Origin of the sequence: Scleromatobacter humisilvae, from assembly GCF_023231945.1 — a bacterium.
GTDB classification, from domain to species: Bacteria; Pseudomonadota; Gammaproteobacteria; order Burkholderiales; family Burkholderiaceae_C; genus Scleromatobacter; species Scleromatobacter humisilvae.
In genome coordinates this window covers 504,483-619,825 of the sequence record NZ_JAJLJH010000002.1, presented here as the reverse complement: position 1 = coordinate 619,825, position 115,343 = coordinate 504,483, and the positions used below count along the sequence as shown (strand labels likewise).

General features: G+C 67.9%; 91 protein-coding genes (2 of these 91 cut by a window edge). 43 read left to right on the top strand and 48 right to left on the bottom strand.

Annotated features, from left to right (window positions below):
• The 3 genes in view from malF to LPC04_RS12090 are tightly spaced (each overlapping or abutting the next) and all read right to left on the bottom strand, a layout consistent with a single transcriptional unit that may run on beyond the window.
• Positions 1-567, bottom strand: partial view of a maltose ABC transporter permease MalF gene (gene malF / locus LPC04_RS12100; protein WP_275682476.1) — the 5' portion only. It extends 981 nt beyond the left edge of the window; only the first 567 of its 1,548 coding nucleotides appear in the window; the start codon lies at positions 565-567; its stop codon lies off the left edge, out of view.
• Complete coding sequence (malE, locus tag LPC04_RS12095) at positions 564-1,760, bottom strand: maltose/maltodextrin ABC transporter substrate-binding protein MalE (RefSeq protein ID WP_275682475.1); 1,197 nt, start codon at positions 1,758-1,760, stop codon at positions 564-566. Before malE ends, malF begins: the two co-directional genes overlap by 4 nt.
• Positions 1,757-2,881, bottom strand: coding sequence for an ABC transporter ATP-binding protein (locus LPC04_RS12090; protein ID WP_275682474.1), 1,125 nt, complete (start codon positions 2,879-2,881; stop codon positions 1,757-1,759). The genes malE and LPC04_RS12090 overlap by 4 nt, the downstream gene beginning before the upstream one ends.
• Before the next feature lie 315 nt (positions 2,882-3,196).
• Here LPC04_RS12090 and LPC04_RS12085 point away from each other — a divergent pair, with 315 nt between their 5' ends.
• The 4 genes from LPC04_RS12085 to malQ all read left to right on the top strand — a co-directional run bounded on the left by LPC04_RS12085 (position 3,197) and on the right by malQ (position 11,618).
• Complete coding sequence (locus LPC04_RS12085; RefSeq protein WP_275682473.1) at positions 3,197-5,677, top strand: glycogen/starch/alpha-glucan phosphorylase; 2,481 nt, start codon at positions 3,197-3,199, stop codon at positions 5,675-5,677.
• Between the two features lie 111 nt (positions 5,678-5,788).
• Positions 5,789-7,975 (top strand): 1,4-alpha-glucan branching protein GlgB, encoded by a 2,187-nt coding sequence (gene glgB, locus LPC04_RS12080; protein WP_275682472.1) that lies wholly within the window; start codon positions 5,789-5,791, stop codon positions 7,973-7,975.
• A 4-nt stretch (positions 7,976-7,979) separates the two neighbouring features.
• Complete coding sequence (gene glgX, locus LPC04_RS12075) at positions 7,980-10,097, top strand: glycogen debranching protein GlgX (protein WP_275682471.1); 2,118 nt, start codon at positions 7,980-7,982, stop codon at positions 10,095-10,097.
• Positions 10,098-10,100: 3 nt separating this feature from the next.
• Positions 10,101-11,618 carry a 4-alpha-glucanotransferase gene (malQ, locus tag LPC04_RS12070; RefSeq protein WP_275682470.1) on the top strand — a complete coding sequence of 506 codons (1,518 nt, stop codon included), beginning with the start codon at positions 10,101-10,103 and terminating at the stop codon, positions 11,616-11,618.
• Between the two features lie 20 nt (positions 11,619-11,638).
• Here the strand turns inward: malQ and LPC04_RS12065 are convergent, their stop codons facing one another.
• From LPC04_RS12065 to LPC04_RS12045, 5 genes are all read right to left on the bottom strand, one after another.
• On the bottom strand, positions 11,639-13,138 hold the full coding sequence (locus LPC04_RS12065) for an efflux transporter outer membrane subunit (RefSeq protein ID WP_275682469.1): 1,500 nt from the start codon (positions 13,136-13,138) through the stop codon (positions 11,639-11,641).
• 2 nt (positions 13,139-13,140) lie between these two features.
• Positions 13,141-16,428 (bottom strand): efflux RND transporter permease subunit, encoded by a 3,288-nt coding sequence (locus tag LPC04_RS12060; RefSeq protein ID WP_275682468.1) that lies wholly within the window; start codon positions 16,426-16,428, stop codon positions 13,141-13,143.
• Positions 16,425-19,619: an efflux RND transporter permease subunit gene (locus tag LPC04_RS12055; RefSeq protein WP_275682467.1), complete on the bottom strand. Its 3,195-nt coding sequence runs from the start codon at positions 19,617-19,619 to the stop codon at positions 16,425-16,427. The genes LPC04_RS12060 and LPC04_RS12055 overlap by 4 nt, the downstream gene beginning before the upstream one ends.
• Before the next feature lie 43 nt (positions 19,620-19,662).
• Positions 19,663-21,138 carry an MdtA/MuxA family multidrug efflux RND transporter periplasmic adaptor subunit gene (locus LPC04_RS12050; protein WP_275682466.1) on the bottom strand — a complete coding sequence of 492 codons (1,476 nt, stop codon included), beginning with the start codon at positions 21,136-21,138 and terminating at the stop codon, positions 19,663-19,665.
• Positions 21,139-21,377: 239 nt separating this feature from the next.
• Entirely contained in the window at positions 21,378-22,970 is a 1,593-nt protein-coding gene (locus tag LPC04_RS12045; protein ID WP_275682465.1) for an alpha-amylase family glycosyl hydrolase, read from the bottom strand.
• A 192-nt stretch (positions 22,971-23,162) separates the two neighbouring features.
• Here LPC04_RS12045 and LPC04_RS12040 point away from each other — a divergent pair, with 192 nt between their 5' ends.
• The 3 genes from LPC04_RS12040 (at position 23,163) to glk (ending at position 28,992) form a co-directional block, all read left to right on the top strand.
• On the top strand, positions 23,163-25,916 hold the full coding sequence (locus LPC04_RS12040) for an alpha-1,6-glucosidase domain-containing protein (protein ID WP_275682464.1): 2,754 nt from the start codon (positions 23,163-23,165) through the stop codon (positions 25,914-25,916).
• Position 25,917: 1 nt separating this feature from the next.
• Positions 25,918-27,813, top strand: a complete 1,896-nt coding sequence (locus tag LPC04_RS12035) for a glycoside hydrolase family 13 protein (RefSeq protein WP_275682463.1) — start codon at positions 25,918-25,920, stop codon at positions 27,811-27,813.
• 198 nt (positions 27,814-28,011) lie between these two features.
• A complete protein-coding gene (gene glk, locus LPC04_RS12030; protein WP_275682462.1) occupies positions 28,012-28,992 on the top strand; it encodes a glucokinase in 981 nt (326 codons plus the stop codon).
• A gap of 59 nt (positions 28,993-29,051) precedes the next feature.
• Here glk and fabI read toward each other — a convergent pair whose 3' ends face one another.
• Positions 29,052-29,849 carry an enoyl-ACP reductase FabI gene (gene fabI / locus LPC04_RS12025; RefSeq protein ID WP_275682461.1) on the bottom strand — a complete coding sequence of 266 codons (798 nt, stop codon included), beginning with the start codon at positions 29,847-29,849 and terminating at the stop codon, positions 29,052-29,054.
• 389 nt (positions 29,850-30,238) lie between these two features.
• On the opposite strand from fabI, the gene rimP reads away from it, so the two are divergent.
• From rimP to LPC04_RS11985, 8 genes are all read left to right on the top strand, one after another.
• The gene (rimP, locus tag LPC04_RS12020) at positions 30,239-30,850 is read left to right on the top strand and encodes a ribosome maturation factor RimP (protein WP_275682460.1); all 612 of its coding nucleotides are present in this window, start codon (positions 30,239-30,241) and stop codon (positions 30,848-30,850) included.
• Positions 30,847-32,325 carry a transcription termination factor NusA gene (gene nusA / locus LPC04_RS12015; protein ID WP_275682459.1) on the top strand — a complete coding sequence of 493 codons (1,479 nt, stop codon included), beginning with the start codon at positions 30,847-30,849 and terminating at the stop codon, positions 32,323-32,325. Before rimP ends, nusA begins: the two co-directional genes overlap by 4 nt.
• A 58-nt stretch (positions 32,326-32,383) precedes the next feature.
• Positions 32,384-35,323 carry a translation initiation factor IF-2 gene (gene infB, locus LPC04_RS12010; protein WP_275682458.1) on the top strand — a complete coding sequence of 980 codons (2,940 nt, stop codon included), beginning with the start codon at positions 32,384-32,386 and terminating at the stop codon, positions 35,321-35,323.
• 75 nt (positions 35,324-35,398) lie between these two features.
• Positions 35,399-35,800 (top strand): 30S ribosome-binding factor RbfA, encoded by a 402-nt coding sequence (rbfA, locus tag LPC04_RS12005; RefSeq protein WP_275682457.1) that lies wholly within the window; start codon positions 35,399-35,401, stop codon positions 35,798-35,800.
• Between the two features lie 7 nt (positions 35,801-35,807).
• The gene (gene truB, locus LPC04_RS12000; RefSeq protein ID WP_275682456.1) at positions 35,808-36,833 is read left to right on the top strand and encodes a tRNA pseudouridine(55) synthase TruB; all 1,026 of its coding nucleotides are present in this window, start codon (positions 35,808-35,810) and stop codon (positions 36,831-36,833) included.
• The gene (typA, locus tag LPC04_RS11995) at positions 36,830-38,665 is read left to right on the top strand and encodes a translational GTPase TypA (RefSeq protein ID WP_275682455.1); all 1,836 of its coding nucleotides are present in this window, start codon (positions 36,830-36,832) and stop codon (positions 38,663-38,665) included. The genes truB and typA overlap by 4 nt, the downstream gene beginning before the upstream one ends.
• 154 nt (positions 38,666-38,819) lie before the next feature.
• A complete protein-coding gene (locus tag LPC04_RS11990) occupies positions 38,820-39,761 on the top strand; it encodes a DMT family transporter (RefSeq protein ID WP_275682454.1) in 942 nt (313 codons plus the stop codon).
• 10 nt (positions 39,762-39,771) lie between these two features.
• Positions 39,772-40,872 carry an enoyl-CoA hydratase/isomerase family protein gene (locus LPC04_RS11985; protein ID WP_275682453.1) on the top strand — a complete coding sequence of 367 codons (1,101 nt, stop codon included), beginning with the start codon at positions 39,772-39,774 and terminating at the stop codon, positions 40,870-40,872.
• On the opposite strand, the gene LPC04_RS11980 is transcribed toward LPC04_RS11985, so the two are convergent.
• Both LPC04_RS11980 and LPC04_RS11975 read right to left on the bottom strand, forming a co-directional pair.
• Positions 40,758-41,669, bottom strand: a complete 912-nt coding sequence (locus tag LPC04_RS11980; RefSeq protein WP_275682452.1) for an MHFG family PEP-CTERM protein — start codon at positions 41,667-41,669, stop codon at positions 40,758-40,760. The genes LPC04_RS11985 and LPC04_RS11980 overlap by 115 nt on opposite strands.
• Before the next feature lie 75 nt (positions 41,670-41,744).
• Positions 41,745-42,641, bottom strand: a complete 897-nt coding sequence (locus tag LPC04_RS11975) for a LysR family transcriptional regulator (protein ID WP_275682451.1) — start codon at positions 42,639-42,641, stop codon at positions 41,745-41,747.
• 109 nt (positions 42,642-42,750) lie between these two features.
• Here LPC04_RS11975 and LPC04_RS11970 point away from each other — a divergent pair, with 109 nt between their 5' ends.
• The 3 genes from LPC04_RS11970 to dusA all read left to right on the top strand — a co-directional run bounded on the left by LPC04_RS11970 (position 42,751) and on the right by dusA (position 45,037).
• Positions 42,751-42,948, top strand: a complete 198-nt coding sequence (locus LPC04_RS11970) for a hypothetical protein (RefSeq protein WP_275682450.1) — start codon at positions 42,751-42,753, stop codon at positions 42,946-42,948.
• A 20-nt stretch (positions 42,949-42,968) separates the two neighbouring features.
• Positions 42,969-43,913: an NAD-dependent epimerase/dehydratase family protein gene (locus tag LPC04_RS11965; protein ID WP_275682449.1), complete on the top strand. Its 945-nt coding sequence runs from the start codon at positions 42,969-42,971 to the stop codon at positions 43,911-43,913.
• Between the two features lie 110 nt (positions 43,914-44,023).
• Positions 44,024-45,037, top strand: coding sequence for a tRNA dihydrouridine(20/20a) synthase DusA (gene dusA, locus LPC04_RS11960; RefSeq protein WP_275682448.1), 1,014 nt, complete (start codon positions 44,024-44,026; stop codon positions 45,035-45,037).
• Between the two features lie 215 nt (positions 45,038-45,252).
• Here the strand turns inward: dusA and LPC04_RS11955 are convergent, their stop codons facing one another.
• The 6 genes from LPC04_RS11955 to LPC04_RS11930 all read right to left on the bottom strand — a co-directional run bounded on the left by LPC04_RS11955 (position 45,253) and on the right by LPC04_RS11930 (position 50,097).
• On the bottom strand, positions 45,253-46,020 hold the full coding sequence (locus LPC04_RS11955) for a helix-turn-helix transcriptional regulator (protein ID WP_275682447.1): 768 nt from the start codon (positions 46,018-46,020) through the stop codon (positions 45,253-45,255).
• 200 nt (positions 46,021-46,220) lie between these two features.
• On the bottom strand, positions 46,221-47,342 hold the full coding sequence (locus LPC04_RS11950; protein ID WP_275682446.1) for a branched-chain amino acid ABC transporter substrate-binding protein: 1,122 nt from the start codon (positions 47,340-47,342) through the stop codon (positions 46,221-46,223).
• A gap of 233 nt (positions 47,343-47,575) precedes the next feature.
• Positions 47,576-48,358, bottom strand: coding sequence for a PhzF family phenazine biosynthesis protein (locus tag LPC04_RS11945; RefSeq protein ID WP_275682445.1), 783 nt, complete (start codon positions 48,356-48,358; stop codon positions 47,576-47,578).
• Positions 48,359-48,433: 75 nt separating this feature from the next.
• The gene (locus LPC04_RS11940; protein ID WP_275682444.1) at positions 48,434-49,168 is read right to left on the bottom strand and encodes an SDR family oxidoreductase; all 735 of its coding nucleotides are present in this window, start codon (positions 49,166-49,168) and stop codon (positions 48,434-48,436) included.
• A gap of 55 nt (positions 49,169-49,223) precedes the next feature.
• Positions 49,224-49,601 (bottom strand): RidA family protein, encoded by a 378-nt coding sequence (locus LPC04_RS11935; protein WP_275682443.1) that lies wholly within the window; start codon positions 49,599-49,601, stop codon positions 49,224-49,226.
• 7 nt (positions 49,602-49,608) lie between these two features.
• A complete protein-coding gene (locus LPC04_RS11930; RefSeq protein ID WP_275682442.1) occupies positions 49,609-50,097 on the bottom strand; it encodes a RidA family protein in 489 nt (162 codons plus the stop codon).
• A 153-nt stretch (positions 50,098-50,250) separates the two neighbouring features.
• Between LPC04_RS11930 and LPC04_RS11925 the strand changes: the two genes are divergently transcribed.
• Both LPC04_RS11925 and LPC04_RS11920 read left to right on the top strand, forming a co-directional pair.
• On the top strand, positions 50,251-51,042 hold the full coding sequence (locus LPC04_RS11925; RefSeq protein WP_275682441.1) for a 2-keto-4-pentenoate hydratase: 792 nt from the start codon (positions 50,251-50,253) through the stop codon (positions 51,040-51,042).
• Between the two features lie 107 nt (positions 51,043-51,149).
• Positions 51,150-51,887: a response regulator gene (locus LPC04_RS11920; protein ID WP_275682440.1), complete on the top strand. Its 738-nt coding sequence runs from the start codon at positions 51,150-51,152 to the stop codon at positions 51,885-51,887.
• A 375-nt stretch (positions 51,888-52,262) separates the two neighbouring features.
• Here LPC04_RS11920 and nadC read toward each other — a convergent pair whose 3' ends face one another.
• On the bottom strand, positions 52,263-53,120 hold the full coding sequence (gene nadC, locus LPC04_RS11915; protein ID WP_275682439.1) for a carboxylating nicotinate-nucleotide diphosphorylase: 858 nt from the start codon (positions 53,118-53,120) through the stop codon (positions 52,263-52,265).
• Between the two features lie 9 nt (positions 53,121-53,129).
• Positions 53,130-53,717 (bottom strand): carboxymuconolactone decarboxylase family protein, encoded by a 588-nt coding sequence (locus LPC04_RS11910; RefSeq protein ID WP_275682438.1) that lies wholly within the window; start codon positions 53,715-53,717, stop codon positions 53,130-53,132.
• A gap of 60 nt (positions 53,718-53,777) precedes the next feature.
• On the opposite strand from LPC04_RS11910, the gene LPC04_RS11905 reads away from it, so the two are divergent.
• Both LPC04_RS11905 and LPC04_RS11895 read left to right on the top strand, forming a co-directional pair.
• Positions 53,778-54,164, top strand: a complete 387-nt coding sequence (locus LPC04_RS11905) for a winged helix-turn-helix transcriptional regulator (protein ID WP_275682437.1) — start codon at positions 53,778-53,780, stop codon at positions 54,162-54,164.
• Positions 54,165-54,518: 354 nt separating this feature from the next.
• Positions 54,519-56,267: a DUF885 domain-containing protein gene (locus tag LPC04_RS11895; RefSeq protein WP_275682436.1), complete on the top strand. Its 1,749-nt coding sequence runs from the start codon at positions 54,519-54,521 to the stop codon at positions 56,265-56,267.
• 175 nt (positions 56,268-56,442) lie between these two features.
• Here the strand turns inward: LPC04_RS11895 and truD are convergent, their stop codons facing one another.
• From truD to LPC04_RS11865, 6 genes are all read right to left on the bottom strand, one after another.
• Entirely contained in the window at positions 56,443-57,456 is a 1,014-nt protein-coding gene (gene truD, locus LPC04_RS11890; RefSeq protein ID WP_275682435.1) for a tRNA pseudouridine(13) synthase TruD, read from the bottom strand.
• A 197-nt stretch (positions 57,457-57,653) separates the two neighbouring features.
• Positions 57,654-57,776 (bottom strand): hypothetical protein, encoded by a 123-nt coding sequence (locus LPC04_RS11885; protein WP_275682434.1) that lies wholly within the window; start codon positions 57,774-57,776, stop codon positions 57,654-57,656.
• Complete coding sequence (locus LPC04_RS11880; RefSeq protein ID WP_275682433.1) at positions 57,773-58,045, bottom strand: hypothetical protein; 273 nt, start codon at positions 58,043-58,045, stop codon at positions 57,773-57,775. The genes LPC04_RS11885 and LPC04_RS11880 overlap by 4 nt, the downstream gene beginning before the upstream one ends.
• 21 nt (positions 58,046-58,066) lie before the next feature.
• Entirely contained in the window at positions 58,067-59,479 is a 1,413-nt protein-coding gene (locus LPC04_RS11875; protein ID WP_275682432.1) for an aminotransferase-like domain-containing protein, read from the bottom strand.
• Positions 59,480-59,707: 228 nt separating this feature from the next.
• Complete coding sequence (locus LPC04_RS11870; RefSeq protein ID WP_275682431.1) at positions 59,708-60,214, bottom strand: hypothetical protein; 507 nt, start codon at positions 60,212-60,214, stop codon at positions 59,708-59,710.
• A gap of 330 nt (positions 60,215-60,544) precedes the next feature.
• Positions 60,545-61,357 carry an HDOD domain-containing protein gene (locus LPC04_RS11865; protein ID WP_275682430.1) on the bottom strand — a complete coding sequence of 271 codons (813 nt, stop codon included), beginning with the start codon at positions 61,355-61,357 and terminating at the stop codon, positions 60,545-60,547.
• 172 nt (positions 61,358-61,529) lie between these two features.
• On the opposite strand from LPC04_RS11865, the gene LPC04_RS11860 reads away from it, so the two are divergent.
• Positions 61,530-62,789 carry an arsenic transporter gene (locus LPC04_RS11860; protein WP_275682429.1) on the top strand — a complete coding sequence of 420 codons (1,260 nt, stop codon included), beginning with the start codon at positions 61,530-61,532 and terminating at the stop codon, positions 62,787-62,789.
• 24 nt (positions 62,790-62,813) lie between these two features.
• On the opposite strand, the gene LPC04_RS11855 is transcribed toward LPC04_RS11860, so the two are convergent.
• From LPC04_RS11855 to aptA, 14 genes are all read right to left on the bottom strand, one after another.
• Positions 62,814-63,305, bottom strand: a complete 492-nt coding sequence (locus tag LPC04_RS11855; protein WP_275682428.1) for a hypothetical protein — start codon at positions 63,303-63,305, stop codon at positions 62,814-62,816.
• On the bottom strand, positions 63,305-63,823 hold the full coding sequence (locus tag LPC04_RS11850) for a hypothetical protein (protein WP_275682427.1): 519 nt from the start codon (positions 63,821-63,823) through the stop codon (positions 63,305-63,307). The genes LPC04_RS11855 and LPC04_RS11850 overlap by 1 nt, the downstream gene beginning before the upstream one ends.
• 182 nt (positions 63,824-64,005) lie before the next feature.
• Entirely contained in the window at positions 64,006-64,935 is a 930-nt protein-coding gene (locus tag LPC04_RS11845; RefSeq protein WP_275682426.1) for a PEP-CTERM sorting domain-containing protein, read from the bottom strand.
• Positions 64,936-65,094: 159 nt separating this feature from the next.
• Entirely contained in the window at positions 65,095-66,591 is a 1,497-nt protein-coding gene (locus LPC04_RS11840) for an aldehyde dehydrogenase (protein WP_275682425.1), read from the bottom strand.
• Positions 66,592-66,687: 96 nt separating this feature from the next.
• The gene (locus tag LPC04_RS11835; protein ID WP_275682424.1) at positions 66,688-69,534 is read right to left on the bottom strand and encodes a TonB-dependent receptor plug domain-containing protein; all 2,847 of its coding nucleotides are present in this window, start codon (positions 69,532-69,534) and stop codon (positions 66,688-66,690) included.
• A gap of 88 nt (positions 69,535-69,622) precedes the next feature.
• Positions 69,623-70,483, bottom strand: a complete 861-nt coding sequence (locus LPC04_RS11830; RefSeq protein WP_275682423.1) for an ABC transporter permease subunit — start codon at positions 70,481-70,483, stop codon at positions 69,623-69,625.
• The gene (locus tag LPC04_RS11825) at positions 70,480-71,418 is read right to left on the bottom strand and encodes an ABC transporter permease (protein ID WP_275682422.1); all 939 of its coding nucleotides are present in this window, start codon (positions 71,416-71,418) and stop codon (positions 70,480-70,482) included. Before LPC04_RS11825 ends, LPC04_RS11830 begins: the two co-directional genes overlap by 4 nt.
• A gap of 10 nt (positions 71,419-71,428) precedes the next feature.
• Positions 71,429-72,529 carry an ABC transporter ATP-binding protein gene (locus LPC04_RS11820; RefSeq protein WP_275682421.1) on the bottom strand — a complete coding sequence of 367 codons (1,101 nt, stop codon included), beginning with the start codon at positions 72,527-72,529 and terminating at the stop codon, positions 71,429-71,431.
• Between the two features lie 116 nt (positions 72,530-72,645).
• Positions 72,646-73,770, bottom strand: a complete 1,125-nt coding sequence (locus LPC04_RS11815) for a polyamine ABC transporter substrate-binding protein (protein WP_275682420.1) — start codon at positions 73,768-73,770, stop codon at positions 72,646-72,648.
• Positions 73,771-73,813: 43 nt separating this feature from the next.
• Positions 73,814-75,193, bottom strand: coding sequence for an aspartate aminotransferase family protein (locus LPC04_RS11810; protein WP_275682419.1), 1,380 nt, complete (start codon positions 75,191-75,193; stop codon positions 73,814-73,816).
• 35 nt (positions 75,194-75,228) lie between these two features.
• A complete protein-coding gene (locus LPC04_RS11805; protein ID WP_275682418.1) occupies positions 75,229-76,599 on the bottom strand; it encodes a glutamine synthetase family protein in 1,371 nt (456 codons plus the stop codon).
• 93 nt (positions 76,600-76,692) lie between these two features.
• The gene (locus tag LPC04_RS11800) at positions 76,693-77,493 is read right to left on the bottom strand and encodes a gamma-glutamyl-gamma-aminobutyrate hydrolase family protein (RefSeq protein ID WP_275682417.1); all 801 of its coding nucleotides are present in this window, start codon (positions 77,491-77,493) and stop codon (positions 76,693-76,695) included.
• 20 nt (positions 77,494-77,513) lie between these two features.
• Positions 77,514-78,806 (bottom strand): NAD(P)/FAD-dependent oxidoreductase, encoded by a 1,293-nt coding sequence (locus LPC04_RS11795; protein ID WP_275682416.1) that lies wholly within the window; start codon positions 78,804-78,806, stop codon positions 77,514-77,516.
• Between the two features lie 103 nt (positions 78,807-78,909).
• Positions 78,910-80,217: an omega-aminotransferase AptA gene (aptA, locus tag LPC04_RS11790; RefSeq protein WP_275682415.1), complete on the bottom strand. Its 1,308-nt coding sequence runs from the start codon at positions 80,215-80,217 to the stop codon at positions 78,910-78,912.
• Between the two features lie 175 nt (positions 80,218-80,392).
• Between aptA and LPC04_RS11785 the strand changes: the two genes are divergently transcribed.
• A complete protein-coding gene (locus LPC04_RS11785; protein WP_275682414.1) occupies positions 80,393-80,878 on the top strand; it encodes an Lrp/AsnC family transcriptional regulator in 486 nt (161 codons plus the stop codon).
• A gap of 27 nt (positions 80,879-80,905) precedes the next feature.
• On the opposite strand, the gene LPC04_RS11780 is transcribed toward LPC04_RS11785, so the two are convergent.
• The gene (locus LPC04_RS11780) at positions 80,906-81,445 is read right to left on the bottom strand and encodes a hemerythrin domain-containing protein (protein WP_275682413.1); all 540 of its coding nucleotides are present in this window, start codon (positions 81,443-81,445) and stop codon (positions 80,906-80,908) included.
• Positions 81,446-81,566: 121 nt separating this feature from the next.
• Positions 81,567-82,493, bottom strand: coding sequence for an agmatinase (gene speB / locus LPC04_RS11775; protein ID WP_275682412.1), 927 nt, complete (start codon positions 82,491-82,493; stop codon positions 81,567-81,569).
• Positions 82,494-82,874: 381 nt separating this feature from the next.
• On the opposite strand from speB, the gene aceA reads away from it, so the two are divergent.
• Positions 82,875-84,173 (top strand): isocitrate lyase, encoded by a 1,299-nt coding sequence (gene aceA / locus LPC04_RS11770; RefSeq protein ID WP_275682411.1) that lies wholly within the window; start codon positions 82,875-82,877, stop codon positions 84,171-84,173.
• Positions 84,174-84,264: 91 nt separating this feature from the next.
• On the opposite strand, the gene LPC04_RS11765 is transcribed toward aceA, so the two are convergent.
• Genes LPC04_RS11765 through LPC04_RS11745 form a run of 5 tightly spaced genes read right to left on the bottom strand, consistent with a single transcriptional unit; the run spans position 84,265 to position 88,703 of the window.
• The gene (locus tag LPC04_RS11765; protein ID WP_275682410.1) at positions 84,265-85,386 is read right to left on the bottom strand and encodes a nucleotidyltransferase domain-containing protein; all 1,122 of its coding nucleotides are present in this window, start codon (positions 85,384-85,386) and stop codon (positions 84,265-84,267) included.
• Positions 85,383-86,300, bottom strand: a complete 918-nt coding sequence (locus tag LPC04_RS11760; protein WP_275682409.1) for an HprK-related kinase A — start codon at positions 86,298-86,300, stop codon at positions 85,383-85,385. The genes LPC04_RS11765 and LPC04_RS11760 overlap by 4 nt, the downstream gene beginning before the upstream one ends.
• Entirely contained in the window at positions 86,297-86,584 is a 288-nt protein-coding gene (locus tag LPC04_RS11755) for an HPr-rel-A system PqqD family peptide chaperone (protein WP_275682408.1), read from the bottom strand. The genes LPC04_RS11760 and LPC04_RS11755 overlap by 4 nt, the downstream gene beginning before the upstream one ends.
• A 19-nt stretch (positions 86,585-86,603) precedes the next feature.
• On the bottom strand, positions 86,604-87,257 hold the full coding sequence (locus tag LPC04_RS11750; RefSeq protein ID WP_275682407.1) for a hypothetical protein: 654 nt from the start codon (positions 87,255-87,257) through the stop codon (positions 86,604-86,606).
• A 48-nt stretch (positions 87,258-87,305) separates the two neighbouring features.
• Entirely contained in the window at positions 87,306-88,703 is a 1,398-nt protein-coding gene (locus tag LPC04_RS11745) for a TIGR03013 family XrtA/PEP-CTERM system glycosyltransferase (protein ID WP_275682406.1), read from the bottom strand.
• Between the two features lie 363 nt (positions 88,704-89,066).
• Between LPC04_RS11745 and prsK the strand changes: the two genes are divergently transcribed.
• The 3 genes from prsK to prsT are packed head-to-tail and all read left to right on the top strand — an operon-like array spanning position 89,067 to position 95,337.
• A complete protein-coding gene (prsK, locus tag LPC04_RS11740; protein WP_275682405.1) occupies positions 89,067-91,169 on the top strand; it encodes an XrtA/PEP-CTERM system histidine kinase PrsK in 2,103 nt (700 codons plus the stop codon).
• Positions 91,166-92,533, top strand: a complete 1,368-nt coding sequence (prsR, locus tag LPC04_RS11735; protein WP_275682404.1) for a PEP-CTERM-box response regulator transcription factor — start codon at positions 91,166-91,168, stop codon at positions 92,531-92,533. Before prsK ends, prsR begins: the two co-directional genes overlap by 4 nt.
• A gap of 44 nt (positions 92,534-92,577) precedes the next feature.
• Positions 92,578-95,337, top strand: coding sequence for an XrtA/PEP-CTERM system TPR-repeat protein PrsT (prsT, locus tag LPC04_RS11730; RefSeq protein WP_275682403.1), 2,760 nt, complete (start codon positions 92,578-92,580; stop codon positions 95,335-95,337).
• Here prsT and LPC04_RS11725 read toward each other — a convergent pair.
• Complete coding sequence (locus LPC04_RS11725; protein ID WP_275682402.1) at positions 95,315-95,833, bottom strand: low molecular weight protein-tyrosine-phosphatase; 519 nt, start codon at positions 95,831-95,833, stop codon at positions 95,315-95,317. The two genes, prsT and LPC04_RS11725, sit on opposite strands and share 23 nt — an antisense overlap.
• A gap of 60 nt (positions 95,834-95,893) precedes the next feature.
• Positions 95,894-96,577 (bottom strand): class I SAM-dependent methyltransferase, encoded by a 684-nt coding sequence (locus tag LPC04_RS11720; protein ID WP_275682401.1) that lies wholly within the window; start codon positions 96,575-96,577, stop codon positions 95,894-95,896.
• A 280-nt stretch (positions 96,578-96,857) separates the two neighbouring features.
• Here LPC04_RS11720 and pepA point away from each other — a divergent pair, with 280 nt between their 5' ends.
• From pepA to LPC04_RS11645, 15 genes are all read left to right on the top strand, one after another.
• Complete coding sequence (gene pepA / locus LPC04_RS11715) at positions 96,858-97,685, top strand: flocculation-associated PEP-CTERM protein PepA (RefSeq protein ID WP_275682400.1); 828 nt, start codon at positions 96,858-96,860, stop codon at positions 97,683-97,685.
• Between the two features lie 157 nt (positions 97,686-97,842).
• Positions 97,843-98,706, top strand: a complete 864-nt coding sequence (locus tag LPC04_RS11710) for a ThiF family adenylyltransferase (protein ID WP_275682399.1) — start codon at positions 97,843-97,845, stop codon at positions 98,704-98,706.
• Positions 98,707-99,030: 324 nt separating this feature from the next.
• Positions 99,031-99,600, top strand: a complete 570-nt coding sequence (locus LPC04_RS11705) for an XrtA/PEP-CTERM system exopolysaccharide export protein (protein ID WP_275682666.1) — start codon at positions 99,031-99,033, stop codon at positions 99,598-99,600.
• 91 nt (positions 99,601-99,691) lie between these two features.
• Positions 99,692-101,284 (top strand): XrtA system polysaccharide chain length determinant, encoded by a 1,593-nt coding sequence (locus tag LPC04_RS11700; RefSeq protein WP_275682398.1) that lies wholly within the window; start codon positions 99,692-99,694, stop codon positions 101,282-101,284.
• A gap of 1 nt (position 101,285) precedes the next feature.
• The gene (locus LPC04_RS11695) at positions 101,286-102,215 is read left to right on the top strand and encodes an XrtA-associated tyrosine autokinase (RefSeq protein ID WP_275682397.1); all 930 of its coding nucleotides are present in this window, start codon (positions 101,286-101,288) and stop codon (positions 102,213-102,215) included.
• Positions 102,216-102,226: 11 nt separating this feature from the next.
• Complete coding sequence (locus LPC04_RS11690) at positions 102,227-103,789, top strand: TIGR03016 family PEP-CTERM system-associated outer membrane protein (protein ID WP_275682396.1); 1,563 nt, start codon at positions 102,227-102,229, stop codon at positions 103,787-103,789.
• 3 nt (positions 103,790-103,792) lie between these two features.
• Complete coding sequence (locus LPC04_RS11685; RefSeq protein ID WP_275682395.1) at positions 103,793-104,914, top strand: XrtA/PEP-CTERM system-associated ATPase; 1,122 nt, start codon at positions 103,793-103,795, stop codon at positions 104,912-104,914.
• The gene (gene wecB / locus LPC04_RS11680) at positions 104,911-106,065 is read left to right on the top strand and encodes a non-hydrolyzing UDP-N-acetylglucosamine 2-epimerase (protein ID WP_275682394.1); all 1,155 of its coding nucleotides are present in this window, start codon (positions 104,911-104,913) and stop codon (positions 106,063-106,065) included. Before LPC04_RS11685 ends, wecB begins: the two co-directional genes overlap by 4 nt.
• A 16-nt stretch (positions 106,066-106,081) precedes the next feature.
• Positions 106,082-106,948 carry an XrtA system polysaccharide deacetylase gene (locus tag LPC04_RS11675; protein WP_275682393.1) on the top strand — a complete coding sequence of 289 codons (867 nt, stop codon included), beginning with the start codon at positions 106,082-106,084 and terminating at the stop codon, positions 106,946-106,948.
• Positions 106,948-107,994 (top strand): FemAB family XrtA/PEP-CTERM system-associated protein, encoded by a 1,047-nt coding sequence (locus LPC04_RS11670; protein WP_275682392.1) that lies wholly within the window; start codon positions 106,948-106,950, stop codon positions 107,992-107,994. Before LPC04_RS11675 ends, LPC04_RS11670 begins: the two co-directional genes overlap by 1 nt.
• Positions 107,991-109,595: an exosortase A gene (gene xrtA / locus LPC04_RS11665; protein WP_275682391.1), complete on the top strand. Its 1,605-nt coding sequence runs from the start codon at positions 107,991-107,993 to the stop codon at positions 109,593-109,595. The genes LPC04_RS11670 and xrtA overlap by 4 nt, the downstream gene beginning before the upstream one ends.
• The gene (locus LPC04_RS11660) at positions 109,592-111,205 is read left to right on the top strand and encodes a polysaccharide deacetylase family protein (protein WP_275682390.1); all 1,614 of its coding nucleotides are present in this window, start codon (positions 109,592-109,594) and stop codon (positions 111,203-111,205) included. Before xrtA ends, LPC04_RS11660 begins: the two co-directional genes overlap by 4 nt.
• On the top strand, positions 111,205-112,353 hold the full coding sequence (locus LPC04_RS11655) for a TIGR03088 family PEP-CTERM/XrtA system glycosyltransferase (RefSeq protein WP_275682389.1): 1,149 nt from the start codon (positions 111,205-111,207) through the stop codon (positions 112,351-112,353). The genes LPC04_RS11660 and LPC04_RS11655 overlap by 1 nt, the downstream gene beginning before the upstream one ends.
• Before the next feature lie 82 nt (positions 112,354-112,435).
• Complete coding sequence (locus LPC04_RS11650; RefSeq protein WP_275682388.1) at positions 112,436-114,379, top strand: XrtA/PEP-CTERM system amidotransferase; 1,944 nt, start codon at positions 112,436-112,438, stop codon at positions 114,377-114,379.
• A 2-nt stretch (positions 114,380-114,381) separates the two neighbouring features.
• Positions 114,382-115,343, top strand: partial view of a TIGR04063 family PEP-CTERM/XrtA system glycosyltransferase gene (locus tag LPC04_RS11645; protein ID WP_275682665.1) — the 5' portion only. The gene runs 250 nt beyond the window's last position; 962 of the gene's 1,212 nt are visible here — the first part of the coding sequence; the start codon lies at positions 114,382-114,384; the stop codon falls past the right edge of the window.

Here is a 115,343-nt window from a genome sequence, read left to right as displayed (position 1 = left end):
CAGCGCGTCGCGATGCGCCAGCACGTCGCGCGTGGACAGCGCCGGCGCGAGCGCCTGGTCGGCGGGCAGGGCGCTCATCGTCGCCGTCTCGGCCTTGTCGCCCTTCAGCTTCAGCGGCGCCGACACGAAGCGCTGCGCGCCTGTCGCGGCCTCGTAGGGCGCAAGAACGAGTCGCAGGCCGTCGCCGTCCGGATGCAGCGTGAACTCGAGCGAGTGCTCCTCGTCCGGCACGGTCTGTTCGAGCAGGTAGGCCCTGACGCGCGCCTGGCTCAGCAGGTGCGTCGACGAGTAGTTCGTGAAGCCGATCCACATCGTGTAGACCAGGGGGAACGCGACGAACAGCAGCATGCCGACGACGCCCGGGAACAGGTAGCGCCACGCCAGCGCGGCGCGCGACACGTAGACGTAGAGGCCGGCCGCGATCAGCGCCAGCGCGCCCAGCGCGAGCATGGGCTGGCCGGCGGCATGGATCGCGAACACGAGCCACAGCCCGCCGAGCGCGACGATCGCCGCCACGCCGGCGCCCACGGCGCGCTTCCAGTCGAAGGAGTTCATGGCGGCGTTCATTTGACGAGGATCCGCGCCTTGGCGCCGTCGAGGGCGTCCTGCGGCGACTGGCGCATGTTCGTGATGGCTTCGATCGCGGCGTCCATCGCCGTCCAGAACTTGCCGACCTCGGGGATGTTGGGCACCGGCTCGCCGCGGCGCGCGTTGTCCATCGTCGCGGCGATGTGCGGGTCGCTCTTCAACTCGGCGAAGTAGGCCTTGTTGGCGGGCGTGCCCAGCGGCACGTCGGCGTTGATGGTGCGCAGGCCGTCGAGCGTCAGCACGTAGTTCTCGAGGAAGTCGCGCGCGAGATCCTTGTTCCTGCTGGGCGCGGCGATCATGCAGCCGAGCACGCCGACGAAGGGCTTGGGCTCGTGGCCGTTGACCGACGGAATGGGCGCGACGCCGAAATCGATGTGGCTCTTCCTGACGTTGTCCCACGCCCACGGGCCCGAGATCATCATCGCGATCTCGCCGCGGTTGAACGCGCCCTCCATCTCGGAGTAGCCCGCGCCCTTGGGCAGCACGCCGGTGCGGATCAGGTTCTGCAGCATCGTCGCGGCCTGCACGGCGCCGGGGGCGTTGACGCCCACCGAGTCGGTGTCGAGGCTGCCGTCGGGCTTCTTCGCGAAGATGGTGCCGCCCGAGCCGGCCAGCAGCGGCCAGGTGAAGAAGCTCTTGTTGTAGTCCCAGAGGATGGCTTTCTTGCCGTGGGCCGACAGGTCCTTGTCGATTGCGACGACCTCGTCCCATGTCTTGGGCGCCTCCTTGAGCATGCCCTTGTTCCAGATCAGCCCGATCGCCTCGATCGACAGCGGATACCCCCAGGTGCGGCCCTGGTACTGGAAGGCCTGCCACGCCGACGCCTCGATCGCGTCCTGCAGTTCCTTGCGCGGCTTGACCGGCACGATCAGCCCCGACTTGGCCCATTCGCCCGCGCGGTCGTGCGGCCAGCAGAAGATGTCCGGCCCCTTGCCGGCGCCGGCAGCGGCCTGGAATTTCGACGGCGCGTCGTCGGGGTGCTGCACCGTGACGTCGACGCCGGTGTCGGCGCGGTACTTGTCGCCGACCTTCTGCAAGCCGTTGTAGCCCTTGTCCGGATTGATCCAGACCAGCAACTTGAGCGGCTCCGCGGCCCGGGCCACGGACGAGACGAGCAGGGCGCTCGCGACGGCGCACGCCGCGACGCGGCACAAGGCGGTGCGTCGGCTCATGCGGCCTCTTGCTGCGCTTCGGCGACGTGGCGCCGGAACGCCTGGCCGTCGGCGTCGAACAGGTAGGCGCGCGCGGCGGGAATGGCCAGCGCCAGCGCCGCGCCGTTCTTCAGGCGCGTGGCGCCATCGAGTTCGCACACCAGCGTCTCGGCGACGCCCGGGTAGTCGCAGTACGCATGCGTCGTGGAGCCCAGCGACTCGACGAAGGTGACGGACGTGGCGATGACGTTGCCCGCCTGGCCCGCGGCCGCGGCCTCGAAGTGTTCAGGACGAATGCCCAGCGTGACCTTGTCGCCGGCCTTCGCGCGCGCGGCATCGACGTCGCAGTGGATCTGCGCGCCCGTCTCCAACTGCACCAGCGCGTTGTGCGCGTCGGCGGAGACGACCGTCGCCGCGAGGAAGTTCATCTTGGGCGAGCCGATGAAGCCGGCGACGAAGAGGTTGTCCGGATGCTCGTACAACTCCAGCGGCGAGCCGACCTGCTCGATGCGGCCGGCGGCCAGCACGACGATGCGGTCGGCCAGCGTCATCGCCTCGACCTGGTCGTGCGTGACGTAGATCATCGTGGTCTTCAGGTCCTCGTGCAGCTTGGCGAACTCGTAGCGCATGCGCACGCGGAGCGCGGCATCGAGGTTGGACAGCGGCTCGTCGAACAGGAACACCTCGGGTTTGCGCACGATCGCGCGTCCGATCGCCACGCGCTGGCGCTGGCCGCCCGACAGGGCCTTGGGCTTGCGATCGAGCAGGTGGTCGATGTTGAGGATCTTGGCGGCCTGGTGCACCAGGCGGTGGATTTCGTCCTTGTCGACCTTGGCGATCTTCAACCCGAACGCCATGTTGTCGTACAGGTTCATGTGCGGGTACAGCGCGTACGACTGGAACACCATCGCGATGCCGCGCTCCGCGGGCGGGATGTCGTTGACGACCTTGCCGCCGATGGACAGCGTGCCGCCGGTGATGTCCTCCAGGCCGGCGATGGTGCGCAGCAGCGTGGACTTGCCGCTGCCCGAGGGCCCGACGAACACCATGAACTCGCCGTCGCGGATCTCGAGGTCGATGTCACGCAGGATCTGGATGTCCCCGAACGCCTTCTGCACCTTCACGAGCTGAACGTGTGCCACTTTTGCTTGTCTCCTCGGGCGGATCGTGCGTCACGTCCGCCGGCTTGTCTCTTGGGGTAGTCACGCCGCCGGCAAGGCCGGTCATCGGCTGGGAATGTAGAGAATATACAATCAACTTGTCGACAGAACAATGCGTAACTACTTCAAGTACATTCGTTTCTCTACCTCCTAAAACGTCAATTTATCCTCGGCTCAGGGATAACCCGCTGTAGGAGAACTACACAAACACGCCGCGAACCGCGATACTCGCCGCTGTTCAGTCGGACGGCCGGGTCACACCGGTGCTGTCCGGCTTCGCCAGAAGGATCTTCCGTAATGAGCAAGACAACCGTCGCCGCTCCGGCGCACGAGCCCGTGGCCGTGCGCGCAGGCGACCAAGCCGACCCCGCCTTGACCCAAGAATTCACCACCGCCTGGAAGCGCGAACTCTCGCAACGCAGCGACGCGCCGTCGCCCGACGCCTGCCTGCGCGCGGCCATCGTGGCCTGCCGCCCGGAGTTGGCCGACCGCTGGGCCGCGACGCAGGCCGCCGACGCGAAGCGCGCGCGCGGCGTGCGCCGCGTGCACTACCTGTCGATGGAATTCCTGATGGGCCGCGCGCTGCGCAACGCCGTCTCGGTGATGGGCCTGGACGACGCACTGAAGGCCGCGCTCGAGTCGCACGCCGGCGCGGCCTCGCTCGGCGAGGTGCTGGAACAGGAGCCCGACGCGGCGCTCGGCAACGGCGGCCTCGGCCGCCTGGCCGCCTGCTTCCTCGACTCCTTCGCGACGCTGGAGCTGCCGTCCTTCGGATACGGCCTGCGGTATGCGCACGGCATGTTCGCGCAGGCCATCCAGGAGGGCCGCCAGGTCGAGCTGCCCGACGAATGGCTCAGGCACGGCAACCCGTGGGAGTTCGTGCGCGCCGAGTTGCGATACCCGGTGGGGTTCGGCGGCGTCGTCGAGAGCTCGGGCGGCCACCGGTCGTGGAAGCCGGCCGAGGAGATCGTCGCCCAGGCCTGCGACTTCGTCGTGCCCGGCCACGCCACCGGACGCGTCTCCACGCTGCGGCAGTGGCACGCGCAGCCCTCGCGCCCGATCGACTTCGCGATGTTCTGCCGCGGCGAGCACATGGCCGCGGGCCAGCACTACGAGGCCGCCGACACGCTCAACTGGGTGCTGTATCCGGACGACTCCACCGCCGCCGGCCGCCAGCTGCGCCTGAAGCAGGAGTTCTTCCTGTGCAGCGCGTCGCTGCAGGACATGATCGCGCGCCACCTGCGCGAGCACGCCGAGATCGACACCTTCGGCCGCCACAACGTCGTCCACCTGAACGACACGCACCCGGCGCTCGCGCCCGCGGAGCTGATGCGCCTGCTGCTGGACGTCTACAGCATGGGCTGGGAAGAGGCCTGGGCCGTGACCACGCAGGCGGTCAGCTACACCAACCACACGCTGATGCCCGAGGCGCTCGAGACCTGGCCGGTGCGCATGTTCGAGGAGCTGCTGCCGCGCCACCTCGAGATCATCTACGAGATCAACCGCCGCTTCCTCGACGAGGTCGGCGCGCGTTTCCCGGGCGACACGGGCCTGATCGCGCGCATGTCGCTGATCGACGAGAACGGCGAGCGGCGCGTGCGCATGGCGTCGCTGGCCATCGTCGCGTCGCACAAGGTCAACGGCGTGTCGGCGCTGCACTCGAAGCTGATGGTGCAGACGATCTTCGCCGACTTCGCGGCGATGTGGCCGCAGCGCTTCCTCAACATCACCAACGGCGTCACCCCGCGGCGCTGGCTGATGCAGGCCAATCCGGAGCTGTGCGAACTGCTCGATCGCCACATCGGCACCGACTGGCGCGCCGACCTGCACGGCCTGAAGGCGCTGGGCGCCAAAGCCGCCGGCAAGAAGATCGGCCAGGAATTCCTCGCGACCAAGCGCGCCAACAAGGAGCGCCTGGCCGAGCGCGTGCGGCGCGACTTCGGCGTCACGATCTCGCCGGACAGCCTGTTCGACGTCCAGATCAAGCGCATCCACGAATACAAGCGCCAGCTGCTCAACGTGCTGCACGTCGTCGCGCGCTACCAGGCGATCGTCGCCAACCCCGGCGCCGACTGGGTGCCGCGCACGGTGATCTTCGCGGGCAAGGCGGCCTCGGCGTACCACGCGGCCAAGCTGACGATCCAGCTGATCCACGACGTCGCGCGCGTCGTCAACGCCGACCCGCGCGTGGGCAACAAGCTGAAGGTGGTGTTCCTGCCGAACTACGGCGTCAGCCTGGCGGAAGTCATCCTGCCCGCGGCCGACCTCAGCGAGCAGATCTCCACCGCGGGCACCGAGGCCTCGGGCACCGGCAACATGAAGTTCGCGATGAACGGCGCGTTGACGATAGGCACCTGGGACGGCGCCAACATCGAGATGGCCGAGGCGATGGGCGTCGAGAACATGTTCGTGTTCGGCCTGCGGACGGATGCCGTCGCGAAGATGAAGAGCTGGGGATACGATCCGCGTCTCTATGCGGAAGAAAACTTTGCCCTTCAACAAGTCCTCGACGCCATCGGCGGCGGGGTGTTCTCGTGGGGCGAGCCCGATCGCTACCGGTCGCTCGTGCAGCCGCTGCTGCACCGCGATCCGTACATGCTGCTCGCCGACTTCGCCGACTACGTGCACGCGCAGGAGCAGGTCGACGCGCTCTATCGCGACCCGGCGGCGTGGGCCGAGCGCGCGCTGCGCAACATCGCCGGCATGGGCGCGTTCAGCACCGACCGCACGATCGCCGAGTACATCGAACACGTGTGGGCGGATCCCAAGGCGCGTTGACCGTGAGGCCAAGGCTCATCCCCTGCGGGCGCCGCGCTGGGCCGCTCCCGAGCAAGCCCGCAGCCTCCCCTCGGGGGAGTGGACGACGTACCCGTCGGACGAGGGGTGGTCATGATTTCCGATGACGACCTGAGCGCGCTCGTCCGCGCGCGCCATCACGATCCCTTCTCCGTGCTGGGCATGCACGCCGACCCGCAGGGGCGGCTGTGGGTGCACGCGATGGAGCCGCACGCGGTCGAGGTCGACGTGCTCGACGCGGCCGGCGCCTTCGTCGCGAAGCTGGAGCGGCGCCCCGGCTCCGACCTGTTCGAAGGGCGGCTGCCCGATCGCGCCGAGCGCTTCGACTACCGCCTGCGCGTGCGCTGGGATTCGGGCGTGGAGGACGTCTACGCCGATCCCTACGCCTATGGGCCGCTGATCTCCGACGACGACCTGCACTTCCTCGCCGAGGGCACGCACGTGCGGCCCTACGAAGTGCTGGGCGCGCTGCCGACCACCCTCGGCGAGGGCGAGCACGCCGTCGCCGGCGTGCGCTTCGCCGTCTGGGCGCCGAACGCGCGCCGCGTCAGCGTGGTCGGCGACTTCAACAACTGGGACGGCCGGCGCCACCTGATGCGCGCGCGCGGCGGCTCGGGCGTGTGGGAGATGTTCGTCCCGCACCTGGTCGTCGGCGATCGCTACAAGTACGAGCTCGTCGGCCCCGACGACACCTTGCAGCCGCTCAAGGCCGATCCCTACGCGCGTGCCGCGCAGCTGCGGCCGGACAGCGCGAGCGTGGTGGCCGCGCTGCCGCCGCGCCGCGCGCTGCCGGCCTCGCGCGCGGGCATGAACGACCGCCACGCGCCGCTCTCGATCTACGAGGTGCACCTGGGATCGTGGCGGCGCCATCATCACGGCGGCTTCAAGACCTGGGACGAACTGGCCGCCGAGCTGCCCGACTACGTCGCCGACCTCGGCTTCACGCACCTGGAGCTGATGCCCATCACCGAGTTCCCGTTCGACGGCTCGTGGGGCTACCAGACGCTGGGCATGTTCGCGCCGACCGCGCGCTTCGGGCCGCCCGAGGGCTTCGCGCGCTTCGTCGACGCCTGCCATGCGAAGGGCGTCGGCGTGATCCTCGACTGGGTGCCGGCGCACTTCCCGGTCGACGCCCACGGCCTCGCGCGCTTCGACGGCACTGCGCTGTACGAGTACGAGGATCCGCGCGAAGGCTTCCACCGCGACTGGAACACCTACATCTACAACTTCGGCCGGCCCGAGGTGCGCAACTTCCTCGCCGGCAGCGCGTTGTACTGGATCGACCGCTACGGCATCGACGGCCTGCGCGTGGACGCGGTCGCGTCGATGATCTATCGCGACTACAGCCGCACGTCCGGCGAATGGCTGCCCAACCGCTACGGCGGCCGCGAGAACCTCGAGGCGATCTCGCTGCTCAAGCACATCAACGAGGTGCTGGGCGCGGAGGCGCCGGGCGCGGTGACGATGGCCGAGGAGTCGACGACGTTCCCCAACGTCACCGAGCCGACCTACGCCGGCGGCCTGGGCTTCCACTTCAAGTGGAACATGGGCTGGATGCACGACACGCTGCAGTACATGCGCCAGCCGCACGTGCAGCGGCGCTGGCATCACGAGAAGCTGACTTTCGGCCTGGTCTACGCATTCAGCGAGAACTTCCTGCTGCCGCTGTCGCACGACGAGGTGGTGCACGGCAAGGGCTCGCTGATCGGCAAGATGCCCGGCGACGACTGGCAGCGCTTCGCCAACCTGCGCGCGTACTACGGCTTCATGTGGGCGCACCCGGGCAAGAAGCTGCTGTTCATGGGCCAGGAGTTCGCGCAGGACTCGGAATGGAACCACGACGCCGAGCTGCCGTGGCACCTGTTGAACAACGCCCGCAACGCCGGCGTGCGCCAGCTGGTGCGCGACCTGAACCGCATCTACCGCGAGCTGCCGGCGATGCACCGCCAGGACTGCGACGGCTTCGGCTTCGACTGGCTCGAATCGACCGAGGCCACGCATTCGCTGCTGGCCTGGCTGCGCCGCGACGCCGACGGCCACATGATGATCGCCGTCAGCAACATGACGCCGGTGCCGCAGTTCGGCTGGCGCCTGGGCGTGCCCGAAGGCCCGACCGGCTGGCGCGAGGTGCTCAACACCGACTCGTCGCACTACGGCGGCGGCAACGTCGGCAACGCGTCGGCGGTGCTGCCGGTGACGCCGGTGGCGTCGCACGGGCGCGCGCAATCCATCATGCTGGTCGTTCCGCCGCTGGCCACGATCTATCTGGTTCCGGGCTGACGCGATGGATTCGTTTCCCGCCACCGCGATGCCGGGGCGTTGCGAGCCGATGGGCGCGCATGCACGCGACGGCGGCGTCAACTTCGCCGTCTTCTCGCAGAACGCACAGCGCGTCGAGCTGTGCCTGTTCGATGCGACCGGCACTACCGAGCTGAGGCGCTATGAGCTGCACGGTCCGCACGACGGCGTGTTCAACGGCTTCCTGCCCGGCATCGCGCCCGGCCAGGTCTACGGCCTGCGCGTGCACGGGCCCTACGACCCGTGCAACGGCCATCGCTTCAATGCCCACAAGCTGCTGCTCGATCCGTGCGCGCGCGAGATCGTCGGACGTTTCGAGTGGCGGCCCGAGCACCATGGCTACCAGCTGGGCCATCCGGACGGCCCGCACTCGTTCGACGTCCGCGACAACGCCGCGACCGCGCTCAAGGCGCGCGTCACGCCCGCGGGCGTGCCCGCGCGCGGGTGGCTCAACGCGCCGCGAATCGATCCGGCCGACGTCGTGCTGTACGAGGTGCACGTCAAGGGCTTCAGCCAGCAGTTGCCCGGCGTGCCGCCCGAGCTGCGCGGCACCTACGCGGGCCTCGCGCATCCCGCGTCCATCGCGCACTTCAAGGCGCTGGGCGTGACGACGCTGTCGCTGCTGCCGGTGCAGTACCACGTCGACGAGCCGGCGCTCGGCGGCCGCGGCCTGACCAACTACTGGGGCTACAACACGCTGGGCTTCTTCTGCCCGGACCCGCGCCTGGCGACGACGCCGGACGACCCGTCGGCCGTCAACGCCGAGTTCCGCGCGATGGTCGCGACGCTGCACGAGCACGGCCTCGAGGTCGTGCTGGATGTCGTCTACAACCATACCCCCGAGGGTAACGAGCAAGGCCCGACGATCAGCTTCCGCGGCATCGACAACGCGAGCTGGTACCGCCTGATGCCGGATGACGCGGGCCACTTCGAGAATTCCACCGGCTGCGGCAACACCGTCAACGTGGCGCATCCGCACGTGACGCAGTTCGTGCTGGATTCGCTGCGCTACTGGGTGCAGGAGATGGGTGTTGACGGCTTCCGCTTCGACCTCGCACCGGTGCTGGGCCGCACGAAGGTCGGGTTCCAGCCCGACGCGCCGTTCTTCACCGCGCTGCGCCAGGATCCCATCCTCGCCCGCGTGCACCTGATCGCCGAGCCCTGGGACGCCGCGCCGGACGGCTACCAGGTCGGCCGCTTCCCCGGCCGCTTCCTCGAGTGGAACGACAAGTTCCGCGACACCGTGCGGCGCTACTGGCTGCACAGCGGCACGCCGCAGGCGATCCCGCGCGGCGAGCTGGCGCGCCGCTTCACCGCCTCGAGCGACCTGTTCAACCATGGCCAGCGCACGCCGCTGGCGTCGGTCAACTTCATCGCCGTGCACGACGGCTACACGCTGGCCGACCTCACCAGCTACGCCCGCAAGCACAACGAAGCCAACGGCGAGGGCAACCGCGACGGCCGCGACGGTGAACCCTCTGCCAACTTCGGCGTCGAGGGGCCGACCGGCGACGCGCGCATGCTCGCGTCACGCGCGCGCGTGCGCCGCGCGATGATGGCCACGCTGCTGCTCGCGCAGGGCACGCCCATGCTTTGCGCCGGCGACGAGATCGGCAACAGCCAGCAGGGCAACAACAACGCGTACTGCCACGACAGTCCGTTGACGTGGCTGGACTGGCCGACCGCCGACACCGGGTTCCTGCGCTTCACCGCCGACGTGCTCGCGCTGCGCCGCGCGCATGCCACGTTGCGCCCCGGCGACTGGCGTTCCACCGCGGCCGTGGGCGCCGGCGCGCCGCGCCTGACCTGGCTCAGCCCGCGCGGCGACGAGATGGGCGCGGTCGACTGGAACGACCAGAAGGCCCAGGCCTTCGCCTGCCGCATCGACCCGGCGCCGAGCGCGGCCACGCCCGTCGATCCGGCGCTGCTGGTGATCTTCAACGGCGAGGATCGCGCGCTCGACTTCCGCCTGCCCGCCGGCTTCTGGCAGCTCGCGCTGGACTCCAGCCTCGAGCTGCACGGGGAGATCTTCCCCGACACCGTCCTCACCCAATCCCTGCACCTGCCCGCGCGTTCGCTGGTGGTGCTTCGTTCGAAGAGCTGAATCATGGATCTCCACAAGCGCTCCGCCGGCGTGCTGCTGCACACCACCTCCTTGCCCGGCCCGCACGGCATCGGCGACTTCGGGCCCGCGGCATTCCAGTTCGTCGACTGGCTCGTGTCCGCCGGCCAGTCGATCTGGCAACTGCTGCCGACCGCGCCGATCGGCCCGGGCGATTCGCCGTACCAGAGCGTGTCGGCGTTCGCGGGCAGCCCGCTGATGGTGGCGCTCGAACCGCTGGTGGCCAAGGGATGGCTCGAGGAGCCGGTGCTGCCCGAAGGCGGCTTCGACGCGCTGAAGGTGGACTACGCCAAGGTCATCCCGTGGCGCCTGCAGCAGCTGCGCGCCGCGGCCAGGGGCTTCGCTGCAAAGGCCGATGCGAGCGAGCGCCGCGAGTTCGCGGCCTGGTGCGCGAAGCACGCGTCGTGGCTGGACGACTACGCGCTGTTCATGGCGCTGGAGACCAGCTCCGGCTACAAGACCTGGTGGCAATGGGACGGCGCCCTGCAGCGCCGCGTGCCGTCGGCGCTTGCCGCCGCGCGCGTGCAGCACGCCGAGGAGATCGCGTTCTGGCAGTTCGTGCAGTGGCAGTTCGACGGCCAGCTCGCGCTCGTCAAGAAGTACGCCAACGACCGCGGCGTCGCCATCATGGGCGACCTGCCGATCTTCGTCGCGCACCACAGCGCCGACGTCTGGGCACGGCCCGACCTCTACACGCTGGACGAGCATTTCCAGCCCACCGTCGTGGCCGGCTGTCCACCCGACGCGATGGCCGTCGACGGCCAGCGCTGGGGCAATCCGCTGTACCACTGGGATCGCATGGCCAAGGAGGACTTCGCCTGGTGGACGGCCCGCGTGCGCCGCGCGCTGGAGCAGGCCGACGTGTTCCGCATCGACCACTTCCGCGGCTTCGCCGGCTACTACGAGATCCCGGCCTCGTGCCCGACGGCGCGCGAAGGCACGTGGCGCACCGGCCCGGGCAAGCCGCTGTTCGACGCCATCGCGCGCGCGCTCGGCCCGCTTCCCATCGTGGCGGAAGACCTCGGGTTCATCACTCCGGACGTGTACGCGCTGCGCGACGGCCTGGGCTATCCGGGCATGCGCATCCTGCAGTTCGGCTTCGGCGACCACGCCGGCAACGAGTTCCTGCCGCACAACTACGTCGCCAACACGATCGCCTACACCGGCACGCACGACAACGACACGGCGCGCGGCTGGTGGGACAACGCGAGCCCGCACGAGCGAGCGTACGCGGGCAGCTACCTGGCCGCCGGCGGCGACGACATCCACTGGGCGATGATCCGCGCCTGCTGCAACTCGGTCGCCAACATCGCCGTGTTCCAGCTGCAGGACGTGCTGGGCCTGGGCAGCGCGCACCGCATGAACACGCCGGGCACGGTCAGCGACAGGAACTGGTCGTGGCGCTTCGACTGGAGCATGCTGGACAGCGAGCCGGGGCGCGTGCTGGGCCTGATCAGCGCGGCGAGCGGGCGCGCGCCGATCGAGCTGGCGCGGTTGCCCTGAGGCATCGCGGCGTCGTTCCGCTACCTGGTCGCCAGCTCCTGCGTCGACCAACCCCCGCCGAGCGCCGAGATCATCTGCAGTGCAGCGGTCTGCCGGCTCAGCGTCACCTGCATCAACGCGCGCCGCGCGCTGAGCGCCGACGCCTGCGCCGTGACGACGTCGGTGTAGGCCACCAGACCTTGTCGGTACTGGTTCTGCATGATCTGCTCGGTCTGGTCGGCGGCCTGCGAGGCCTCCTTGCGCAGCGCCTGCTGTTGCTCCAGCGATGCGGCGGCCGACAGCTGGTCTTCCACCGACGAGAACGCGGTCAACACCGTCTGCCGGTACTGCGCGACGCTCTGTTTCCAGGCGGCCTGCGCCTCCTCGACGCGCGCCGTGCGAGCGCCGCCGTCGAAGATCGTCTCGGCCAGCGAGGCGCCCAGCGACCACGCGAACGACGACGCGTTGAACAGGTCGCCCAGCCGCGAGGCGCCCTGGCCGGCGCTGCCGCTGAGCGTCAGCGACGGGAAGTACGCGGCGCGCGCGACGCCGATGTTGGCGTTGGCCGCCTCGACATGGCGCTCGGCCGACGCGATGTCGGGCCGGCGCTGCAGCAGGTCGGACGGCAGGCCGACCGGAATCGCCGGCACGGTCGTCGAGTTCCAGTCGCCGGACGGCAGCGTGAACGTGGCCGGCGGCTGGCCGGCGAGCACCGCCATCGCGTGGAAGAACTGGGCACGCTGCTGCTGCAGCGACGCGAGATCGGCCTGCGCGTTGGCGAGCGTGGTCTGCGCCTGCAGCACGTCGCTCTTGGGCGCGATCGCCGCGTTGTAGCGGTTCTGCGTGATCGTCAGCGCGCGCTGGTAGCCGGTGATCGTGGTCTTGAGCGTGACGATCTCGGCATCGGCCTCGCGCACGGACAGGTAGTCGGTGACGAAGGTCGCCTGCGCCGACAGCGTCGCGTTGGCGAGATCCGCCTCGCTGGCCTGCGCGCTGGCCTTGGCGGCCGACACCGTGTTGGCGATGCGGCCCCACAGGTCGGGCTCCCAGCTCGCGCTGAGGCCTGCCGAGAAGCGGTTGCCCGTGCTGCCGCCGCTGCTTGTGCTGGCGGAACTCGAGCTGCTGCGTCCGCCGACGCCGGAGCGCGTCACGCCGACGTCCGCCGACAGCGTCGGGAAGAACGCCGCGCGCTGCTCGCGCACCGTGGCCCAGGATTCCTCGACGGCCGCGGCCGCCGCGGCGACGTTCTGGTTCGACACCGCGACCTGCGGCGCGAGCTGCGTCAGCACCGGGTCGTCGAACAGCGTCCACCACGGGCCGCGCGTGAGCGTGTCGGCGGGCGCCGCGGCCATCCAGCCGGGCGGCGGCTCGAGGAACTGCGCCGAGGTCGGCGCGTCGAACTTCTGGTTCGGCGCCAGCGCCGTGCAGGCGCCGAGCGCGAGCAGGGCGGCCAGCGCGAGGCTCGCGTGCGCGAGGCGCGCGGGGGCGCGGGACGCGCGCGCGGGCGGCGGCGTGCGGGAGAAGGGAGGGCCCATCGTCATCGTCAATTCCCTGTGGCCGCGGAGGCGGCGTGGGGCGGCAGAGGTCGGCCCGCGTCGCCGGCCTCGACGTCCGAGGCATGGCGACTGAGCAGCTTTTCGTCGGGACTGCGCCGGCGGAACTTGTCCAGGAACAGGTAGACCACGGGCGTGGTCAGCAGCGTCAGCAACTGGCTGGCGATCAGGCCGCCGATGATGGCGATGCCCAGCGGCTGGCGCAGCTCGGAGCCCTCGCCGAAGCCGATGGCCAGCGGCAGCGCGCCGAGCGCGGCGGCCAGCGTCGTCATCATGATCGGACGGAAGCGCAGGCGGCAGGCCTCGCGCACGGCGTCGTGCGCCGAGATCCCGCGCGAGCGCTCGGCCTCCAGCGCGAAGTCGATGATCATGATCGCGTTCTTCTTGACGATGCCGATCAGCAGGAACACGCCGATCAGCGCGATCAGCGAGAACTCCATGCCGAACAGCATCAGCGCCAGCACCGCGCCGACGCCGGCCGACGGCAGCGTCGACAGCACCGTCAGCGGGTGCACCAGGCTCTCGTACAGCACGCCCAGCACGATGTAGATCACGACGAGCGCGGCCAGGATCAGCAGCGGCTGCTGGCCCTGGTTCTGCTGCGCCGCGGCCGCCGTGCCCTGCATGCTGCCGCGCACGTTGATCGGCATGTGGATGGAGGCCGACGCGTGCTCGATGGCGTCCTTGGCGTCCGACAGCGAATAGCCCTCGGCCAGGTTGTACGACACCGTCGTCGCGAGCTCGCCGTCCTGGTGGTTGACGCTGGAGCGCGCGGCGTCCTCGCTGAACGAGGCGATCGTCGACAGCGGAATCATCGCGTGCGCGCTGGTGTTGACGGTCGCGCCCGTGGACGAGTCGCGCGAGCCCGGGTTGGCGGCGATGGTGGGCGTCGAGGCGGCCGTCGACGCCGCGGCGGCGGCGACCGACGCCACCGCGTTGCTGCCGTTGCCCGGCACCTGCACGTCCTTCAGCGAGACCGGCGTCTGCGTGAACTTGGGCATCGCCTCCATCACGACGTGGTACTGGTTCAGCGCGTCGTAGATCGTCGCGACCTGGCGCTGGCCGAAGGCGTCGTAGAGCGCGTTGTCGACGTCCTTGTTCGTCATGCCCTGGCGGGCGGCGGCGTCGCGGTCGATGGTGACGAAGCTCTCGATGCCGTTTTCCTGCTGGTCGGTGTCGATGTCGGTGATCGCCTCCTCGTTCTTCATCGCGTCGGCGAGCCGCGTCGCCCACTTCGCGAGGTCGGCCTGGTTGTCGCTCTTGAGCGTGTACTGGTAGGTCGAGTTGGTCTGGCGGCCGCCCATGCGCAGGTCCTGCACCGGGTTGAGGAACAGGCTGATGCCGGTCACCTTGGCCAGCTGCGGCCGCAGGCGCGCGATCACGGCCTGGCCGCCGTCCTTGCGCTGGCTCCTGGGCTTGAGGTTGACGAACATGAAGCCGCCGCCCGCGCGCGAGCCGCCCGTGAAACCCACCACCGTATCGACGTCGGGGTCGGCGTGGATGATGTTCACGAGCTGGCGCAGCTTGGCCTGCATCTGGTCGAACGAGATGCTCTGGTCGGCGCGCATGCCGCCGTTGAGCTGGCCGGAATCCTGCTGCGGGAAGAAGCCCTTGGGCACGGCGACGAACAGCCACACGTTGAGCGCGATCACCGCGCACAGCACCAGCATCACCGTCACGCTGGAATCGAGCGCCCAGTCGAGCGCGCGCTCATAGGCGTGCAGCAGGCCGTCGAACGCGCGCTCGGTCACGCGCGTGAAGCGGCCCGCAGGCTTGTGCTTCTTCTTGACGCCGCCCGTGTTGCGATCGAGCAGCCACGCGCACATCATCGGCGTGGTGGTGAGCGAGACGACCAGCGAGATCATCACCGACACCGACAGCGTCACCGCGAACTCGCGGAACAGGCGGCCCGGCTGCCCGCCCATGAACAGCAGCGGGATGAACACGGCGATCAGCGACAGGCTGATCGACAGCACCGTGAAGCCCACCTCCTTGGCGCCCAGCAGCGCGGCCTGGAAGCGGTCCATGCCCTGCTCGATGTGGCGGCTGGTGTTCTCCAGCACGACGATCGCGTCGTCGACGACGAAGCCCGTGGCCACCGTCAGCGCCATCAGGCTGAGGTTGTCGAGGCTGAAGTTGAGCAGGTACATCACGCCGAAGGTGCCCAGCAGCGAGACGACCGTCGCGATGCCCGGCACCAGCGTGGCGCGCCAGCTGTGCAGGAACACGCCGACCACCAGCACGACCAGCGCCACCGAGATCAGCAGCGTGATCTCGACCTCGTGCAGCGAGGCGCGGATCGAGTTGGTCGAGTCGGAGGCGACCTGCAGCTCGATGTCGTTGGGCAGCTGCGCCTTCAGCTCGGGCAGCAGCGCGCGCACGCCATCGACGGTGTCGATGATGTTGGCGCCCGGCTGGCGCGTGACGATCACGATCACCGCGGGGCTGCCGTTGAACAGGCCTAGCGTGCGCACGTCCTCGGGGCCGTCGGTGACGTTGGCGATGTCGGACAGCTTCACCGCCGCGCCGTTGCGCCAGGCGACGGTCAGGTCCTTGTATTCGGCGGCCGTGTGGCCCGGCTGCTGCGTGTAGATCTGCAGCCGCTGCACGCCGTCCTCGATGCTGCCCTTGGGCCGCGTCGCGTTGGAGGCCTGGATGGCGGCGCGCACGTCCTCGGCCGGGATGCCCAGGTTGTTCAGCGCGAGCGTGTTCAGGTCGATGCGCACCGCCGGCAGCGAGCCGCCGCCGATCTCGACGTCGCCCACGCCGGAGACCTGCGCCACCTTCTGCTGCACGATGTTGGAGACGGCGTCGTAGATCTGCTGCGGCGTGCGCGAGTTCGACGTCAGCGCCAGGATGATGCAGGGCGCGTCCGACGGGTTGGCCTTGCGGTAGGTCGGGTTGCTCTTGAGCGTGGCGGGCAGGTCGACGCGCGACGCGTTGATCGCGGCCTGCACCTCGCGCGCGGCGCCGTCGATGTCGCGGTTGAGGTCGAACTGCATGCTCACGCGCGTGGAGCCGACGCCGCTGCTCGAGGTGATCTCGTTGACGCCCGAGATCGTGGCCAGGCGGCGCTCCAGCGGCGTGGCCACGCTGTTGGCCATCACGTCCGGGCTCGCGCCGGGGATGCTGGCCGACACCGAGATGGCCGGATAGTCGACCTGCGGCAGCGGCGACACCGGCAGCACGAAGAAGCCGGCGATGCCCGCCAGCGCGACGCCGGCGGTCAGCAACACCGTCGCGATCGGGCGCCTGACGAACGGGGAAGAGAGGTTCATCGCCCGCCTCCGGGCTGCGGCTGAGAATGCGGCGCGTCGGGATCGAACTCGATGCGCCTGGGAACCGGCGGCGCCTCGAGCGCGAGTTGCGGCGCGGGAGCGTTGTCGCCGGTGCCGTCGTCCATGCCGAAACGGGCGCGGACCTTCTCGCCCAGCCGGTCGAACCACAGGTAGATGACAGGCGTCGTGAACAGCGTCAGCAGCTGGCTCACCAGCAGGCCGCCGAAGATCGACAGGCCCAGCGGATGGCGCAGCTCCTTGCCTTCGCCCCAGCCGAACATCAGCGGCAGCGCGGCGAACAGCGCGGCGAAGGTCGTCATCAGGATCGGGCGCAGGCGCAGCAGCGCCGCTTGGTGGATCGCCTCGCGCGGCGTCTTGCCTTCGGTGCGCTCGGCGTCGATGGCGAAGTCGATCATCATGATCGCGTTCTTCTTGACGATGCCGATCAGCAGGATGATGCCGATGATGCCGATCACGCCGAGATCCTGCCCGCCGATCAGCAGCGCCAGCAGCGCGCCGACGCCGGCCGACGGCAGTGTCGACAGGATCGTCAGCGGGTGCACGTAGCTCTCGTAGAGCACGCCCAGCACGATGTAGACGCAGATCACGGCCGCGAGGATCAGCCACAGCTGGTTGGACAGCGACTTCTCGTACGCGCCCGCGGCGCCCAGCGGCACCATCGTGACCGACGAGGGCAGGGCGATGTCCTTGGCGGCCTGGCGGATCGAGTCGACCGCGGTGCCCAGCGACACGCCGTCCGCCGTGTCGAAGCCCACGGTCGTCGCGGGATACTGCGCCACGTGCGTGACCTGCAGCGGCGACTGCACCGTGCGGATCGATGCGAAGGCCGACAGCGGCGTCGCCTGGCCACTGGTGGTGAGCACGCGCAGGTCGCCGATGGACGTGGGCGTGGTCGCCTGGTCGGGCCGCGCCTCGAGGATCACGCGGTACTGGTTGGTCTCGGTGAAGATCGTCGAGACGATGCGCTGGCCGTAGGCGCTGTAGAGCGCGTCGTCGACCGTCGCGGCGCTGATGCCCAGGCGCGAGGCGGTGTCGCGGTCGAGGTCGACCTCGACGGCCAGGCCCGTCGCGCCGACGTCGGTGACGACGTTGCGCACCTTCGAATCGGAGCGCAGCCGCTCGACGAGCTTGTTGGTCCACAGCGCCACCGACGCGTCGTCGGCGCCCTCCATCGACACGCGGTACTGCGTGGGGCCTGTGTCGGAGTCGATGGTCAGGTCCTGCGTCGGCTGCACGTACAGCGTGATGCCCGCGACGCCCTGCGCCCGCTGGCGCAGCCGGTTCATGATCTCTTCCTGCGTGCCGCTGGCGCCCTGCTTGATGTCGACCAGCATGGTGCCGGCGTTGAGCATCGTGTTGTTGGCGCCGTCGACACCGACGATGGAGGCGATGTTGTCGACCGCCGGATCCTCCAGCATCGCGCGCGCCGCCTGGCGCTGCAGCTCGGACATGCGCGAGAAGCTGACCGTCTCGGCGCTCTGCACGCGCACCTGCAGCTGGCCGGTGTCCTGCGTCGGGAACAGGCCCTTGGGGATGACGATGTAGAGCAGCACCGTCAGCGCGAACGTGCCGAGCGCGACCAGCAGCGTGGTGGTCTGGTTGTCCAGCACCCAGACCAGGCCGCGGTCGTAGCGGGCGATGATCCAGTCGAACATCTGCTTGAACTTGAGCGCGTAGCCGCGCGGTGCCTCTTCCGCCTTGAGCATGCGGCCCGACATCATCGGCACCAGCGTCAGCGACACCACCGCCGAGATCAGGATCGTGATCGCCAGCGTGACCGCGAACTCGCGGAACAGGCGGCCGACGACGTCGCCCATGAACAGCAGCGGGATCAGCACCGCGATCAGCGAGACGGTCAGCGACACGATCGTGAAACCGATCTGCGTCGCGCCCTTGATGGCCGCGGCCATCGGCTTCTCGCCGTGCTCGATGTAGCGCGAGATGTTCTCGATCATCACGATGGCGTCGTCGACCACGAAGCCGGTGGCGATGGTCAGCGACATCAGGCTCAGGTTGTTCAGGCTATACCCCAGCAGGTACATCGCGCCGCAGGTGCCGACCAGCGAGATCGGCACCGACAGGCTGGCGATCACCGTCGCGCGCCAGCTGTGCAGGAACGCGAAGATCACCAGCGTCACCAGCACCACGGCCAGCACGAGCTCGAACTCCACGTGCTCCACCGACGCGCGGATACCCGCGGTGCGGTCGCTGAGGATGCGCACGTCCAGCCCCGTCGGCAGTCCGGCCTGCAACTCGGGCAGCTGCTTCTTGATCGCGTCGACCGTCTGGATCACGTTGGCGCCCGGCTGGCGCTGCACGTTGACGATGATGGCCGGGGTGTCGTCGGCCCAGGCGGCCAGGCGCAGGTTCTCGGCGCTGTCGACGACCTGGGCGATGTCGGTCAGGCGCACCGGCGCGCCGTTCTTGTAGCTGACGATCAGGTTCTTGTAGTCGTCCACCGAGACCAGCTGGTCGTTGGCGTTGATCGCGTACGAGCGCGACGCGCCGTCGAAGCTGCCCTTGGCGCTGTTGGCGTTGGCGTTGGTGATCGCGGTGCGCACGGCCGTCAGGTCGATGCCGTACGAGGCCATCGCGCGCGTGTCGGTCTGGATGCGCATGGCCGGGCGCTGGCCGCCGGCGAGCGTGACGAGGCCCACGCCCGAGACCTGGCTGATCTTCTGCGCGAGCCGCGTGTTGACGAGGTTCTGCACGTCGGGCAGCGGCATGGACTTCGAGCTCACCGCCAGCGTGAGCACCGGCGCGTCGGCCGGGTTGACCTTGGCGTAGACCGGCGGCGCGGGCAGGTCGGCCGGCAGCAGCGAGTTGCCGGCGTTGATGGCGGCCTGCACCTCCTGCTCGGCGACGTCCAGCGACAGCCCGAGGTTGAACTGCAGCGTGACGAGCGATACGCCCGCCGCGCTGGTCGAGCCCATGCGCGCGAGGCCGGACATGTTGCCGAACTGCTTCTCGAGCGGCGCCGTGACGGTGCGGCTCATCACCTCCGGGCTGCCGCCGGGGTAGAGCGTCTGCACCTGGATCGTCGGGTAGTCGACCTGCGGCAGCGCCGACAAGGGCAGGAACCTGAAGCCGACGATGCCCGTGAGGACGATCGCCAGCATCAGCAGCGAGGTCGCGACCGGTCGCTGGATGAAGGGCTTGGACGGGCTCATCGGCGGGCGCGGTTGGTCGTTCCGGTCAAGGCACGCGTCGCCATCACGACTGCACCGCGCTCGCGCGCCGGCGTTGCGGCCAGCTCGAGCCTTCCGCCGGCACCCACGAGCCGGCGCCGGCCGGCGCGCTGGCGCCATCGCGATGATGGTGCGCCGCGCTCGCGCCATCGGCCGGCGCGGAGGCCGAGGCCGAACCGCCGTCTGCAGCGGAACCGCCGTCGCGGTGGTGGCGTCCGCCGTGCGCGCCCGACGCGCCCGCGGCGCCGCTCGCGCCGCGGCGCGGGCCGGAGGCCGCATCGCCCGGCAGCGACACCTTCGCGCCGTCCTTGAGGCGGTCGCCGCCCTCGGTGATCACGCGCTCGCCGACGTCGAGGCCCTTGGTGATCTGCACGGTGTCGGCCGTGGCGATGCCCTGCACCACGGTGACCTGCGTGACGGTGCGGTCGTCGTTGAGCACGTAGACGAAGTCGCCGTTGGGGCCGTGGCGCAGCGCGGTGACCGGCACGACCACCGCGTCCTTGAGCGTGTCGAGCAGGATCCGCACGTTGACGAACTGGCTCGGGAAGAGCGCGTTGCGCGCATTGGCGAAGCGGGCCTTGGCGCGCACCGTGCCGGTCTGCGTGTCCGAGGAGTTGTTCAACGACAGGAAGGCGCCGGTGTCGAGCAGGTTGGTGCGCGTGCGGTCCATCGCCGAGACGGCCAGGATGGCGCCGGCCGCGATGCGGGCCTGCAGCTGCGGGATGCGGTCCTGCGGGATCGCGAACTCGACGTCGATCGGCGCGAGCTCGGTGATCGTCGTGATGCCGCCGGAAGTGCCCGAGGACACGAGGTTGCCGATGTCCACCGAGCGCAGGCCCACGCGGCCGCTGACCGGCGCGGTGATGCGCGTCCAGGCCAGGTTCAGCTTGGCGGTGCCGACGTTGGCCTGGTCGCCGAGCACGGTGCCCTGCAGCTGCTTGACGGTCGCGGCCTGGGTGTCGACGTCCTGGCGCGCGATCGAGTCTTCCTGCAGCAAGGTCTGGTAGCGTTTGAGCGTCACGTTCGCGGCCTCCAGCGAGGCCTGGTCCTTCTGCAGCTGGCCCTGCGCCTGCATCAGCGCGAGCTCGAACGGGCGCGGCTCGATGGTGGCGAGCAGCTGGCCGGCCTTGACCATCTGGCCTTCCTGGTACGGCACGCTGGTCAGCACGCCCGAGACCTGCGGCGTGACGGTGACGGTGGCCGACGGCGTGACGGTGCCGAGCGCGTCGACGTAGATCGGGATGTCGGCGTGGACGACCGCGGCGACGCCGACGGTGGTGGTGTTCTGACCGCCGCCGCCCCGGCGACCGCCGCCGCCAGGGCCGCCCGGCCCCGGCGGGCCGCCGGCGTTGGCGCCGCTGGCCGCGGGCTTGTGGGTGAGGTGCCAGGCCAGCGCGCCGAGTCCGGCCACCAGCAGCACGGCGATCACGGTGCCGAGCCAGCGGCGCTTGGTCTTCGGAGCCGCGGGCGGCGTGCCCGCGGACTGTCGTTCTTGTTCCATCGCGATCCTTGTTCGCACCGGCCCGAGGGCGGCACGCGTCTGCTTGTTTTCAACGGTGCGAACACAGGCGAGCCCATCCCTGCGCCTCATCTCGACCGCGCGACACCATAGCAAACGGCGCACCCGTTTCCGGGCGCTCGGAAGGGCGTTAGGAAAACTTTACCTGTCGAGCTGGCGCCCCTGAGGGCACGCCCGCTGGCGCAAGCCGGATCTTGTTGCTGCCGAACGTCCGCGCCGTGTCAGTGCGACACGAGCAACACCTGCACCGACAGCGGCGCGGCCGGCAGGGTCGCCGCGCCGTCGGCACCGACCGGAACGACGGCGTCGGACGAAGCCGGATAAAGGCGCTGCAGACGGGCGTTCGCCGGCAATCCGCCCACGCTGGCGGCGCCGGCGGCCTCGCCGTAGTTGATGACGACGACGGTGTGCTCGTCGCCGAAGACACGCTGGAAGCTCATTGTCCTGCCGTCCACGCGCGGCGCGACGTAGCGGCCGCGCGCGATCGACGGATGTGTGTTGCGCAGGCGGAGCATCGCCGTGTAGAACGCGAGCATGGAGTCCGGATCGGCCCGTTCGGCCTCGGCGTTGTTCGTCGCGAGGTTGGTCGACGCGGGCCGGTACGGCGTGCCGGTGCTGAAGCCGCCCGCGGGCGACCAGCTCATCGGACCGCGCAGCTTGCCGTCGGGGTCGTCGGTGGCCGCCGCCGACATGCCCAGTTCCTCGCCGTAGTACACGTAAGGCGTGCCGGGTTGCAGCAGGTAGGCCGCCGCGGCCACGCGCACGCGCGCGGGGTCGCCGCCCATCGCGTCCCACAGGCGCTTGCCGGCGAAGTGGTCGTGGTTGGACACCATCGTGGCCATCGTGTCGGGCGCCTTGGTGAAGTAGTCGGCGACGTCGTGGATCGCCTTCTCGTCGCCGCGCCCCGCCTTGACCAGCGCGTCGGAATGCCCGAACGCGAACGACGCGCCGCAGGCCGCGGGTGCCGCGAAACCGATCGGGTCGCCGGGCGACTCGCAAACCATCACGTGCGGGTGGTCGATGTCCAGCTCGCGCCGCACCTTGGCCATGAACGGGTAGTTCTCGGGCTGCATGCTCCAGCCTCGCGGGCCGTTCTCGAACAGGTGGCCGACGGCGTCGATGCGGAAGCCGTCGACGCTCTGGTTGAGCCAGAAGCGCAGGCTGTCCAGGTGGTATTGCACGACCGCCGGATTGCGCAGGTTGAAGTCGGGCATGGGCGCGCCGAACTGGCTGAAGTAGGCGCCGTTGGGCGTGGCGTTCCAGGGGTCGATGTCGAAGATGCTCCAGCCGGTCGGCTTGACGTCCTCCCAGACGTACCAGTCGCGCCACGGATTCGACTTCGACGACGCCGACTGCACGAACAGCGGGTTCTGGCTCGAGCTGTGGTTGATCACGTAGTCGATGACGATGCCGATGCCGTGCGCGTGGGCCTGGCGCACGAGCTCGTCGAAGTCGGCCAGCGTGCCGTAGGCGGGCTCGATGGCGCGGTAGTCGGTCACTGCGTAGCCGTGGTCGTGGTCGCTGCTCGCGTTGAGCGGCATCAGCCACAGGCCCTTGATGCCCAGCGCCTGCAGGTAGTCCAGCCGCTGCATGAGGCCGCGCAGGTCGCCGACGCCGTCGCCGTTGCTGTCCTGGTAGCTGCGCACGAACACTTCCATGAACGCGCCGTGCTCCCAGCCTTCGGGCAGCGGCGCGGCCTGCGGGATCTGGCGCACGGCCGATACGTCGACGCCGGGTCCGGTGGCGCAGCCGGCCAGCAGGGCGGCGCTGGCGAGCGCGAGCGTGGCGGGCAGGGCGCGAAGGGAGGCGGTCATGGCGGCTCGTCTCGTCATTTGTAGTTGGGCTGTCATTTAACTGTAGTCAAAGTACATCATAAATCCAACACTTGAACTGCCTGGATGAGGGAAACCCATGCGCACGCTTTCGCAGGGGCTGAAATAGCATGTAGCATTCCTTCCTGAGAAAAACGAGACAACTCGCTTGTGAAGCAAAACTACGTCAAGCGGATGACAAGCACTTGTGCGGGGTTCGCGGCGGGCGTCCTGCTCGTCGCCGGCGCCGCGTCCGCGGAGGCTGCCGAACCATCGGTCGCCGCGGCGTGCGACGCCGCCGAACTTGCGACCACGCTGGCGCCGTCGGCGCAGGCCGGCGAGGTCGCCGCCCGCGCGGTGTGGCTGTCGCGATCGTTGATCCGCTGGCCCGGCGCGCCCGTGCAGGGCCGCTACTACGTCCTGGTGTCCTCGGCGCGCGGGGCGCTGGTGGTCGACGCCGGCCAACCCGTGGCCGGTGCCGACGACACGCTGGCGCTGTCGACGTCGACCGACGCAGTCCCCGCGGCGATCGCGGAGCGCTTCAAGTTCGTCGGCGCGGGCGCGCTGCTGCGCGCGGACGACCCCGCGCGCGTGGCGCGCGCGCTGCGCGGGCAGGCGCTCGTGGTGCGCGAGGACGCGCAGGGCCGCGTGATCGAGGCGAGCGCGCTGCAGCTGGCCGGCGCGCTCGACGACGCGTATCCCGCAGCGGCCGGCCTGGGTGACCTGGGCGTGACGCTCGCGCCGCAGTCCGCGCGTTTCGCCATCTGGGCGCCGACCGCGCAATCCGTGCGGGCCTGCGTCTACCCGAGCGCCGAAGGCGCCGCGACGGCGGTCGTCGAGATGGCGCGCGACGCCGCCACCGGGGCCTGGCGCGGGCAGGCGCGCGGACACCTGGCCGGTGGCTACTACGCCTACCTCGTCGACGTCTTCGTCCCCGGCACCGGCCTCGTGCGCAACCGCGTCACCGATCCCTACTCGAACAGCCTGAACGCCGATTCGCGCCGCAGCTGGATCGGCGCGCTCGACGATGCGTCGGTGATGCCGCGCGACTGGCGGCGCGACGTCGCGCCGGGGACGGTGCGCCAGTCGACCGACCTGGCGATCTACGAGCTGCACCTGCGCGACTTCTCGATCAACGACGCCAGCGTCCCCGCCGCCCATCGCGGCAAGTACCTCGCGTTCACCGACGCGAACAGCGCCGGCATGCGCCAGCTGCACGCGCTGGCGCAGGCCGGCATGACCGACGTGCACCTGCTGCCGGTCTTCGATATCGCGAGCGTGCCCGAACGTGGCTGCACGACGCCGAAGATCGAGGGCGGCCCGGCCGACGACTCGCAGCAGGCGGCCGTGGTCGCGGGCGCGGCCGGCGACTGCTTCAACTGGGGCTACGACCCGTTCCACTACAACGCGCCCGAGGGCAGCTACGCCACGGACGCTGATGATGGCGCAGGACGCGTGCGCGAGTTCCGCGCGATGGTGCAGGGCCTGCATCGCGCCGGGCTGCGCGTGGGCATGGACGTCGTCTACAACCACACGGCGTCCGCCGGCCAGCACGCGCAGTCGGTGCTCGATCGCATCGTCCCGGGCTACTACCAGCGGCTGGACGCCAACGGCGCGATCGAGCATTCGACCTGCTGCGACAACACGGCCACCGAGAACCTGATGATGGGCAAGCTGCTCGTCGACTCGGTGACGCAATGGGCAGTGCAATACCACGTCGACTCGTTCCGCTTCGACCTGATGGGCCACCAGCCGCGCGCGGTGATGGAGGCGCTGCAGCGCCGCCTGAAGGCCGCGACGGGCCGCGAGATCCCGCTGATCGGCGAGGGCTGGAACTTCGGCGAGGTGGCCGACGGCGCGCGCTTCGTGCAGGCCTCGCAGCTGTCGCTCAACGGGTCGGGCATCGGCACGTTCAGCGATCGGGCACGCGACGCCGTGCGCGGAGGTTCATCGACGGACAGCTCGCACCTGCGCGCCGACCAGGGCTGGATCAACGGCGAGTTCTACGACCCGAACGGCTTCGGCCACGCGACGCGCGAGAACCTGCTGGACGCCGCCGACATGATCCGCGTCGGCCTCGCCGGCTCGGTGCGCGACATGACGCTGACGACATGGCGCGGCGAGACGCTGCGCCTCGACAAGATCCCGTACGGCAACCAGCCCGCCGGCTATGCGAGCGCGCCGGGCGAGGCCGTCAACTACGTCGAGAACCACGACAACCAGACGCTGTTCGACAACGACCTGCTGAAGCTGCCGCTGTCCACGTCGTCGGCCGACCGCGCGCGCGTCCAGATCCTCGGCGCGGCCGTCGTCGCGTTCAGCCAGGGCGTGGCGTACTTCCATGCGGGCGTCGACCTGCTGCGCAGCAAGTCCTTCGACAAGAACAGCTTCGACTCCGGCGACTGGTTCAACCGCCTCGACTGGACGGCCACCGACAACGGCTTCGGCGCCGGCCTGCCGCCCAGGCCGGACAACGGCGCGCTGTGGGACATCGAGCGTCCGCTGCTGGCCGATGCCTCCTTGAAGCCGACGCCGGCAGACATCGCCTGGACGCGCAACGCTTTCCGCGACGTGCTGCGCATTCGCGCCAGCACGCCGCTGTTCCACCTCGCGACGGCCGTCGAGGTGCGCCAGCGCATCAGTTTCCCGGCCAGCGGCCCGGCGCAGGAGCCGACCGTGATCGCCGAGCTGATCGACGGCCGCGGCCTGGCGGGCGCGAGGTTCGGCGCCGTGCTGGTGGTGCTCAACGCCGACAAGCAACCGCACTCGCTGAACCTGCCCGAACTGCGGGGCCGTCGCTGGCAACTGCATCCCGTCCACCTCGGCCCGTGCGCGGCCGACGCCCGAATCGCCAAGGAGGCCCGCGTCGACGATGCGACCGGCGCCTTCGTCCTGCCCGAACGCAGCGCCGTCGTCTTCGTCGTGCGCCAAGAACCCCGAGATCACTGACATGCACCATCCCCGCCAACTGTCCGCCGCCGTCCTGATCGCCGCCAGCTCGCTCGGCGCCGCGGCCCACGCCGACGGCATGCCCGCGTCGCTCGCGATGCCCGCGCAGATCGAGCGCATCGAGCCCGCGTTCTGGTGGGTCGGCATGAAGAGCGACAAGCTGCAGCTGCTCGTGCACGGTCCGCGCATCGCGGACGCCGCGCCGCAGATCGGCGACGCGCGCGGCGTGCGCATCGAGTCGGTGTCGCGCGTGGCCAACCCGAACTACCTGTTCATCGACCTGCGCATCGCGCCCGATGCCGCGCCGGGGCGCGTCGACATCGTCTTCAGCCATGGCGACGAGCGCTTCCACGCGCCGTTCGAGCTGCGCGCCCGCGCGCCGGGCTCGGCGCAGCGCCGCGGCTTCGACTCGTCCGACGTGATCATGAACCTCGTGCCGGACCGCTTCGCCAACGGCAATCCGGCCAACGACAACGTGCCCGGCTATGGCGACGAGGCGCGCCGCGGCGACGACGAGGCCGGCCGCCACGGCGGCGACATCCAGGGGATCGTCGACCACCTCGACTATTTCCGCGACCTCGGCGTGACCATGCTGTGGCCGACGCCGCTGACCGAGAACAGGCAGCCGAAGTATTCGTACCACGGCTACGCCGCCACCGACACCTACAGGATCGACCCGCGCTTCGGCACGAACGAGGACTACCGCCGCATGGTGGCCGCGGCGCACGACAAGGGCATCGGCGTCATCATGGACGTGGTGTTGAACCACATCGGCTCCGAGCACTGGTGGATGCACGACATGCCCGCGCCCGACTGGATCGGCTTCGACGGCAAGTTCGTGCAGACGCAGCACGCGCGCACCACCGTGAGCGATCCGTACGCGTCGCGGGCGGACGCGAAGATCTACACCGACGGCTGGTTCAGTCCGAACATGCCCGACATGAACCAGCGCAATCCGTTCCTGGCCGCGTACCAGATCCAGAACGCGATCTGGTGGATCGAGTACGCCGGCCTGTCGGGCCTGCGCGTGGACACCTGGGGCTACTCCGACCAGGCGTTCCTGCAGGAATGGACGCGCCGCGTGATGGCGGAATATCCGAACATGAACATCGTCGGCGAGGAGTGGACGAGCCAGCCGACCGTGCTGATGCACTGGCTCGGCGGCGAGCGCGGCGCCAAGCACCGCCTGGCGACGCCGCTGCCCAGCGCGATGGACTTCCCGCTGAACGGCACGCTGCGCAAGGCGCTCGCCAGCGACACCGACGACCTGCACGCCGGCCTGATGGATCTGTACGAGGGACTCGTCAACGACGTCCTGTATCCCGAGCCCTCGAAGCTCGTGCTGTTCGAGGGCAACCACGACCTGCCGCGCCTCTACAGCGTGCTCAAGGAGGACGCCGGCCTCACCAAGATGGCGCTGGCCTACGTGATGACGATGCCGCGCGTGCCGCAGATCTACTACGGCACCGAGGTGCTGATGACGAGTCCGACGGTGCGCGACGACGGCAAGGCGCGCCAGGACTTCCCGGGCGGCTGGGCCGGCGACAAGATCGACGCGTTCACCGGCAAGGGCCTGAGCGCCCCGCAGAAGGACATGCAGGCCTTCGTGCGCACGCTGCTGAACTGGCGCAAGACGCAGACGACCGTGCACCACGGCAAGCTCATGCATTTCGTGCCGGAGCACGGCACCTACGCCTGGTTCCGCTACGACAGCGACTCCACCGTGATGGTCGTGATCAACAAGAACAAGGCCGACACCGAGCTCGACCTCACGCGCTTCAGCGAGGTGTTGAAGACGCCGGCGGCGGCACGCGACGTGCTGGAGGGCAAGGCGGTGACGCTGGGGACGACGATCACGCTGCCGGCACGCTCGGTCAAGATCTTCGAGGTGCGCTGAAAGTTGGCATTAATGATGCGTAAATGTGTATGCAGACTACGGGTCTGGCCGTAGGGTATTGGCAAGGGTGATCGACGCGCCCTGGGCGTCAGCGAGCGAGTCGGTGCGGTTGATCAAAAACCGTAGGTAAACTACATTCTCGACTTTCGTCGCGAATGCAGGCTTCGCGCCGGCGTTTCCACTTCTTCCGCGAGCTCCATGACCGTTGCCAACACCTCCAGCTTCCCGCGCCTGATGGGCGACGTCGGCGGCACGAACGCCCGCTTCGCCGTCCAGGAAGCGCCGGGGGCCCAGCCGACGCAGGTCGTCACCTATCCGAGCGTCGAGTACGACACCATCGCCGACGCCCTGAAGGCCTACGTCGCGCAGCTGACCTGCGCGAGGCCGCTGCAGGCGGCCATCGGCATCGCCAACCCGATCGTCGGCGACCACGTGCAGATGACCAACTTCCGCTGGTCGTTCTCGATCGAGGCGGTGCGCAAGGAGCTCGGCTTCGAGCGCCTGCTGTTCATCAACGACTTCACCGCGCTCGCGCTGTCGCTGCCGTCGCTGCAGCCGGAACACCTGCGGCGCATCGGCACGGCCGGCACGGCGGACCCGAAGGGTGCGATCGGCCTGCTCGGGCCCGGCACCGGCCTGGGCGTGTCGGGCCTGCTGCACGACACGGCCGGCCACCTGGTGCCGCTGGGCGGGGAGGGCGGCCACGTCAGCCTCGCCTCGGCCAACGCGCGCGAGGACGCTGTGATCGCCGTGCTGCGCGACCGCTTCGGCCACGCTTCGGCCGAGCGGGCGCTGCAGGGGGCCGGTCTCGTGGCCGTGTACGAGGCCTTGTGCAAGATCGACGGCGTGCCCGCCGCAAACCTGGATCCCGCCGGCGTCACGGCCGCGGCCATGGCCGGCAGCGATGCGCGCTGCGTCGAGGTCGTCGAACTCTTCTTCGCATTCCTCGGCAGCGTCGCGGGCAACCTGGCACTGACGCTGGGCGCCCGCGGCGGCGTCTACATCGGCGGCGGCATCGTGCCGCGCCTGGGCGACTGGATCGACCGCTCGGCGTTCCGCGAGCGCTTCATCGCCAAGGGCCGCTTCCGCGAGTACCTCGACGGCATCCCGACCTGGCTGATCCATGCCGAGACGTCGCCGGCGCTGATCGGCGCGGCGCGGGCGCTCGACGAGCTTTGAATCCGGCGGCCCCATGAAAAAAGCGCGCCGTCGGCGCGCTTGTCATCGGGGATGGCGAATCACTCGCCCAGCAGCTCCGCGCCGCCGCCCATCACCTGGCTGAAGCCGGCGTCGACGTACGAGATCTCGCCGGTCATGCCTGCGGACAGGTCCGACAGCATGAACGCCGCCACGTTGCCCACGTCGTCGATCGTCACCGTGCGGCGCAGCGGCGAGTTCTCCTCGAACACGCCCAGCAGCTTGCCGAAGCCCTTGATGCCCGACGCCGCCAGCGTCTTGATCGGCCCGGCCGAGATGCCGTTGACGCGGATGCCCTTCGGGCCGAGGCCGGCGGCGAGGTAGCGCACGCTGGCCTCCAGCGAGGCCTTGGCCAGGCCCATCGTGTTGTAGGCCGGCACGGCGCGCACGGCGCCCAGGTAGGTCATCGTCAGCAGGGCGCTCCTGTCGCGCAGCTGGGGCAGCGTCGCCTTCGCGAGCGCCGGGAAGCTGTAGGCGGAGATGTCGTGCGCGATGCGGAAGCCTTCGCGCGACAGGCCGTCCAGGAATTCGCCGGCGATCGCCTCGCGCGGGGCGAAGCCGATCGAGTGGACGAAGCCGTCGAAGCCCTCGGGCCAGGCCTGCTTGAGGCCGTCGGCCAGCGCCGCGATCTGCTCGTCGGAGCCGACGTCGCAGTCGAAGATCAGTTTCGAGCCGAATTCGGCCGCGTACTCGGTGATGCGCTCCTTGAAGCGCTCGCCCTGGTAGCTGAAAGCGAGTTCGGCGCCTTCGCGGTGGCAGGCCCGGGCGACGCCGTAGGCGATCGAGCGGTTGTTCAATACGCCCGTGATGAGCAGGCGTTTGCCGGCGAGGAATCCCATGCGGTCTCCGTAATGTTGCTAGTATGGCGATTGTCGCACCTCAATCTTGCGAGTACAGCGCTTGCAGGCTATAATACGAGCTTCGCTGAAGTACTGGATACGCGGATTCACTGCCGCAGCCCTGAGTTAATCGTGGGTTGCGCGGGGTCTGACGGCAAGGGCATGACGCGTGGAAGAGGTGGGCGGATAGTCTTTCTGCCCATTTTTTTTGCCGCCGAGTTTGCGCCGTGAAATAAGTCCGCACGGAACAGTACTCCGGCGAGAAGAACTCTGCGGGATCGTGGCCTTCGAAAAGCCGCGGTGCCGATTGCAAGTTGCAAGGGTCCTCAGGGGCCTTTGCCACTTTTTGGGCTTGGTCGTTTCAACTTTCGAACCTTAGAACCACTTTCTTGGCAGGACCCGCACACACCCCAGGCTGGACTTCGGCCGTCGAACGCACCGTCACCGGGTTGGGATACGACCTGGTCGACGTCGAGCGCGTCGGCGGTGGACTCCTGCGCGTCACGATCGACCGCGTCCCTGGCCATGTGTACACGACGGGCGAATCCGAGTTCGTGCTGGTCGAGGATTGCGAAGCTGTCACGCGGCAGCTGCAATATGTGCTGGAAGTGGAGAACGCGGACTACAGCCGGCTCGAGGTCTCCTCGCCGGGCTTGGATCGTCCGCTGCGGGGCGAACGCGACTTCCGGCGCTTCGTCGGCGAACAAGTGGAAATCACCCTCAAGCAGCCGTTCCAGGCACGCAAGAAGTTCGCGGGCGAACTGCAGGCGCGCGAGAACGGCTGGGGACTGGTGCTGCCGGCGGCTCCGATCAGCAAGACGCAGGCGAAGGCAGGTGCCAGGGCGGACGTCGAGCAGGTGCTCGATTTCACGCTGGATGAATTGCAGGAAGCCCGGCTGGTGCCGGTGATCGACTTCAAGGGACGCCGCCGCAAGGCGGAGCCCACCGCCGAGCCCACCGGGGCCGGTGCTCAATCCGACGACGGAGGTCAAGAAGAATGAACCGCGAAATGCTGATGTTGGTGGACGCGATCTCGCGCGAGAAGACCGTCGAACGCGATCTCGTGTTCGGCGCGGTCGAGTCTGCGCTCGCCTCGGCCACCAAGAAGCTTCACGGTGCCGACGTGGACATCCGTGTCTCGGTGGACCGCGAGACCGGCGACTACGACACCTACCGCCGCTGGCATGTCGTGCCGAACGAGGCCGGCCTGCAGATCCCCGATGCCGAGATCCTGCTGTTCGAAGCGCAGGAACAGATCGCCGACATCGAGGTCGACGACTACATCGAGGAGCCGATCGATTCGGTGCCGATCGGGCGCATCGGCGCGCAGGCCGCCAAGCAGGTCATCCTGCAGAAGATCCGCGACGCCGAGCGCGAACAGCTGCTCAACGACTTCCTGTCGCGCGGCGAGCGCATCTTCACGGGCACCGTCAAGCGCCTGGACAAGGGCGACATCATCGTCGAGCAGGGCCGCGTCGAAGGGCGCCTGAAGCGCAGCGAGATGATCCCGAAGGAAAACCTGCGCTCGGGCGACCGCGTGCGTGCGTTCATCGCCGGGGTTGATTCCCAGGCCCGCGGCCCCCAGATCATGCTCTCGCGCAGCGCGCCGGGCTTCATGGTCGAGCTGTTCGGCCAGGAAGTGCCCGAGATCGAGCAAGGCCTGCTGGAGATCAAGAGCTGCGCGCGCGACGCCGGTTCGCGCGCCAAGATCGCCGTGCTGTCGCATGACAAGCGCGTCGACCCGATCGGCACCTGCGTCGGCGTGCGCGGCTCGCGCGTGACCGCGGTCACCAACGAGCTCGCCGGCGAGCGCGTCGACATCGTGCTGTGGAGCGAGGATCCGGCCCAGTTCGTGATCGGCGCGCTGGCCCCGGCCAACGTGCAGTCGATCGTCGTCGATGAAGAAAAGCACGCCATGGACGTCGTCGTCGACGAGGAGAACCTCGCGATCGCGATCGGCCGCGGCGGCCAGAACGTGCGCCTCGCGTCCGACCTGACCGGCTGGCGCATCAACATCATGACGGCCGAGGAATCGCAGGCCAAGCAGGCCGAGGAATCGGGCGGCGTGCGCGCGCTGTTCGTCGACAAGCTGGACGTCGACGAGGAAGTGGCCGACATCCTGATCGAGGAAGGCTTCACGAGCCTCGAGCAGGTGGCCTACGTACCGCTGCAGGAAATGCTCGAGATCGAAGGCTTCGACGAGGACACGGTCAACGAGCTGCGCACCCGTGCGAAGGACGCGCTGCTGACGCTGGAGATCAAGCGCGAAGAGAGCATGGAAGAGGTTTCGCAGGACCTGCGCGACCTCGAAGGACTGACGCCCGACCTGATCGGGAAGCTGGCGGACGGTGGCGTGCACACGCGCGACGACCTGGCCGACCTGGCGGTCGACGAACTGGTGGAGATGACCGGCGTTGACGAGGCCAGCGCGAAGGCGCTGATCATGAAGGCCCGCGAGCACTGGTTCAACACCTGAGCCGCGACGCCCACCACGTACTACGAACGCCCGGAACAACGAGCAAGGAATTCCTGAAATGGCAGTGACCACCGTCGCCCAGTTTGCAGCGGAGCTGAATCGCCCCGCTGCAACGCTGCTCGAACAGCTGCAGTCCGCGGGCGTCGCCAAGGCGACGACCGACGACGCGCTGAACGACGCAGACAAGGAGCGGCTGCTCGACTACTTGCGCACCGCGCACGGCACCACCGGGGGCGAGCGCAAGAAGATCACGCTGACCCGCAAGTCGACCAGCGAGATCAAGCAGGCGGATGCGAGCGGCAAGGCCCGCACCATCCAGGTCGAAGTGCGCAAGAAGCGCACCTTCGTCCAGCGCGACGACTCCACGACGGAGGAGCAGGCCCAGGCCGCTGCCGCCGCGGAGGAAGCCGAGCTGATGCGCCGCGAGGAAGAAGCACGCGCCCAGGCCGCGCTGATGCGCAAGCAGGAAGAGGAGCTTGCCGAGAAGCGTCGCCTGCGCGAAGCGGAAGAGGCGCGCGTGCGCGCCGAGTCCGAGGAACGCGCCAAGGCCGCCGCGGAAGCCGCCGAAAAGGCGGCCGCCGAGAAGCTGGCCGCCGACGCCGCGCGCGCCGCCGCCGAGGCCGCCAAGCCCAAGGTGCCGATGACCAAGTCGGCCAAGGACGCCGCTGCCCGCGAGGCGGCTGCCGCAGCCGCCGCGGCCGCTGCCGCGCCGGCCCCGGTGGCCGAGCCGCCGGCGCCCGAACCCGTTGCCGCGCCGGTCGAGCCGGTGCGCCAGGTGCGCGTGATCAAGGCTGCCGACGCCGCGGAAGAAGAATCCAAGCGGATGAACGACCTGCAGAGCCGCCGCAAGGCCGCCGAGGCCGAGGCCGCCGCCATCCGCGCGATGATGTCCGCGCCCAAGAAGGTGCTGACGGCGCCGAAGCCGGAGGCTCCGAAGCCTGCCGACGCCGCCGCCGGCATCAAGGGCACGATCCACAAGGCCAAGGCCGTTCCGGGCGCCCCGACGCCCGCGGCGCCGGGCGCCAAGCCGGGCGACAAGAAGGCCGTCAAGTCCGAGAAGCTCTCGTCGAGCTGGGCCGACGATGCCGCCAAGAAGCGTGGCGAGGCCGGCAAGGGCCGCGGCGCTCCGGCCGGTGCGTCCGCGGGCGCGGGCCGTCCGGGCTGGCGCGCTCCGCGCGGTGGCGCGCGTGGCGGCCGCGATCGCGATTCGGGCTCCAGCAACTTCCAGGCGCCCACCGAAATGGTGGTGCAGGAAGTGCACGTGCCCGAGACGATCTCCGTGGCCGACCTGGCGCACAAGATGTCGGTCAAGGCCTCCGAGGTCATCAAGCAGCTGATGAAGCTGGGCCAGATGGTCACGATCAACCAACAGCTCGACCAGGAGACCGCGATGATCGTGGTCGAGGAAATGGGCCACACGGCGATCACCGCCAAGCTGGACGATCCGGAAGCCTTCAGCGAGGAAGAAAAGGCCGCGCAGGTTGTCGGCGAACTGCTGCCGCGCGCGCCGGTCGTCACCGTCATGGGTCACGTCGACCACGGCAAGACCTCGCTGCTGGACTACATCCGGCGTGCCCGCGTGGCCTCCGGCGAAGCCGGCGGCATCACGCAGCACATCGGCGCGTACCACGTGGAGACGCCGCGCGGCATGATCACCTTCCTGGACACCCCGGGTCACGCGGCCTTCACGGCCATGCGTGCGCGCGGTGCCAAGGCCACCGACATCGTGATCCTGGTGGTCGCGGCCGACGACGGCGTCATGCCGCAGACGAAGGAAGCGATCCACCACGCGAAGGCGGCGGGCGTGCCCATCGTCGTGGCGATCAACAAGATCGACAAGCCCGATGCCAACCTCGAGCGCGTGAAGAACGAGCTCGTGGCCGAGCAGGTCGTGCCGGAAGAATTCGGCGGCGATTCGCCGTTCGTGTCGGTGTCGGCCAAGACCGGCCAGGGCATCGACGCCCTGCTCGAGCAGGTGCTGCTGCAGGCCGAAGTGCTGGAGCTCAAGGCCCCGGCCGAGGCCGCGGCGCAAGGCGTGGTCGTCGAAGCCCGCCTCGACAAGGGCCGCGGCCCGGTCGCGACGGTGCTGGTGCAGACCGGCACGCTCAAGCGCGGCGACATCGTGCTGGCAGGCTCGAGCTTCGGCCGCGTCCGCGCGATGATCGACGAGGATGGCAACGCGACCAACGAAGCGGGTCCGTCGATCCCGGTCGAGATCCAGGGCCTGACCGAAGTGCCGCAGGCCGGCGACGACTTCATGGTGCTGACCGACGAACGCCGTGCGCGCGAGATCGCCACGTTCCGTCAGGGCAAGTACCGTGACGTCAAGCTGGCGCGCCTGCAGAAGTCCAAGATGGAGAACCTGTTCGACGGCATGGGTGCCGACGTCCAGGTGATGCCGATCATCGTCAAGGCCGACGTGCAGGGTTCGCAGGAAGCGCTGGGCGCCTCGCTGCTCAAGCTGTCGACCGACGAGGTCAAGGTGCAGATCGTGCACTCGGCGGTCGGCGGCATCAGCGAGTCGGACGTCAACCTGGCGATCGCCTCCAAGGCCACCATCATCGGCTTCAACGTCCGTGCGGACGCCGGCGCGCGCAAGCTCGCCGAGAACAACGGCGTCGACCTGCGCTACTACAACATCATCTACGACGCCGTCGATGAGGTGAAGGCAGCGATGACGGGCATGCTGGCGCCGGAACAGCGCGAGGAAGTCGTGGGCTCGGCGGAGATCCGCCAGATCTTCACGGTCTCCAAGACCAACATCGCGGGTTGCATGGTCACCTCCGGCGTGGTTCGTCGCGGCTCCAAGGTGCGACTGCTGCGCGAGAACGTCGTCGTCCACACCGGCGAGCTCGATTCGCTGCGCCGCATGAAGGACGAGGCGCGCGAAGTCCGCGAAGGCTTCGAGTGCGGCCTGACGATCAAGAACTACAACGACATCAAGGAAGGCGACCAGCTCGAATTCTTCGAGATCAAGGAAGTTGCCCGAACGCTATAAGGCGGGACGCACTTCACCTGTGCAAAAGCCCCGCCAGAGAGTTGGCGGGGCTTTTCACTTGAGAGGTTGAAAATCATGCGACACAAGAGAAACATCCCCAACCGCGGCTTCCGCGTCGCCGACCAGATCCAGCGCGATCTGGGCGAGCTGATCCGCGAGCTGAAGGATCCGCGCGTCGGCATGATCACCGTCAACTCGGTGGAGGTCACGCCCGACTACGCGCACGCCAAGGTCTACTTCTCGCTGCTGATCGGCGATTCGGCCGAGAGCGAGATCGCGCTGAACGAGGCCGCCGGCTTTCTGCGCAACGGCCTGTTCAAGCGCCTGTCCATCCACACGGTGCCGACGCTGCACTTCCATTTCGACCGCACCACCGAGCGCGCGGCCGAACTGAACGCGATGATCCTGCAGGCCAATGCGAGCCGTGCCAAGGAAGACGACGCCAAGCCCGACGAGTCCGGCAAGGCCGAGGACTGAGCCTGCCATGACCGAACTTCAACCCGTGACGTCGACCGACGCCGCCGCCGCGCCCGCGGCCGCGCGCGCGTCCCGGCCTGCGCGGGTGAAGATCGTGCGCCGGCCGGTACACGGCGTGCTGCTGCTGGACAAGCCGCCCGGCCTGTCGTCCAACGACGCGCTGCAGAAAGCCAAGTGGCTGCTGCGTGCCGAGAAGGCCGGCCACACCGGCACGCTCGATCCGCTGGCGACCGGGCTGCTGCCGCTGTGCTTCGGCGCGGCGACCAAGTTCGCGCAGGTCAGCCTCGATTCCGACAAGGCCTACCGCGCCACGCTGCGCTTCGGCCAGACCACGCGCACCGGCGACGCCGAGGGCGACGTGCTGCAGGAACGCCCCGTCGCCTTCAACCGCGACGCGCTGGAAGCCGCCTGTGCCCGCTGGACGGGGGCGATCAAGCAGTTGCCGCCGATGTACTCGGCCCTCAAGCACAACGGCAAGGCGCTGTACGAATACGCGCGTGACGGCGTGGAGATCGAGCGTGCCGAGCGCGACGTGACGATTCACACAATCGCCATCGTGGATTGGCACCATGAAAACCCGGAGACGGCGACAATCGACGTTCGCTGTTCCAAGGGCACCTACATCCGCACCCTGGCCGAGTCCATCGGCGAGACGCTGGGCTGCGGCGCACACCTGACCGGGCTGCGCCGCACCGCGAGCGGCCCGTTGACGCTGGACAGGGCGATCACGCTGGAGGCGCTCGAGGCGATGCCCGAGGCCGAGCGCGAAAGTTGCTTGGCTGCCCCCGATACCTTGCTGGCCGAGTGGCCGGCCGTGCGACTCGACGCCAACGAGGCCGCACGTTTCCTGACCGGCCTGCGCCGGCGCACCTCCGAGCCCGACTGCGCGCACCTGCGCGTGTACGGGCCCGAACCGCACGCACTTCTTGGCAGCGCGCACATCACGGCTGGCGAGTTGATCGCCGATCGCCTGCTGAGCCCCACCGAAGTGCAGGGCCTGCTGAACGAATTGAACCTTCCGAGAACGTTATGACCGATAGCACGCAGATCCGCAACATCGCCATCATCGCCCACGTCGACCATGGCAAGACGACGCTGGTCGACCAGCTCCTTCGCCAGAGCGGCACCTTCGCCGACCACGAGAAGGTCGTCGACACCGTGATGGACAACAACGCGATCGAACGCGAGCGCGGCATCACCATCCTGGCCAAGAACTGCGCGGTCAGCTGGAAGGGCACGCACATCAACATCGTCGACACCCCGGGCCACGCGGACTTCGGCGGCGAGGTCGAGCGCGCGCTGTCGATGGTCGACGGCGTCGTGCTGCTGATCGACGCCCAGGAAGGCCCGATGCCGCAGACGCGCTTCGTGACGAAGAAGGCGCTGGCCCTCGGCCTGAAGCCCATCGTGCTGGTCAACAAGGTCGACAAGCCGGGCGCCAAGCCCGAGGCCGTCGTCAACGCCGCGTTCGACCTGTTCGACAAGCTCGGCGCCAACGACGAGCAGCTCGACTTCCCGGTCGTCTACGCGTCAGGCATCAACGGCTGGTCGTCGCTGACCGAAGGCGCGCCGGGCGAGAAGTGGGGCGAGGACATGTCCGCGCTGTTCGACACCGTGCTCCGGCACGTCGAGCCGAACAAGGGCGACCCCGCGGCCCCGCTGCAGCTTCAGATCTCGGCGCTCGACTTCTCGACCTTCGTCGGCCGCATCGGCGTCGGCCGGATCCTGCAAGGCACGATCAAGCCGTCGATGGACGTCGTGGTCATGGAAGGCCCCGATTCGAAGCCCATCAAGGGCCGCGTCAACCAGGTGCTGACGTTCCAGGGCCTGGATCGCGTGCAGGTCACCGAAGCCGGCCCGGGCGAGATCGTGCTGATCAACGGCATCGACGACGTCAACATCGGCGTGACCATCACCGACCCGATCAACCCGGCGCCGCTGCCGCGCCTGAAGGTCGACGAGCCGACGCTGACGATGAACTTCCTCGTCAACACGTCGCCGCTGGCCGGCCGCGAAGGCAAGTACGTCACCAGCCGCCAGATCTGGGACCGCCTGCAGAAGGAACTGCAACACAACGTCGCGCTGCGCGTGAAGGAAACCGACGAGGACGGCGTCTTCGAGGTGATGGGCCGCGGCGAACTGCACCTGACCATCCTGCTGGAGAACATGCGCCGCGAAGGCTTCGAGCTGGCCGTGTCGAAGCCGCGCGTCGTGTTCCACGACGTCGACGGCGTGCGCCACGAGCCGATCGAGCTGGTGACGGCCGACGTCGAGGAAACCCACCAGGGCGGCGTCATGCAGGCGCTCGGCGAGCGCAAGGGCGAGCTGGTCAACATGGAGCCGGACGGCCACGGCCGCGTCCGCCTCGAGTACCGCATCCCCGCGCGCGGCCTGATCGGCTTCTCGAACGAGTTCATGAACCTGACGCGCGGTTCGGGCCTGATCTCCAACATCTTCGACGGCTACGAGCCGCACAAGGGCGACATCGGCGGCCGCAAGAACGGCGTGCTGATCTCGATGGACGCCGGCGAGATCTTCACCTACGCGCTCGGCAAGCTCGACGACCGCGGCCGCATGTTCGTCAAGCCGAACGATCCGGTCTACGAAGGCATGATCGTGGGCATCCACAGCCGCGACAACGACCTCGTCGTCAACGCGACGCGCACCAAGCAGCTGACCAACTTCCGCGTGTCCGGCAAGGAAGACGCGATCAAGATCACGCCGCCGATCGACCTCACGCTGGAATACGGCGTCGAGTTCATCGACGACGACGAGCTGGTCGAGATCACGCCGAAGAGCGTGCGTGTGCGCAAGCGTTTCCTGACGGAAAACGAGCGCAAGCGCAACAAGAAGACGGGAGATTGAGCCCCCACGGTCGCTAGCGCTCCCTGCCCCCCGAGGGGGCGCTCCGCGAGCGGCCCGGCAGAGCCGGATCCGCCGCTCCCTTGAACTTCGTTTGCGGCGCGCGAGCGGCAGCGCCGGGGCCGACCTGCGTCATGGCGTGCGACACTTCGACGCGATGAATGAAACGTCTTCCCTGAGCCATGCCCGCGCCGCGTTCGGCATGGTCGTCGTCACGCTGATGTGGAGCACCGCCGGCGTCGTCAGCCGGTCGCTGCAGACGGCCGAGAGCTTCGAGGTCACCTTCTTCCGCAGCCTGTTCAACCTCGCCGGGCTGGGCCTCGCGCTCACGTGGATGCGCGGCTGGGGGCTCTGGGTCGACCTGTTCCGCTCGCCGCGCGTCGTCTGGATCTCCGGGCTGTGCTGGAGCGTCATGTTCACCGCCTTCATGGTGGCGCTGACGATGACGCGCGTGGCCAACGTGCTGGTGACGATGTCGATCAGCCCGCTGCTGACCGCCGTGTTCGCGCGCGTCTTCCTGCATCACCGGCAGCCGGCGCGCACGTGGGTCGCCATCGCCGTCGCGGGCGCGGGCATCGCGTGGATGTTCGGCCGCAGCATGCAGGCGGCCGACGCGCGCAGCCTTGCCGGCATGGCCGTGGCGCTCGCGGTGCCGCTGTCGTCGGCGGCCAACTACACCGTGCTGCAGCACGCCGGCCGCGCGCGGCCCGCGGCGGACGACAGCACGACCACGCCCGCCGAACAGCCCGACCTGTTCAGCGCCGTCCTCATCGGCGCGGCCCTCTCCGCGCTCGTCACGCTGCCGCTGGCGTGGCCGTTCAAGTCGAACGCGCACGACCTCGGCCTGCTGCTGGGGCTCGGCGTCTTCCAGCTGGCGATCCCTTGCCTGCTGCTCGTGCGCGTCGCCCGCGCGCTGCCCGCGCCCGAGGTTGCGCTGCTGGGCCTGCTCGAGGTGATCTTCGGCGTGCTGTGGGCCTGGATCGGCGCCGGCGAGGCGCCGGGCAGCTCCGCGCTGGTCGGCGGCGCCATCGTCGTCGGCGCGCTCGTCTTCAACGAACTGCTGAGCCTGCGCGGTCGCCAGGCGATGCAGGTTTCCTAGGAAACTTTCCATGTCGCAATCCGATGCGCCCACCGTCCTCGCCGAGCGCCGCCAGCACCTGGGCATCCTGACGTTGAACCGGCCCAAGGCGCTCAATGCGCTGTCGCTGGAGATGATCCGGCAAGTCACCGCGCAACTGCTCGCGTGGCGCGACGATGCGCAGGTCGGCGCGGTGCTGCTGCGCGGCGCCAACCGCGAAGGCAAGGCGCCGGCATTCTGCGCGGGCGGCGACATCCGCTACTTCCACGAGGCCGCGCTCGCCGGCGACCCGACCATCGAGGATTTCTTCAGCGAGGAATACGCGCTCAACCACCTGATCCACACCTTCGGCAAGCCGACCTTCGTGCTGATGGACGGCATCACGATGGGCGGCGGCATGGGCCTCGCGCAGGGCTGCTCGATGCGCGTGGTCACCGAACACGCCAGGCTCGCGATGCCCGAGACCAACATCGGCCTGTTCCCCGACGTCGGCGGCGGCTGGTTCCTCGCGCGCACGCCGGGCTACCTCGGCGAGTTCCTGGGCCTGAGCGGCCAGGTGCTGGGCGCGGCCGACGCGTTGGCCGTCGACTGGGCCGACATCTGCGTCAAGTCCGATCGGCTCGACGAGCTCGTGCAGGCGATCGCCGATGCGACGGCCGTCGACGGCGTGGGCGCGCTTTCGGCGGTCAACGCGTTCGCGGCCGACGCCGGCGCGTCGTCGCTGGCGGCGCAGCGCGATCTCGTCGACCGCGTGTTCGCGGCGCACGACCTCGCGGCGATCGTCGCCGCGCTGGCGGCGGAGCCGGGCGAGTTCGCGGCCGCGCTCGCCAAGGCGCTGTCGCAGCGCTCGCCGCTGATGATGGCCGTCACGCTGGAGCAGATCCGGCGCGCGCGCACCATGACGCTGGCCGACGACCTGCGCATGGAGCGCGGCCTCGTGCGCCACTGCTTCCATCTGCGCCCGGGCGCGGCCAGCGAGACGTTGGAGGGCATCCGCGCGCTGGCCGTCGACAAGGATCACGCGCCGCGCTGGAATCCGGCGAAGGTTGCCGACGTGGACGCGGCGATGGTCGCGGCGTACTTCGCGTCGCCGTGGCCGGCGCACGCGCATCCGCTGCGCGACCTGGCCTGAGCGTCGCCGCGCGCCCGCAGCCTCGCCAGGATCGCGCCCACGCCCGCCAGCAGAAGCAGCCACGTGGGCGCCTCGGGCACCGCGGGCGGCGGATTGACGGGTAGCCCGCCGCCTCCGCCGCCCGGCCCGCCGGGGCCGATCGGGCCGATGTCGCAGCATCCGTCGCCACCGCCAGCGCCACCGCCACCGCCACCGCCAGCGCCAGCGCCAGCGCCGATCGGTGCGCCTCCGGCCGGCGGCTCAGGGGCGCCGGGCGGTGCGCCGACGATGTCCGGCGGTGGGAGGAAATCGAGCGGGGACACGAGATCCGATGGGGTGTCGGCCGGCGTGCTGGCCGGCGGCCCGGCCGCCGGTTCGATGTCGATCGGCCCGTCGTCCAGCGCCGCGACGCGGTCAGGCCTGCGCGACACCAGCGAGACGTTGTTGCAGACCGTCGGCACGATCACGCAGGCCTCGGCGACGCAATAGACCAGCCCGCGTTCGCGATGCGTGGCGCTCCAGGCCGAGCGGTCGACCTCGCCGCGGCAGACCTGGCCGTGGCCGCTGTGCATCTCGCGCAGGCCGGTGTAGGCGTGCGCGCCGACGATGTCGTCGCGCGTGATCGTCGCGACGTCCGTGTAGCGATGCGCGGCCATCAGCGCGCGCAGCTGCCGTCGCGTCGGCTCGCTCAGGTCGAAGTCGGCCACCGCGCGCGCGGGGTCGCCGCGATACGGATTGGCGCCGGGATGTGCCCAGGAACAGCCGGGCTGCGCGACCACGAGGCTGGTGGACAGGATGAGCTGAAGACCGATGCTCACGTCGGTCTCGCGTCGATAGAGTCAATCACCCGCTCGACGTGGCAATGGGCGGGCCAGCGCCCCGGCGGCCTTGTGTCAACCGACCGGGATGTAGTCCTTCAAGCCGGCGGCCAGCGCCGCGAACGTGACCGCGCAGCGCGCGCTGTCGCGCAGGTCCTCGTGCATCGCGATCCAGGTGTCCAGCATCGGCGCGAAGTCGCTCGACAGCACGCGCACGAGAGACAGGTCGCGCTTGCCCAGCGTCACGTGGCAGATGCCGATGCCGTAGCCGGCGCGCAGGGCGGCGAGGTTGGCGAGGTCGCTGTCCGCGCGGAACGCGAGCGCGGCGCGCGTGAGGGCCGGATAGCGCGCCTGCATCTGGCGGATGAACGCGGTCTCGGTGTCGAAGCCGATCAGCGTGTGCCGCTTCAGGTCGGCCATCGTGCGCGGCGTGCCGTGCTCGGCCAGGTAGCGCTCGTGGGCGTGGAAGCCCAGTTCGATGCCGCCGACGCGCTGCGCGACCAGCGCGTCCTGCACCGGGCGCACCATGCGCACGGCGATGTCCGCCTCGCGGCGCAGCAGGTCGTCGACCTTGTTGGACAGCACGAGTTCGACCACCAGTTCCGGATGGCGCCGCCGCAGCGCCGTGAGGATGGGCGGCAGCACCTCGACGCCCACGACCTCGCTGGCCGTCAGGCGCACCGTGCCGCGCACGCCGTCGCCGTGGCTGCTCGCCACGCGCCGCAGCGCCGCGGCGGTGGAGGCGAGGGCGACGGCGTAGGGCTTGAGCTCGAGGGCCGCGTCGGTCGGCGCGAAGCCGTCGAACGAGCGCGTGAACAGCTTCAGCTCGAGCGCCGACTCCAGGCTGTCGATGTGGCGGCCGACCGTCGGCTGCGTCATGCCCATCGCGCGGCCGGCCGCGGAGAGCGAGCCCGTCTCCAGCACGCCCACGAAGCTCCGGTACCACTCCCAGTTCGGTTCGGTATCGGCCATGGTATTCATTTGTTTATAGCGATGATGCGATTCTAGGCAATTTTCAAATGCTCCGCGGATCCGCAAACTGCGGTCATCGCAGCCGCAGACCCACCCTCCGGAGCCCGCCATGTTCAACGCCGTCCAGTCCGTTCCCGTCGATTGCAACCTCGTCCTCACGGCCCGCGTCGTCTGTGCAGCGGCGCTGGGACTGGCGATCGTCGCGCTCGAGGCCTGGCTGCGCGTGCCGCTGCGGCCGCTGCTGGATGGCTATCTGCAGGAGGCGCAGGCCCGTGTCGCCGCCTTCGTCCGCGCTCTTTCGTTCTGAAACCCGTCAAGGAGATCCTCATGTCCAAAGTTGCCCTGTTCGGTGCCGCCGGCGCCATCGGCCAATCCATCGCCAAGGCCCTCGCGGCCCAGGGCCGGCCCTACCGCGTCGTCGGGCGCTCCGAGGCGAGCCTGCGCAAGAGCTTCGGCGCCGACCCGCTGGCCGAGGTCGTCACCTGGAACCCGGATTCGCCCGAGTCGGTCGAGGCCGCGGCTGCCGGCATCGACACGCTGATCTACCTGGTCGGCGTCAACTACTGGCAGTTCGAGCTGCACCCGCAGCTGATGCGCAAGACGCTGGAGGGCGCGATCGCCGCCGGCGTGCGCAACGTGATCCTGATCGGCACGGTCTACCCGTACGGCCGCGCGCGCACGACGCCGGTGCGCGAGGATCATCCGCGCGAGCCGCACACGTTCAAGGGCCGCATGCGCAAGGAACAGGAGGACATCCTGCTGCAGGCGCACGCCGCCGGCCGCATCAATGCCACGGTGCTGCGCCTGCCCGATTTCTACGGCCCGGGCGTGGAGGCCAGCCTGCTGCATCGACCCGCCGTGGCGGCCGTCCAGGGCGGCAGCGCCGACATGGTCGGCCCGATCGACCGCCCGCACGAGTTCGTCTTCGTGCCGGACGTCGGCCCGGTGGTGGCAAGGTTGGTCGACACGCCGGCGGCCTTCGGCCACGTGTGGCATCTGGCGGGCGCCGGCGTCACGACGCAGCGCGAGCTCGTCGACGAGATGCAGCGCCAGGCCGGCCGCAGGATCCCGCTGCGCGTCGCCGGCAAGACGACCCTGCGCGTGCTGGGCCTGTTCAACCGCATGATGCGCGAGATGGTGGAGATGAACTACCTCATGACGGAGCCGCTGGTCATGGATGACTCGGCGCTGCAGCGCCTGATCGGGCCGGTACGCAAGACGTCGTATGTCGAGGGTGTCCGACAGACGCTGGCGGCGATCCCGGCGCGCTGAGGAACGCCTCGATCGAGGGCGGACGCTGGGCGGCCCGCGATTCTCGGCGCCCGGCCGCGGGCGTTGCCCGTAGCCCTGCGGGGATGTCGTATCGCCTGGGATAATGCGGCATGCCCCCGACTTCCCTCAGTCCATGGCGCCTTTCCGTCGCCCCGATGATGGACTGGACCGACCGCCACTGCCGCTACTTCCACCGCCTGATCACGCGCAACACGCTGCTGTACACCGAGATGGTGACCACCGGCGCGCTGCTGCATGGCAACCAGCCGCGCCATCTCGATTTCAGCGACGAGGAGCACCCCGTCGCATTGCAACTGGGCGGAAGCGAGCCCGACGCGCTGGCCGCGTGCGCCAAGCTGGCGCAGCAGTGGGGCTACGATGAGGTCAACCTCAACTGCGGCTGTCCCAGCGAGCGCGTGCAGCGCGGCGCATTCGGTGCTTGCCTGATGCGCGAGGCCGAGCTCGTGCGCGACAGCGTCGCCGCGATGCGCGATGCCTGCACGCTGCCGGTGACGGTCAAGCACCGCATCGGCATCGACAAGATCGAGAGCTACGACTTCGTGCGCGACTTCGTCGGCACGGTGGCCGCGGGCGGCTGCACGGTCTTCATCGTGCACGCGCGCAACGCCTGGCTGCAGGGCCTGAGCCCGAAGGACAACCGCACGATCCCGCCGCTGCGCTACGAGTTCGTCTACCGGCTCAAGCAGGACTTCCCGGATTTCACGATCGTGCTGAACGGCGGCGTCAAGGGCGACGAGGAGATCGCGCGCCACCTCGAGCATGTCGACGGCGTGATGATTGGCCGCGAGGCCTATCACGACCCCTGGTGCATGGCCGACTGGGACGCGCGCTTCCTGGGCGGCTCCGCCGTGGAGCGCACGCGCGAGAGCATCGAGGCGCGGATGGTCGAGTATCTCGAGCGGCTGCAGGCGTCGGAGCACCACTGGTCGCAGGCGTCGCGCCACATGCTGGGCCTGTGGAACGGCGTCAAGGGCGCGCGGCGCTGGCGCCAGGTGTGGTCCGACCACAAGATGAAGACGCTGGCGCCGACGGAGGTGTCGCGCCTCGCGCACGCGGGCGCCCGGTCCGCCGCGGATACCGGGGAGGTGCGGGCGGCGGCCTGAGCCTTCGCACTACGCACTTCGGTCTTCACAAGGTGAACTCCGCTTCATCCGGCATAGGGACGAGTACTGTCCGAGATCGCTCGCGTTCGTCGGACGATGAGACGAGCAGGTTTCGGAATGACTCGTCCAGGCGGCGGAAGGGCTCGCCTGACCTGGAGGACTGAAGCGGCTGGCTTGGCGCCCAGGCAGGATCGACGGCCTGGCGCCTTTCCCGACTAGTGGGCGTCGTCCAGGTCGCCCTGGCGGAGCTTGACCTCTTCGAGATAGTTGTAGATGGTGTGCCGAGTCACGCCCAATGCGGCCGCTGCACGGGGAACACCGCCTTTCACTATGAAGAGGCCTCGACGCATCATCACTTGAACGGCGTAGATTTTCTCCTCTTTGGACATCATCGAAACTCGTTTCCCCAGCTTGTGAACTGCGTCGTCGATGATCTCCTTCATCAGAACATCCATCTCGGGTTCCCCCGAGGGCTTCGGATCCGGTGTCAATGACTTGGCATGGAGGATTCGCTCCAGCCATGCATGGGCCGCTTCAAACGGCGCCATGTCCGCGTTCAAACACAAGGCTGCGAATGGCTCTCCGTCGCTATCGCGGAAAATGACGCTGGAAGACCGCAGACGCTGACCCGAAGAGTTTTCTGTCGAGTAGTCCTCGATGAGCGCGTGAATCGCCTGTCCGCGGACATTCATTTCTTCCATGACTGCCGCAAAAGACTTGTCATCCTTCGGGCCACTTAGCACCGAATTGCCTATCGAGCGGCCAGTCACGTGCCCGTTCGCAATGCCGATGACGGAGTGATCCAGGGCCGTAAGGTCGTGCAGCACCAACTCGACATTCGGGCCGAGCATGTTGCCCAGCATCTTGACGACGGGTTGCAGCGCGCAGACGACGGCCGCCCGCTCTGCCCTAATGCTCTCCGAAAGGCGAGGGCCGGGCTTGGCAGCTCGTTTTGGCGCGGTTGCCATCGATCGTTTGGCCATGAGTGCGGAGCAAGCCTTTTGTTGGTGCCGAGGCGTCCAGTCTTTGCGATAGTCGAGTGTACATAACAGTGCGGCCCGGTCTGATGCAGGGCAGACCGGGTAGCTGAGAGAGGCGTCCGTTCTAAATGCCTTCCTCCGCGACCGCCACCTGCCAGCGAAGCGTGGCGCCTTGGTCCTGGACGGGCATCTGTATGGCCGCGCTACTGCGCGGCTACCGCCAGCTTCCCGCTTCGCACCTGGTAGACGGTCACTGCCGCCTTGGGGTTGTCGCCGTGGCTGTCAAAGCGGACGGCACCCCCCGCGCCACTCAATTCGGTCTTCTGGATGAACGGAGCAAAGACGTGCGGATCGGTGGAATCGGCTGCCTTCATGGCCGCCGCAAGGACCATCACCGCGTCGTACGCTTGCGGTGCCAGGAAGATCGGATCGACGCCGTACCTCGCCTTGAACCGCTGCTGGAATTCTGCATATCCTTTCACCTTGTCCAGCGAGCTGCCGGTCTGGGAGCAGTAGTAGCCTTCGTTGGAGCCCGCTGACAGTTCGGTCCACGTTCCCGTGCAAAGACCGTCGCCGCCGATGAAGGTGCTTGGAATGGCCAGTTGTTTCATCTGCTTGTTCATCGGGCCGGCCTGGGCATCGGTTCCTGCGTAGGCGATGACGTCCGGATGAAGGCCGCGGACGGTGGTCAGGATGGCGGTGAAGTCGGTGGCCTTGTCGGTCGTGAACTCGCGCTTCAGGACCTTGATCCCGCCCTTCTCCATGTCCTGGATGATCTCGTCGGCGAGCCCTTGTCCGTAGGCCGTCCGATCGTCGATGACGACGGCGGTCTTCGCCTTCAACGTCTTCGCGGAAAAGCCTGCGATGCCGGAGCCTTGCTGCAGGTCGTTTGCCATGAGTCGAAAGACGAACCTGTACCCGAGTTGCGTGAGCTTCGGATTGGACGCGCCTGGCGCGATCTGCGGGATCCCCGCGTCGTTGTAGATTCTGGCCGCGACGATGCTGGTTCCGGAATTCAAGTGGCCAACGACGCCTGCGACGTGCGAGTCGGCGAGCTTGTTTGCCACCTGTACCGCCACCTTCGGATCGGCCGCATCATCTTCCGACACGCCTTCGAATCGTACGTTGTGGCCGCCGATCGCGAACCCCGTGCTGTTCAACTCCTCGATGGCCAGGAGTGCGCCCTCATCCATGTCCTTGCCCAGATGGGCGATCGATCCGGACAGGGGGCCGGCGATCCCGATACGGACGACGGAATCTTGTGCGGACACGAGAGTCGTCGCGCTGAACAGAATGAATCCGCAAACCAAAAGCTTGATCTTCATTGGACCTCCAAGTAGGTAGATGAGTACGTGAGAGCGACGGCACTGTCATCGCGAGAAGACCGTGCAAGCGCAGCGAGGAACCAGAGAGCAGACCCCGCTCGTCAAGCTCGGCGTCTACTAAATGTATAGATAAATTACATAGTGTTGAATTGCGGTGCGGACGAATGCGCCTGAGGCCGCTTGGCCGACGAGAAGCAGTTGGCCACGCAGAAGAGCGTGGCCGCGCCACTCACCTAGATGACGATCGTCCCTTTCAGATAGGTCGCGGCACGTCCTGAAAGAATCACTCGATCGCCGACGACCTGGCAGGTGAGTTGCCCTTTCCGCTTGCCGCCTTGAATGGCGGTGAGCGTCGTTTTCCCCAGTCGGCCGGCCCACAACGGCGCCAGGCACGCATGCGAAGTCCCCGTCGTGATGTCCTCGTTGACGCCGACCCGTGGGCCAAACCAGCGAGAGACGAAATCCGACGTGCGACCTGGCGCCGTGACTGCGACGCCGAATTTCGTGCACGTCCTGAGCAAGCCGAAGTCCGGGGCCAGTGCCGCGATCTGCGCCTCGTCCTTGACGACGATGACGTAGTCGCGCGACTCGAGTACTTCTGCCGAAGAAATGCCCAGCGCTGGAAGCAGATCGGGTGGCGGGACGCAGGGCGTCGCGATGCCTGCCGGGAAGTCCATCGCCAGCGTGTCGCCGTTGCGCGTGACGCGGAGTTCACCGCCGCGAGTCTCGAATCGGAGCATGGGTGAGTCGACCGCCAACTCTTCGAACAGAACCCACGACGAGGCCAGTGTCGCGTGCCCGCACAGGTCAACTTCCACTTCTGGCGTGAACCACCGAAGCTGGTAGTGACCCTCGGCGAGGCGCACGAAATAGGCGGTCTCGGCAAGGTTGTTCTCGGCTGCAATCGCCTGAAGCAATGGATCGGGCAGCCATTCGTCTAGCGGGCATACGGCAGCGGGGTTGCCGCCAAGCGTCGTCGAGGAGAACGCGTCGACCTGAAACAGTTGCAGTTGCATATCAGACCTCTTGGCCTTCTTTGGATTGCCGCGCGGCGACGGCTTTTGGGGAAGTTCGGATCGGATTGGAGTCCGCTAGATCGATCGCAGTAGTCCGCCATCGCAAGCGACGGCCTGCCCAGTGACATACCCGGCGGGGCCCGACACGAGGAAGGTCGCGAGCGCGGCAAACTCTTCCGGCGTTCCCATTCTTCCCGCCGGCACCAAAGCGGCGACGGCCTCCTCGCCGAGACCAAGTTCCTGCAGGCGCTCCGTCCGGGTCAGGCCAGGCAGGATGGCATTGACGGTCACCCCCTCGGATGCGACCTCTCGACTCAGCGAGTTGACGAGTCCATGCAGGGCAGGGCGGATCGCGTTGGACAGGATCAAACCAGGATGAGGCTCCTTTGCCGCGACTGAGGTGACGACCAGTATTCGGCCCCAGCCGCGCTGGCGCATCCCTGGAAGTGCCGCGCCGATGAGCTCGATCGCACTCATGAACAGGGCGTTCAGAGCAAGCTCCCAGGCACTGCTCGCCAGCGCGTCGAACGTCCCTGCAGGCGGTCCTCCTGTGTTGACCACGAGAATGTCGATCTCGCCCATGGCTTGGACAACGGCTTCGGACAGTGACTTCCCCGCGCCGCGTGGTGTCAAGTCGCAGGCAAAACCGCGCGCCCCGATCCTCGCCGCGGTTTCGTGGATGCGTGCCTCGTCTCTTGCGCAGATCGCCACGTCAGCACCTTCGCCGATCAATGAGGTCGCGATCGCACATCCCAATCCGCGCGAGGCTCCCGTGACCAATGCGCGTTTGCCTGACAAACCCAAGTCCATCTGATTTCCCTTCTGGATTGCCTTTGGTAGTCGAAGGACGATGTCCCTGGCTTGCTCACGCGGACCGCGTTCCGCACCAGGCCTGGACTTCGACCTCCACCAACGCGCCGCCGTAAAGAGCGGATTGAACGGCGGACCTCGCGGGAAGTGCGCCTCGAAAGAAGCGCTCGTACTCCTCATTGAACGCGGCGGAATCCGCGAGGTCGGCTAGCCATACGCTCGAGCGAACGACGTCGCGTGCATTCAGCCCGATCTCCGACAAGAGCTCGGCGATGCGCTCAAGCACCGCGCGAGTTTGCTCACGAATTCCGCCGTCGATGACCTTGCCGCCTTCTCCAAGTGCGACCACGCCTGAAAGGAAGACGAATCCGCCCGCCCGGACAGCGGCGGACAGCGGTATCGGCATGGGAAAGGGTATGCGCTCGATGCTCATGCGGGCCTCACTTGACACTGACAGCGGTTCGGAGCTCAAAGACCGCATCGACTTCTATCGATGCATTGAGAGGCAGCGAACCGACCCCTACGGTGGTTCTCGTGTGGCGACCGGCATCGCCCAGCACGTCGATCAGCAAGGCTGAGCATCCGTCCATGGCCTCAGCCTGAGAGTCGCAATCCGGTGTTGCATTCACGTATCCGGTGAGCCGAATGCAGTGCGACACACGATTCAACGTCCCTCCGCATGCCTCCTTCACCTGCGACAGGATGTTCAGGCCGCAAAGACGGCCTGCCTCCTTCACGCTCTCGATGGTTGCGCTGCCGCCCAGTTTCCCCTTGTGGTGCAGTTGTCCGCGTTGCCACGCCAGCTGACCCGAGATGAACAACTGGCTGCCGGAGAGCCGCGCCGGGATGTAGAGGGCGTAGGCGGCTGGCGCTGGCGGCAGTTCGACACCGAACTCCGCAAGGCGCTTGTCAAAGTCGAGGGGTTCCATCGGCGTGGGGATGTGCGTCGATCACAACCTGATTCAGAACGCTGTCAAGCTGTCGAATGACGCAACAAACTGTTGATTGACTTTTTGTAGACTACCACACCAGAATGTTGAAATGCAAGCCCGGATCGGGCGCATCAGCAAGGAGTCGACAGCATGACCGTGGACATTCGCGAGGCATCAGACCTCTTCTGGACGGCCTGGCAGCAAAGGGCCGTCATCGACGAAGTGCCGGCAGCGCTGCGCCCGCGAACCCGCGCTGAAGGCTATGCCATCCAGGCACTTCTCGACCTGCGAAGCTCGGCTCGGCCTGCCGGCTGGAAGATCGCCGCAACCAGCGCCGCGGGGCAGCGGCACATCAACGTCGGTGGCCCCATGGCGGGTCGCATACTGACCGAGCGCCTCTTCGACGACGGCGCAGTCGTCTCCCTGGCCGGTGTTCGGATGCGCGTCGCTGAGCCGGAATTCGTGTTCGTCATCGGCGACACGATTGCGCCGCGGGCGCAGCCGTACCGGCGCGAGGAGGTCATGTCGCACGTCGCCGACCTCCGGCTGGGAATCGAGGTGCCCGATTCGCGCTTCGCCTCGTTCACGACAGTCGGAGAGGCGCTGCTGATCGCGGACAACGCCTGTGCAAACGACTACGTGCTCGGGCCCGTCGTCGACAGCCCATGGCGCAACGTGAATCTGGCGGAGCATCGGGTCGTCGCGACCGTAAAGGGACTGACCAGGAGCTATTCACGCGAAGGCGTCGGCGGGAATGTACTCGGCGATCCGATGATCGCACTCGAGTGGTTGGTCAACGAACTCTCGTCGCACGGCTTCACCCTCCACGCGGGACAGTTCGTCACGACGGGTACCTGCATGGTGCCATTGGAGGTCGAGCCTGGAGACTCCGTATCCGGCGACTACGGCGACTTCGGACGCGTCCGCTGCGAGTTTGTCTGAGCTTGTGCAGCAGCGCCGGCACCCAAGGTCGTTGGCCGACCTTGACGGCGGATACCGAGCCAGTTGGCCGCCATATGCCACCAGGGAGTACCAGCGAGTCTTTCACCATGATTCCGAACGCAGCCCACATTCTTGTCGTCGACAACGACCCGCTGATGCGCGAGCAGATCAGCGTGTACTTGTTCGAGAACGACATGCGCGTTTCGACCGCGGTAGGCAGACTGGACATGGAGCGGATACTGCACGACCACGCGATCGACCTTGTGTTGATCGACCTCAGGCTCGGTGGAGAGGACGGCATGCAACTCGTGCGCAAGCTGCGAGAGGAAACCGACGTGCCGGTCATCATCGTGACCGCCAGGCTCGACGAGGCCGATCGAGTCATGGGACTCGAGACCGCTGCTGACGACTACGTCACAAAGCCGTTCAGCAATCGTGAACTGCTGGCTCGCGTGCGTGCCGTGCTTCGTCGCTCCCAGGTACGCCCGTCGATCGGCCTGCCCGAGCGCGGCGCGCGCCGCCGTGCCTACCGGTTCGCCGGCTGGGAACTGAATTCGCTGACTCGCAACCTGACGGACCCGCAAGGCCAGCGCATTCCGCTCAGCAATGCGGAATTCAACCTTCTGCTGGCTTTTTGCGAAGCCCCAGAACGCATTCTCTCGCGCGACCAACTGCTCGATCTGTCTCGGCTGCATAGCGACGAGATCTACAACCGTTCCATCGATGTCCAGATATTCAGGCTGCGACGCAAGATCGGTGGCCACGATGAGAGCGCACAGAAGCTCATCCGGACCAAGCGTGGCGCAGGCTATCTCTTTGCCGTGCCGGTCGAAATGTTGACCTGAATGCACGCCTGAAGCGGGCCACACACTGCGACTTCATGGCGCAATTGATTGTTGCCCCCAGCAGGCCGCGCAACGGAGAGCGTTTATCGGGGATGGCCGAGTTCAGCCTGGTCGGATCGCGCCCGCATTGGGCCCCGCGACGTCTGTTGCACCTCAGTACCGAACATCGGCACCAGAGCCTTGGTTCCGCCCACGCTGCATAGCCATTGCAAGTGAGCTGCCGTCGAGTGCGCGCGGTTCGCCGCGAAACGAGCTCCGCAGCGCACGATCCAGGGCAGCAAGCTTGCCTGTAACCCGCCAGTCGTGACCGTCCGGTCATGGCCGAGTGACGACAACCTGGCCGTTGATCAAGGTCATCCAGCGGCACAAATCCCGTCACGCCAGCTCAAAATCGAGCCCGATATCCGCCGCGGGCGCGCTTTGCATCAGCCGCCCGACCGAGACGTAGTCCACTCCGCTCGCGGCGATCGCGCCGATGTTGTCGAGCCGCACCCCGCCGCTGGCCTCGGTTGCCGCACGGCCCGCTACCAGCGCCACTGCCTCGGCCAGCATCGTCGGCGCCATGTTGTCCAGCAGGATATGCGTGGCGCCGGCCGCGATCGCCGGCTCGATCTGGTCGATCCGGTCGACCTCGCAGATGATCCGCTCGACGCCCGCCGCCTTGGCCCGCGCCACCGCCGGCCCGACGCCGCCCGCCACCGCGACATGGTTGTCCTTGATCATCACCGCATCCCACAGGCCCATGCGGTAATTGGTCGCGCCGCCCATCCGCGTCGCGTATTTCTCCAGCGCGCGCAGTCCGGGAATGGTCTTGCGGGTGTCGAGCAGCGTAGCGTGGCCGTGCATCGCCTCGACGTGGGCGCGCGTCATCGTCGCGATGCCCGAGAGGTGCTGGACGGTATTGAGAGCGTTGCGCTCGGCGGTGAGCAGGGCGCGGGCGTTGCCGGCGATCCGCATCAGCGCGGTTCCGGGCGCGACGCGCTGGCCATCCTGCACAGGCATGTCGATCTTGCACGCCGGGTCGAGATGGCGAAAGAACGCGGCGGCCAAAGGCAGCCCTGCGACGGTGATCGCCTCGCGGCTGTCCATCACCCCGGCAAAGCGCGCGTCCGCGGGGATGACGCTCTCTGAGGTGACGTCGCGCCCGCCGCCGGGAAGGCCGATGCCGAGGTCTTCGGACAGCGTGGTGGTGATGAAGGCATCCAGGTCGAAGCCGGGGAGGGTGAAAGACATGCGCATGCTTCAAGGGGTTGAGGGAAACCTTTGCGCACCGACGGGTGGCGGGCTGCGGTCCGGAAAGCGCGCGGCACCCTCCTCCAGCGGCAGGCGCAGGGCATTGGTGAGATAGCTGACCGTTCGGTAGAAGCCCGCCAGCAGCAGCAACTCGAGGACAGCGCCTTCCGAGAATCGCGTTCGCAGTGCTCGCCAAAGCTCGTCGTCGACGTCGCAGTGACGGTGAAGGTCGTCGCACAGGCGCAGCAGGTCGCGGTCCTCCTCGGACCAACAGGCGTCGTCAACACCTCCGTGGGCGAGCGAATGGATCGCGTCGGCGTCGAGGCGCGCTTTCGAAGCAAACATGGTCACGTGCACGCCCCATTCGTACTCCGAACCACAAAGCGCCGTGGTTCGGTCGATCACGATCTCGCGCTGGCGCAGGGTCAGGTGGCCACGATCCAGCAGGGATCCGCTCGAGAACTTCTCGAACAGGCGGGGGTCGCGTGCCAGCGTCGTGAAGAGTCGCAGCGGGCGCGCGCCGCGCATGACGGCATCCAACCAGCTCTGCAACTTGGCGTCGTAGGGCGGGTCGAGAGGAGGAATGCGCGCGGTCATGCCGACTTTCAAGCTACACTTTTCATAGCAGCATATCGACGGCGCTATGAAAAGTAAAGCATGGGCATCCCCAAGGTAGGAACGAATGTCAGAGGATCCAAGACTGGCCGGCCGATCATGGTCGTGCTGGATCTGCTTGGGCGCCGCGGCGCGTTGCGTGTTCTTTGGGAATTGCGCGGCGAACCACTGACCTTTCGCGCGCTGCAGGAGGCATGTGGCACGAACCCCAGCTTGCTGAACACACGCTTGACCGAACTGCGCGCATCCGGTCTCGTGGACCATGCACAGGACGGCTATCACCTGACGACAAACGGGCGCAGCTTGTGTGTAGCGATGCAGCCGTTGTCTGCATGGGCCTCAAGTTGGGCGGGCGCCGCGGAAAGTTGCGGAGGTCAACCCGCGCAGCCAAAGCGGAGCCGTGCCCGCAAGAGCAGCAAGACTGCTTGAACTCGTGCGGGGTGGTCAAGCAGTTCAAGCTGCCATGAGGACGGACGGCGTTGTCGTGACCTCGCCAAGCCTCGATGACGACGGCGGCGTCGCGGCGTGACCGGGGAACCGTTCGAGCGACAGGCAATCGTCGCGGAATTGCTGGCCGGCATCGGTCGTTGCGTCCGCGACGGCTGCGCCAGCACGATCCGGACGGGTGCCAACTGCGCTGTTGCATGAGCGCCTCCATCGCGACTCGTTCGACGCAGAATGTCGTGTCGCGAAGCCAGCTTCTGGGGGTGCCGGAGATTTCCAGGGGCTTCATCTTGGCAACGAGGCAGCTCCCAGCACGGTCCACCCCCAGGTAAGCACACCATGAAAATCGCACTGTCCATCGTCGTCGCCGTCCTATCTTCGCCCGCCTGGGCCGCGCCCGGCTTCGATGCGTGGGCCGAAGGCGTGGCCGCGCAGCGAATGCGCGCCAATCCGGTCCTGGCCACGGTGTTCCAGTATTTCAACGGCGAGGAGCAGGCCGCGCTGGACGGGCGATTCGCGCCCATCACCAAGATCGCGATCCTGGCGAACGTGGCGCGCGAACGCAAGGAACTGGAGGAGTTGCACGGCTTCGACCCGAAGGCGCTGACGCCGGTTCAGAAAGTGTCGGCGGGCGTGATCGGTTGGTCGCTGGAGCAGGACATCGCGACAGCCGACTATCTCGACGACGACTTCGTTTTCAACCAGATGGGCGGCCTGCAGGTGGAGCTGGTCAACTTCATGACCCAGCAGCAGCCGCTGCGCAACGCGCGCGACGTGCAGAGCTACCTGGAACGCCTCGCCGGCCTGGCCGAACTGATGGACCAGGGCGTCGCGCGCGCCCGCGGCGCCGAGGCGCAGGGCGTGCTGATGCCGCGCTTCATCACGACCAAGACGATCTCCCAGTTCGAATACTTCCTGGCTCCTGCCGCGGCTCGGAACGTGCTCGTCACCGCCATGGACGATCGCATGGCGCACATCGAAGGCCTGAGCGCGGAGAAGCGCGAAGCTGCCCGTGCCAAGGCCGAGAAGATCGTGGCCGATTCGGTGTTGCCGGCCTGGAGACGCGGCCTCGCGCTGATGCAGGAGCAGCTTCCGCGCACCAACGACGACGCCGGTGTCTGGCGCCTCAAGGGAGGCGACAAGTACTACGCCGCGCAGCTTCGCCGGATGACCACGACCGACGACACGCCGGCCGAGATCCATGCCATCGGTCTCGCGCAAGTGACTCGCATCGAGGGAGAGATGGACGGCCTGCTGAAGCAGCTCGGCTACGTCGAGGGCAGCGTCAAGGACCGCTACGCGCGAATGGACGCCGACCGTCAACCCAAGGCTGCCGACCCGCGCCCTGAGTTGCTGGCCCGTTACACCAGCATCCTGCGCGACGCCGAGGTGCGCGCCAAGCTCGTCTTCGATGTCCAGCCCACGGCGGCGGTGGAAGTGCGCCGCGAGCCTCCACTTACCGAAGCGACGGCGGCCGCGCACTACACCCTCCCGGCGCCCGATGGTTCGCGCCCGGGCATCTTCTGGGCACCATTGCCCGGCCCGACCTTCGCGATTTCCGAAATGCGCACCTTGGTGTACCACGAGGCCGTGCCCGGCCATCACTTCCAGATCGCCATTCAGCAGGAGACGCACGAACTGCCTCCATACCGCCGCAGCCGGGTTTTCAGCTCGGGCTCGGCCTTCACCGAAGGCTGGGCGCTGTATGCCGAACAGCTGGCGGCCGAGAACGGCTGGTACGACGGGGATCCGGCGGGCCGCCTCGGCCAGCTCAGCGACGCCCTGTTCCGCGCCCGCCGCCTGGTGGTGGACACCGGCCTGCATTCGATGAAGTGGACGCGCCAGCAAGCCATCGACTACGGCATCTCCCCGACCGAAGTCGATCGCTACGTGGTCTGGCCCGGCCAGGCTTGCAGCTACATGATCGGGCGGCTCACGATCGAGTCGCTGCGCGACAAGGCCAGGGTCGCCCTGGGCGACAAGTTCGACATCAGGAAGTTTCACGACATCGTGCTGCTGACGGGCAACGTGCCGCTCAAGGTGCTGGAAGGGGTCGTGAACGACTGGATCAGAGCGCAGGCGGCCTGATGCCGGCGTTTTCGGCCGATCGCTCGACGGCCCGAAGGGGTCGTTCGCGAAGGGCTGCTCCTGCCCGCACTGCGCGGCCGGCCGCCCTGTGAAGCGTACCTGCCGGTCGACGTCGGCGAACGGGTGCTGGGCCCGGAACACGGTCCACATCCCTTGACCCGGGGTGAGGACACCCCTATTCGATCGCCGCAGGTTCGTTCTCCTCGTGCCGCTCAGGTTCGGTGGCGAGGAGGATTTCGTTCACAAGAGAAGTGGCGTAGTTCCCGGCAGGCAGCGAGAACGCGAGCACCAGTTGATCGTCGTGCGGCCATTCCCATGACATTGCCACCGGGCTCGCCACCAGGGCGCGTCGCTCCTGATTCAGGCCGGCGTGCTCCAGGCCCTCGCACAAGGTCGCGTGACGTTCAGCCACGCCGTTTTCCAGAGCCTGCGCTTGATCGGTGGTGATCACGCGGCCCCGTCCCCAGAGGGGGCCCGTGGGCCGTCCCGCCTCGTCCAGCACGTCACCGGGCAGCGTCTTGCCCCAGAGTCCCTGAAGAATTCGCAGCGCCAGCAGTTCATTGAAAACGAAGGAGCGCGCCGCCGACAGGTAGATGCCTTTCTTCTTCGGGTTGCGCACGCGGATTTCGCGCGCCAGCATGGCCCGGCCCTGCTCGACGTTGCCGCCGTCGTGGCCGAAACGCTGTGCGCCGAAATAGTTGGGCACGCCATGTGAGGCAACGGCTTTCAGATTGGCCTCGATGGCGCCTCGGTCGCCGATCACGTCGCGCAGCACGATGCGGAACCGGTTGCCCTGCAGGTCGCCGGGGCGCAGCTTTTTCAGGTGGCGGCTCTGACTCAGCACGGCGAATTCCGGGTGTCGTAGCTGGGTCAGGTCCGGCGTCTCGCCCTTCGGCAGATGGATGCTGAACCACTGCCGGGTGACGGCGTAGCGATCCTTGAGTCCGGCGTAGCCGACGTCCCTGGCCTCGACGCCAGCGGCCCCGGCCAGCTGCTGGGCGACGAAGGCCGTGTTGGCACCGTTCTTTTCGATGTCCAGCCAGACGTGTTCGCCCTCACCGGAGGGCAGCTGCAGCGGCAGTTCGGTCACGATGAAATCCTCGTTGACGAGTTTCAGCGTGGCGCTGGCGCCGCTGGCCGGATAGGCGTTGGGCCACTGCGGCAAGGTCGTGTATCGAGCGTCGGTCATGAGGGGGCCGGCTGCACCAGCGGCAAATGGGAACAGGCTGTCTTTGGCCGACCAGGGCGGATGTCATCGACGATCTTGGCCGTGCGCTCGGTTGCTCCGAAGCGGCCGTTCGCGACCACCGCCGATGGCCAGTTTCTACAAGTCGGAACAACGCTGGGAAGCCGACCGATGGTCTGCGTCGTCGGGGACGTCAGCCATCAGGCGTCCGGCTCTTTCGAGCCAGGCTTCCTGGATTTTGAGCCGAGGGCCAGGATCAACGCTGCGGCGATGCAGATCAGAAAGCCGACAACACTGGCAACTATCGCGATTTGCTGGGTCATGCCAGTCCTCCCTTCGCCGGCCGGATTTTAAGCCACCAGAATTGCGCATGACGGCCGCGCACGCGATCCATCGCTTCTGCAATGTCAGGCCGTGTTTCCAGGTCCTTGACAGGCACATGCACCGGCAATGCGCTGTTGGCCACCGAATCGGAACAATGCGTTTCGTGCTCGGAAAGGGTTCGATGAATGTCATCGCTTGATGCGTATTGAACGATCGGGCAATCTCTGGAGCGGCCGCCTCGGCGGATCAGCGTCTGACCTCGGTGCATGGCGTCATCGGGCGGTCCGCATCAGGCCGCCAGTGCCCGAGCAATGGTTCCCACCGTCTTGAGCGCCGCGTGGAAGTTCTTGTGGTCGGGATGCCCGAAGTTGATCCGCACGTGGTGTTTGAAGCGATGGTCGGCCGAGAACAGGTGGCCCGGCGCCAGGCTGATGCCCTGCGAAAGGGCCAGCCGGTGGAGTTCCAGCGCGTCGATCCGAGGGGGCAGTTCTACCCAGATGAAGTAGCCGCCTTCCGGCCGCGTGGCCCGCGTGCCGGGCGGAAAGTGCTTCGCAATGTCGCGCAGCGTCGAATGGCGATGCTGCGCGAGCGTCGCCCGCAACTGCCGCAGGTGCCGGTCATAACCGCCATGCTCAAGGTATTCGCTCAAGCCCTCCTGCGACGGCAAGGGCGCGGCGAGGGAACTCATCAGCTTGCGCTGCGCGACCTCGCCAGCGTAGCGGCCCGCCGCCACCCAGCCGACGCGGTAGCCCGGCGCCAGCGTCTTGGAGAAGGAGCTGCAATGCATGACCCCGCCCGCGCGATCCCACGCCTTGGCGGGCCGGGGCTTGCGGGCGCCGAAATACAGCTCGCCATAGACGTCGTCTTCGATCAGCGGCACCTCGCGCCTGGCGAGCAGTTCCACCAGGGCTTGCTTGGCGTCGTCCGGCATCAGACTGCCAAGAGGATTCTGAAAGTTGGGCATGAGCCAACATGCCTTGACCGGATGCCGCTCCATGACCGCGGCCAGCGCGGCCACGTCGATGCCCGTGCGCGGGTGGGTGGCGATCTCGACGGCGCGCAGGCTGCGGCGTTCCAGCGCCTGCAGCGCGGCATAGAAGGTCGGCGACTCGACGGCCACCAGGTCGCCCGGCTGAGTGACGCTCTCCAGGCAGAGGTTCAGCGCCTCCATCGCGCCGTTGGTGATGACCAGTTCCTCGGTGTCCACGCCGCAGCCCATGCCGAGATAGCGCAGGCCGATCTGGTGGCGCAGCGCGGCGCTGCCGGGCGAAAGGTCTTCGACCGTGCGCCACGGGTCCAGCCGACGCAGCGCCTTGCCCGTGGCGAGCGCGAGCTTGGGCAAGGGGAACAGCAGGGGACTGGGGAAGGCCGAACCCATCGGCACGAGCGCCCGATTCTTGGCGTGGCCCAGCACCTGGAAGACCAGTTCGGAGACCTCGACGGCGCGCTCTTTCGTCACCGGCCTCGAACTCTCCGGCTCCTGTTGCCAGTTCAGCGTGGGGCTGACGAAGTAGCCGGAACGGGGGCGGGCCTCGATCAGACCACGCGCTTCCAGCAGGTAGTAGGCCTCGAAGACGGTGGACGGGCTCACGCCCCGGCTGCGGCTCGTCTCCCGCACCGAAGGCACACGCTCGCCCGGCCGCCACTGGCCGTGGGCAATGGACTCGGCGATCTCCTGTGCCAGGGCTTCATAGCGCTTCATGGTGCTTCGTCATCGTGTGCAACTGACATGCACAAGGAGCGGATTGATCGCCACTGTACTTTCGCAGGATCTTTCCTGGCAGATCTCCCATGCCGTTCATCTGATCCGCTGTTTTTTTGGCGAATCTGAGTCTTTGATCCCGGCGACTGTTTTGGCACAGTAACGCCTACAAGCCAGGGGATCGTCGTGTGATCCCATGCCGCATCGAATTCGGCGAGAGCCATTGTCTTAGCTGCTGAGGCAGCGTATCGAGGAAATCATGGATTGGGTTCCCATATTCTTTATCACGTTCAAGTTGCTCGTATTGGGCACGGTCGTCTTCTTCTCCATCAAGTCCCATCGCGACTTGGGCAAGCAAGAGCAAGAAGAAGAAAGACAGAGGCAGAACAGAATCAACGGGTCGTAGGCGCCCGCATGCCAGCCTGCAGTTCGCCCATTCCGCCGGATCGGGCTGCTGCCGGTTTGATGGACGCCCTGTCCAGGTGGATGGACTGCCGCCCGTCGGGTAGGCATGGCGGCCCGGTCTGTTGCTTCACCCGGCGGCGCACTTTGTGATTCGGCCGCATCGGACGCGTCCAGGTCGCCGGCGATCGTCGCGGTATCCTGCACGTTGAGCTTGGCGGCGGTCTTGACGGACTGGTAGATCGCCAGCGTCGCAGCGAGCGCGGCTTGCTGAAGGCGGCCACGCCCTGCGAGAAGGCGTCGAGGTCGACGAACGCGGGCTCTTGTCGGCATCGGAGATCTCGGCGGAGGCGGACTCGTTGTCGGGGTTCGTGGACCTGTTGTTCTCCCTGGGTGCAGTTGGATCCGCCGCGGCACTTCGCCGCGGCGCTGCGCGATAGCGCGGATACGTATTGGGGTATCGCAATGGACAGGCCAGGGAGTTCGCGGGCGTGTCGTGGAGGCATCCCCGGTTCATCGCCCGACGTGCGCCCGGATGCCGCCGGTGCCTTCGACCCGATCGCGCGGGCCGCTTGTCGGTGCCGCGCAAATTCGAAGGACGTGCGAGCCACGAGCAGCAAAAAGGGCAGCCTCGGCTGCCCTTGTCATCGATGCGTCGCCGCCTCAGGCGTTCGCCAGCGCCTCGTCGATCTTGTCCTTGACGCGGTGCAGGCCGCGCAGCAGCGAGGTCTGGTCGAGCATCGCCTGCGGCGCGAGCTTCATCGCCACGTCGTCGAGTTGCGCGGGGTCGTTGACGATCGTGTGGGCGAGGGCGGACAGCACGCAGATGTAGCGATGCGAGACGCGCGGCAGGCGCATCGTCGTGTGGATGTTGATGTGGTGGCGCACGCTGGCGACGGCCGCCGGCGTCAGGCCCCAGGCCTCGCACAGGTTGGCGCCGACGTCGTCATGGCCGCAGCCGAACGCGGTGCGCTCCAGCTCGACCAGGTGGATGTCGTCGCGCGCGGCGGCGAGCATCGGGGCGTAGATCTCGGGGGCGTGGCGATACAGGACGGCCTTGCCGCACTCCTCGAACAGGCCGGCGGTGTGCGCGCTCCAGGCTTCCATCGACAAGGCCTGCGCCAGGCGGCCCATCAGCAAGCCGCGGATGCTGGCGCGCTGCCAGACGGCCAGAAGTTGCGGCACTTGCGGGAACGCGGCCTGCAGGCCGGTCTCGTAGGCGATCGCGGAGATCTCGCGCACGCCCAGGTAGGTCACGGCCTGCTGCACGCTCTGCACGCGGCCCTTGAGCCCGTACAGCGGCGAGTTGACGGCCTTCATCACGGCCGCAGCGAAGGACATGTCGGCTTCGATCAGCGCGCTGACGGCGTTGAGGTTGATGTCGTCCTCGCGCAGGAGGGCGGCCAGCTTGACCAGCGACTGCGGCTGGGCAGGCAGGTCGAAATCCAGGTTCACGGGTCGGGTGTCTTGCGTCATGGCGGTCCGCTGCGGGCTGATCGGAAGAACGGGAAGCCTGCATGCTAGTCCTTCCGGCGGGCGCGACGCGAACGAAATGGGCACGAAAAGACTGCTGTTTTTGCAAGGACAATGCAGGGCACGGCGCCTGCTCTGCAGCGACAGTCATCCTCTCCTCGAAGAATTCCAACGCATGATCCATTGGCCCGCCGCCGGCGTCTCGCACGTCGCCACCTGGAGCATCGCCGCCGCCGCGACCGCCGCCGTCATCGTGAGGCCGGGCAAGTGGCCCGAGGCGGTCTGGGCCGTGGTCGGCGCGCTCGCGCTGCTGCTGTGCGGCCTCATCTCGATCTCGACCGCGCTGCAGGCGGTCGTCGAGGGCTGGGACGTCTACCTGTTCCTGACCGGCATGATGCTGCTGTCGGAACTCGCGCGCCGCGAAGGCCTGTTCGACACGCTGGCCGGCTGGGCCGTGCGGCACGCGGGCGGCTCGGCGCGGCGGCTGTTCGCGCTGGTCTACGGCATCGGCGTCGTCGTGACGGTGTTCATGTCCAACGACGCGACGGCCGTCGTGCTGACGCCGGCCGTCTATGTCGTGGCGAAGAAGGCGGGCGCGAAGCCCTTGCCCTACCTGTTCGCCTGCGCCTTCATCGCCAATGCGGCGAGCTTCGTGCTGCCGATCTCCAACCCGGCCAACCTCGTCGTGTTCGGCGAGCACATGCCGCCCCTGCTGGCCTGGCTGCGCGCGTTCGCGCTGCCGGCTATCGCGTCCATCGTCGTGACCTGGGGCACGCTCGCGCTGCTGTTCCGCGGCGAACTGGCAGAGCCGGTGGAGAGCGAGACGCGCGTGCCCAAGCTGTCGGGCACCGGCCGCCTGGCGGCCCTGGGCATCGTCGGCGTGGTGCTCGCGATGCTGGCCGCGTCGGCGCTCGGCTTTCCGCTCGGCGCGCCGACGCTGATCGCCTCGCTGGCCGCCATCGCCACCGTGCAGGCGAGCAAGCGCGAGGCGCCTTGGGCCTTGCTGGAGCATGTGTCGTGGAGCGTGCTGCCGCTGGTGGCGGGACTGTTCGTGCTGGTGGCCGGCGTTGTGCAGACGGGGCTGGTCGCGGCGCTGACGGAGGGCCTGCGCGCGGCCGCGCACGCGGCGCCGCGCGAGACCGCCTGGGGCGCCGGCGCGCTCGTGGCGTTCGCCTCGAACCTGATGAACAACCTGCCGGCCGGACTGGTCGCCGGCACGGCGGCGAACTCGGGCGCGATGCCCGACGGCGTGCGCTCGGCGATCGCGATCGGCATCGACCTCGGGCCCAACCTGTCGGTCACCGGCTCGCTGGCGACGATCCTGTGGCTGGCCGCGCTGCGCCGCGAGGGCGAGCACGTGTCGGCGTGGCAGTTCCTGCGCGTGGGGGCGGTGGCGATGCCGCTGGCGTTGCTGGCCGCGCTGGCCTGCCTCTGATCCCGCGCAGACGCCGTGCGGCTGTCAGTGCGCGCGCTCGGCGAACGCGGGGCGCGCAGGATCGGTCGCTGCGCGGCTTTCCGGCGCGGGCGTGGCGACGCTGTGCGTCAGCGCGACCATCCCCGACGGGCTGACGACGGCATCCTCGCTGCGCGCGCCGGCAGGCAGCGCGACCGCCGGTGGCGCCATCGTGGCCGCTGCCGTGCCGTCATCGGCGAGCGCATGCAGGGCCGTGGGCATGCCGTGCTCCAGCACCAGGCCGCTGCGAAGCGCTGGCGGACGCGTCGGCGCGGTCGCCGTTGCCGTCGTCGCGGGCAAGGTCGACGCCGTGGCGAGGCGCGCCGGCGGCACGAAGCGGGGCGGGGGCTCTGGCGGCGCAGCGGCTGGGCCCGAGGCCGCAATCGACTCCGCGGTCGCGACGAACGGCGGCGAGTCGGCTGGGGCCAGCGCCGACCAGGCCATCCAGCCGACGACGACCGCCGATCCGCCGAGCAGGGCGCTGGTGGTGGCGCGCATCAATTGACCGACGTCCAGTAGCCGTGCACGTCGATGTTGATGCCGGCGCCGTCGTTGATGTTGGCGTCGTCGATGAAGAAGTAGACCGTCGTGCCCGGATCCGCCACCATGTACACGTTGTAGTTCTGCAGGAAGCGCAGGAACGTCGTGCTCGCCGTCGGCGCGAACGGGATGCGCGTGGCGTTGCCCATGCCGCTGCTGGTCGCGTCGATCTCGAGATCGGAGACCGAGCCGTCGCCGTTGTTGAAGCCCGTGACGCCGGTCAGCACCAGGCGCTTGTCGGCGGGCACCGCGATCGTCGCGTAGTTGCGCACGCTGGGGAACAGGCGGGTGCCGAAAGGCTGCAGCGTGCGGTCGTCGACCGCCGCGACCGGCACGCGATTGGCGCTCGTGTTGGTGACGTTGACCAGTGCCGCATTCACGGCCTGCACCGGACGGGACATCCCGACCGCCAGCACGGCGCAGGCGCTGGCGGCGCCGATCAGGATGGGGCGGAACGACAGGACCCTCTTCATCATGGCGGTTCTCCTGGAACGGGAATGCAGCGACGCGGGGACGCGTCGGCCTGCGTGGCGCCGCTTGCGCGATCAGCCACGGTTCAGGATGCGCTCAGCCCCAGGCGGGCGCCCATCCCCAGGATCAGGCGGAAATGCGGCCTCGTCGGGGACGGGGACGCCACTCGGCGGCCACCCGGGAGATCTCAGGCGGCCGAGCCTTGGCGACAGCGACGCCGCCTCGCGCCCCAGCCCGTGAACGCGATGCCGGCCAGCAGCAGGGCGCTCGCACAGGGTTCGGGCACGACGCTGGCCGAATTGGCGAGGAAGGCGTGATCGAGGCCGTCGACCCCGGAGTAAAAGCCGACGGCCTGGCCCGAGTCGTTGAGACCGTAGACGACGGTCTGGTTCGCCGTTCCGATCTCGATGGTGTCGAAGCCCGTCGTGGGCGAGCCGACGATGCCAACGAAGTTGCCGTCCGGCCCGATGGCCCAGCCACCGATCTGGCCATCGTCGTTGATGGCGCGGAAGCGCAGCTTCGTCAGATCACCCCAGTTCGTAAAATACGTGCTGGCGCCGGTCTTCGAGTCATAGACCAGGGCCTCGCCGCTGTCCAGCGAGCCCGTGGCGACACCGGCGTCGTTCACGCCCTGGATCACGAGAACGCTCGTGCCCGCGGGCGTCGTCATCGTCGACAGCGTCGAGGTCGTGCGATCCCAGACATAGCCGAGATTGCTCGACCCGTCGGTGTAGATGCCGGTGAGGTAGCGCCCGTTGGCGGAGATGCCGCGCACCACCGTGCCCGCTGCGCCCGGCACCGCGAACGGCGTGAAGGTGCCGCTCTGGTAGAGGAACGAACCGCCCGCGAAATCGGTGCCGGTCGCGAGGCCGCTGTCACTGATGCCGGTGAGGGTTGCGATGCCCGTCGGCGGGTTGACGGTGACAAAGCTGCCATGCGTGTCGATGAAGCCGCCGAAGTCGCTGCCGCCGACGATCACGCCGCTGCTGTTGATGCCGAGGGGCTGCGTCGCGTTCGAGCCCGGCATGTCGAAGGTCGACACGGTCCACGTCGTCGCTCGCGCGGCCCCGCAGACGAGCACGGCTGCCGCCGCGGCGGCCAGAAAGAGTCTGTGCATCGAAGCCCCCTTGCTTGTTGGGTGTCGCGATGACATCGCACCGCAAGCGGGAGCTTCTTCCCTTTTGGCCGTCCCGGCATCATCTTTTTGAAGGACACCCGCCGCCAACCAGGCTGAAGAGGGCCTTCATCCCTAGCTTGAGGCGGCCGCGCGTGCGACTCAGCGGGCGCCGTCGATCCGGATCCAGGTCGTCTTCAGCTCGGTGTACTTGTCGAACGCGTGCAGCGACTTGTCGCGCCCGTTGCCGCTCTGCTTGTAGCCGCCGAACGGCACGGTGATGTCGTCCTCGTCGTACGAGTTGACGTGCACGGTGCCGGCGCGCAGGCCGCGTGCGACGCGGTGGGCGCGGTTGATGTTGTCGCTCCACACGCTGGCCTGCAGGCCGTAGCTCGAGCCGTTGGCCAGCGCGATCGCCTCGTCCTCGGTCCTGAAACGGATCACCGACATCACCGGGCCGAAGATCTCCTCCTGCGCGATCTTCATGTCGTTGGTGACGTTGTCGAACACGGTCGGCTCGACGTAGTAGCCACCGGTCTCGCCGCGCACCTGCCGCCCGCCGCTGACGACGCGCGCGCCCTGCGCATGGCCGGCCTCGATGTAGCCCAGCACCGTCTTCAGCTGCGTGTCGTCGACCAGCGCGCCCATCTCCGTCTTCGCGTCGAGCGGATCGGCCGGCGCGTACTTCGGGGCCTCGGTCTTGAGGGTCGCAACGAATTCGTCGGCGATCGACTCGTGCACCAGCACGCGCGAGGGCGCGTTGCAGGACTCGCCCTGGTTGAAGAACATGCCGCCCGACACCGTCTTCGCGGCACGCGCGACGTCGGCATAGTCCTCGAACACGACGAAGGCCGACTTGCCGCCGAGCTCGTTGTAGACGCGCTTCAGGTTGGACTTGCCGGCATACTCGTACATGCGGCGGCCGACGCGCGTAGAGCCGGTGAAGCCGATCGCGTCGACCTCCATGTGCAGCGCCAGCGCCTCGCCGGCCTCGTGGCCGTAGCCCGGAACGACGTTGAACACGCCCTGCGGCAGGCCGGCCTCGAGCGCGAGCTCGGCCAGGCGCAGCGCCGTCAGCGGGCTCTTCTCGCTCGGCTTGAGCACGACCGAGTTGCCGGCGGCCAGCGCCGGGCCCAGCTTCCACGCGGCCATGATCATCGGGTAGTTCCAGGGCACGATCACGCCGATCACGCCCATGGGCTCGCGCGTGACGAGCGCGAGCGCGCTCGCGGCCGTGGGCGCGATCTCGTCGTAGATCTTGTCGACGGCCTCGGCGTACCAGGCGATGCAGCGCGCGCAGGCCGGCACGTCGACGGCCAGCGAGTACTGGATCGGCTTGCCCATGTCCAGCGTCTCGAGCAGCGCCAGTTCTTCCTTCGCACCGAGGATCAGCTCGGAGAATTTCTGCAGGATCTTCTTGCGCTGGGCGGGTGCCTTGCTGGCCCAGCGGCCGTCCTCGAACGCGGTGCGCGCGGAACGCACGGCGGTGTCGACGTCGGCCGCGAGACCGCGCGCGATCGGCCCGAGCAGGCGGGCGTCGATCGGGGAATGCTTGGCGAAGGTCTCGCCGGTCTGCGTCTCGCGGCGCACGCCGTCGATCAGCATGCGGCCGTCGATCTTCAGCGCGGTGGCGCGCTCGGCCCAGTTCGTGGTGGTCATCGGTGTCTCCTGGAAAAGGCGGTGGGGCCGGCTCGTGGCCGGCCCGTCATGGGGCAACGCTGGTGGCGCCTGCCCGGAGTTCGAGTATGCGGCGGATCAGAAGGTGTACGTGGCGCCGATGGTGAACATCGGGCCGACGGCGCCGTCCTGGTGGTAAGACGGGTTGTAGGGCGCGCCGCCTTGCTCCGCGCCGTTGCCGGGCGAGCCGAAGGTCTGCAGGTCGTACGGCGCCTTCTTGTTGAGCAGGTTGGTGACGCCCGCGTGCAGCTGCAGGTGTTCGTCCCACTCGTAGCGGGCGACGACGTTGAGCTCGGTGAACGAAGGCACATGGCAGAAGCGCGACGGCGGCTGCACCGGATGCGCCGGATCGGCCTGCGGGAACACGCTGCCGAGCGCGTCGGCGCAGGTGTAGATCTGCTCGCTGGGATCGGTGACGCCGTAGTGCGAGATGTAGTTGAGCGTGCCCGCGATCTCGAACGGGCCCTTGCCCCAGGTCAGCGTGAATGCCCCGCGCGTGCGCGGCGTGCCGGTGTCCTCCGAGACAAAGGCGGGCCCGTGCGTGCCGGCGAGGTGGAACTTGCCGCTGGCGGTGGTGAGGTCGTACTGCAGCATGTAGCTGACCTGCAGCTCGGCCTTCAGGTGGCCGGCCTCGTGCAGGTCGTACCTGGCGATCGCGTCGAGGTCCAGGCCCGAGGTCGTCGTCGTGTTGGCGTTGATGAACGGGTAGGTGTCGTAGAGGATGTTCTGCGACGAGTCGCGGTAGATGATGGTGCCGAGCGCCGCGGCGTCGTCCAGGCCGGTCTGCCCGAGCTGGCCCACCGAGATGATCTGGTTGCGGATCGTGATGTGGTAGTAGTCGAGCGTCGCGGAGTAGGTCTTGTTCGGCTCGAAGATGGTGCCCAGCGTGAACGAGGTCGACTTCTCCGGCTTCAGGTGCGGTGCCGACAGCTGCAGCTCCTGCAGCGCGATGTGGCACGGATCCAGCATGCCGTCGGGCAGGGTCTCGAGCGGCACGCCCTTCGGGCAATAGACCGGATCCTGCAGGTTGCCGACGAAGCCCGACGTCGAGCCGGCGTCGCCCACCTCGGCCGGGTTGGGCGCGCGGAAGCCCTTGCTGAACGTGCCGCGCAGCGTGAACTCGCGCACCGGCGTGAACTTGAAGCCGGCCTTGGGCGTGGCCGAGGTGCCGGTGTTGTCGTAGTGGTCGACGCGGCCGGCGACATCGAGCTCCAACTGCTTCGTGACCGGCGCCACGAGCTCGGCGTAGGCCGCGCTGACCGTCTGCTTGCCCTCGGCGAACGAGTAGATGCCGATCGCCTGCGAGCCGTTGACGAACGACGGCGGGAACAGCTCCTTCAGCTGGCGGTGCGTGAAGTCCGCGCCGATGCTCAGGCCCATCGGGCCGCCCGCCAGCTCGGCCAGCGTGTTGCTGCCGCGCACGCTGACGAAGGTCAGGTCGTTGGTCGACGTCGACGAGGCATTCGGCGCGACGGTGGCGAGCTCCGCCGCGGAGTTCGGACCGCCGACCATGTAGCTGCCGCTGTTGAGGGCGTCCTGCAGCGCCGGAAAGTCGATGTAGTGATGGAATGCCGCGTTCGTGGCCGCGCGCGTCCAGCCCACCGAGGCATTCAGGTCCCAGTCGCCGATGGAGCCGGCGAGTTCGGCGACGGCGCGGTACGAAGTTGTCACCGTCGTCTGTTCCAGCGGGCCGATGTCGGGGAAGTCGTAGAGCAGGTTGGCGGTGTCGCCCGTGGTGTTGCCGGGGTAGGTCGCCGGCACGGTCAGCACGAAGGGGAAGCTGTCCGGGAACGCCGGTGTCGGTGCGGCGCCCGGGCCGAAGTGGAACAGGTTGAGGCCGCCGCCGTTGCCACCGATGCCCACGCCCGTGGCCGCGGCGTTGTTGTACAGGCCGACCTGGTGCGCCTCGCTGCGCAGCATCGAGCCCTGGAAGTTGGCCTCCCAGCCGCCGGCCAGCTTCTTGGTGTAGCGGCCCAGCAGGTCCAGGTTCGTGGTGGACGGCGACATCGTCTGGTACGGATTGCGGTAGCCGCACTGGTCGGCGGCGGCCTGCGTGGCGGTGCAGCCCGGATAGTAGACGAGCGGGTTGCCGCTGCTGTCGGTCAGCACGCCGGTGCCGCTGCCCGCGCCGCTGGAGGCGCCGGAGACCGAGCCGGAATCCGTGCCCTGCGTCAGGTCGGCGCCGCCGTAAGGCCGCCAGTCGGTGCGCGCGAGGTACGGGCGCTTGCGCAGCAGGATCGAATTCGCGTGGCGGCCCTCGAGCGAGATGTAGGCGTTCTGGCCGTCCTTGGTCAGGTCGCCCACGCCGGCCGTGATGCTCGCGTGCTGCGTGGCGCCGTCGCCGTGGCTGCTGATGCCGGTCTCGGCGCTCAGCGTGACGCCGGTGAACTGCTTCTTGAGGATCACGTTGACGACGCCTGCGATGGCGTCGGAGCCGTAGACCGCCGAGGCGCCGTCCTTCAGCACCTCGATGCGCTCGATCGCGTCGATGGGAATCGACGAGATGTCGACGAAGTCGCGCTCGCCGTCATCGGGCATCGGGTACGAGGCCATGCGGTGGCCGTCGATCAGGACCAGCGTCGCGCCAACCGTCAAGCCGCGCAGCGCGACCCCGCTGCCGCCGGCCGCGAAGGCGCTCGGCGCCGACTGCGACAGCGAGCCCATGTTGTTGGCCGTGATGTTGTGCAGCACGTCGCCGATGCTGGTGTAGCCGGAGTTCTTGATGTCCTGCGAGGTGATCACCTCCACCGGGCTGGGCGTCTCGCTGTCGGTGCGGCGGACGTTGGAGCCGGTGACCGTCACCGTCTGGGACTGTGCGACGGGCGCGTCCTGCGCGATCGCCACGCCATGGATCAGCCAGATCGGCAGGGCCACGACCAGTTGGGCAGGCCGCCATTTCGCGAGACTTCTGAGGGAGCTGGACATGGTGATTCCTCCGGTTTGGTTTAACGACGGATCGGTCGAGCAGTAACAGTCGGCAGGGCGTTTGGCGCGGCGCGAGCCGCGCGACGCATCAGGAATCGTCGCGGTACGCCGCACTGACCTCGGCAGCGCGGCGGCGCTCGGCGCGCGCCACCAGGATGCTGGCGAGCGCCACGCCGATCGCGACCACGACGATGATCACGGTGGCGACGGCATTGACGCTCGGGTCGAGCCCGAGGCGGGCGCGCGAGAAGATCACGAGCGGCATGGTGGTGGCACCCGGGCCGCTGAGGAAGGCGGAGACGACCACGTCGTCGAGCGACAGGCTGAACGTGAGCAGCCAGGCCGACAGCAGCGACTGCGCGATCATCGGCAGCGTCACCAGCGTGAACACCTGCCACGGACGCGCGCCGAGGTCCATCGCGGCCTCCTCGAGCTGCGGATTGAGCGTCTGCAGGCGCGCCTTGACCACGACGGTCGCATACGACATGCCGATCATCAGGTGGCCCAGCCAGATCGTGACGAGCCCGCGCTCGGGAAAGCCGATCGCGTGCTGGATCGCCACGAGCATCAGCAGCAGCGACAGGCCCTGGATCACCTCGGGCATCACCAGCGGCGCGCTGACCATGCCGGAGAAGAACGTGCGCCCGGTGAATCGCCGGTACTTGACCAGCGAGAAGGCCGCCATCGTGCCGAGGACGACCGAGCCGCTCGCCGACAGCAGCGCGATCTTGAACGACAGCCACAGGCCGTTGATGATCTCCGAGTCGTCGGCCAGCTTCGCGTACCACTCCAGCGAGAAGCCGCCCCAGTGCGACGGCAGGCGCGAGTGGTTGAACGAGAAGACGACCAGCGTCACCATCGGCAGGTACAGGAACAGGAAGCCCAGCACGAGCCACGTGCGGCCGAAGTTCTTCGCGAACCCCGCGGAAAAGAGGGCGCGCTTGCTCATTTGGCGGCCTCCTCGGCTTGCGTCTGGTAGCGGTTGAACAGCGCCAGCGGCACCACGATCAGCAGCACCAGCACCACCGCGATGGCCGACGCGACCGGCGGATCGTTGTTGCTGAAGTTCTCGTCCCAGATGACGCGGCCGATCATCAGTGTCGTCGGGCCGCCCAGCAGTTCCGGCGTCACGTACTCGCCGACGCAGGGGATGAACACGAGCATCGAGCCCGCGATGATGCCGGCCTTGGACAGCGGCACCGTCACCCGCCAGAACGCGACCCAGGGCGTGGCGCCGAGGTCGGACGCGGCCTCGAGCAGGCGCAGGTCCATCTTCGACAGGTTCGCGTACAGCGGCAGGATCATGAACGGCAGGTACGTGTAGGTCATGCCGATCAGCAGCGAGAACGTCGTGTGCATCAGCTGGCCCGGCGTCTCGATCAGGCCCATCGCCAGCAGCGCCTTGTCCAGGTGCAGGCCGATGATCGCGTTGGCGACCCAGCCGCCGTCGTCCAGCAGGCCCTTCCACGCATAGACGCGCAGCAGGAACGACGTCCAGAACGGCAGCATGACCAGCATCAGCAGCATCGGCTGCAGCGAGGCCTTGGCGCGCGCCATGAAGTAGGCGAAGGGGTAGCCGATGAACAGGCAGCAGAGCGTCGTGACGAGCGCGTACTTCAGGCTCGCGAGGTAGGCGTCGCGGTACAGCGCGTCCGTCGTCACCAGCACGTAGTTCGCGAACTTGATGGCGACCTTGAGGGCGCCGTCGACCCAGGTGAACAGGTCCTCGACGCGGATGTCGCCCATCTCGGAGACCGAGTACTTGGCGACGATGAAGAACGGCGCGAGGAAGAACAGCAGCAACCAGGCGTAGGGCACGCCGATGACGAGGCCGCGGCCGCGCCACCAGGGCGTGCCGTTGCGGGAGGGACGAGTCGGTTCCATCGCCGTGTCCTCAGTGCGTCAGCACGACGTGCGCCTGCGGCGACCACGTGGCCCAGGCGGCGTCGCCGCGCTGGAACTGGTCGTCGCGCTGGCGCTCGGTGTTGGCCATGCTCACTGCGATCACCTGGCCGCTGGCGAGCCTGACGCGATAGACCGAGGTCGCGCCGAAATACGACAGCTCCTGGATCGTGCCGGCGGCGGCGTTGAACTCGCCGGCCGGCTTGTCGCGCTGCAGGACGATCTTCTCGGGCCGCAGGGCGACGGTCACCGGCATGCCCAGCGTGCCCGTGATGCCGTGGCCGACGTAGTGGCGGCAATCCGCGCAGTCGATGACGACGTGGTCGGGCTCGTCGACCGTGACCTTGCCGTCCATCAGGTTGACGTTGCCGATGAAGTCGGCGACGAAGCGCGTGGCCGGCGTCTCGTAGATCTCGGCGGGCGAGCCCACCTGCAGGAAGCGGCCCTCGCTCATCACCGCGATGCGCGAGGTCATCGTCATCGCCTCTTCCTGGTCGTGCGTGACCATCACGCAGGTCACGCCCACCTCGTGGATGATGTTGACCAGCTCGATCTGCGTCTCCTCGCGCAGCTTCTTGTCCAGCGCGCCAAGCGGCTCGTCGAGCAGCAGCAGTTGCGGCTGCTTGGCCAGGCTGCGCGCGAGCGCGACGCGCTGCTGCTGGCCGCCCGAGAGCTGGTGAGGCTTCCTCTTGCCGAACTTGCCCAGTTGCACGAGCTTGAGCATCGCCTCGACGCGCGCGGCGACCTGGTCCTTGGGCAGCTTCTCGCGGCGCAGGCCGAAGGCGATGTTGTCCCAGACCGTCAGGTGCGGGAACAGCGCGTACGACTGGAACATCATGTTCAGCGGCCGGTCGTAGGGCGGGATGCCGGCCAGGTCCTGGCCATTGAGCACGATGCGTCCCGACGTCGGCGTCTCGAAGCCGGCCAGCATGCGCAGCAGGGTCGTCTTGCCGCAGCCCGAGGAGCCGAGCAGGGCGAAGATCTCGCCCTTGGCGATGTCCAGGCTCACGTTGTTGACGGCCTTGTAGCCGGCGAAATCCTTCACCACCTGCTGGATCTGGAGGAACTTCGCGTTGTCGGCGCTTGTGTTCATGGGTCGTGCCGCCCCCTCGGGCGTTGTCCGGAAGTTGTTCGATGCGTCGTGGCCGCGCATTCACGCGGCGGGGGTGCATTTTGCCGGGCCCGCGGGGCGCCGGCTGGGGCTTCCTCTCAGGTACCGGTCTTGAACTTCGTGTAGGCGCGGTTCTGCATGCGCCGGATGTCGTTGTTCCAGGCCTCCGGCGGGCCCACCATGCGGGACAGGTCTTCCGGCGACAGGAACAGCGTCGGGTTGTTCGCCAGCTGCGGCTGCACGAACTTCTTCGACTCCCTGTTCGGGTTCGCGTAGAAGACCTTGTTGGTGAGGCCCGCGGCGACCTCGGGCCGCAGGATGTAGTTGATCCACTTGAGTGCGTTGCCCGGATGCGGCGCGTCCTTGGGGATCGCCATCACGTCGAAGAACAGCAGGCCGCCGGTCTTGGGAATCAGCACCTGGATGTTCTGGCCCGTCTTGTTGTCGATCGCCCGCTGGCGCGCGATGTTGATGTCGCCCGACCAGCCCATGACGGCGCAAACCGCGCCGTTGGCCATGTCGTTGATGTAGCCCGACGAGCTGAACAGGGTGACGTAGGGGCGGATCGGCTTGAGCAGCGCCAGCGCCTCGTCGTAGTCGGCCTGCGTGCCCGTCGTCTTCTTGCCGAGATAGTGCAGCGCCGCGGGGATCGCCTCGTCGCCGGAGTCGAGGAACGAGACGCCGCAGGTCTTCAGGCGCGCCATGTACTCGGGCTTGAACAGCAGGTCCCAGGCGTTGTCGGGCATCGGCAGCGAGCCCAGCGCGGCCTTGACCTTGTCGACGTTGATACCCACGGTCGTATAGCCCCACAGCCAGTCGACGAGGTGCTCGTTGCCCGGGTCGATCTTCGCGAGCCGGGCCGCCACGCCGAGGTCGACGTTCTTGAGGTTCGGCAGCCTGGCCTTGTCCAGCTTGGCCAGCAGGTCGCCCTGGATCTGCATGCGCGCCCAGTACGACGACGGCACGACGATGTCGTAGCCGCTGTTGCCCGCCACCAGCTTGGCGTGCACGATCTCGTTGGAGTCGAAGTTGTCGTAGCGGACCTTGATGCCCGTTTCCTTCTCGAAATTCCGGATCGTGTCCTCGGCGATGTAGTCCGACCAGTTGTAGACGTTGAGGACCTTGTCTTCCGGCTGCGACGTCTGCGCCTGACCCGCGCCCGCGGCGAGCCCGAGCGCGAGCAGGCTCGCGAGGGCTGCCAAGCGTTGCAACGGTGATGTCATCTTCGGGTCTCCGGCAGTCTTGGAAGAGTCGGTCGTCGGCAGTTCAGATCAGGCCGCGTGCCTTGACGTCGGCCAGCGTCAGGTCGAGGCACTTGCGCGCCTTGGTCACGAGCTCGTCGATCTCCGCACGCGTGATGACCAGCGGCGGGGCGACGATCATGCGGTCGCCCACCGCGCGCATCACGAGTCCGTTGGCGAAGCAGTGCGCCCGGCAGATCATGCCGACCGCGAGGTCGCCGTCGAACGGGGTGCCGCTCGCCTTGTCCTTGACCATCTGCACCGCGCCCATCAGCCCGCAGGTCTGGGTGTCGCCTACGAGCGGATGGTCGCGCAGTTCCTCGAAACGGCTTGCAAGATACGGGCCGACATCGTCGCGCACATGCTCCACGAGCTTCAGGCGCTGGATCAGCCGGATGTTGGCGACGGCCACCGCGCAGGCCACCGGATGGCCCGAATACGTGTAGCCGTGGTTGAAGTCGCCGCCTTGCTCGATCAGCACCTTCGCGACGCGCTCGCCCACCATCACGCCGCCGAGCGGCACGTAGCCGGAGGTCACGCCCTTGGCGAAGGTGATGAGGTCGGGTTGCACGCCGAACGTCTGGCAGCCGAACCAGTGGCCAGTGCGGCCGAAGCCGCAGATCACCTCGTCGCTGATCAGCAGGATGCCATGCTTGCGGCAGATGCGCTGGATCTCGGGCCAGTAGGTCGACGGCGGCACGATGACGCCGCCCGCGCCCTGCACCGGCTCGCCGATGAAGGCCGCGACCTTGTCGGCGCCGATCTCGAGGATCTTCGCCTCGAGTGTCTGCGCGGCCTTCAGGCCGAAGGCCTCGGGTGTCATGTCGCGCCCCAACTCGTACCAGTGCGGCTGCTCGACGTGCACGATGTTGGGGATCGGCAACCCGCCCTGGGCATGCATGCCCGACATGCCCGACAGCGACGCCCCCGCCATCGTCGAGCCGTGATAGCCGTTGTTGCGGCCGATGATGACCTGGCGCTGCGGTTGTCCGATCAAGTCCCAGTAGCGGCGCACCATGCGCACGTTGGTGTCGTTGCTCTCCGAGCCCGAGCTCGAGAAGAAGAAGTGCCTGAAGCCTTCGGGCGCGACCTCGGTCAGCAGCTCGGCGAGCTCGATGGCCGGCGGCGTCGACGTGTTGAAGAACGCGTTGTAGAACGGCAGCGTCTCGAGCTGCCTCGTGGCGGCATCGATCAATTCGCGCTGGCCGTAGCCGACGTTGACGCACCACAGGCCCGACATCGCGTCGAGGATCTTGTTGCCGTCGGTGTCCCACACGTAGACGCCCTGGGCGCGCTCGACGATGCGCGCGCCCTTGGCGGCCAGCGCCTGGTGGTCGGTGAACGGATGCAGGAAGTGCTTCGAGTCGGCTTCCTGCCACTGCTTGGTGGTGCGGGTGGTGGTCATGGCTTGTCTCTGGGATTCGGTTTGTCGGAACTCTTTCAGACGTGCAGCAGCAGGTGCTCGCGCTCCCACGGCGAGATCACCTTCATGAACTCGGCGTGCTCGATTTCCTTGACCTCGGTGTAGACGGTGACGAAGTCCTTGCCCAGCACCTCGTGCAGGTCGGTCTCGTCGCGCAGCAGCTGCAGCGCCTCGCCGAGGCTGCGCGGCAGCGCGTACTCGCCGAGATAGGCGTCGCCCTTGCACTCGGCCGACGGCGCGATCTTGTTCTTGATGCCGAGGTAGCCGCAGGCCAGCGTCGCGGCGATCGCGCAGTACGGATTCGCGTCGGCGCCGATCACGCGATTCTCGACGCGGCGCGCCTGCGGCGAGGCGATCGGCGAGCGGATGCCCACGGTGCGGTTGTCGGTGCCCCACTGGATGTTGATCGGCGCCGCGGTGTGGCGAGCCAGCCGGCGGTAGGAATTGACGTACGGCGCGAACAGCGCCATTGCCGCGGGGATGTAGCGCTGCAGGCCGCCGATGTACCAGTAGAACTCCTGCGTCGGCGTGCCGTCCTCGTTGGAGAAGATGTTCTTGCCGGTGACGGTGTTGACCACGCTCTGGTGCACGTGCATCGCGCTGCCCGGCTCGCCGGCGATCGGCTTGGCCATGAACGTGGCGTACATGTCGTGGCGCAGCGCGGCCTCGCGCACCGTGCGCTTGAAGAAGAACACTTCGTCGGCCAGGCCCAGCGGCGCGTCGTGGAAGAAGTTGATCTCCATCTGGCCGGCGCCGATCTCGTGGATCAGCGTGTCGACGTTCAACTCCATCTTCTGGCAATAGTCGTAGACGTCCTCGAACAGCGGATCGAACTCGTTGACGGCATCGATCGAGTAGGCCTGGCGCGAGGTCTCCGACCGGCCGCTGCGACCGATGGGCGGCTTCAGCGGCATGTCGGGATCGGTGTTGCGGGCGACGAGGTAGAACTCGAGCTCGGGCGCGACGATCGGGCTCCAGCCCTTGGCCGTGTACAGCTCGATGACGTTGCGCAGCACCGAGCGCGGCGCGAACGGGATCAGGTTGCCGCTCGGGTCGTAGCAGTCGTGGAGCACCTGCGCCGTGGGGTCGGTGGCCCAGGGCACGATGCGCACCGTGGTCGGGTCGGGGCGCAGGTGCATGTCGCGGTCGGTGGGCGTGATGACGTCGTAGTACGGGCCTTCGGACGGGAACTCGCCCGTCACGCCCATCGCCACGATCGCCTCGGGCAGGCGCATGCCGCGGTCCTCGGTGAACTTCTCGCGCGGCAGGATCTTGCCGCGTGCCACGCCAGTCAGGTCGGGCACGAGGCATTCGATCTCGGTGACCCGGTTCTCGTTGAGCCACTGTTCGAGGTCGGCGAAGGTGGCGAGGTTCCTGTTGATCGTCATGGGTGTCTTTCGTGGATTTCTGGTCGACGTGGCCGATGCGTTGCAAGCATCCTTCGGGCCACGCCGGGAAGAGGGTGGCGACGACCCGAGGCGTCACGGATGCGGGCCGCGCCGTCCTTCCTTCCACTGTCGACACGCCTCGCCGAACGCGGTGAGCATGCGCATCGAGACATCGTTGCTGGCAGCCTGCCATTCCGGGTGCCATTGCACGCAGAGGTTGAATCCCTTGGCGTCGGCCGCCGAGAACGCCTCGACCACCCCGTCGGGCGCGCGCGCTTCCACGCGCAGCCCCTCGCCGAGGCGATTGACGGCCTGGCCGTGCACGGAGTTGACATCGAACCTGGCCAGGCCGACGACGCGCTCGAGCACGCCGCCCGGCTCGACGAAGACCTCGTGCGCCGGGCCGTACTGCACGGCGACGGGCTGGTCGTCGGCCGCGCGGTGATCGGCCTTGCCGGCGACATCGTGCACCGCCTGGTGCAGCGAGCCGCCGAGCGCGACGTTGGTCTCCTGCGTGCCGCGGCACACGGTGAACAGCGGCAGGCCGACGGCCAGCGCGTGGCGGATCAGCGGCAGCGTCCACGCGTCGCGCGCGGGGTCCAGCGGCAGCGACAGGTCGAGCACGTCCTCGTCGAAGTGCGACGGGTGCACGTTGCTCGCCGACCCGGTGAGGAAGACGCCATCGGCGATCGCGAGCAGCGCCTGCATCTCGACCTCGTCGGCATTCGGGATCACCAGCGGCAGGCAGCCGGCCAGGCGCACGGCGTCGGCGTACTTCTTGCCGGCGACGTGGTACGGATGGTCGCCCAGCATCTTGTTGCAGGCAGGCACGAGCACCAGCGGGCGGCGGGCGGCGGGTGAATCGTTGACGGGGACGTTGGGAGCGGAGTTCATCGGAACGAATGAGGTGTTGTTCACAGCAGATCCTTCAGCCGGTACCAGGCCATGCCCAGCACCAGCGCGGGCGTGCGCAGCAGGCGGCCGCCGGGGAAGGCGCGATGCTTCAGTCGCGCGAAGAGGTCGAAGCGGCCGGCGTCGCCGCTCATGGCCTCGGCGACGACGCGGCCGGCCAGGCCCGTCAGCGCGAGGCCATGGCCCGAGAAGCCCTGCAGGTAGTAGACGTTGTTGCCGATGCGCCCGAAGTCGGGGGCGCGATTCATCGTGATGTCGACGAAGCCTCCCCACGCGTACTCGATTTTCGTCGATGCGAGCTGGGGGAAGGTGTCGACCATGCGACGACGCATGCTTTCATTCAGGTTCGGCGGCATCTTCGCGCTGTAGCTGACGCGGCCGCCGAACAGCATGCGGTGGTCGTCGGTGGTGCGGTAGTAGTCCAGCACGAAGTCGTTGTCGCAGACGCAGGATCGCGTGGGGATCAGCGTGTCGGCCAGTGCCGGATCCATCGCCTCGGAGCAGACGATGAAGGTGCCCACGGGCATGATGCGCGCGTCGAGCGCGGGCGCGAGATCGCGCAGGTAGACGTTGCCCGCCAGCAGCACCTGCGCCGCGCGGACTTCGCCGCCGGCCGTCCTGAGCGTCACGCCGCCGTCCTGCTGCAGCGACGTCACCTCGCTGTCCTCGAAGATGCGCACGCCCGCATCGGCGGCGGCGCGCGCCAGGCCCCGCACGTATTTCAGCGGATGCAGGTGGCCCGAGCGCGGGTCGTGGATCCCGCTGTGGTAGCGGCCGCTGGCCACCCATCGCGTGATGTCGGCCGGCGGGATGCGCGTCACCGGATAGCCGTACTTCGTCTCGATCTCGTCGGCCCACTCGGCAAGCTCGCGGCCCTTGCGCGCGCTGGTGGCCACGCCGATGTAGCCGTCGCGCCAGTCGCAATCGATGCCATGTTTGCCGATGCGCTCGCGCAGCAGGTCCAGCGCCTCGATCGACATGTCCCAGACCCTGCGCGAATCCGCCAGGCCCAGTTGCGCCTCGATGACGTCCTGCCCGCAGGCCAGCCCGTGGATCGCCTGGCCGCCGTTGCGGCCGCTGGCGCCGCGGCCGAGCTCGCGCGCCTCGAGCACGACGACGTCGAGGCCGCGCTCGCGCAGGTCGAGCGCCGCGCTCAGGCCGGCCAGACCACCTCCGACGATCGCGACGTCGCAGCGGACTGCACCCGAGAGAGGCGCATGCCGCTGCGACCGATGGGCGGTCGCGGCGTAGTACGAATTCCGCGAAAGCTCGCGGTCGGACTCGAGGAAGCTCATAAATCGTGCGCTAGGCAGGCCTTTTCGGGATTGGCGCCGACTTGTCTAGGCAAGTCTGCGTCGGATTGTCTCCGGGATTTTCGAATCGCTCGCGGCGACGGCCTCAGGCCGGCCGGCGGATCGCGCCGCCCAAGGTATCGATCAACTGGTCGATGTGCGAGCGTTCGATGATCAGCGGCGGCGACAGCGCGATGATGTCGCCCGTCGTGCGCACGAGCGCGCCCTTGTCGTAGCAGTCGAGGAAGACGTCGAACGCGCGCTTGGTCGGCTGGCCGGGCACGGGGGTCAGCTCGATGCCGCCGATCAGGCCGATGTTGCGGACGTCGATCACGCCCGGCAGGCCCTTCAGCGAATGCAGCGCCTCGGCGAAGTAGCCGGCCATCTCGCCGGCGCGCGTCAGCAGGCCTTCGTCGGCATAGGTCTCCAGCGTGGCCAGGCCGGCCGCGCAGGCCAGCGGGTGCGCCGAGTAGGTGTAGCCGTGGAAGAACTCGATCAGGTGCTCCGGGCCGGTCATGAAGGTGTCGTGGATCGCCTGCTTCGCGAGCACCGCGCCCATCGGCACCGCGCCGTTGGTCAGGCCCTTGGCCACCGTCATCAGGTCGGGCGTGACGCCGAAGGTCTGCGCCGCGAACGGCTGGCCGGTGCGGCCGAAGCCGGTGATGACCTCGTCGAAGATCAGCAGGATGCCGTGCCTGTCGCAGATCTCGCGCAGGCGCTGCAGGTAGCCTTGAGGCGGGATCAGCACGCCCGTGGAGCCGGCGACGGGCTCGACGATCACCGCGGCGATGGTGGAGGCATCGTGCAGCGCGATGACCTTCTCGAGGTCGTCGGCGAACTCCGCGCCGTGCGGCGGCTGGCCCACGCTGAACGCGTTGCGCGCCGGATCGTGCGTGTGGCGGATGTGGTCGACGCCGCCCAGCATCGTGCCGAACATCTTGCGGTTGGCGACGATGCCGCCCACCGAGATGCCGCCGAAGTTGACGCCGTGGTAGCCGCGCTCGCGGCCGATCAGGCGCGTGCGCTGGCCTTCGCCGCGAACGCGGTGGTAGGCGATGGCCATCTTCAGCGCGGTCTCGACGGACTCGGAGCCGGAGTTTGTGAAGAAGACGCGGTTCATGCCCGCGGGCGCGATCGCGGCGACCTTCCCGGCCAGCTCGAACGCCTTCGGATGCGCCATCTGGAACGGCGGGCAGAAGTCCATCTCGGCGGCCTGCTGCTGGATCGCCTCGGTGATCTTCTTGCGCCCATGTCCCGCGTTGACGCACCACAGGCCCGCGATGCCGTCCAGCACCTGGCGTCCGTCGTCCGTCCAGAAATGCATGCCCTTTGCCTTCGTGAACAGGCGCGGTGCCTTCTTGAACTGGCGGTTGGACGTGAAGGGCATCCAGTAGGCGTCGAGGTCGGTCTTCATGGCGGGCTTTCGGGTTCGGTCGGAGAGAGGGCGCTGTCGTCGCGCTGTCATCGATGTGGGCTAACCGATGAGTCGACTGTATCGGGGCGGCCGCGCAATGTGCACGCAGGATGATGCAGGGCAAACCCCTGAAAACGCAATATCATGCGAAGGAATCCAGTTCCATTCGCATCTCATGCGCCAAATCCCCAAATCCCTGCAATTGGATGCGATAGATCGCAGCATCTTGAACGAGCTCCAGAACGACGGGCGGCTGTCCAATGTCGAGCTGGCGGCGCGCGTGCACCTGTCGCCGTCGGCCTGCCTGCGGCGGGTCAAGCAGTTGGAGGACACCGGCGTCATCGCCGGCTACGTGGCGCTGCTCAACCCGAAGCTGGTGGGGCAGAGCGGGGTCAGCTTCACCATCATCAACCTGGCGACGATGAGCAACAACCTGCTCGAGGAATTCGAGCAGGCGGTCAAGGAGTCGCCGGAGATCCTGGACTGCTTCTACGTCGCCGGCGCGAACGACTACCTGATCCGCTTCGCCTACCGCGACGCCGAGGATCTGGAACGCTTCCACACCGACGTCCTGATGCGGCTGCCGGGCGTGGAGCGCTCGAATTCGATGCTGGTGCTGCGTACCGTCAAGAAGACGACCGCGCTGCCGATGGACGACTGAAGGGGCCGGCTCGCCGGCCCGCGTGCGTCAGGCGGCCGGGCTCAGCACCGAATCGGCGCGGCGCACCTCCATCGCCTTCAGCTGGACGTCGGCGGACGCGCGTGCGGCAGGGAACACGTGGCCTTGCTCGAGCGCCAGATGCTCCAGCAGCAGCGCCGCGTAGACGTCGGAGGCATGGCGCAGCATGTCGATGTCATAGCCGCCGAAGCCTTCGGCCACCGGCTGCAGCTGGGCCAGCACCTCGCGCCAGTTCTCCTCGAGCCAGCCCTGGTCCTGGCGCAGGCGGTCGACGCTGCTCTCAAGCGACGGGTCGCCGCGGCCGGCGATGAGCGGGAAGATCTGGCGGTCGACGTCGACGTGGTGCTGGCGCGCCGTGTGCGAGAAGAAGTCGATCACCGAACGGGCGTGATCGCGCGCCCAGGTGTCCCAGCCGCGGTCTTCCATGTGGTTGACCAGGCTCTGCAGCTCGCCGAGCCAGTAGCGCATCTGTTTGTGCGTGGCATCGAGTCGGTCGAGCACCGGCAAGGCGTTGGCGATCGGGGTGTCGTTGGAGCGGGTTTCGTTCACGGCATCTCCTCGAGTAGGGCGGTGGGTTGACTTCAGCATCGCATGGCCCGCGGGCTTTCGCAACAATCTTTTCCCCGGAAAAGGTGTAACGGCGACGGCGGTTTCCGTACCGCGAAATGTGTCAGTTCCGTGTTGCCTTGACCCGGCCCGCCAGCCACGTCCAGACGATCTGCGCGGCGGCCAGCGAGGTCAGCTCCTGGTGGTCGTACACGGGCGCGACCTCGACGCAGTCCATGCCGACGAAGGGCAGGGTGCTCAGCTCCTCGAGCAAGGTGAACGCCTGCGCCGTGCTGAGGCCGCCCGGCTCGGGCGTGCCGGTGCCGGGCGCGTAGGCCGGGTCGAGGGCGTCGATGTCGAAGCTCAGGTACAGCGGCGGCTGGCCGTGGGCCTCCCAGCGCGCGCGGAACTGGTCGACGAAAGGCGACAGCTGTGCCGGGCTCGCGAGGCCGCGCAGGTCGCGCGCCGTGAAGATCAGCCCGCCCTGGTCGCGCACGTACTCGCGCGCGGCGCGCTCGCCCGCGGAGCGGATGCCGAACTGCGTCATGCATTCGGGCACGACCAGGCCTTCCTGGATGGCCTCGTAGACCCAGGTGCCGTGGCCGCTCGGCTCGCCGAAGTGATTCGTCCACGTGTCGCAGTGCGCGTCGAAATGCACGACCGCCAGCGGCCGGCCATGGTGCGCGCGGTAGGCGCGCAGCAGCGGCAGCGTGATGGAGTGGTCACCGCCCAGCCACGCCATCTGGTGCGCGGCGATCAGCGGCGCGACCTGCGCGGGCATCGCCGCCCGCATGCCCTCGAGTCCCGTGTTGGGCAGCGCGAGGTCGCCGGCGTCGCCGACGAAGGGCGTCGGCGAGACGTCGAACCAGGGATGCGTCGCGTCGCACAGCATGTGGCTGGCGGTGCGGATCGCGCGCGGGCCGAAGCGGGCGCCGGGGCGGTTGGTGACCGAGCCGTCCCAGCAGACACCGGCGACGGCGAAGGAGTGCTCGGACGAGGCCGGGGCAGCGCCGAGGAAGCCGGCGTGCGACAGGTACGGAAATGCGGTCATGGGCGACCTTTGAACGGGACGTCAGCGCCTTGGCCGTCCTGAGGCGGGCTGAGGGCGCGAATCATAGGCCGAGGGCCTTCCGCGCGGGCCGCGCCGGGCTTTGCGGAGCGCGAATCCAGCCTTCGGAAAGCGTCAATTTCGCATCGGGCACTGCGTTCCACATTGCGGAAAGGTGGCGTGGTGCGTCGCAGCAAAGTTTCTCATGATGGGAAATTGCTTGCCGCATCGCGAAACGAGAACTCTAACTCGTTGATTCGCATAGCCGACATCTTTAGTCTTATATAAGACATAAGTCTTCCATTTCGGACGCAAGAGGAATACGCTTGATCCCAACGAACACCTCTTTTTCATCAGCTTGTCTTGCCACCCGAAGGAACCAACATGACCCAACTCACCCGTGACCAGCAGATCGCCGCCCTCGAGAAGGACTGGGCCGAGAACCCGCGCTGGAAGGGCGTCAAGCGCACCTATTCGGCGGCCGACGTCGTGCGCCTGCGCGGCTCGCTGCAGATCGACCACACGCTGGCCAAGCGCGGCGCCGAGAAGCTGTGGAACCTGGTCAACACCGAGCCCTTCGTCAACTCGCTGGGCGCGCTGACGGGCAACCAGGCGATGCAGCAGGTCAAGGCCGGCCTGAAGGCCATCTACCTGTCGGGCTGGCAAGTCGCGGGCGACGCCAACAGCAACGGCGAGATGTACCCCGACCAGTCGCTGTACTCGGTGGACTCGGTGCCCAAGGTCGTCAAGAAGATCAACGCCACGTTCAAGCGCGCCGACGAGATCCAGTGGTCGGAAGGCAAGAACGACATCGACTACTTCGCGCCCATCGTGGCAGATGCCGAAGCCGGCTTCGGCGGCGTGCTGAACGCGTTCGAGCTGATGAAGTCGATGATCGAGGCCGGTGCCTCGGGCGTCCACTTCGAGGACCAGCTGGCCGCGGCCAAGAAGTGCGGCCACATGGGCGGCAAGGTGCTCGTCCCGACGCGTGAAGCGGTGGCCAAGCTGTCGGCCGCGCGCCTGGCCTCCGACGTGATGGGCACGCCCACCGTGCTGCTGGCCCGCACCGACGCCGAAGCGGGCGACCTGGTCACCAGCGACATCGACGACAACGACAAGCCGTTCTGCACCGGCGAGCGCACCGTCGAAGGCTTCTTCCGCACGCGCAACGGCCTGGAGCAGGCCATCAGCCGCGGCCTGGCCTACGCGCCGTACGCCGACATGATCTGGTGCGAGACGGGCAAGCCCGACCTGGCCTTCGCCAAGCAGTTCGCCGACGCGATCCACGCCAAGTTCCCCGGCAAGCTGCTGGCGTACAACTGCTCGCCGTCGTTCAACTGGAAGAAGAACCTCGACGACGCGACGATCGCCAAGTTCCAGCGCGAGCTCGGCGCGATGGGCTACAAGTTCCAGTTCATCACGCTGGCCGGCTTCCACGCGCTGAACTACTCGATGTTCAACCTGGCCTACGGCTACGCGCGCAACAACATGAGCGCGTTCGTCGAGCTGCAGGAGTCGGAATTCGCCGCCGCCGAGAAGGGCTTCACCGCCGTCAAGCACCAGCGCGAAGTGGGCACGGGTTACTTCGACGCCGTCACGACCACGATCGAACGCGAGGCCTCCACCGGCGCGCTGAAGGGCTCGACGGAAGACGAGCAGTTCTTCGACAAGAAGCACGCCTGAGGCGTGGCGTCCGCCGGGTCGATCGCCCGCACCGGCGGTCGACCGGCATGACAACGAGACCCATCCGTCTTGAGCAACGGATGGGTCTTTTTCATGGCGCGCGTTCCCTGTCGGCCTGGGGCGCGGTGGCCGCCGGCTCGTCTTTGCGCATGCGCAGCAAGGCTTTGCGCGACAGGTGATAGGCCATCAGGTGGAAGGGCATGCGCACCCAGTGCGAGCGCAAGTAAAGCGCCATGCGCGCGCGCATGACGGCGGCGGTCTCCGCGCTGGGATGGGCCGGCTGGAGCGCGTGGCGGTAACACCAGGCCATCAGCGCGGCCACGGGGCGAGACGGACGCCACCTCTGCGCCGCCGCCAGCACCGCGGGCGGAACCGGCGTGCCCAGGATCTCGGTGCTCGTCTGCAAGGCGTAGTAGAGCGAGCGGCCCAGGCCCAGCGCGGCGGCGCGGGGGATCAGCTCGTCCCAGAATCGCGCGTCGCGGCCGAAGTCGCGCAGCAGCAGGTCGATGTCGAACAGGTCCCGCAGGCCGTTCGCGAACTCGCCCTCGTGGAACAGATGGGTGGCGCTGTGCAGCAGCATGTCGACGGGTTGCAGGACGAACACGCCGTCGTGTCCCGCCAACGGCACCGCCGCGTCGAGCAGGGCCTGCGCGTCGACGCGCACCCGCGACGTCGTGGGCAGGATGTTGTGGTGCACGTCGATGGTGGTATCGCGGCGGACGTGGCGCAGCGGCGGGATCTCGTGCATCCACTCGCGGTAGTAGTGCTGGTCGTAGGCGTCGTGATCCGAGGCCTGCCAGCCGGACAGCATCAGCGCCGATTCGACCGCCGGCAACCGGGCGCGTGGAACCAGGATGTCGATGTCCGAGAACAGCCGGCCCTTCGCCACCGGCAGCTGCGCCACCTCGTAGGCGGCGCCCTTGAGCAGGATGACCGGGGCGCCGCTTGCTGCGAGCGCCTGCTGGATGCACTGCAGTTCCCACCGGACCGAGATCGACTGGCGCCGGGCGATCACGTCGGCGGCGTGCAGGTGCTGCCGCGGGGCGGCGGGCACCGCGGCCATCAGGCCCGCGTCCCGCAGGGTGCTGCTCAGGCGGGCCAGCAGGTTGGCGCGGCGCGCCTGCCTGACCAGCAGATCCCATTGCGCGGGCGTGCAGGCCTTGATCGACGACGGGTCGGTCAGGACGGACTGGATCAGCGTGGACGAGGTCATGGCGCGCCCGTCGCGGCGAGGCGCTCGAAGGCTTCGGCGGCATCCTCCAGCCGGCCGTAGTTGAAGCGGAGGCACTCGCACTGCTCGACGAGCCGACCCATGGCCTCGAATCCGCGCACGCCGTGCATGTCGTAGTTGAACGACTGCTCGGCCAGCGTCATGAACGCGCGTTCCTTGCCGTGCGGCGTGAACACGGGAGCGGCGCCCGCTTCGTAGGACGGCAGCACGACCCACGCCGCGCGCGTCGGCTCGCGCACGCGCCGCACGCTCGCGGCGGGCGGCTGCAGCAGCGAGACCGTTCCCTTGGCCGTGTCGGGGACGGGCGATGTCATGACCGCCTCCGGCGCGAACGCGCGGATGGCGGCGATCGATGCGTTCTTCAGGCTGACGGGGCGCGCCATGCCGTGGATCAGGCCGCTGTCCATGTCGAGCAGGGCCAGTTCATCGGACAGCAGGCGCCAGCCCCGCTGGATCAGCCCGGCGCACAGCGTGCTCTTGCCTGAGCCGGGCGGCGCCGGCAGCACGGCTGCGCGACCGTCGCGCTCGATGACGGCCGCATGGATCGTGAGGTACTGATGGGCGTGCGCGGCCACGCACCAGTTGAGGCCCCACTCGATCATCGGGAAGGCCTGCTGCGCCGGCAGCGGCGCGAACGAGGGCAGGTCGTCGTAGTAGAAGCGCGCCTGCGGCTTGTACCAGCGGCGCAGGCCGGGTTCGAGCGAGACTTCCACCGAGAAATCGGCGAAGGCCTCCGGCGCGCAGACGGCGAACTCGCCGTACATGTCGGCGATGTCGCGCACAAGGCTGGGAACGTCGGAGCGCACGCGCGCGACGAACGGGGGAAGGTCGAGCAGGAACTCGCCGCGCCGCAACAGGCGCGCGAGTTCGTCCTGCGAGAGTTGCGCGACCTTCAAGCCGGAGACGCGACGACCAGCCCCACGCGGCGCATCGATTCGAGGCTTTGTTCGATCGCGCTCAGCGCGGACTCGGGTGCATCGTCCACGATGACGTCGCCCAGACCATCCAGCAATGCGCGCGCGCTGCGCGGGACGTCGGGCTCGAGACGCTGCAGAAGTTCGAGCGCCAGGGGTTCGAGCAGATGCGTGTCGCCGCTGAGCATGTCGTAGGCGACACCCTCGTCGCCGCTCCACGAGCGGACGAGAAAGCGCTCGCGGCCGGCGCTGGACCAGGTGTTCATGGGCGAAGCAGGCCAGGCCTCAGGGCTGCACCATCCAGTTGGACGTCAGGTAGTTCATGATGTCGGTCTGGTTCCAAACGACGCCCTTGAGGTTGGGCGGCGAGTAGCTGCCGCCCGCCATCAGCGGCAACTGGTCGACCAGATTGTTGCGCAGGCAGGTCTGAACGGATGTGACGAACTTCGCGTTCAGCCGCGCGCACAGCATGTACTTCTGGAACTGCGTGCCATTCTTGAGCTTGTCCATCAGCTTGTTGCTGCTGGTGAGCCCGCTCGGAATGCCCCCGTACGGCTGGTACAGCGTGCCCACCGTGTAGGCATTGATCTGCGTCGTGTTGTTGCACCCGAGGTGCGGCCAGGGCTGTCCGAGGCTGCCGTGGGCGGTGTTGTTGCACCATTCGGTGATCGACCAGCACTCGTCGGAAATCTCGTGCGATCCCTCGCGCGCCGTGGTGCTGGCGGTCGGGGCGAGCTGCGCCGATCCCCAGGCCGACGTCGTGTTGCAATGCCATGCGCGCGCGGGGCGGCTGGTCAGCGTCAGCGCCACCGAGGCACCGGAGGCGCCCAGCTTGAGCAGGCGCCGCCGTTTCAGGCCGTCGGCGACCAGTCCGGCGCCGTTGCCCGGCGCGGAGTTGGTCGACGATTCAAGCGAAGGGGTCTTGTCAGGTTCAGTCATGGATCGTTCCGATCTCAAACGTGCTGGGCCGTTCCGTTTCTCGTCGCCTCACTGTCCCTCGCGGAACATCACGACGCTCACTGTCTCGATGAGGATCAGGATGTCCAGCAACAACGAGTTGTTCTTCACATAGTACAGATCGAACTGGTGCTTGCGGCGGGCGTCCTCGAACGTCGCGCCGTAGTGGTACCGCACTTGCGCCCAGCCGGTGACACCGGGCTTGACGCTGTGCCGGATGTCGTAGAAGGGGATCTGGTCCTTCAGCTGCGCCACGAAGCTGGGACGCTCCGGGCGCGGGCCGACGAGGCTCATCTCGCCCTTGAGCACGCTGAAGAGTTGCGGCAGCTCGTCGATCCGGGTCTTGCGGATGAAGGCGCCGACGCGGGTCGTGCGCGGGTCGTTGCGCACTGCCCAGCGCGCCACGCCGTCCTTCTCCGAGTCGACGAACATGCTGCGGAACTTCAGGCATGTGAATTCGACGCCGCCGAGGCCGGTGCGGCGCTGGCGGTAGAAAATGGGGCCGCGACTGTCCAGCGGCACCGCGATCATCGTCGCAATCATGATGGGCGACAGCAGCATCAGCAGGACGATCGAGCTGACGATGTCGAACAGGCGCTTGACGAACGTGCGCACGCTGCCCTGAACGAAGCCGTGCCCGTAGACGAGCCAGCTGCCCTTGAGGCTGTCGATCGGCACCTGGCGCTTCGTCTTCTCGCAGAAGCCGGCGAAATCGAGCACCGGCACGCCCTTGATGCGGCAGGCCAGCAATTGATCCATCGGAACGCCGCCACCCCGTTGCTCGCGCACCGCGACGATCACTTCCTGGATGCCGTGCAGGGAGACCAGGTCAGGAATGGACGCGTTCTCGGGGAACACGTGCAGGCCAGAGCCGGAGAGCTCGGGCGCGGACGGGCCGCCGCACGACGGAAACAGGCCGACGACGTCGCGCGACATCTCGCCCTGGCAAGACAGCTCGCGGGCGATCTCGTAGGCCTCGGGCCCGGTGCCGACGATCAGCACGCGCGCCAGGGGCGACACCCGGCGCATCACGTTGCCCCCGGTGCGAATCAGGAGCAGGCCGATGCCCAGGTACACCAGCGTGAGGATCAGCGTCGCGAGCGATTCGGGCACACCGACCGCGCGCATCGCCAGGTTCGTCAGGAAGCCGCCGGCGCCCATGGCCAGCGTGATGCGTCCGACCGTCGCGGCCAGCGAAATGGTGCCGGGCCGGTAAAGGCCGACCAGCGCGTACATGGCCGCCATGACCAGCGCGAAGATCGCGGCGCTTGCCAGCGTCAGCGGCAGCTGCGGGAAGATCTCGGGGACCCGCGCAGACTTGACCGCCAGCGTGGACGTCGCAAGCACGAGCGCACTGAAACAAAGGATGGCGTCAACCGCGACCTCCGCGCCAGCGCGTGGTGCAATCGTATCCGTGATGAGTTTCATTAGTCACCCTCCATCCGATGCCCCTGCGCGCACGAGACAGGGTCGTGACGCTGGTGTAACCTTTTGTTTATCTTAAGGTCGAGGCGTGCCGGGCGCCACCCCCTTAATTGGGGAGAAGGCGAAAACCCGAAGTCCGCCGCGTGTCACATCCGGGCAGGATACGGATCGCACCGACGTCGCCGCGAACCGGCATCCATCCCGCGAATAAGAAGCTGCGGCCGCCGGGATTTGTTTTTACACTAGCTCCGAGTCGACTTCGTGACGCACGGCGTACGGGGCAGGGCATGCGCGGTTCGAGGCGGGCGTTCCGTTGGTGCGCCGCGACGTCTCGCCGAAACGCATCAACCGGGAGGGGGAAATCATTTGACGAGCGCTTCTTCCGAGCTCGCTGCATGGAGCTTCGGGCTCGCAGGCCTGATCTTTTCGGCGTTTGCCGTCCGCCTGTGGGCACTGGGCTATGCCCGGGCCCCGCGCAGCGCCACGTCGACATCCCTCGTGGCGGCGGCGTCGTGCTCCGCGTTGTGGGCCGGGTTCGGGCTCGCCGACCTGTACAGCACCGACGTCGTCTTCCGCGGCCTGGCGGCCGTGGCGGACATCGCTCGCTATGCATGCTGGAACGTGTGTCTCCTGAGCTTCCTCGGCCCGGAGAAGGAAAGTCGCCTCGGCGGCCGGTGGCTGGTGTCGATGTCCGCCATCCTCATCGCGGCGGCCTTGCTCACGCAGTGGCCGGCCGCGCTGCAGCAGGTCTTCGCACCCCAGGCGTCGCCTGTGCTCCTGAGCGCGCTGTCGTTGCCTGTGTTCTCGCTCGTGCTGGTCGAACAGCTGTACCGCAACGTCCACGAGGACTCGCGCTGGAACGCGAAGCCGCTGTGCCTCGGCCTGACGGGCACCTTCATCTTCGACCTCTACCTGTATTCGCGGGCGCTGCTGGTGGGCCACGTCGACGAGCAGGCGCTGGAGGTGCGCGGCCTGGTGCATGCGCTGATGGTGCCTCTGCTGTTCGTGTCCATCCGGCGCCGGCGCGACTGGATCTCCAAGCTGCGCCTGTCCCGCCGGGCGGCATTCCATTCCGCCACCTTGCTGATCGCAGGCGTGTACCTGCTGTTCGTGTCGGCGATCGGCTACTACGTGCGCTACTTCGGCGGCGAATGGGGCCAGGCGCTGCAGCTGGCCGTGGTGTTCGCGGCGCTGGTCGCGCTCAGCGTGGTCGGCTTTTCGGGGTCGGTGCGCGCGAAGCTGAAGGTGCAGCTGGGAAAGCATTTCTTCAAGTATCGCTACGACTATCGCGAGGAATGGCTGCGCTTCACTCACACGCTGTTCGGCGAGAACTCGCCGCAGGACATGGGACGCCAGGTGATCACCGGCCTGGCCGACATGCTGGAGAGCCCGGCGGGCCTGTTGTGGACGCGGGTCGGTGGCAGCGAGGCGTTCAGGAACACGGCGCGCTGGAACATGCCCGCGCAATCCGACCCCGAGGACGCCGGCGCGCCGTTCTGCCAGTTCCTCATGCGCAGCGGTTGGGTGATCGACCTCGATCAGTACCGGCAGACGCCGCAGAAATACAACGACCTGGTCGTGCCGAACTGGTTGATGGCGACGCCGCAGGCCTGGCTGGTCGTTCCGCTGCGCGTGGCCGACGAGCTGATCGGTTTCGTCGTCCTGGCCAGCCCGCGCGCGCCGGTGGACATCAACTGGGAGGTCAACGACCTGCTCAAGACCGCCGGCCGTCAGGCCGCCGGCTTCCTGGCGCAGATGCAGGCCACGGAAGCGTTGCTGGAGGCGCGCAAGTTCGATGCGTTCAACCGCATGTCGGCGTTCGTCGTGCATGACCTGAAGAACATCGTCACGCAACTGTCGCTGATGATGAAGAACGCCAAGCGGCTGCAGGCCAACCCCGAGTTCCAGCAGGACATGCTGGCGACGGTGGAGAACTCGCTGGAGCGGATGCGCCAGATGATGCTGCAGCTGCGCGAGGGCGCGGCCGGCGCCCAGACCGCGGCGGACGTTGACCTCGCCGCCGCATTGCGGCGCATCGAGTCGCCGGCGCTCGTCAAGGGCCGGCGCCTGGAGATCAACGCACCCGAGCGGATCACCACTCGCGGCGACACGCAACGCCTGGAACGGGTGATCGGCCACATCGTGCAGAATGCGCTCGACGCGACCGAGAGCGCCGGCGCGGTGTCCGTCAAGCTCGACCGGGTCGGCAGCCAGGCGCGCATCGAGGTGGCCGACACCGGGCACGGCATGTCGCGCGAATTCATCAGCGACCGGCTCTTCAAGCCGTTCCAGACGACCAAGCCGGCGGGCATGGGCATCGGTGCCTACGAAAGCCTCCAGTACGTCCAGGAATTGGGCGGCACCATCCAGGTTCAGAGCGAACCGGGCCAGGGCACGCGGGTCGTCATCCTGCTGCCGCTGCTCGAGGCGCAGAATGAATCGGACATCGACATGTTGAAGGCATCATGACTTCCGACCCGGGACGCACGCTCCTGATCGTCGAGGACGACCTCGCGCTCCAGAAGCAGATCAAGTGGTCGCTCGACCGGTTCGAATCCGTCACCGCGAACGATCGCGAGTCGGCGCTGGTGCAGATGCGGCGCTTCAATCCGGGCGTCGTGACGATGGACCTGGGCCTGCCGCCGGACGCCGATTCGGTATCCGAGGGCTTCCAGCTGCTCGAGCGCATCCTGGCGCTGGACGGCGACACCAAGGTCATCGTCCTCACCGGACAGAACGACCACGCCAACGCGCTGCGTGCGGTGTCGCTGGGCGCCTACGACTTCTTCGCCAAGCCGTTCGAGCCGGACCTGCTGAACCTGACGGTGGAACGCGCCTTCAAGGTCTTCGAGCTCCAGAAGGAGAATCGACGGCTGCAGGCCCTGCATCAGCCCGACGCGCTGTCTGGCCTCATCACGCGCGATCCCGAGATGCTGCGCGTCTGCCGGATGGTCGAGAAGGTGGCGGCCAGCAATGCGACGGTGATGCTGCTGGGCGAGAGCGGCACGGGCAAGGAGGTGCTGGCCAACGGCCTGCACCAGGCCTCGCCGCGCCGCGCCGGCAAGTTCGTCGCGATCAACTGCGCGGCCATCCCCGAGAACCTGCTCGAAAGCGAGCTGTTCGGCTACGAGAAGGGCGCCTTCACCGGCGCCGCCAAGACGACCCCTGGCCGCATCGAGACGGCCAATGGCGGCACGCTGATGCTTGACGAGATCGGCGACCTGCCGTTCCCGCTGCAATCCAAGCTGCTGCGATTCCTGCAGGAGCGCGTGATCGAACGCGTCGGCGGCCGCTCGGAGATTCCGGTCGACGTGCGCATCGTCTGCGCGACCCACCAGGACCTCACCGCGCTGACGAAGGAAGGTCGCTTCCGCGAGGATCTGTACTACCGCCTCGCGGAGATCGTGATCGAGATCCCGCCGTTGCGCGCGCGCCCGGGCGACGCCGCGCTGCTCGCGCACGCCTTCGTCCGCCGCTTCGCCCAGGAGCAGAACCGCGGCTCGATGCTGCTCGGCGAGGACGCGGCCAAGGCCATCGAGGCGCACGCCTGGCCCGGCAACGTGCGCGAACTCGCGAGCTGCATCCGGCGCGCCGTCATCATGGCCGACGGCAACCAGATCGCGGCGCGGGACCTCGGCTTGAAGGGGGGCGCCGCGGCGGATGACGCGGACATGTCGTCTTTCGACCTGCGCCTGGCGCGCGAGGCAGCCGAACGCAAGACGATCCTCGCGGCGCTCGGACGGGTCAATGGCAACATCGTCAAGGCAGCCGACCTGCTCGGGGTGAGCCGCCCGACGCTCTACGACTTGATGAATCGGTTGGGCCTCAAGTGATCTCGAATGCAGTGTCGATACTCTTTTTCCAGGGCTCCGAAACCATGAAGAACAAAGCTGCAGCGGCGACCTTCGCCGTGCTGGTCGCATCGTGCCTCGTCGGGTGCGGCAACAAGTCGCCGGAGGCGTTTATCGCATCGGCCAAGGCCAGCATGGCCAAGAAGGACGACAAGACAGCCATCATCCAGATCAAGAACGCGTTGCAGGCGGATCCGAATTCCGGCGAGGCGCGCTTTCTCCTCGGATCGATGCTGCTCGATCAGGGCTACTCCGAGGTGGCGGATGTGGAGTTGCACAAGGCGGACGCGCTGCACTACTCGCCTGACCTCGTCGTTCCCAAGCTCGCGGCCGTGATGTTGGCGCGCGGATACTACAAGAAGGTCATCGAGACCTACGCGACGACAAAGCTGGGGCAGCCGGCGTCGATGGCGGACCTGCAGACTTCCCTGGCCTACGCCTACGCGATGCAAGATCAGCGCGACCTCTCCGACGCCGCGCTGAAGGCGGCATTGGCGGCGGTGCCGGACTTCGAGCCGGCGCTCATCGCGCAGGCACGCTTCGTCGCCCGTTCCGGTGATCCCGACGGTGCGATTGCGCTGGCCGGCAAGGTGCTGCAACGCGACCCGCGCAACGCGGACGCGTTGCGGCTGCAGGGCGACGTCCACATGTACCTGAAGAGCGATCCCGACCAGGCGCTGGCGGACTACCGCAAGGCGCTGGAGATCGACCCGGCGTCCACGCCGGTGCATCTGGCCATCCTTTCCATCCTGATGTCTCAACACAAGACGGACGAGGCCGAGACGCAGTTGGCACAGATGCGCAAGGTGACCGGCAACACGGCGCAGGCGATCTATATCGATGCGCTGATCGCCTATGCGCGCAAGAACAACGAGAAGGCGCACCAGCTGACCGAGCAACTGCTCAAGGTCGCGCCCAACAGCCCGTCCATCCTGCTGCTGGCGGGGGGCGTGGAGCTGCAGTCCGGTTCGCTGGTGCAGGCTCAGACCTACCTGGAACATGCCGTGAGGCTGACGCCCGGCTCGCTCACGGCGCGGCGCATGCTGATCACGGCCTTTCTGCGGTCCAGCCAGCCGGAAAAGGCCCTGGCCGCCCTGCAGCCTTACGAGGCGAAAGGATCGTTGCCTCCCGAGCTCTATTCGATCGCTGCAGAGGTCTATCTGCAAAACGGCGACTTGAAGACCGCCGAGAAATACTTCGACGCGACTGCCAAGCAGGATCCCAGCGACGCGAGCGCACGAACCTCGCTGGCGCTCGCGCACATGATCGACGGCCAGGCGCCGCAGGCCTTCGAGGAACTTCAGGGCATCGCCGCCAGCGACAAGGGAACGACCGCGGATTCGGCACTCATCAGCGCCTACATGAAGCGTGGAGACTACGACAGCGCGCTGCACGCCATCGATGCGCTCGAGCGCAAGGACCCCGGCCGGCCGGTTGCTTCCGATCTGCGTGGTCGCATTCAACTGGCCAAGAACAACCCTGCGGAGGCGCGTCGCAATTTCGAGAAGGCGCTGGCGCTGTCGCCGAACTATTTCCCCGCGGTGGCCAATCTCGCGGCGCTCGATGTTCGGGACAACAAGCTGGCCGATGCCCGGAAGCGGCTGGAGGCGTACTCGGCTGCCAATCCCAAGAGCGGCGCGGCGCTGATGGCGCTTGCGCTTCTTCCCGGAACCTCCAGTGATGCGGCGATCGGGTACCTGGGCAAGGCCATCGCCGCGAACCCGTCGAATCCAGCCCCGCGCATCCTGCTGAGCGATCTCTACCTCGCTCAGAAGAACACGCGAATGGCGGGCACGACCGCACAGGACGCCGTTGCCGCGATGCCCGATCAACCAGAACTGCTGCAACTGCTGAGCCGGGTCCAGCTGCAATCGGGTGAGGCGAACCAGGCGGTCGCCACTTTGGCGAAGGCCGTGCAACTGGAGCCGCATTCACCGGAGGCGCTCGTGCGTCTGGCCGACACCCAGATGCAGGCGGGCAACAAGGACGATGCTCGCGAATCGCTGCACAAGGCGCTGCTGCTCAGGCCAGATCTGATCGAGGCGCAGCGCAAGCTCATGGCGCTCGACGCGAACTTGGGAAATGTCGCCGACGCCCAGGACATTGCACGGACGGTGCAGCGGCAGCGTCCGAAGGAGGGTGTCGGATTCGCCATGGAAGGCGATCTTGCCGCCTCGCGCAAGGACTGGGGCAAGGCGGTGAGCGCCTATCGAGCCAGCCTCAAGCTCACGCCGGTCACCGACGTGGCTGTCAAGCTGGATTCGGTGCTGACCGCGTCGGGCGCCGGGGCCGAGGCGATCAAGTTCGAGGCCGACTGGCGCGCGGCGCATTCCGGCGATGCGACGTTCCTGTTCCATTTGGGCGATGTCGCGCTGGGCCGCAAGGACTACGCGTCGGCCGAGTCGTCGTATGCCGCCGTGATCAAGCTGCAGCCGTCGAACGCGGCAGCGTTCAACAATCTGGCGTGGGTCGCCAGCCTGCAGAACAAGCCTGCCGCCCTGGAATACGCGCGAAAGGCCAACGAGCTGGCCCCCGACCAGCCAGCCTTCATGGACACGCTCGCGGTCATCCTCGGGGCGGCGGGGCAGCTCGACAAGGCCATCGAGTTGCAGAAGAAGGCCGTGGCGCAGTTGCCGGCCAATGACGACTTCAAGCTGGACTTGGCCAGGCTGTACCTGAAGGCCGGCAACAAGGCCGAGGCGCGCGTGGAACTGGACAAGCTGGCTGCCCTGGGCAACAAGTTCGCCGGTCAGGCCGAGGTGATCAACCTGCGGAAGGATCTCTGATGGCGGCTGCGCCCGAGTTGCTGAACAACCCAGGCGCCGCAGCAAGCAGCCCGCGGACGCCGAGCTCGCACAACTGCAACACGCGCTCGAATCCGCCCACGTCCCCGAAATAGGGATCCGGCACGTCCTTGCCTTCGAAGCCGGGCGCGAAGTCCAGGAAGCGGCGGATCTTGTGCGCATGTTCCGGAGCGCAGACATCGACGAGTGCGTCGAGATGTCCGCCGTCCATCGCCAGCACAAGATCGTTGGCGGCGAAGTCCTCTGGCGTCGCGCGCCGCGCGCCGTGAGCGCCGACCGCATAGCCGGCTCGCGTCAGCACGGCCCGCGCTCGCGGGTCGATGGGAGGGCGTCCGCGCAAGGCGCTCGTGCCTGCGGAGTCGAAGGCCATGCGCATTCGAAGTCCGGCGCCCCCGACGAGGGTCCGGCCAACAGCGGCCGCCATGGGCGAGCGGCACAGGTTGCCGGTGCAGACGAACAGGATCCGGACGGTTTCCATCAATGAACGAACCGATGCTTCAGGCGGCATTTCCCGGCGCGCGGCGCGGCATCCCCGACTTCATGGCTGCGGCGGCTTGCGCGCCACCACGTCGTAGCAGTTGCCGCTGACGCGTTCCGAGACGATGGTCAGCCCGGACTGGATCAGGCGCTGCCGCACGTCCTCCTGCTCGTAGGGCTTGTACAGGATGCCCTTGCGCATGCCCCAGCGATTGATGCGCTCGGCGATGCCGCGCCAGGGCCAGCCGCTGCGCGGGTAGAGCAGCACGTTGGCGGCCAGCACGCCATCGGGCTTCAGCACGCGCCGTATCTCGCGGAATGCGCCGTCCACGTCGGGGAAGCAGTGGACGGCGTTGGCGACGTTGACCGTGTCGAAGTGGTCGGACGGCAGCGGCATCGCGGCGGCGTCGGCAAGCAGGAAACGCAGCCCGGGCTTGCCTGCGAAGCGGTGGCGCGCGCCCGCCAGCATGGACTCCGCATAGTCGGCACCGACGATGCGTACCGGGGGCAGCTTCTTCCAGCGGCGCCAGCGCAGGAGCAGTTCGAGCATCGTTCCGCTGCCCACCGCGAGTTCGAGGTGGTCGGCACCAAAGTTCGGCCCGAAGAAGCGCAATTGATGCGGCAGCGTGCTGTTGTAGGCGAAGGTCAGGATGAAGAACCCGCGGACGTCGTACCACCACGGCTCCGACTTGTAGGCCTCCGCGATCTCGTCTGCCGATTTGCCGCTGCCGCTGGCTGGTTCCACGAAAGTCTCCTCGCGTTCGGTCGGATTGGCGATGCCAAGCGGCACGTTCCCATGTTCTACGCCTGACAGTGGGTGTCGAAAGATCTTACAGTAGCTCGAGACTTATTTCCGCTTGCGACGCGCAAGTGATTGATTCAAAAGGAAATCTGCCAGTGCTCAGGAAGTTGGCACAGTGCGTGCTTTAAAGGAGCCAAGGACGATGTTCCGATTGCCGAGAACCAGTCGGCGATGGCGACAAGTCCGTAGAGCACGTCCTCAATTCCATTCAGGAGCGAGAAACATGAAGACAAGAATCCTACTGCAAACCATTGCCGCTTCGGTCGCCGTGATGGTCGCTGGCGTGGCATCGGCGGTGCCCGTGTACCCCGATTTCACGGTCAATCCGATCGGCATCAGCCCCAGCACCCCGCTGCCTGGCGTGACGACGCCGTTCACGGCGAACGATATCGGCGGTTCCTATTCGGAACTGCTGACGCTGAATCCGACGAGCGCTACGTCTGGAACGTTCCAGGCGAGCCTGTCTTTCCTGGCGCAGTACTTTGACGAGGTCGACAGCATCACCGGGAAGAACACCTTCTCTGCGAACCAGACCGGTCTGGGCGTGAACTACGGTCTGCTCGCGATCTTCAACGGCACCGGCACGTATTCGACCACCGGCAGCGGCACCACGTTCACGTTGACGCCCGGCGGCAACCTGACGCTGGACTATGACACGGGCGCGCACGCCGGCTTCAACCAGGGGGCGACCACCTTCACGTTCAAGTCCAACGGCGACACGCTCACGACGATCGCCACGGGTGTCGGCGTCAACGGCTCGGGCACGCCCGCCAACGCCGGCAACCTCAGCGGCGCGTTCGGCCAGACGACCACCTTCGCCCTGAATGCGATCGGCGGCCAGTTCTTCACGTCGCCGTCGCCGTTCTACCCGCTGAGCTTCCAATCGGGTCAGCTCGAAGCGATCCAGATCCCGACCGCCGCGTCGACGATCCTGGTCACCGGCTCGATCAACGCCAACTTCCTGCCCATCCCTGAGCCGGCCGACCTCGCGCTGGTCGGTATCGCGCTGCTGGGCCTGGGCCTGGCGGTCAAGCGTCGCCACTCGGCGTAATCGCTGCATCGAGCCACCCGGCTCGACCAAAGAATGGCGCCTGCGGGCGCCATTCTTGTCTTCGGACCCATGTGCGACGGTTCCATGGGTTTCGGGGTATCGTGTGACGGAGGCGAGCGGTCGTCGTCGCCAGTTGATCCGATGAGGTGATTGCCCCGTGTCCGCCGCGACCTTCGACTACCAGCGTGCGTTCTCGCGCAACTTCGGCTGGGTCACCGCGGCCGAACAGGAGACCCTGCGGTCCAAGCGGATCGCCATCGCCGGCATGGGCGGGGTCGGCGGTGCACACCTGAGGACATTGGCGCGCCTGGGGGTCGGCAACTTCAACATCGCCGACTTCGACCGGTTCGAGATCCACAACATGAACCGGCAGGCCGGGGCGTTCATGTCGACCATGGGGCAGCCCAAGGTCGACGTCATGGCCGGCATTGGCCGCGACATCAATCCGCAAGCCGACATCCGCATGTTTGGCGAGGGCGTCACGCCGTCGAACATCGACGAGTTCCTGCGCGACGTCGACGTCTACGTGGACAGCATCGACTTCTTCGCGATGGACGCGCGGCGTCTTCTTTTCAGGACGTGCTACGAGCGTGGCATTCCCGCGCTGACGGCGGCGCCGCTCGGAATGGGCGTGGCGATGCTTGGCTTTGCGCCGCCGGGGATGAGCTTCGAGCAGTATTTCAAGGTCGAGGGGCACGACCACCAGGAGCAGTTCGCCCGCTTCATCGCGGGGTTGTCGCCGGCCATGCTGCAGCGCAACTATCTCGTCGCGCCAGAGGCGGTCAATTTTGTCGAGCAGCGAGGACCGTCCACCGGCATGGCCTGCGACCTTTGCGCGGGCGTCATGGGCACGGCCGTCCTCAAGGTGCTGCTGGGGCGCGGCCGCTTCCGATTCGCGCCGTGGGCCATGCAGTTCGACGCCTATCGCGATCGCCTGAGCTTCACCTGGCGGCCCGGGGGCAACGCCAATCCACTGCAGCAACTGCTGCTGATGCTGATTCGTCCGCGCTTGCGGGGTTGAGCGTTCGGATCGGCGGCCTTCATGACCGTCGTGTTGCAAACACGTCCGGGTGTGCAGGAATGCCGCTTCGCGATGTCGGGGTTCACCCAAAGGGGGGGTCGTTTCCCTACGACTGAGCCTTGCGGCTGCCTGCTTGGATGTGCCATGATTCCGGCGAGGATTGCTGGAGGGAAGCGGGCGGCCTGAGGCGTGTGAGATGGGGCGGGAGCTCCCTCCGGCGCACTGCGTCGGTCACGTCTGTTTGTGGAGGACACCATGACAAGATCTATCGGTAGGACGGCGCGTGCGGCAATGGGCGCGCTGCTTTGTTCAGTCATCTGTCTGATGGCCGGATGCACCAGCGTGTCCGCCGGGCTGCCGCCTGCGCCGCAGTCGGCCTCGACCCAGGACTACAGCTACATCGTGGGCTCCGGCGATTCGCTCAACATCACCGTGTGGCGCAATCCCGAACTCAACATGACCGTCACGGTTCGCCCGGACGGAAAGATCTCGACGCCGCTGATCAACGATCTCGTCGTCCAGGGCAAGACGCCCGCTCAGATCACGACGGACATCCAGAAGGGTCTCGCCAAGTACGTGATCGACCCGAATGTGTCGGTGGTCGTGACCAGCTTCATCGGCCCCTACAGTCAGCAGATCCGCGTGATCGGCGAAGCGGCAAGGCCGCAGTTCCTGCCCTATAAGCAGCAGATGACGCTGCTTGACGTCATGATCGCCGTGGGCGGCCTCACGGACTTCGCGGCCGGCAACGACGCCACCATTCTTCGCACTTCCGAGTCCCAGCATGCGCAATACGCCGTGCGCCTGAAGGATCTGATCAAGCGCGGCGACATCTCCGCGAACGTCGAAATGAAGCCGGGCGATGTGTTGATCATCCCCCAGAGCTTCTTCTGATTCCTTCTGCGGCCGGGACCCTGGCCGTTCTCGCACTGCGCAGGCCCGCCTCCGAAGGCGCCTGCTTTACTGACGCGATTGCACGTATTCCATGGAAGAGTTGATAGACCAGGCACTTGCCGTCGCCAAGGGCATGTGGAGGTTTCGCTGGCAGTCGCTGCTGGTGGCGTGGGTCATCGGCCTCGTCGCCGTGGTCGTCGTCTTTCGCGTCCCGGACGAATACGAGGCGACGGCACGCATCTACGTCGACACGCAATCGATCCTGCGCCCGCTGATGTCGGGCTTGGCGGTCCAGCCCAACGTCGACCAGCAAGTGGTGATGCTGAGCCGCACGCTGATCAGCCGCCCGAACGTTGAAAAGCTCGTGCGCATGGCCGATCTCGACCTCAAGGTCGATTCGAAGGCGCGCCAGGAAGAACTCGTCGGCAAGCTGATGAACGGCCTCGAGATCAAGAGCGTCGGCCGCGACAACCTGTATACGCTCTCTTACCGCGACTCCGATTCCGCGAAGGCGCAGCGCGTGATCCAGGCGCTGGTGTCGATCTTCGTCGAATCCAGCCTGGGCAACTCGCGCAGCGACACGGCCACCGCCAAGCTGTTCATCAATGACCAGATCAAGAGCTATGAGGAAAAGCTGCAGGAGGCGGAGGCCAAGCTGAAGGAGTTCAAGCTCAAGAACATCAACATGCAGTTCTCCGAAGGCAGGGATTCGGCCTCGCAACTGGCGACGCTTGGTGAGCAGCTGGACACCGCGCGCGTGGCGCTGCACGAGGCGGAAAACGCGCGCGACGCAGCGAAGACGCAACTCAACAACGAGAAGGCGGCCAACGCGAGCCTGACGACCCAGAGCCTGCTGCAGGAATCGGCGGTCAACCTAGCGACGCCCGAGATCGATTCCCGAATCGACGCGCAGAAGAAGAATCTCGACGCCTTGCTCCAGCGCTACACGGATCAGCATCCCGACGTGGTCTCGACGCGGCACCTGATCGCCGACCTCGAGGCGCAGAAGAAGAAGCAGGTCGAGGAGCTGCGCAAGGCTGCGATGGCGACGCCGACGCTGACGGCGTCGAACAACAACGAGAACCTGGTCTACCAGGAGCTGAACCGCCTGCTGGCGACGTCGGAAGTGCAGGTTGCCAGCCTGCAGGCGCGGGTGTCCGACTACTCCGCGCGCTACGAGCGCGCGAAGGACGCGATCAAGACGGCTCCGCAGCTCGAGGCGGAGGCCTCGCAGCTCAATCGCGACTACACGATCAACAAGAAGAACTACGAGGACCTGGTGGCCCGGCGCGAATCGGCGGTGATGTCCGGCGACCTCGAGTCGGCGTCCGGCGTGGCCGACTTCCGCCTGATCGATCCGCCGCGCGTGTCGAACAAGCCCGTCTCGCCGAATCGACTCATCCTGCTCGCGGCGGCGATGGCCGCTGCATTGGGCTGCGGCTTCGGCTTCGCGTTCGTGGCCAGCCAGTTGCGGCCGGTGTTCTTCAACACGGGCGACCTGCGCGCGCAGCTGGAGCTCCCCGTGCTTGGCGTCGTCTCGCGCGTGACGAGCGAGGCGCAGAAGCGAATCGAGAAGGTCTATCTGATGCGGTTCCTTGCCGGCACGGGTTCCCTGGTCGGGGTCTTCGTGGCCACGATCATCGTGATGTCCGTCGTGGCCGCCCGCCGCGCGGGAGGGGAATGACGTGGCAAGCCTGATCGAACAAGCCGCCGAACGGCTCGAACAACTGCGCAGGGCCGGCGCCATGATGCCGGAGGACGCCCCCGTGCCGGCGGCGCCTCCGACGGCGCCCGCCATTGCCAGTGCGCCGCGCGTGGTGGCGGCGCCTGCGACCATCCAGCCGGCACCCACAGCGAAGCGCGTCGAGCTCGATCTGGCCGCGCTTGCCGCGTCGGGCCTGGTCACGCCGAACGCGCCGCGTTCGCAGACCGCCGACGAGTACCGCGTGATCAAGCGGCCGCTCATCAGCAACGCGATGGGCAAGGGTGCCTCGATCCTTAAGCACGGCAACCTCATCATGGTGACCAGCGCCCTGGCCGGCGAGGGCAAGAGCTACACGGCCGTGAACCTGGCCATGAGCATCGCCGCCGAGCTGGACAACACAGTGATGCTGGTGGACGCGGACGTCGCGCGCCCGTCGCTGCTGCGCATGCTCAACCTGCCGCCGAGCGCGGGTCTGCTGGACGTGCTGAAGGGCGAAGCGGAGATGTCAAACGTCCTGCTGCGCACCAGCATCGAGAAACTGACGCTGCTGCCCAGCGGCACGCCACACCCGCGCTCGACGGAACTGCTGGCCAGCGACGCCATGCGCCTGCTGCTGGACGATATCGCCAAGCGCTATCCGGACCGGATCATCATCTTCGACTCGCCGCCACTGCTTCTCACCACCGAGGCCCGGGTGCTGGCGACCCAGATGGGCCAGGTCGTGATGGTCGTGCAGGCCGAGAAGACCCTGCGCGCCGACGTGCAGCGCGCGCTCGCGACGATCGAGGCGTGCCCGGTGCGGATGATGCTCCTGAACATGTCGCGCAGCGGTTCGCCGACCGGCGAGGGGTACGGCTACGGGCACGGGTATTCCTACGACGGCCCGGCCGAACGGCAGCCGGCGGCCTGAGGATGGCCACCGTGGCGCGCGCGAAGCCCGAATACCGAAATCCGCGCGTCGTCGCGATCGATCGGTATCGCCTGACCGTGCTCGGCTTGCTGAGCCTGGCGATGTTCGATGCCCAGGCGCAGCCCGATTCGGGCGGCGATGCCAGTCGCCCGTTCATCATCTCGCCGAGCGTCACCGTCAACGAGACGCTCACCGACAACGCGAACCTGACGGCCACCGACCGGCGCGCCGATCTCGTCACGCAGGTCAGTCCGAGCTTGCAGGTTCGCAGCGCCGCGGGCTGGGCGCAGGGCTTCCTGAACTATTCCTTGGTCGGCCTGAACTATGCGCGCAGCACCTCGGCGGACGCGATCCAGCAGTCGCTCGAGAGCGCTGTCCAGACGCAGTTGCTCGACCACCATCTGTTCATCGACGGAAACGCCAGCATCTCGCGCCAGAACATCAGCGCGTTCGGCACGCAGACCCCGGATGCTGCCCTGCACACCGACAACCAGACCCAGGTCGCGTCGCTATCCGTGACGCCTTACCTGCAGGGCATCCTGGCGGGTAACGTCGCCTACCGGCTGGGCGGCGACTACTCGATCACGCACAGCAGCTCGGGCGCCATCGGCAACTCGACGAATTCCGGCGGCAGTGCTCACCTGGGCACGGCGCAGACGACGGCCCGCATCGGCTGGGGCCTGGACGTCTCCGACGAAAAAACGGACTTCAGCGAGGGTCGAGCCACGACGACCAAGAGCGCGGTCGGCTCGCTCATCTTCAGCCCGGACGGCGAGTTGCAACTCACGCTGCGCGGCGGCCGCGAAGGCACCGACGTCGAGAGCCTGAATCTCAAGTACGACACGACCTACGGCGCGAGCGTGCGCTGGAAGCCTTCCGACCGCACGACGCTGCTGCTGGAGGACGACAAGCGCTACTTCGGCGACGCCTACACGTTCAGCTTCCAGCATCGGACGGCCCACACCGTGTGGATGATCGGCGATAGTCGCCAGGTCACCAACAATGCGTCGGCCGCCTCGCAGGGCCAGCTGATGACGGCGTTCGACCTCATCTACATGCAGCTGGCATCGAAGTATCCCGACCCGGTCACGCGGGCCAGCCAGACCCTGCTTGAATTGCAGGCGCTGGGCCTGAACCCGCTGGTCGTCGTCCCGACGGGCTTTCTTACCGACGCCGTCTCGCTGCAACGCACCCTGTCGTTCTCCGTCGGCTACATCGGCCTGCGCACGAACATCCTGCTGTCGGCGCAGCAGAGCGATACGAGCCGGCTCGATCCGTTGTCGACGGCGTCCGATTCGTTGTCGGACGGCAGCTCGGTGCGGCAGCGTACCGCGTCGCTGTCCGCATCACATCGACTGACCGAGCTGAGCTCCCTCAACCTGACTCTCTCGGACTCGCGGACGCTCGATCGCGATTCAGGGGCGCATGTCGAGTTGCGCACCGCCACCGTCAACTGGATCACCCAGCTCGGATTGCGCACGCACTTCTCGCTCGGTGCGCGGCGTTCCATTGCGATCGGCGACTCGCCGTACACGGAATGGGCGCTGCTCGCCACTCTCAATTTGCAGATCTGACGAATGTACGAAGCCTTTTATGGATTGAGCAGCAAGCCGTTCCTGCTGAGCCCCGATCCCAATTTCTACTTCGGCAGCAAACAGCACAGCCGCGCCCGCGCCTATCTCGAGTACGGCATCTCGTGCAACGAGGGCTTCGTCATCGTGACCGGCGAGATCGGTGCAGGCAAGACGACGATCCTGCGCGCGCTGATCGAGGGCATGCATGGCAGCAACGTCATCGTCGGCCAGCTGGTGACGACGCAGCTCGATGCCGAGGACACGCTGCGCATGGTGGGCGCGGCGTTCGGCTTCAACGTCAAGGGCATCCCGAAGTCCGAGCTGCTGATCGCGATGGAGGCCTTTCTTCTCAGCAAGGTCAGCAAGGGCCAGCACTGCCTGCTCATCGTCGACGAGGCCCAGAACCTCACGATGCGGGCGGTCGAGGAGCTGCGCATGCTGTCGAACTTCCAGTTCGGCAACAAGGCGCTGCTGCAGACCTTCCTGATCGGCCAGCCCGAGTTCCGCGAGATCCTGCGCCGGCCCGAGATGGAGCAGTTCCGCCAGCGAGTCGCCGCGACCTGCCACATCGGGCCGCTGAACGCCGACGAGACGCGCGGCTACATCCAGCATCGCCTGAAGTGCGCCGGCTCGACCGGCTTGCCGACGTTCGACGATGGGGCCTACACGGGCATCTACGAGGCGAGTGGCGGCATTCCGCGCCGGATCAACTCCATCTGCGACCGGCTGCTGCTGCTCGGGTTCCTGAACGGCCGCACGCACCTGAGCGTCGAGGACGTCGCCGAGGTCGTCAAGGATTTCGCCAGCGAGACCGCCATCGACATCGAGCTCGATGTCGGCGGCGAGGGCGCGCTGCGCACCGCGCCGCGCACGAACGGCCACGATGCCAACCTGGACCTGTCGCGCATCGGTCTCGACCCCGAACTCGCGGCCCGCCTCACCAAGCACCTGAGCGGCCTCGTCGCGGAGCAGGGGCAGGAGCAGCTGCAGCGTGTCGAGGCCACCATGCTGCGCGTCGAGCGCCTGACGCAGAACACTCTTGCAACCTTGCTGAAGCTCGTCAGCGCCGTCAAGCCGCCCGCGGCCCCGGCACAGCCTCCGGCCCAGGACGAGAACCCCTCATGACCGATTCGTCGACTTTCGATCCGCCCGGCCCGGTGATGTGCGTCGTGGGCGCCCGCCCCAACTTCATGAAGATGGCGCCGATCCTGCGCGCGCTGTCCACGCACGCGCCGCGGCTGCGGGCGATGCTCGTGCACACCGGGCAGCACTACGACCGGGACATGAGCGACCGCCTGTTCACCGACCTGGGCCTGCCGCGGCCCGACATCAACCTGGACGTGGGTTCGGGCACGCATGCCGTGCAGACGGCCGACGTGATGCGCCGCTTCGAACCGGCGCTGGACACGCACCGTCCCTGCTGCGTGATCGTCGTGGGCGACGTCAATTCGACGCTCGCCTGCACGCTGGTGGCGGTCAAGAAGAACGTGCCGGTCGTGCATGTCGAGGCCGGCCTGCGCAGCTACGACCGCAAGATGCCCGAGGAGATCAACCGCGTCCTCACCGACCAGGTGGCCGACCGCCTCTACATCACCGAGCGCAGCGCGGGCGACAACCTGCGGCGCGAAGGCGTCGCGCCGGAGCGCGTCTGCTTCGTCGGCAACGTGATGATCGACTCGCTGCTCGCCAACCGCGAGCACGCCCACAAGCCGGCGGACACGCTGCGCGCGAACGGCATCGATCCGTCCATCCTCACCGCGCACGGACGCTACGGCGTCGTGACGCTGCATCGGCCGTCCAACGTCGACGACCCGCAGGTGCTTGGCCGCCTGCTGGGCGTGCTGGCCGAGGTCGCCGCGCGCCTGCCGCTCGTCTTCGTGCAGCACCCTCGCACGCGCGGCAACATCGAGCGCTTCGGGCTGGCCGGACAGATCGATCCGCAGCGCGTCGTGCTGCTGCCGCCGCAAGGCTACCTCGAGATGCTGGGCCTGATGGCCGAGGCCGCGCTGGTGCTGACCGATTCGGGCGGCCTGCAGGAGGAAACGACGGCGCTGGGCGTGCCCTGCCTGACGATGCGCGCCAACACCGAGCGGCCGATCACGGTGGAAGAGGGCACCAACACGATGGTCGGCGACGACCGCGTCGCGATCCTGCAATGCGTCGATGAGATCCTGCAGGGCCAGGGCAAGCGGGGGCGCACGCCCGAATACTGGGATGGGCACGCGGCGGAGCGCATCGCGGCCGACCTGGACCGCTGGCTTGCCGAAGCGCGCTGACTTGAGACGAGATCCCATGCCGTCGGACACGATCATCAACGCCATGACCATCGACGTGGAGGACTACTTCCAGGTCTCCGCGTTCGCGCCGTACATCGCGCGCAGCGAGTGGGGCCAGCGCGAATGCCGCGTCGAGCGCAACGTCGACCGGCTGCTCGAGATCCTCGCCGCGCACGAGACGAAGGCCACCTTCTTCACGCTCGGCTGGATCGCGGAGCGCTATCCCGAGCTGGTGCGCCGCATCGTGAGCGGGGGCCATGAGCTGGCCAGCCACGGCTATGGCCACCAGCGCGCGAGCGACCTCACCGAAGCCGAGTTCCTTGACGACATCACGCGCGCCAAGGCGATCCTCGAGGATGTCGGCGGCTGCGCGGTGACCGGCTATCGGGCGCCGAGCTTCTCGATCGGCACGGCCAACCTGTGGGCCTTCGACTGCCTGTTGCGCGCCGGCTACCGCTACAGCTCCAGCATCTATCCGATCCGCCACGACCATTACGGCATGCCGGATGCGCCGCGCTTCGCCTACCGCGTCAAGCCCGAGCTGATCGAGGTGCCCATCACCACGCTGCGCGTGTTCAAGCGCAACCTGCCTTCGAGCGGCGGCGGCTATTTCCGGCTGCTGCCGTATCCGGTGTCGCGCTGGATGATCAAGCGCGTGCACGAGATGGATCAGCAGGCCGCCATCTTCTATTGCCACCCGTGGGAGTTCGACGTCGCGCAGCCGAGGATCGCGGGCATCGATGCCAAGACGCGCTTCCGCCATTACGTCAACATCGATCGCATGGAAGACCGCCTGATCGGCCTGCTGGCGGACTTCAAGTGGGGCCGCATGGACGACATCTTCCTCAAGGCCGGCACGGCGACGGGCCGGGCGCTGAATTGATGGCCGCCGCCCTGCAGATCAAGCGGCTGGCGCGCCACGATCGCGCCGCGGCCGAGGCCTGGGACGCGTTCGTCCAGGGCTGCCCCAGCGCCACGTTCTTCCATCGCGCCGGATGGCAGAACATCCTGGTCGACGTGTTCCGGCACGACGCGTACTTCCTCTACGCCGAGCTCGACGGCCAGATCGCCGGCGTGCTGCCGCTGGGCCACGTCGACAGCGCGCTGTTCGGCAACTCGCTGACGAGCCTGCCGTTCGCGGTCTATGGCGGTGTCGCCGCGGTCACAGAGGCGGTCGCGCTCGCGCTGGAGAAGGAGGCGTCGCGGATCGGGCGCAACCTGGGCGTCGACCACCTCGAGCTGCGCAACGTCGTGCAGCGTCACTCGGACTGGCCGCTGCAGGATCTCTACGTCACTTTCCGCCGCGAGATCCTGCCGGACGAGGAAGCCAACATGCTGGCCATCCCGCGCAAGCAGCGGGCGATGGTGCGCAAGGGGATCAAGAACGGCCTGCGCAGCGAGATCGACGACGGCGTCGGGCGCTTCTTCGCGCTGTACGCCGACAACGTGCATCGGCACGGCACGCCGGCGATGCCCAAGCGCTATTTCCAGGCGCTGCTGGACGAGTTCGCCGGCGATTGCGAGGTGCTGACGGTCGTGGCGCCGGATGGCCGCACGCTCAGCAGCGTCCTCAGCTTCTACTTCCGCGACGAGGTGCTGCCGTACTACGCGGGCGACGACGTGCTCGCGCGCGACCTGGCCGCCAACGACTTCAAGTACTGGGAGCTGATGCGCCGCGCCTGCGCGCGCGGCCTCAAGGTCTTCGACTACGGACGCAGCAAGCAGGGCACGGGCTCGTATTCGTTCAAGAAGAACTGGGGCTTCGAGCCGGCGCCGCTGCACTACGAATACCAGCTCTACAAGCGCGACGCGATTCCGCAGAACAACCCGTCCAACGCGAAGTACAAGCTGATGATCGAAACCTGGCGCCGCCTGCCGATCGGGGTGGCGAACTGGCTTGGCCCCTTCGTCGTGCGCAGCCTGGGATGAGCACGACCTTGCCACCGACGCCCAGCGTCCGCCTGAGCCGGCCGGCGCCCGGCAGCGCCTGGAGCACGTCGCTGCCCGCGCTGGCGCTCGTCGTGGCGGCCGTGCTGGCGCTGTACTGGTCGACCGCGGCCGGCATGGTGGGCATCTGGATCCGGTCGGAAACCTTCATGCACGCGTTCCTCGTGCCGCCGATCTGCGCCTGGCTGCTGTGGCGCGATCGCGAGCGGCTGGCGGCCATCCCGCCGCGTGCGAATGCGTGGATGCTGCTGCCGATGGCGGGCATCGCCGTGCTGTGGCTGTTGGGCGAACTCGCGGCCGTCAACGCCATCACGCAACTGGCCTTCGTGGCGATGCTGGCGCTGGCCGTGCCCGCGGTGCTGGGAATGCGCGTTGCGCGCGCAGCCGCCTTTCCGCTGGCCTTCCTGTTCTTCGCGGTGCCGCTGGGCGAGTTCCTGCTGCCGCTGCTGATGCAGATGACCGCCGACTTCACGGTCGCCGCGGTGCGCCTGAGCGGCGTGCCGGTCTTTCGCGAAGGGCTGATGTTCGTGATCCCGTCCGGCCAATGGTCGGTCGTCGAGGCCTGCAGCGGCGTGCGCTACCTGATCGCGTCTTTCATGGTGGGCACGCTCTACGCCTACCTGATGTACAGCTCGACGAGGCGCCGCGTGATCTTCATGGGCGTGTCGCTGCTGATGCCCTTGCTGGCGAACTGGGTGCGGGCCTACCTGATCGTGATGCTGGGCCACCTGTCGGACAACCGGATCGCCACCGGCGTCGACCACCTGATCTACGGCTGGCTGTTCTTCGGCATCGTGATCTTCCTGTTGTTCTGGGTCGGCATCCGCTGGTCGGAGCCGCCCGCGCCGCGCGCCGCGGCCGCGACATCGGGCCAAGCGGTCGCCGGAGCGGGGACGCGCGCCCGCATGCAGGCGACGTTTGCCGTCGCCGCGGCGCTGATCGTGCTGGCCGCGGTGCCGCCCTGGACGCTGCGCGAACTCGGCCGCCGCGAGTCGACGGCCGCGCCGGTGCTCGCGGCACCCGCCACGCTCGCGCCGGGATGGTCCGCGGTCTCCGGCGATCCAGGCGTCGAATGGAAGCCGAAGCTGGACAACCCGTCCGCCCTGGTCGACGCCGTCTACCGCAAGGAGGGCCTGCCGCCGGTCGGGCTCTACGTCGCGTACTACCGCCAGCAGGACGACCTGCGCAAGCTGAGCGACGCGGACGCGCTGCTGGCGCAGAGCGAGGACAAGCGCTGGAGGCGCGTCGTCGACGGACGCCGTCACGTGGCGACCGGGTCGACGGCGATCGACCTGCGCAGCGCCGAACTGCGTCCTCGCGACGAACTCAGCGGCGGCGGCGAAACAAGCGTGACGGCCTGGCAGGTCTACTGGGTCGGCGGCCGCTTCACCAGCAGCGACGCCGTGGCGAAGGCGGGCGTGGCCATCGACCGGCTTCTGGGCCGCGGCGACGATTCCGCGGAGCTCATCGTGTACGTGGGCGGGACCTCGCCGGCGTTGGCCGAGCGCGCCCTGCAGTCCTTCGTGCAGGACAACTTCGGGGTGCTCGACGCGCAGCTGACGCGGACGTGGAGGCAGCGATGAGCGGCGCCGTGGGCGCGTCGGGCAACCGGGTCGTCGTCTTCACGGGCGACCTGTCGTTCGCTGTGCGCAAGGGGATCGTGCTGGCCGACGAGGCGATCGCCGGCATGGAGTGGCTGGTGCTCGTGCATTCGCCGCGCAAGCGCCTCGTGCCGCTCGTCAAGAGCCAGTGGCGCGCCCTGCGCCGCGATCGCTGGCGCTGGTTTCCGTACACGCTCGGCGAAGTCTGGCGACGCGTCGCCGGCAGCCGGGGCGGCGCGCCGCAGCCCGGCACGAACGCACTGCCGGGGAGCGACTTCTCCAGCGACGCGTTCGCCGCGCGCCGCAATGTGCGCATCGTGCGCGTGCCCGACATCCACGCGCCCGACTCGATCCGCCTGGTGCAGGACTTCGCGCCGCGACTCGGGCTGGCACTCGGCGCCCCGATCCTCCGCAAGCCGCTGTTCGCGCTGCCCGAGGCCGGCACGCTCAACCTGCACAAGGGACGGGTGCCCGACTATCGCGGCATGCCGCCGGCGTTCTGGGAACTCTGGAACGGCGAGACCAGCGTCGGCTGCACCGTGCACTGGGTCGACGAGAAGCTGGATACCGGCGCCGTGGCCGCGCGCGAGGTCGTGCCGTGCGCGCCGTTCTCCACCGTCAAGGGGCTGCAGCTCAGGCTCGACGAAGTCGGCAACCGGCTCGTGCAGTCCGCGCTCGCGGATGTCCTGCAAGGCACGGCCGTGCCCTCGCCGCAGGGCACCGGCGGGCGCACCAACCGCAAGCCGTCGCTGGCCCAGGTCGCGGCGCTCGAACGCAAGCTGGCGGCGCGCGACCCGGTCGCCGAGCCGCTGCCCAAGGCCTTGCTGAAGGCCGGCCTCGGCCGCGGCACGCACGCGGCCTGGCGCTCCGGGCTCTATCGCGCGGCGGCGCCGCGCATCACGGTGCTGCTGTACCACCGCGTCACCGACGACGTGCGCGACAACCTGAGCACCGGCGTCGAGCAGTTCCATCGGCAGATGGCGCTGATCCGCCGGCATTGCCGCGTGCTGTCGCTCGAGGAGGTGCTGGACGCCCAGGTCATCCCGCGCTCGCGCCAGCCGCTCGTGTGCGTCACCTTCGACGACGGCTACCGCGACAACCACGACAACGCGGTGCCGATCCTCGTGCGCCACCAGATCCCGGCGGCCTTCTTCGTGTCCACGGGCATCGTCAACACCGATCGCACGTTCCCGCACGACGTCAAGCGCCGGAACGACCCGATCCCGACGATGGACTGGGACCAGCTGCGCACGATGAAGAAGCACGGCTTCACGATCGGCTCGCACACGGTCAACCACATCGACTGCGCGGGCGAGCCGGAGGACGTGGTCTGGAACGAGCTGACCGAGTCGCGCGACACGCTGCGGCGCGAGCTCGGCATCCAGGACGTGATCCTGGGCTATCCGTACGGTGGCCGCCACCACATGACGCCGAGCCGGCTCGACTTGGTGCGGCAGGCCGGCTACACGGGTTGCCTGTCGGCCTATGGCGGCACCAACGTGCGCCGCGTCGATCCGTTCAACGTCCTGCGGCGCGGCATCCACTGGCAGTTCTCCGACCAGGCGTTCATGCGCGAGTGCGTGGGGCTGTGATGACGACCGACACGCGCCCGCTCATCCTGCACGTGATCCACCATCTCGTCACCGGTGGCATGGAGAACGGACTGGTGAGCCTGATCAACCGGATGCCGTCGACCAGCTACCGGCACGCCATCGTCTGCATCGAGGACTACTCCGACTTCCGCAATCGCCTGACCCGCCCCGACACGGAAGTGATGGCGATGCGGCGCTCGCAGATCGGCACGTGGCGCCTGCGCTACCAGCTGTTCCGCACCTTCCGCCGACTCAAGCCGGCGATCGTGCACTCGCGCAACAAGTCCGGGCTCGACGCGCTGCTGCCGGCGCGACTGGCGGGCGTGAAGCATTGCGTGCATGGCGAACACGGCTGGGACGTCCACGACCTGGACGGCCGCAGCCGCAAGGAGCAGGTGCTGCGCAAGCTGCACGCGCCGCTCGTCGAGCGCTACGTGACGGTCTCCCGCAGCCTGCGCGACTACCTGGTCGAGCGGGTCGGCATCCGGCCGGAGCGCATCACGACGATCTGCAACGGCGTCGACACCGACAAGTTCCATCCCGCCGAACGCAAGCCGATGGCGCTTCTGCCGGCGTCGCTGCAGGGTGAGGGACGGGTCGTCATCGGCACTGTCGGCCGGCTGCAGCCGGTGAAGGACCAGCAGGCGCTGCTGCGCGCCTTCGCCGAGCTGGTGGGCGAGGGCGGCCCGGGCGCCGCATCGGCGCGGCTGCTGATCGTGGGCAACGGCCCGCTGCGCGAGGCGCTGGAAAGGCAGGCGCAGGCACTCGGCATCGCGCACCTGACCACCTTTGCGGGGGATCGCTCGGACGTCGCGCAGCTGCTCCAATGCATGGACGTGTTCGTGCTGCCGTCGCTGGCCGAGGGCATCTCCAACACCGTGCTGGAGGCCATGGCCACCGGACTGCCGGTGCTCGCGACGCGGGTTGGCGGCAACGTCGAACTGGTGCAGGACGGCGGCAACGGCGCGCTGTTCGACGTGGGCGACGTCGCGGCCCTCAAGCGCCTGCTTGCGGCGTACCTCGCCGACCCGGACACGCGCCGGCGACACGGCGAGCGTTCGCGCGAGCTGGCCGTCGAGAGCTTCAGCCTCAAGGCCATGGTCGACGGCTATCGCGGCGCCTATGAGCGCCTGATGCGCGGACACTGAGGAGCCGCGGCTTGGACAATGCAATGCACCACCCGGCCAGCGGCCACGCCGCGCCCCGGGCCTAGATTGATCGGAAGACATCATGTGTGGAATCGCCGGCATTTTGGATCCGCAGGGATCGAGCGAGATCGATCGCGACGCCCTGGCGCGGATGAACCAGGCCCAGCATCACCGCGGCCCGGACGAGGGTTCGGTGCACGTGGAGGCGGGCGTCGGCCTCGCGCACCGGCGCCTGTCCATCATCGACGTGTCGACGGGCCAGCAGCCGCTGTTCAACGAGGACGGCTCGGTCGTGGTCGTGTTCAACGGCGAGATCTACAACTACCAGTCGCTCATTCCCGAGCTGCAGGCTCTGGGCCACGTGTTCCACACGCGCAGCGACACCGAATGCATCGTCCACGCGTGGGAGGCCTGGGGCGTGGACTGCGTCAAGCGCTTCCGCGGCATGTTCGCGTTCGCGCTGTGGGATCGCAACCAGCAGACGTTGTTCCTCGCGCGTGACCGCCTCGCCGTCAAGCCGTTGTACTACGCCTGGCTGGCCGACGGCCGCTTCGTCTTCGGCTCGGAGCTGAAGGCGCTGCTCGCCCACGGCGGGCTGTCGCGAGACATGGATCCGGCCGCGGTGGAGGAGTACTTCGCGCTCGGCTACGTCGCCGAGCCGCGCACCATCTTCAAGCAGGCGCGCAAGCTGTCGCCGGGGCACACGCTGGTCGTCAAACGCGGCGAACGCGCGGTCGAGCCGCAGCAATACTGGGACGTCCGCTTCACGCTCGACAGCCGCATCGGCGCCGAGGATGCCTGCGCCGAGCTGCGGCACCGGCTCGACGAGTCGATCCGCCTGCGCATGATCTCGGAGGTGCCGCTCGGCGCCTTCCTGTCCGGCGGCGTCGACTCCAGCGCCGTCGTGGCGACGATGGCGGGCCAGACCGACGGCAAGGTCAACACCTGCTCGGTCGCGTTCGACGATCCGGCCTTCGACGAGGCCGAGTTCGCGCAGCTGGTCGCCGACAAGTACCGCACCAACCACCACGTGGAGACGGTGCGCAGCGACGACTTCGACCTCATCGACACGCTCGCGCGCCAGTACGACGAGCCGTTTGCCGACAGCTCGGCGATCCCGACCTACCGCGTGTGCCAGCTCGCGCGCAAGCATGTCACCGTGGCGCTGTCGGGCGACGGCGGAGATGAGACCTTCGGCGGCTACCGGCGCTACAAGCTGCACCTGTTCGAGGAACGCTTCCGCTCGGCGATGCCGCTGGCCATGCGCCGGCCGATCTTCAACACGCTGGGCCGCGCCTATCCGAAGGCAGACTGGGCGCCGCGCATGTTCCGCGCCAAGACGACGTTCCAGGGCATGGCGCGCACGTCCGTCGAGGCCTACTTCCATTCGATGTCCATCCTGTCGACGCCGATGCGCGACCAGCTGTTCAGCGCCCGCTTCAAGAGCGAGCTGGCCGGCTACAGCGCGGAGCAGGTGTTCGACCGCCACGCCGCGAATGCGTCCACCGACGACCCGCTGGCGCTGATCCAGTACCTCGACTTGAAGACCTACCTGGTCGGTGACATCAACACCAAGGTCGACCGCGCCAGCATGGCGCATTCGCTCGAGGTGCGCGAGCCGCTGATGGACCACGAGCTGGTCGAGTGGATGGCCACGCTGCCGTCGTCGCTGAAGATCCGCGGCCAGGAGGGCAAGTGGCTGCTGAAGAAGTCGATGGAGCCGCAGCTGCCCGACAGCATTCTCTATCGCCCGAAGATGGGTTTCGCGGTGCCGCTGGCGCGCTGGTTCCGCGGCCCGCTGAAGCAGCGCGTGCGCGACGCGATCCTCGGGCCGCGCCTGGCGGAGACGGGCTGGTTCGACCGCAAGTACCTCGAGCACCTGATCGACGCCCACCAGTCGGGCGCGCGCGACTACAGCGCGTCGCTCTGGACGTTGATGATGTTCGAGGCCTTCCTGCGCAACGTGATCGACGAGGTGCCCGTCGCCGCGCCGGCGCCGCAACGCGAGGCGGTGGTTCAGCCATGAGTTTGCGGATCCTGCACGTCTTCGACCACTCGTTGCCGCTGCACAGCGGCTACACGTTCCGCTCGCTCGCGATCCTGCGCGAGCAACGCGCGCGCGGCTGGCACACGTCGCACCTGACGACGGCCAAGCAGGGCCGCTGCGCGGTGACGGAAGAGGATGTGGACGGCTGGCTGTTCCACCGCACGCCCAACGACGGCACCGAGGGACTGCTCACGCAGATGAGGCTGACGGCCGCGCGCCTGCGCGAGATCGTACGCAAGGAGCAGCCCGACGTCATCCACGCCCATTCGCCGGTGCTCAACGCCTTGCCGAGCCTGTGGGTCGGGCGGCGTACGGGCGTGCCGGTCGTCTACGAGATGCGCGCCTCGTGGGAGGACGCCGCGGTCGACCACGGCACGACGACCGAGGGCAGCCTTCGCTACCGCCTGTCGCGCGCACTGGAGTCGTTCGCGCTGCGGCGCGCGGACCAGATCACGACGATCTGCGAAGGACTTCGGCGAGACATCGCCTCGCGCGGCATTCCGGATTCGCGCGTCACCGTCATCCCGAATGCGGTCGACGTCGGCGCCTTCCGTTTCGGCGCGGCGCCGGATACGGAACTGCGTCGCGGCCTGGGCCTGGACGGTGCCACCGTGCTCGGCTTCGCGGGATCGTTCTACGGCTACGAGGGCGTCGACCTGCTGATCGAGGCGGCGCGGCGCATGCTGCCGCGCCACCCGGAATTGCGCGTGCTGCTCGTGGGCGGCGGCTTCCAGGAGGCCAACCTGAAGGCGCAGGCGGAGCGGCTCGGCTTGTCCGGGCATGTGGTCTTCACGGGGCGGGTGCCGCAGGCCGATGTCCAGCGCTACTACGACCTGATCGACGTGCTCGCCTACCCGCGGCTGTCGATGCGGCTGACGGAGCTGGTGACGCCGCTGAAGCCGCTCGAGGCGATGGCGCAGGGGCGCATGTTCGTGGCGTCCGA

Coding starts and splice junctions, on each gene's coding strand:
- truB (WP_275682456.1), top strand. CDS start 35,808: ATGACCGAACTTCAACCCGTGACGTCGACCGACGCCGCCGCCGCGCCC.
- LPC04_RS11875 (WP_275682432.1), bottom strand. CDS start 59,479: ATGAAGCGCTATGAAGCCCTGGCACAGGAGATCGCCGAGTCCATTGCC.
- LPC04_RS11655 (WP_275682389.1), top strand. CDS start 111,205: ATGACGACCGACACGCGCCCGCTCATCCTGCACGTGATCCACCATCTC.
- aceA (WP_275682411.1), top strand. CDS start 82,875: ATGACCCAACTCACCCGTGACCAGCAGATCGCCGCCCTCGAGAAGGAC.
- LPC04_RS11970 (WP_275682450.1), top strand. CDS start 42,751: ATGTTCAACGCCGTCCAGTCCGTTCCCGTCGATTGCAACCTCGTCCTC.
- wecB (WP_275682394.1), top strand. CDS start 104,911: ATGACCGATTCGTCGACTTTCGATCCGCCCGGCCCGGTGATGTGCGTC.
- LPC04_RS12085 (WP_275682473.1), top strand. CDS start 3,197: ATGAGCAAGACAACCGTCGCCGCTCCGGCGCACGAGCCCGTGGCCGTG.
- infB (WP_275682458.1), top strand. CDS start 32,384: ATGGCAGTGACCACCGTCGCCCAGTTTGCAGCGGAGCTGAATCGCCCC.
- LPC04_RS11825 (WP_275682422.1), bottom strand. CDS start 71,418: ATGGAACCGACTCGTCCCTCCCGCAACGGCACGCCCTGGTGGCGCGGC.
- LPC04_RS11885 (WP_275682434.1), bottom strand. CDS start 57,776: ATGACCCAGCAAATCGCGATAGTTGCCAGTGTTGTCGGCTTTCTGATC.
- LPC04_RS11935 (WP_275682443.1), bottom strand. CDS start 49,601: ATGAGCATCGAGCGCATACCCTTTCCCATGCCGATACCGCTGTCCGCC.
- speB (WP_275682412.1), bottom strand. CDS start 82,493: ATGACCGCATTTCCGTACCTGTCGCACGCCGGCTTCCTCGGCGCTGCC.
- LPC04_RS11840 (WP_275682425.1), bottom strand. CDS start 66,591: ATGACCACCACGAACTGGGCCGAGCGCGCCACCGCGCTGAAGATCGAC.
- LPC04_RS11745 (WP_275682406.1), bottom strand. CDS start 88,703: ATGAAACTCATCACGGATACGATTGCACCACGCGCTGGCGCGGAGGTC.
- LPC04_RS11725 (WP_275682402.1), bottom strand. CDS start 95,833: ATGGAAACCGTCCGGATCCTGTTCGTCTGCACCGGCAACCTGTGCCGC.
- LPC04_RS12055 (WP_275682467.1), bottom strand. CDS start 19,619: ATGAGCCCGTCCAAGCCCTTCATCCAGCGACCGGTCGCGACCTCGCTG.
- LPC04_RS11820 (WP_275682421.1), bottom strand. CDS start 72,529: ATGAACACAAGCGCCGACAACGCGAAGTTCCTCCAGATCCAGCAGGTG.
- LPC04_RS11685 (WP_275682395.1), top strand. CDS start 103,793: ATGTACGAAGCCTTTTATGGATTGAGCAGCAAGCCGTTCCTGCTGAGC.
- dusA (WP_275682448.1), top strand. CDS start 44,024: ATGCCCCCGACTTCCCTCAGTCCATGGCGCCTTTCCGTCGCCCCGATG.
- LPC04_RS12040 (WP_275682464.1), top strand. CDS start 23,163: ATGACAAGCACTTGTGCGGGGTTCGCGGCGGGCGTCCTGCTCGTCGCC.
- LPC04_RS12050 (WP_275682466.1), bottom strand. CDS start 21,138: ATGGAACAAGAACGACAGTCCGCGGGCACGCCGCCCGCGGCTCCGAAG.
- LPC04_RS11925 (WP_275682441.1), top strand. CDS start 50,251: ATGACCGTGGACATTCGCGAGGCATCAGACCTCTTCTGGACGGCCTGG.
- LPC04_RS11810 (WP_275682419.1), bottom strand. CDS start 75,193: ATGACCACCACCCGCACCACCAAGCAGTGGCAGGAAGCCGACTCGAAG.
- LPC04_RS11975 (WP_275682451.1), bottom strand. CDS start 42,641: ATGGCCGATACCGAACCGAACTGGGAGTGGTACCGGAGCTTCGTGGGC.
- LPC04_RS11910 (WP_275682438.1), bottom strand. CDS start 53,717: ATGACCGCGCGCATTCCTCCTCTCGACCCGCCCTACGACGCCAAGTTG.
- LPC04_RS11905 (WP_275682437.1), top strand. CDS start 53,778: ATGGGCATCCCCAAGGTAGGAACGAATGTCAGAGGATCCAAGACTGGC.
- LPC04_RS11805 (WP_275682418.1), bottom strand. CDS start 76,599: ATGACGATCAACAGGAACCTCGCCACCTTCGCCGACCTCGAACAGTGG.
- LPC04_RS11895 (WP_275682436.1), top strand. CDS start 54,519: ATGAAAATCGCACTGTCCATCGTCGTCGCCGTCCTATCTTCGCCCGCC.
- LPC04_RS11750 (WP_275682407.1), bottom strand. CDS start 87,257: ATGACTGAACCTGACAAGACCCCTTCGCTTGAATCGTCGACCAACTCC.
- glk (WP_275682462.1), top strand. CDS start 28,012: ATGACCGTTGCCAACACCTCCAGCTTCCCGCGCCTGATGGGCGACGTC.
- LPC04_RS11795 (WP_275682416.1), bottom strand. CDS start 78,806: ATGAGCTTCCTCGAGTCCGACCGCGAGCTTTCGCGGAATTCGTACTAC.
- LPC04_RS11830 (WP_275682423.1), bottom strand. CDS start 70,483: ATGAGCAAGCGCGCCCTCTTTTCCGCGGGGTTCGCGAAGAACTTCGGC.
- glgB (WP_275682472.1), top strand. CDS start 5,789: ATGATTTCCGATGACGACCTGAGCGCGCTCGTCCGCGCGCGCCATCAC.
- LPC04_RS11705 (WP_275682666.1), top strand. CDS start 99,031: ATGGCCGGATGCACCAGCGTGTCCGCCGGGCTGCCGCCTGCGCCGCAG.
- LPC04_RS11950 (WP_275682446.1), bottom strand. CDS start 47,342: ATGAAGATCAAGCTTTTGGTTTGCGGATTCATTCTGTTCAGCGCGACG.
- LPC04_RS11930 (WP_275682442.1), bottom strand. CDS start 50,097: ATGGAACCCCTCGACTTTGACAAGCGCCTTGCGGAGTTCGGTGTCGAA.
- LPC04_RS11815 (WP_275682420.1), bottom strand. CDS start 73,770: ATGACATCACCGTTGCAACGCTTGGCAGCCCTCGCGAGCCTGCTCGCG.
- LPC04_RS11920 (WP_275682440.1), top strand. CDS start 51,150: ATGATTCCGAACGCAGCCCACATTCTTGTCGTCGACAACGACCCGCTG.
- LPC04_RS11860 (WP_275682429.1), top strand. CDS start 61,530: ATGATCCATTGGCCCGCCGCCGGCGTCTCGCACGTCGCCACCTGGAGC.
- nadC (WP_275682439.1), bottom strand. CDS start 53,120: ATGTCTTTCACCCTCCCCGGCTTCGACCTGGATGCCTTCATCACCACC.
- LPC04_RS11870 (WP_275682431.1), bottom strand. CDS start 60,214: ATGCCGACAAGAGCCCGCGTTCGTCGACCTCGACGCCTTCTCGCAGGG.
- LPC04_RS11880 (WP_275682433.1), bottom strand. CDS start 58,045: ATGCACCGAGGTCAGACGCTGATCCGCCGAGGCGGCCGCTCCAGAGAT.
- LPC04_RS11660 (WP_275682390.1), top strand. CDS start 109,592: ATGAGCGGCGCCGTGGGCGCGTCGGGCAACCGGGTCGTCGTCTTCACG.
- LPC04_RS11670 (WP_275682392.1), top strand. CDS start 106,948: ATGGCCGCCGCCCTGCAGATCAAGCGGCTGGCGCGCCACGATCGCGCC.
- aptA (WP_275682415.1), bottom strand. CDS start 80,217: ATGAAGACCGACCTCGACGCCTACTGGATGCCCTTCACGTCCAACCGC.
- LPC04_RS11985 (WP_275682453.1), top strand. CDS start 39,772: ATGTCGCAATCCGATGCGCCCACCGTCCTCGCCGAGCGCCGCCAGCAC.
- truD (WP_275682435.1), bottom strand. CDS start 57,456: ATGACCGACGCTCGATACACGACCTTGCCGCAGTGGCCCAACGCCTAT.
- LPC04_RS11835 (WP_275682424.1), bottom strand. CDS start 69,534: ATGTCCAGCTCCCTCAGAAGTCTCGCGAAATGGCGGCCTGCCCAACTG.
- LPC04_RS11945 (WP_275682445.1), bottom strand. CDS start 48,358: ATGCAACTGCAACTGTTTCAGGTCGACGCGTTCTCCTCGACGACGCTT.
- glgX (WP_275682471.1), top strand. CDS start 7,980: ATGGATTCGTTTCCCGCCACCGCGATGCCGGGGCGTTGCGAGCCGATG.
- xrtA (WP_275682391.1), top strand. CDS start 107,991: ATGAGCACGACCTTGCCACCGACGCCCAGCGTCCGCCTGAGCCGGCCG.
- LPC04_RS12035 (WP_275682463.1), top strand. CDS start 25,918: ATGCACCATCCCCGCCAACTGTCCGCCGCCGTCCTGATCGCCGCCAGC.
- LPC04_RS11865 (WP_275682430.1), bottom strand. CDS start 61,357: ATGACGCAAGACACCCGACCCGTGAACCTGGATTTCGACCTGCCTGCC.
- LPC04_RS12065 (WP_275682469.1), bottom strand. CDS start 13,138: ATGACGATGGGCCCTCCCTTCTCCCGCACGCCGCCGCCCGCGCGCGCG.
- nusA (WP_275682459.1), top strand. CDS start 30,847: ATGAACCGCGAAATGCTGATGTTGGTGGACGCGATCTCGCGCGAGAAG.
- LPC04_RS11940 (WP_275682444.1), bottom strand. CDS start 49,168: ATGGACTTGGGTTTGTCAGGCAAACGCGCATTGGTCACGGGAGCCTCG.
- fabI (WP_275682461.1), bottom strand. CDS start 29,849: ATGGGATTCCTCGCCGGCAAACGCCTGCTCATCACGGGCGTATTGAAC.
- LPC04_RS11990 (WP_275682454.1), top strand. CDS start 38,820: ATGAATGAAACGTCTTCCCTGAGCCATGCCCGCGCCGCGTTCGGCATG.
- LPC04_RS11765 (WP_275682410.1), bottom strand. CDS start 85,386: ATGACCTCGTCCACGCTGATCCAGTCCGTCCTGACCGACCCGTCGTCG.
- LPC04_RS11965 (WP_275682449.1), top strand. CDS start 42,969: ATGTCCAAAGTTGCCCTGTTCGGTGCCGCCGGCGCCATCGGCCAATCC.
- typA (WP_275682455.1), top strand. CDS start 36,830: ATGACCGATAGCACGCAGATCCGCAACATCGCCATCATCGCCCACGTC.
- malE (WP_275682475.1), bottom strand. CDS start 1,760: ATGAGCCGACGCACCGCCTTGTGCCGCGTCGCGGCGTGCGCCGTCGCG.
- LPC04_RS11785 (WP_275682414.1), top strand. CDS start 80,393: ATGCGCCAAATCCCCAAATCCCTGCAATTGGATGCGATAGATCGCAGC.
- malQ (WP_275682470.1), top strand. CDS start 10,101: ATGGATCTCCACAAGCGCTCCGCCGGCGTGCTGCTGCACACCACCTCC.
- LPC04_RS11700 (WP_275682398.1), top strand. CDS start 99,692: ATGGAAGAGTTGATAGACCAGGCACTTGCCGTCGCCAAGGGCATGTGG.
- prsR (WP_275682404.1), top strand. CDS start 91,166: ATGACTTCCGACCCGGGACGCACGCTCCTGATCGTCGAGGACGACCTC.
- LPC04_RS11675 (WP_275682393.1), top strand. CDS start 106,082: ATGCCGTCGGACACGATCATCAACGCCATGACCATCGACGTGGAGGAC.
- LPC04_RS11850 (WP_275682427.1), bottom strand. CDS start 63,823: ATGATGAAGAGGGTCCTGTCGTTCCGCCCCATCCTGATCGGCGCCGCC.
- LPC04_RS11650 (WP_275682388.1), top strand. CDS start 112,436: ATGTGTGGAATCGCCGGCATTTTGGATCCGCAGGGATCGAGCGAGATC.
- rbfA (WP_275682457.1), top strand. CDS start 35,399: ATGCGACACAAGAGAAACATCCCCAACCGCGGCTTCCGCGTCGCCGAC.
- pepA (WP_275682400.1), top strand. CDS start 96,858: ATGAAGACAAGAATCCTACTGCAAACCATTGCCGCTTCGGTCGCCGTG.
- LPC04_RS12060 (WP_275682468.1), bottom strand. CDS start 16,428: ATGAACCTCTCTTCCCCGTTCGTCAGGCGCCCGATCGCGACGGTGTTG.
- LPC04_RS11845 (WP_275682426.1), bottom strand. CDS start 64,935: ATGCACAGACTCTTTCTGGCCGCCGCGGCGGCAGCCGTGCTCGTCTGC.
- LPC04_RS12045 (WP_275682465.1), bottom strand. CDS start 22,970: ATGACCGCCTCCCTTCGCGCCCTGCCCGCCACGCTCGCGCTCGCCAGC.
- LPC04_RS11755 (WP_275682408.1), bottom strand. CDS start 86,584: ATGAACACCTGGTCCAGCGCCGGCCGCGAGCGCTTTCTCGTCCGCTCG.
- prsT (WP_275682403.1), top strand. CDS start 92,578: ATGAAGAACAAAGCTGCAGCGGCGACCTTCGCCGTGCTGGTCGCATCG.
- LPC04_RS11855 (WP_275682428.1), bottom strand. CDS start 63,305: ATGCGCGCCACCACCAGCGCCCTGCTCGGCGGATCGGCGGTCGTCGTC.
- LPC04_RS11800 (WP_275682417.1), bottom strand. CDS start 77,493: ATGAACTCCGCTCCCAACGTCCCCGTCAACGATTCACCCGCCGCCCGC.
- LPC04_RS11955 (WP_275682447.1), bottom strand. CDS start 46,020: ATGGCCAAACGATCGATGGCAACCGCGCCAAAACGAGCTGCCAAGCCC.